The organism is Massilia sp. 01N410, assembly GCF_056399665.1.
Genome location: NZ_JBFTRV010000009.1, coordinates 112,608 through 222,070 on the forward strand (window position 1 = coordinate 112,608; position 109,463 = coordinate 222,070).

The 109,463-nt window shown below is 66.5% G+C and carries 89 protein-coding genes, 4 tRNA genes and 3 pseudogenes (1 of these 96 only partly in view); 61 read left to right on the top strand and 35 right to left on the bottom strand.

What is annotated here, in order from left to right; translation table 11 throughout:
- From AC1DOP_RS14240 to AC1DOP_RS14255, 4 genes are all read left to right on the top strand, one after another.
- A protein-coding gene (locus AC1DOP_RS14240; protein ID WP_442122066.1) for an isovaleryl-CoA dehydrogenase crosses the window boundary here: on the top strand, positions 1-836 show its end. 865 nt of this gene lie to the left of the window's left edge; the window shows 836 of its 1,701 coding nt (coding positions 866-1,701); the start codon falls outside the window, past its left edge; its stop codon occupies positions 834-836.
- A gap of 193 nt (positions 837-1,029) precedes the next feature.
- Entirely contained in the window at positions 1,030-1,680 is a 651-nt protein-coding gene (upp, locus tag AC1DOP_RS14245; protein ID WP_442122067.1) for a uracil phosphoribosyltransferase, read from the top strand.
- 9 nt (positions 1,681-1,689) lie between these two features.
- Positions 1,690-2,082 carry an Hpt domain-containing protein gene (locus AC1DOP_RS14250; RefSeq protein ID WP_442122068.1) on the top strand — a complete coding sequence of 131 codons (393 nt, stop codon included), beginning with the start codon at positions 1,690-1,692 and terminating at the stop codon, positions 2,080-2,082.
- Between the two features lie 296 nt (positions 2,083-2,378).
- Positions 2,379-2,582, top strand: a complete 204-nt coding sequence (locus AC1DOP_RS14255) for a cold-shock protein (RefSeq protein ID WP_036166698.1) — start codon at positions 2,379-2,381, stop codon at positions 2,580-2,582.
- Positions 2,583-2,676: 94 nt separating this feature from the next.
- Here AC1DOP_RS14255 and AC1DOP_RS14260 read toward each other — a convergent pair whose 3' ends face one another.
- A complete protein-coding gene (locus AC1DOP_RS14260; protein ID WP_442122069.1) occupies positions 2,677-3,591 on the bottom strand; it encodes a LysR family transcriptional regulator in 915 nt (304 codons plus the stop codon).
- Between the two features lie 126 nt (positions 3,592-3,717).
- On the opposite strand from AC1DOP_RS14260, the gene aceB reads away from it, so the two are divergent.
- Positions 3,718-5,307: a malate synthase A gene (gene aceB / locus AC1DOP_RS14265; RefSeq protein ID WP_477251850.1), complete on the top strand. Its 1,590-nt coding sequence runs from the start codon at positions 3,718-3,720 to the stop codon at positions 5,305-5,307.
- A 40-nt stretch (positions 5,308-5,347) separates the two neighbouring features.
- On the opposite strand, the gene AC1DOP_RS14270 is transcribed toward aceB, so the two are convergent.
- Positions 5,348-6,037 (bottom strand): DsbA family protein, encoded by a 690-nt coding sequence (locus AC1DOP_RS14270; protein ID WP_477251852.1) that lies wholly within the window; start codon positions 6,035-6,037, stop codon positions 5,348-5,350.
- Positions 6,037-6,846, bottom strand: a complete 810-nt coding sequence (gene gloB / locus AC1DOP_RS14275; RefSeq protein WP_477251854.1) for a hydroxyacylglutathione hydrolase — start codon at positions 6,844-6,846, stop codon at positions 6,037-6,039. The genes AC1DOP_RS14270 and gloB overlap by 1 nt, the downstream gene beginning before the upstream one ends.
- Before the next feature lie 45 nt (positions 6,847-6,891).
- On the opposite strand from gloB, the gene AC1DOP_RS14280 reads away from it, so the two are divergent.
- The 18 genes from AC1DOP_RS14280 (at position 6,892) to AC1DOP_RS14365 (ending at position 20,054) form a co-directional block, all read left to right on the top strand.
- A complete protein-coding gene (locus AC1DOP_RS14280) occupies positions 6,892-7,683 on the top strand; it encodes a class I SAM-dependent methyltransferase (protein WP_477251856.1) in 792 nt (263 codons plus the stop codon).
- 22 nt (positions 7,684-7,705) lie between these two features.
- Positions 7,706-8,146, top strand: coding sequence for a ribonuclease HI (gene rnhA / locus AC1DOP_RS14285; protein ID WP_442122074.1), 441 nt, complete (start codon positions 7,706-7,708; stop codon positions 8,144-8,146).
- Between the two features lie 62 nt (positions 8,147-8,208).
- A complete protein-coding gene (gene dnaQ / locus AC1DOP_RS14290) occupies positions 8,209-8,916 on the top strand; it encodes a DNA polymerase III subunit epsilon (RefSeq protein WP_477251858.1) in 708 nt (235 codons plus the stop codon).
- A 69-nt stretch (positions 8,917-8,985) separates the two neighbouring features.
- Positions 8,986-9,060, top strand: a tRNA-Val gene (locus AC1DOP_RS14295).
- A 124-nt stretch (positions 9,061-9,184) separates the two neighbouring features.
- The gene (locus tag AC1DOP_RS14300) at positions 9,185-9,754 is read left to right on the top strand and encodes a DUF302 domain-containing protein (protein ID WP_477251860.1); all 570 of its coding nucleotides are present in this window, start codon (positions 9,185-9,187) and stop codon (positions 9,752-9,754) included.
- A gap of 92 nt (positions 9,755-9,846) precedes the next feature.
- Complete coding sequence (locus tag AC1DOP_RS14305) at positions 9,847-10,215, top strand: ArsR/SmtB family transcription factor (protein ID WP_442122077.1); 369 nt, start codon at positions 9,847-9,849, stop codon at positions 10,213-10,215.
- A 121-nt stretch (positions 10,216-10,336) separates the two neighbouring features.
- Positions 10,337-11,701: a sulfite dehydrogenase gene (gene soxC, locus AC1DOP_RS14310; protein ID WP_477251863.1), complete on the top strand. Its 1,365-nt coding sequence runs from the start codon at positions 10,337-10,339 to the stop codon at positions 11,699-11,701.
- On the top strand, positions 11,685-12,743 hold the full coding sequence (locus AC1DOP_RS14315) for a c-type cytochrome (protein ID WP_477251865.1): 1,059 nt from the start codon (positions 11,685-11,687) through the stop codon (positions 12,741-12,743). Before soxC ends, AC1DOP_RS14315 begins: the two co-directional genes overlap by 17 nt.
- A 35-nt stretch (positions 12,744-12,778) precedes the next feature.
- Entirely contained in the window at positions 12,779-13,213 is a 435-nt protein-coding gene (locus AC1DOP_RS14320) for a pseudoazurin (protein WP_442122080.1), read from the top strand.
- Positions 13,214-13,235: 22 nt separating this feature from the next.
- Positions 13,236-13,697, top strand: coding sequence for a thiosulfate oxidation carrier protein SoxY (soxY, locus tag AC1DOP_RS14325; protein ID WP_477251867.1), 462 nt, complete (start codon positions 13,236-13,238; stop codon positions 13,695-13,697).
- Positions 13,698-13,740: 43 nt separating this feature from the next.
- Positions 13,741-14,052, top strand: coding sequence for a thiosulfate oxidation carrier complex protein SoxZ (gene soxZ, locus AC1DOP_RS14330; protein ID WP_442122082.1), 312 nt, complete (start codon positions 13,741-13,743; stop codon positions 14,050-14,052).
- A gap of 52 nt (positions 14,053-14,104) precedes the next feature.
- Positions 14,105-14,917 (top strand): sulfur oxidation c-type cytochrome SoxA, encoded by an 813-nt coding sequence (soxA, locus tag AC1DOP_RS14335; protein WP_477251869.1) that lies wholly within the window; start codon positions 14,105-14,107, stop codon positions 14,915-14,917.
- 9 nt (positions 14,918-14,926) lie between these two features.
- Positions 14,927-15,550: a sulfur oxidation c-type cytochrome SoxX gene (gene soxX / locus AC1DOP_RS14340; protein ID WP_477251871.1), complete on the top strand. Its 624-nt coding sequence runs from the start codon at positions 14,927-14,929 to the stop codon at positions 15,548-15,550.
- A gap of 28 nt (positions 15,551-15,578) precedes the next feature.
- Positions 15,579-17,291 (top strand): thiosulfohydrolase SoxB, encoded by a 1,713-nt coding sequence (gene soxB, locus AC1DOP_RS14345; protein ID WP_477251936.1) that lies wholly within the window; start codon positions 15,579-15,581, stop codon positions 17,289-17,291.
- 20 nt (positions 17,292-17,311) lie between these two features.
- Positions 17,312-17,800 carry a thioredoxin family protein gene (locus AC1DOP_RS14350; protein WP_477251873.1) on the top strand — a complete coding sequence of 163 codons (489 nt, stop codon included), beginning with the start codon at positions 17,312-17,314 and terminating at the stop codon, positions 17,798-17,800.
- A gap of 43 nt (positions 17,801-17,843) precedes the next feature.
- Positions 17,844-18,860: an MBL fold metallo-hydrolase gene (locus AC1DOP_RS14355; protein ID WP_442122086.1), complete on the top strand. Its 1,017-nt coding sequence runs from the start codon at positions 17,844-17,846 to the stop codon at positions 18,858-18,860.
- Between the two features lie 10 nt (positions 18,861-18,870).
- Positions 18,871-19,299 (top strand): DsrE family protein, encoded by a 429-nt coding sequence (locus AC1DOP_RS14360; protein ID WP_477251875.1) that lies wholly within the window; start codon positions 18,871-18,873, stop codon positions 19,297-19,299.
- Between the two features lie 107 nt (positions 19,300-19,406).
- The gene (locus tag AC1DOP_RS14365; protein WP_477251877.1) at positions 19,407-20,054 is read left to right on the top strand and encodes a TetR/AcrR family transcriptional regulator; all 648 of its coding nucleotides are present in this window, start codon (positions 19,407-19,409) and stop codon (positions 20,052-20,054) included.
- 4 nt (positions 20,055-20,058) lie between these two features.
- On the opposite strand, the gene AC1DOP_RS14370 is transcribed toward AC1DOP_RS14365, so the two are convergent.
- From AC1DOP_RS14370 to AC1DOP_RS14380, 3 genes are all read right to left on the bottom strand, one after another.
- The gene (locus tag AC1DOP_RS14370; protein WP_477251879.1) at positions 20,059-21,345 is read right to left on the bottom strand and encodes a carbohydrate porin; all 1,287 of its coding nucleotides are present in this window, start codon (positions 21,343-21,345) and stop codon (positions 20,059-20,061) included.
- A gap of 16 nt (positions 21,346-21,361) precedes the next feature.
- Positions 21,362-23,794, bottom strand: a complete 2,433-nt coding sequence (locus AC1DOP_RS14375) for a membrane-bound PQQ-dependent dehydrogenase, glucose/quinate/shikimate family (protein WP_477251881.1) — start codon at positions 23,792-23,794, stop codon at positions 21,362-21,364.
- Between the two features lie 425 nt (positions 23,795-24,219).
- A complete protein-coding gene (locus tag AC1DOP_RS14380) occupies positions 24,220-24,579 on the bottom strand; it encodes an HAD hydrolase-like protein (protein WP_442122091.1) in 360 nt (119 codons plus the stop codon).
- A gap of 105 nt (positions 24,580-24,684) precedes the next feature.
- On the opposite strand from AC1DOP_RS14380, the gene AC1DOP_RS14385 reads away from it, so the two are divergent.
- Entirely contained in the window at positions 24,685-25,614 is a 930-nt protein-coding gene (locus tag AC1DOP_RS14385) for a LysR family transcriptional regulator (protein WP_442122092.1), read from the top strand.
- A 10-nt stretch (positions 25,615-25,624) separates the two neighbouring features.
- On the opposite strand, the gene AC1DOP_RS14390 is transcribed toward AC1DOP_RS14385, so the two are convergent.
- On the bottom strand, positions 25,625-27,403 hold the full coding sequence (locus tag AC1DOP_RS14390) for a PHA/PHB synthase family protein (protein ID WP_477251883.1): 1,779 nt from the start codon (positions 27,401-27,403) through the stop codon (positions 25,625-25,627).
- A 171-nt stretch (positions 27,404-27,574) separates the two neighbouring features.
- On the opposite strand from AC1DOP_RS14390, the gene AC1DOP_RS14395 reads away from it, so the two are divergent.
- The 6 genes from AC1DOP_RS14395 to AC1DOP_RS14420 all read left to right on the top strand — a co-directional run bounded on the left by AC1DOP_RS14395 (position 27,575) and on the right by AC1DOP_RS14420 (position 35,198).
- Positions 27,575-29,506 carry a TOL_0244 family TonB-dependent receptor gene (locus AC1DOP_RS14395; protein WP_442122094.1) on the top strand — a complete coding sequence of 644 codons (1,932 nt, stop codon included), beginning with the start codon at positions 27,575-27,577 and terminating at the stop codon, positions 29,504-29,506.
- Between the two features lie 3 nt (positions 29,507-29,509).
- Positions 29,510-30,091, top strand: a complete 582-nt coding sequence (locus tag AC1DOP_RS14400; protein ID WP_477251885.1) for a TOL_0243 family YfiR-like periplasmic protein — start codon at positions 29,510-29,512, stop codon at positions 30,089-30,091.
- Between the two features lie 2 nt (positions 30,092-30,093).
- A complete protein-coding gene (locus tag AC1DOP_RS14405) occupies positions 30,094-32,538 on the top strand; it encodes a sensor histidine kinase, YfiR-like protein-associated (protein ID WP_477251887.1) in 2,445 nt (814 codons plus the stop codon).
- A gap of 58 nt (positions 32,539-32,596) precedes the next feature.
- Entirely contained in the window at positions 32,597-33,022 is a 426-nt protein-coding gene (locus tag AC1DOP_RS14410) for a DoxX family protein (RefSeq protein WP_442122097.1), read from the top strand.
- A 120-nt stretch (positions 33,023-33,142) separates the two neighbouring features.
- Positions 33,143-34,249, top strand: coding sequence for a TIGR03118 family protein (locus tag AC1DOP_RS14415; RefSeq protein ID WP_442122098.1), 1,107 nt, complete (start codon positions 33,143-33,145; stop codon positions 34,247-34,249).
- Positions 34,250-34,322: 73 nt separating this feature from the next.
- On the top strand, positions 34,323-35,198 hold the full coding sequence (locus AC1DOP_RS14420) for a lysostaphin resistance A-like protein (RefSeq protein ID WP_477251890.1): 876 nt from the start codon (positions 34,323-34,325) through the stop codon (positions 35,196-35,198).
- On the opposite strand, the gene AC1DOP_RS14425 is transcribed toward AC1DOP_RS14420, so the two are convergent.
- The 5 genes from AC1DOP_RS14425 to AC1DOP_RS14445 form a co-directional block, all read right to left on the bottom strand.
- Complete coding sequence (locus AC1DOP_RS14425; protein WP_477251892.1) at positions 35,177-36,793, bottom strand: MFS transporter; 1,617 nt, start codon at positions 36,791-36,793, stop codon at positions 35,177-35,179. The two genes, AC1DOP_RS14420 and AC1DOP_RS14425, sit on opposite strands and share 22 nt — an antisense overlap.
- Before the next feature lie 86 nt (positions 36,794-36,879).
- Complete coding sequence (locus AC1DOP_RS14430) at positions 36,880-39,090, bottom strand: hypothetical protein (protein WP_477251894.1); 2,211 nt, start codon at positions 39,088-39,090, stop codon at positions 36,880-36,882.
- 147 nt (positions 39,091-39,237) lie between these two features.
- A complete protein-coding gene (locus AC1DOP_RS14435) occupies positions 39,238-41,103 on the bottom strand; it encodes an AI-2E family transporter (protein WP_477251896.1) in 1,866 nt (621 codons plus the stop codon).
- A gap of 128 nt (positions 41,104-41,231) precedes the next feature.
- Positions 41,232-42,743 (bottom strand): FAD-dependent oxidoreductase, encoded by a 1,512-nt coding sequence (locus tag AC1DOP_RS14440; protein WP_477251898.1) that lies wholly within the window; start codon positions 42,741-42,743, stop codon positions 41,232-41,234.
- Positions 42,744-42,885: 142 nt separating this feature from the next.
- Positions 42,886-43,512, bottom strand: a complete 627-nt coding sequence (locus tag AC1DOP_RS14445; protein ID WP_477251900.1) for a LysE family translocator — start codon at positions 43,510-43,512, stop codon at positions 42,886-42,888.
- Positions 43,513-43,630: 118 nt separating this feature from the next.
- Here AC1DOP_RS14445 and AC1DOP_RS14450 point away from each other — a divergent pair, with 118 nt between their 5' ends.
- From AC1DOP_RS14450 to cphA (AC1DOP_RS14465), 4 genes are all read left to right on the top strand, one after another.
- The gene (locus tag AC1DOP_RS14450; protein WP_442122105.1) at positions 43,631-44,476 is read left to right on the top strand and encodes a metallophosphoesterase; all 846 of its coding nucleotides are present in this window, start codon (positions 43,631-43,633) and stop codon (positions 44,474-44,476) included.
- Between the two features lie 168 nt (positions 44,477-44,644).
- Positions 44,645-46,045, top strand: coding sequence for an amino acid permease (locus tag AC1DOP_RS14455; RefSeq protein WP_442122106.1), 1,401 nt, complete (start codon positions 44,645-44,647; stop codon positions 46,043-46,045).
- 201 nt (positions 46,046-46,246) lie between these two features.
- Positions 46,247-47,710 carry an iron-containing redox enzyme family protein gene (locus AC1DOP_RS14460; protein ID WP_442122107.1) on the top strand — a complete coding sequence of 488 codons (1,464 nt, stop codon included), beginning with the start codon at positions 46,247-46,249 and terminating at the stop codon, positions 47,708-47,710.
- A 92-nt stretch (positions 47,711-47,802) separates the two neighbouring features.
- A complete protein-coding gene (cphA, locus tag AC1DOP_RS14465) occupies positions 47,803-50,439 on the top strand; it encodes a cyanophycin synthetase (RefSeq protein WP_442122108.1) in 2,637 nt (878 codons plus the stop codon).
- 57 nt (positions 50,440-50,496) lie between these two features.
- Here cphA (AC1DOP_RS14465) and cphA (AC1DOP_RS14470) read toward each other — a convergent pair whose 3' ends face one another.
- The 5 genes and pseudogenes from cphA (AC1DOP_RS14470) to AC1DOP_RS14490 form a co-directional block, all read right to left on the bottom strand.
- Entirely contained in the window at positions 50,497-53,106 is a 2,610-nt protein-coding gene (cphA, locus tag AC1DOP_RS14470; RefSeq protein WP_442122109.1) for a cyanophycin synthetase, read from the bottom strand.
- A complete protein-coding gene (locus tag AC1DOP_RS14475) occupies positions 53,103-54,020 on the bottom strand; it encodes a cyanophycinase (protein ID WP_442122110.1) in 918 nt (305 codons plus the stop codon). The genes cphA (AC1DOP_RS14470) and AC1DOP_RS14475 overlap by 4 nt, the downstream gene beginning before the upstream one ends.
- A gap of 28 nt (positions 54,021-54,048) precedes the next feature.
- Positions 54,049-54,957: an isoaspartyl peptidase/L-asparaginase gene (locus AC1DOP_RS14480; protein WP_442122111.1), complete on the bottom strand. Its 909-nt coding sequence runs from the start codon at positions 54,955-54,957 to the stop codon at positions 54,049-54,051.
- 157 nt (positions 54,958-55,114) lie between these two features.
- Positions 55,115-55,546 carry a DUF2244 domain-containing protein gene (locus AC1DOP_RS14485; RefSeq protein WP_442122112.1) on the bottom strand — a complete coding sequence of 144 codons (432 nt, stop codon included), beginning with the start codon at positions 55,544-55,546 and terminating at the stop codon, positions 55,115-55,117.
- 36 nt (positions 55,547-55,582) lie between these two features.
- A pseudogene (locus AC1DOP_RS14490) lies at positions 55,583-56,334 on the bottom strand (cbb3-type cytochrome c oxidase subunit I); the annotation flags it as partial.
- A gap of 150 nt (positions 56,335-56,484) precedes the next feature.
- Between AC1DOP_RS14490 and AC1DOP_RS14495 the strand changes: the two are divergent.
- The gene (locus AC1DOP_RS14495; RefSeq protein WP_442122113.1) at positions 56,485-57,735 is read left to right on the top strand and encodes an Hsp70 family protein; all 1,251 of its coding nucleotides are present in this window, start codon (positions 56,485-56,487) and stop codon (positions 57,733-57,735) included.
- Between the two features lie 27 nt (positions 57,736-57,762).
- Positions 57,763-58,398, top strand: coding sequence for a 3'-5' exonuclease (locus AC1DOP_RS14500; protein WP_442122114.1), 636 nt, complete (start codon positions 57,763-57,765; stop codon positions 58,396-58,398).
- A gap of 70 nt (positions 58,399-58,468) precedes the next feature.
- On the opposite strand, the gene AC1DOP_RS14505 is transcribed toward AC1DOP_RS14500, so the two are convergent.
- Complete coding sequence (locus AC1DOP_RS14505; protein ID WP_442122115.1) at positions 58,469-58,672, bottom strand: hypothetical protein; 204 nt, start codon at positions 58,670-58,672, stop codon at positions 58,469-58,471.
- Here AC1DOP_RS14505 and AC1DOP_RS14510 point away from each other — a divergent pair.
- The 3 genes from AC1DOP_RS14510 to AC1DOP_RS14520 all read left to right on the top strand — a co-directional run bounded on the left by AC1DOP_RS14510 (position 58,671) and on the right by AC1DOP_RS14520 (position 62,851).
- Positions 58,671-60,059, top strand: coding sequence for a tetratricopeptide repeat protein (locus AC1DOP_RS14510; RefSeq protein ID WP_442122116.1), 1,389 nt, complete (start codon positions 58,671-58,673; stop codon positions 60,057-60,059). The genes AC1DOP_RS14505 and AC1DOP_RS14510 overlap by 2 nt on opposite strands.
- Before the next feature lie 121 nt (positions 60,060-60,180).
- Positions 60,181-62,364 carry a prolyl oligopeptidase family serine peptidase gene (locus tag AC1DOP_RS14515; protein ID WP_442122117.1) on the top strand — a complete coding sequence of 728 codons (2,184 nt, stop codon included), beginning with the start codon at positions 60,181-60,183 and terminating at the stop codon, positions 62,362-62,364.
- Positions 62,365-62,419: 55 nt separating this feature from the next.
- Positions 62,420-62,851 carry a hypothetical protein gene (locus AC1DOP_RS14520; protein WP_442122118.1) on the top strand — a complete coding sequence of 144 codons (432 nt, stop codon included), beginning with the start codon at positions 62,420-62,422 and terminating at the stop codon, positions 62,849-62,851.
- A gap of 26 nt (positions 62,852-62,877) precedes the next feature.
- Here the strand turns inward: AC1DOP_RS14520 and AC1DOP_RS14525 are convergent, their stop codons facing one another.
- The gene (locus tag AC1DOP_RS14525; protein WP_442122119.1) at positions 62,878-63,474 is read right to left on the bottom strand and encodes a helix-turn-helix domain-containing protein; all 597 of its coding nucleotides are present in this window, start codon (positions 63,472-63,474) and stop codon (positions 62,878-62,880) included.
- Between the two features lie 183 nt (positions 63,475-63,657).
- On the opposite strand from AC1DOP_RS14525, the gene kbl reads away from it, so the two are divergent.
- The 6 genes from kbl (at position 63,658) to moaD (ending at position 70,475) form a co-directional block, all read left to right on the top strand.
- Positions 63,658-64,863 carry a glycine C-acetyltransferase gene (kbl, locus tag AC1DOP_RS14530; protein WP_442122120.1) on the top strand — a complete coding sequence of 402 codons (1,206 nt, stop codon included), beginning with the start codon at positions 63,658-63,660 and terminating at the stop codon, positions 64,861-64,863.
- Positions 64,864-64,880: 17 nt separating this feature from the next.
- The gene (locus AC1DOP_RS14535) at positions 64,881-65,837 is read left to right on the top strand and encodes an NAD-dependent epimerase/dehydratase family protein (RefSeq protein WP_442122121.1); all 957 of its coding nucleotides are present in this window, start codon (positions 64,881-64,883) and stop codon (positions 65,835-65,837) included.
- An 82-nt stretch (positions 65,838-65,919) separates the two neighbouring features.
- The gene (locus tag AC1DOP_RS14540) at positions 65,920-67,308 is read left to right on the top strand and encodes an L-serine ammonia-lyase (protein WP_442122122.1); all 1,389 of its coding nucleotides are present in this window, start codon (positions 65,920-65,922) and stop codon (positions 67,306-67,308) included.
- Positions 67,309-67,454: 146 nt separating this feature from the next.
- The gene (gene thrC, locus AC1DOP_RS14545) at positions 67,455-68,945 is read left to right on the top strand and encodes a threonine synthase (RefSeq protein ID WP_442122123.1); all 1,491 of its coding nucleotides are present in this window, start codon (positions 67,455-67,457) and stop codon (positions 68,943-68,945) included.
- Positions 68,942-70,216, top strand: a complete 1,275-nt coding sequence (locus AC1DOP_RS14550) for a molybdopterin molybdotransferase MoeA (RefSeq protein ID WP_442122124.1) — start codon at positions 68,942-68,944, stop codon at positions 70,214-70,216. The genes thrC and AC1DOP_RS14550 overlap by 4 nt, the downstream gene beginning before the upstream one ends.
- A gap of 1 nt (position 70,217) precedes the next feature.
- Positions 70,218-70,475: a molybdopterin converting factor subunit 1 gene (gene moaD, locus AC1DOP_RS14555; RefSeq protein WP_442122125.1), complete on the top strand. Its 258-nt coding sequence runs from the start codon at positions 70,218-70,220 to the stop codon at positions 70,473-70,475.
- A 78-nt stretch (positions 70,476-70,553) separates the two neighbouring features.
- Here the strand turns inward: moaD and dctP are convergent, their stop codons facing one another.
- From dctP to AC1DOP_RS14580, 5 genes are all read right to left on the bottom strand, one after another.
- Entirely contained in the window at positions 70,554-71,573 is a 1,020-nt protein-coding gene (gene dctP / locus AC1DOP_RS14560; protein WP_442122126.1) for a TRAP transporter substrate-binding protein DctP, read from the bottom strand.
- A gap of 307 nt (positions 71,574-71,880) precedes the next feature.
- A complete protein-coding gene (locus tag AC1DOP_RS14565; protein ID WP_442122127.1) occupies positions 71,881-73,269 on the bottom strand; it encodes a M28 family peptidase in 1,389 nt (462 codons plus the stop codon).
- A gap of 87 nt (positions 73,270-73,356) precedes the next feature.
- Positions 73,357-74,334 carry an alpha/beta fold hydrolase gene (locus AC1DOP_RS14570; RefSeq protein WP_442122128.1) on the bottom strand — a complete coding sequence of 326 codons (978 nt, stop codon included), beginning with the start codon at positions 74,332-74,334 and terminating at the stop codon, positions 73,357-73,359.
- Positions 74,331-74,534, bottom strand: a complete 204-nt coding sequence (locus tag AC1DOP_RS14575) for a helix-turn-helix transcriptional regulator (RefSeq protein WP_442122129.1) — start codon at positions 74,532-74,534, stop codon at positions 74,331-74,333. The genes AC1DOP_RS14570 and AC1DOP_RS14575 overlap by 4 nt, the downstream gene beginning before the upstream one ends.
- Positions 74,531-74,917 (bottom strand): hypothetical protein, encoded by a 387-nt coding sequence (locus AC1DOP_RS14580; RefSeq protein WP_442122130.1) that lies wholly within the window; start codon positions 74,915-74,917, stop codon positions 74,531-74,533. Before AC1DOP_RS14580 ends, AC1DOP_RS14575 begins: the two co-directional genes overlap by 4 nt.
- Before the next feature lie 132 nt (positions 74,918-75,049).
- Here AC1DOP_RS14580 and AC1DOP_RS14585 point away from each other — a divergent pair, with 132 nt between their 5' ends.
- On the top strand, positions 75,050-76,297 hold the full coding sequence (locus AC1DOP_RS14585; protein ID WP_442122131.1) for a BaiN/RdsA family NAD(P)/FAD-dependent oxidoreductase: 1,248 nt from the start codon (positions 75,050-75,052) through the stop codon (positions 76,295-76,297).
- Here the strand turns inward: AC1DOP_RS14585 and AC1DOP_RS14590 are convergent, their stop codons facing one another.
- The 6 genes from AC1DOP_RS14590 to hpnC all read right to left on the bottom strand — a co-directional run bounded on the left by AC1DOP_RS14590 (position 76,298) and on the right by hpnC (position 81,263).
- Positions 76,298-77,110 (bottom strand): head GIN domain-containing protein, encoded by an 813-nt coding sequence (locus tag AC1DOP_RS14590; RefSeq protein ID WP_442122132.1) that lies wholly within the window; start codon positions 77,108-77,110, stop codon positions 76,298-76,300.
- Between the two features lie 16 nt (positions 77,111-77,126).
- Positions 77,127-77,963 carry a DUF1700 domain-containing protein gene (locus tag AC1DOP_RS14595; protein WP_442122133.1) on the bottom strand — a complete coding sequence of 279 codons (837 nt, stop codon included), beginning with the start codon at positions 77,961-77,963 and terminating at the stop codon, positions 77,127-77,129.
- Between the two features lie 13 nt (positions 77,964-77,976).
- The gene (locus tag AC1DOP_RS14600) at positions 77,977-78,114 is read right to left on the bottom strand and encodes a hypothetical protein (RefSeq protein WP_442122134.1); all 138 of its coding nucleotides are present in this window, start codon (positions 78,112-78,114) and stop codon (positions 77,977-77,979) included.
- Between the two features lie 125 nt (positions 78,115-78,239).
- Positions 78,240-79,595, bottom strand: a complete 1,356-nt coding sequence (gene hpnE / locus AC1DOP_RS14605; RefSeq protein ID WP_442122135.1) for a hydroxysqualene dehydroxylase HpnE — start codon at positions 79,593-79,595, stop codon at positions 78,240-78,242.
- Positions 79,582-80,415, bottom strand: a complete 834-nt coding sequence (hpnD, locus tag AC1DOP_RS14610) for a presqualene diphosphate synthase HpnD (RefSeq protein WP_477251911.1) — start codon at positions 80,413-80,415, stop codon at positions 79,582-79,584. Before hpnD ends, hpnE begins: the two co-directional genes overlap by 14 nt.
- Positions 80,416-80,453: 38 nt before the next feature.
- Positions 80,454-81,263 carry a squalene synthase HpnC gene (gene hpnC, locus AC1DOP_RS14615; protein ID WP_477251913.1) on the bottom strand — a complete coding sequence of 270 codons (810 nt, stop codon included), beginning with the start codon at positions 81,261-81,263 and terminating at the stop codon, positions 80,454-80,456.
- Between the two features lie 125 nt (positions 81,264-81,388).
- Here hpnC and AC1DOP_RS14620 point away from each other — a divergent pair, with 125 nt between their 5' ends.
- The 12 genes and pseudogenes from AC1DOP_RS14620 (at position 81,389) to AC1DOP_RS14675 (ending at position 95,469) form a co-directional block, all read left to right on the top strand.
- Positions 81,389-82,546 (top strand): efflux RND transporter periplasmic adaptor subunit, encoded by a 1,158-nt coding sequence (locus AC1DOP_RS14620; protein ID WP_477251915.1) that lies wholly within the window; start codon positions 81,389-81,391, stop codon positions 82,544-82,546.
- The gene (locus AC1DOP_RS14625) at positions 82,543-85,689 is read left to right on the top strand and encodes an efflux RND transporter permease subunit (protein WP_477251917.1); all 3,147 of its coding nucleotides are present in this window, start codon (positions 82,543-82,545) and stop codon (positions 85,687-85,689) included. Before AC1DOP_RS14620 ends, AC1DOP_RS14625 begins: the two co-directional genes overlap by 4 nt.
- Before the next feature lie 94 nt (positions 85,690-85,783).
- Positions 85,784-85,870: transfer RNA gene (locus AC1DOP_RS14630), tRNA-Leu, on the top strand.
- Between the two features lie 31 nt (positions 85,871-85,901).
- The gene (gene tig, locus AC1DOP_RS14635) at positions 85,902-87,242 is read left to right on the top strand and encodes a trigger factor (protein WP_442122139.1); all 1,341 of its coding nucleotides are present in this window, start codon (positions 85,902-85,904) and stop codon (positions 87,240-87,242) included.
- 95 nt (positions 87,243-87,337) lie between these two features.
- The gene (gene clpP, locus AC1DOP_RS14640; protein ID WP_442122140.1) at positions 87,338-87,955 is read left to right on the top strand and encodes an ATP-dependent Clp endopeptidase proteolytic subunit ClpP; all 618 of its coding nucleotides are present in this window, start codon (positions 87,338-87,340) and stop codon (positions 87,953-87,955) included.
- 147 nt (positions 87,956-88,102) lie between these two features.
- Positions 88,103-89,371, top strand: a complete 1,269-nt coding sequence (gene clpX / locus AC1DOP_RS14645) for an ATP-dependent Clp protease ATP-binding subunit ClpX (RefSeq protein WP_442122141.1) — start codon at positions 88,103-88,105, stop codon at positions 89,369-89,371.
- A gap of 260 nt (positions 89,372-89,631) precedes the next feature.
- Positions 89,632-92,040 (top strand): endopeptidase La, encoded by a 2,409-nt coding sequence (lon, locus tag AC1DOP_RS14650; protein WP_477251920.1) that lies wholly within the window; start codon positions 89,632-89,634, stop codon positions 92,038-92,040.
- Between the two features lie 253 nt (positions 92,041-92,293).
- Positions 92,294-92,566 carry an HU family DNA-binding protein gene (locus tag AC1DOP_RS14655; protein ID WP_442122143.1) on the top strand — a complete coding sequence of 91 codons (273 nt, stop codon included), beginning with the start codon at positions 92,294-92,296 and terminating at the stop codon, positions 92,564-92,566.
- Between the two features lie 46 nt (positions 92,567-92,612).
- Positions 92,613-92,689: transfer RNA gene (locus AC1DOP_RS14660), tRNA-Asp, on the top strand.
- A gap of 33 nt (positions 92,690-92,722) precedes the next feature.
- Positions 92,723-92,799 (top strand) — tRNA-Asp (locus AC1DOP_RS14665).
- Positions 92,800-92,885: 86 nt separating this feature from the next.
- Positions 92,886-94,805: a SurA N-terminal domain-containing protein gene (locus AC1DOP_RS14670; protein ID WP_477251922.1), complete on the top strand. Its 1,920-nt coding sequence runs from the start codon at positions 92,886-92,888 to the stop codon at positions 94,803-94,805.
- A 134-nt stretch (positions 94,806-94,939) separates the two neighbouring features.
- A pseudogene (locus tag AC1DOP_RS14675) lies at positions 94,940-95,469 on the top strand (transposase).
- A gap of 20 nt (positions 95,470-95,489) precedes the next feature.
- Here the strand turns inward: AC1DOP_RS14675 and mnmH are convergent.
- Both mnmH and AC1DOP_RS14685 read right to left on the bottom strand, forming a co-directional pair.
- Positions 95,490-96,548 (bottom strand): tRNA 2-selenouridine(34) synthase MnmH, encoded by a 1,059-nt coding sequence (mnmH, locus tag AC1DOP_RS14680; RefSeq protein WP_477251924.1) that lies wholly within the window; start codon positions 96,546-96,548, stop codon positions 95,490-95,492.
- A 3-nt stretch (positions 96,549-96,551) separates the two neighbouring features.
- Positions 96,552-97,196 (bottom strand): arylesterase, encoded by a 645-nt coding sequence (locus AC1DOP_RS14685; protein WP_442122146.1) that lies wholly within the window; start codon positions 97,194-97,196, stop codon positions 96,552-96,554.
- On the opposite strand from AC1DOP_RS14685, the gene AC1DOP_RS14690 reads away from it, so the two are divergent.
- Positions 97,195-97,902 (top strand): ABC transporter ATP-binding protein, encoded by a 708-nt coding sequence (locus AC1DOP_RS14690; RefSeq protein WP_477251926.1) that lies wholly within the window; start codon positions 97,195-97,197, stop codon positions 97,900-97,902. The two genes, AC1DOP_RS14685 and AC1DOP_RS14690, sit on opposite strands and share 2 nt — an antisense overlap.
- Positions 97,903-97,938: 36 nt before the next feature.
- Here the strand turns inward: AC1DOP_RS14690 and AC1DOP_RS14695 are convergent, their stop codons facing one another.
- Positions 97,939-99,438, bottom strand: coding sequence for an NAD(P)H-hydrate dehydratase (locus AC1DOP_RS14695; protein ID WP_477251928.1), 1,500 nt, complete (start codon positions 99,436-99,438; stop codon positions 97,939-97,941).
- A gap of 116 nt (positions 99,439-99,554) precedes the next feature.
- Between AC1DOP_RS14695 and AC1DOP_RS14700 the strand changes: the two genes are divergently transcribed.
- Complete coding sequence (locus AC1DOP_RS14700) at positions 99,555-103,169, top strand: hydantoinase B/oxoprolinase family protein (RefSeq protein WP_477251930.1); 3,615 nt, start codon at positions 99,555-99,557, stop codon at positions 103,167-103,169.
- A gap of 170 nt (positions 103,170-103,339) precedes the next feature.
- Here AC1DOP_RS14700 and AC1DOP_RS14705 read toward each other — a convergent pair whose 3' ends face one another.
- Positions 103,340-104,971, bottom strand: coding sequence for a tetratricopeptide repeat protein (locus AC1DOP_RS14705; RefSeq protein ID WP_477251932.1), 1,632 nt, complete (start codon positions 104,969-104,971; stop codon positions 103,340-103,342).
- 163 nt (positions 104,972-105,134) lie between these two features.
- Between AC1DOP_RS14705 and purL the strand changes: the two genes are divergently transcribed.
- Positions 105,135-109,145 carry a phosphoribosylformylglycinamidine synthase gene (gene purL, locus AC1DOP_RS14710; protein WP_442122151.1) on the top strand — a complete coding sequence of 1,337 codons (4,011 nt, stop codon included), beginning with the start codon at positions 105,135-105,137 and terminating at the stop codon, positions 109,143-109,145.
- Positions 109,146-109,229: 84 nt separating this feature from the next.
- Here purL and AC1DOP_RS14715 read toward each other — a convergent pair.
- Positions 109,230-109,463, bottom strand: a pseudogene (locus AC1DOP_RS14715) (IS1595 family transposase); the annotation flags it as partial.

Sequence of the window (109,463 nt, forward strand, 5' to 3'; positions counted from 1 at the left end):
TCGAGTTCTGCGACGCCGTCGGCTGGATGATCGGCCGCGAAGGCCGCGGCATCCCGACCATCCTCGAAATGGGCAGCCATACCCGGCTCGATTGCGTGCTGGGGACCGCCGGCATCATCCGCGCAGCCCTCTGCCATGCGCTGCACCATGCGCGCGGACGCAGCGCCTTCGGCCGTCCGCTGGCCGAGCAGCCGCTGATGCAGAACGTGCTGGCCGACCTGGCGCTGGAATCGGAGGCGGCGACGGCCTACGCGCTGCGCCTGTCCCGTTGTTACGACCGCCAGGACGACCCGGATGAAGTGCTGCTGGGGCGGATCCTGACCCCAGCCGGCAAATACTGGCTGTGCAAGCGCGGCCCGGCCATTGGCGCCGAGGCGATGGAAGTCATGGGCGGCAACGGCTATGTCGAGGATGGCCCGCTGGCGCGGCTGTACCGCGAATTCCCCGTGAACTCGATCTGGGAAGGCTCGGGCAACGTGATGTGCCTGGACGTGCTGCGCGCCTTCGGCAAGTCGCCCGAGGCGGGCGCCGCGCTGGCGCGCGAGCTCTCACTGGCCGCCGGACGCGACGCCCGTTTCGACGCCTGGTGCGCGGTCCTGCTCGACGAGCTGGCGGGTGGGGCGGTGTCGGAATTCGGCGCGCGCCGCCTGGCCGAGCGCCTGGTGGTCGGGGTCCAGGCCGGGCTGCTGCTGCGCCATGCGCCGGCCCAGGTGGCGGATGCCTTCGTGGCCTCGCGCATCGCCCGTGACGTCGGCGGCGCCTTCGGCCGGCTGGCGGATGGGGTCGACGCCGCCGCGATCCTGGCCCGTGCTCTGGAAATTTCTTCAACAAGATAGGGACAAATAAGCCCGCGGCTGGGATAATGCTGCTCTTTCAGCTACGAGTGCCTGACAAAACCTCCATGTCGGCGTTGCATCGGCTCGCCGTACCAGCCTACTGTCTTCGTCGGCGCGCCGGTGGGCCGTATCCCTTGCCCTGAAGGCTTTGTCAGACACTCTAGGCATGACCGCAATTAGATAGAGTTCGATAATGAAACAAGATCCGCGTTTCCCCAGCCTGTTCATCCTGAATCACCCGCTTATCCAGCATAAGCTGTCGCACATGCGCGACCGCGGCACTTCGACCCGGACCTTCCGCGAGCTGCTCAGGGAGATCACCTTGCTGATGGGCTACGAGATCACGCGCGATCTGCCGCTGACCACCCGCGAGATCGAAACCCCGCTGATGACGATCGACGCGCCCGTCATCGCCGGCAAGAAACTGGCCATCGTCCCGATCCTGCGCGCCGGCGTCGGCATGAGCGACGGCCTGCTGGAACTGGTGCCGTCCGCCCGCGTCGGCCACATCGGCGTGTTCCGCGATCCGGACACCCACCAGCCGGTGGAATACCTGGTGCGCCTGCCGGACACCAACGAGCGTACCTTCATCCTCTGCGATCCGATGGTCGCGACCGGCAATTCGGCGGTCTACGCCGTGGACGTGCTCAAGAAGCGCGGCGTGCCGGACGACCAGATCATCTTCCTGGCCCTGGTGGCCGCGCCGGAAGGCGTGGAGGTGTTCCACAAGGCCCATCCGAACGTCAAGCTCTACGTGGCCTCGCTGGACAGCCACCTGAACGAGCACGCCTACATCATTCCGGGCCTGGGCGATGCGGGCGACCGCATCTTCGGCACCAAGTAACGCGCGCAGATGAGCACGGCCCAGGGCATGAACGGTGCGGTCGACGTCGAATTCTTCGAGCGTCTGGCAGAGCTGAACGACAAGTTCGCGTCCTCCCTCCCGTTGACCCTGGGGCGCCTGTCGGTTGCGCGCAACACCTTCGACACGGTCCGGCCGCAGCCTGAGCTCATCGGCGAGCTGCACGCCGTGCTCCACACCTTGGCGGGCTCCTCCGCCACCTTCGGTTTCCGCATCCTCGGCCACCAGGCCCGCAACCTCGAGCAGCGCCTGCGGGTCTTGATGACCTTCGACGCTGTCGCGCCGGAAGACTGGCGCGCCTGGCTCTGCGAACTGGACGTGTTCGTGGCCTGGGCCCTGCGCGACCCGAAGGATGCCTATCCCAACGACGAGTCCGGCATCTGATCTTTCGACAAGAAATTTGTCTGAAAGTCGTTTGATATATGACAAACTTGTCAGGATTCGTTACTCTATATTCTGCTTACAGCCGACGTTAAATAAAGGCGCGTGAAAGTTGGTTTTAGGAATGACACGAATCGCGCTTTTTATTTTTCGAAAACCGTGTATGTTCTGGTTTATTCGGTATAATGTGGGATCGTTGGATTCGCGGTTGCAGTGCAGTTAGTCTGTCATTTGTTTCTTGCTTCTTCAAACGATCGTAAACGGGCGCAAGCCCACTTCAACTGAAATAGGAAATAGTAATGGCAACTGGCATCGTTAAATGGTTCAATGACTCCAAGGGCTTCGGCTTCATCACCCCGGACGAAGGCGGCGAAGATCTGTTCGCTCACTTCTCGGCGATCCAATCCCAAGGCTTCAAGTCGCTGCAAGAGAATCAGCGTGTTTCGTTCGACGTGACCTCGGGTCCGAAGGGCAAGCAAGCATCGAACATCCAGCCGCTGTAATCGTCACGATTACTCGCTGAATGTCAGCAAAAAATCCTCGGCATGTCCGGGGATTTTTTTTGCCTGCGACATTCATTTTTGCGGGAAATGTTCTTTAACTTCCAAGCTTGTTCCGCCAATACTCCGGCTGAGAATAGGCGTGCCGCAGGAAGTCGACGAAGCTGCGGATGCGCAGCGGCAGGTGGCGCCGCTGGGCGAATACCGCATAAATATCGTTGCCCGGCGCAGCGTATTGTTCCAGCACCGGCACCAGCCTTCCCGCCGCGATTTCCGGCCCCACTTCCCACATCGAACGCCATGCCAGGCCGCGCCCGGCGAGCGCCCAGTCGTGCAGCACGGCGCCGTCGTTGCAAACCATATTCCCACCCACCTTCAGGGTCACGATGCGGCCGTCTTCCTGGAAGGTCCAGCCGCGCTGGCTGCCTTCGCTGCTGATCGCCAGGCAGTTGTGGCGCGCGAGTTCGTCCAGCGTTTGCGGTGTGCCGTGGCGCTTCAGGTAGGCGGGCGCGGCCACTACCACGCGGTGGTTGTCGGCCAGTTTCACCCCCACCAGGCTGGAATCGGACAGGGCGGCGATGCGGATCGCCACGTCCACGCCTTCGCCGATGACGTCGACCACACGGTCGTTCAGGTTCAGGTTGAGCGTCAGGTCGCGGTGCTCGGCGAGGAAGGAAGGCACCAGCGGCGCCACGTGCTGGCGTCCAAAGCCGGCCGGGGCCGATACCAGCAGGTGGCCGGTGGCGCGCGCACTGCGCTCCGAGACGGCCGACTCGGCTTCTTCCAGCTCGGCCAGGATCCTCTGGCAATCTTCAAGGAAGGCGGCGCCCTCGTCGGTCAGCACCAGCTTGCGGGTAGTGCGCTGCATCAGCTTGACACCGAGGCGGGCCTCGAGGGCGTCGAGGCGGCGGCCGATCATGGCGGGGGCGATGCCCTCGGCGCGCGCCGCGGCGGACAGGCTGCCGCGCGCGACGACTTCGACGAAGGTGGAAATCTGGCGAAAATGACCCATGCTGACTGTGTAGGCTCCCTATCTGTGACAAAAACGCACAGATGAATATATTTTTTGTCTCGTTTAATGACGCTTGAGTGAATATACTTGACCAGATAGCAAACGCCAACCCTAGGAGAATAAGTCATGAGCATCGCCACCCCGTCCGGAATGGAGATCCGCGCCGAGATCAAACCCGGCCACGAACAGATCCTGACTCCCGAGGCGCTCGCCCTCGTCGCCAAGCTGAGCCGCGAGTTCGAGCCGCGCCGCCAGCAACTGCTGGCCGCCCGCGCCGAGCGCGCCAAGCGCCTGGATGCCGGCGAACGTCCGGACTTCTTGCCGGAAACCGCCAATATCCGTAACGGCGACTGGAAGATTGCGCCGATCCCGAAAGCGCTGGAATGCCGCCGCGTGGAAATCACCGGTCCGGTCGAGCGCAAGATGGTGATCAACGCCCTGAACTCGGGCGCGGACAGCTATATGACCGACTTCGAGGATTCGAACACCCCGAACTGGGACAACCAGATCACCGGCCAGCTGAACATGGTCGACGCCGTGCGCGGCACCATCTCGCTGGAGCAGAACGGCAAGCAGTACAAGCTGAACGAGAAGGTCGCGACCCTGGTCGTGCGTCCGCGCGGCTGGCACCTGGACGAGAAGCACGTGCTGGTGGACGGTCAGCGCGTCTCCGGCGGCATCTTCGACTTCGCCCTGTTCATGGTCCACAACGCCAAGGAGCAGCTGGCGCGCGGCGCCGGTCCCTACTTCTATCTGCCGAAGATGGAATCGCACCTGGAAGCGCGCCTGTGGAACGACATCTTCAAGATGACCCAGGACGAGCTGGGCCTGCCGCAAGGCACGATCAAGGCCACCGTGCTGATCGAGACCATCCTGGCCGCCTTCGAGATGGACGAGATCCTGTACGAACTGCGCGAGCACAGCGCCGGCCTGAACGCGGGCCGTTGGGACTACATCTTCTCCTGCATCAAGAAGTTCAAGCTGGATAAGGAGTTCTGCCTGGCCGACCGTCCGAAGGTGACGATGACCTCACCCTTCATGCGCGCCTATGCGCTGCTGCTGCTGAAGACATGCCACAAGCGCGGCGCGCCGGCGATCGGCGGCATGTCGGCCCTGATCCCGATCAAGAACGACCCGGAAAAGAACGCCATCGCAATGGGCGGCGTCATCAGCGACAAGGCGCGCGACGCCACCGACGGCTACGACGGCGGCTGGGTCGCCCACCCGGGCCTGGTCGAGCCGGCCATGACCGAGTTCGAGAAAGTGCTGGGCGACAAGCCGAACCAGATCGGCAAGCAGCGTCCGGACGTCGAAGTCACGGCCGCCCAACTGCTCGACTTCAAGCCGGAGACCCCGATCACCGAAGCAGGCCTGCGCTACAACATCAACGTCGGCATCCACTACCTGGGCGCCTGGCTGGCCGGGAATGGCTGCGTGCCGATCCACAACCTGATGGAAGACGCCGCTACCGCCGAAATCAGCCGCTCGCAAGTGTGGCAGTGGATCCGCTCGCCGAAGGGCGTGCTGGAGGACGGCCGCAAGGTCACCGCCGAGATGGTACGCGCGATGATTCCGGAAGAACTGGGCAAGGTGAAGGAAGTCGCGCCGAACGGCGACAACCCGAGCTATGCGCGGGCGGCCGAGATCTTCGAACAGATGTCGACTTCGGAGGAGTTTGCCGAGTTCCTGACCTTGCCGCTGTACGAAGAGATCTGAGCGCTGTCGTGGGCACGGTGTGCCCACGCGAACATGTGCGTTATGTCGGCGTTTGCGTGGGCAGGGGAGTGCCCACCCTACGTTGTGCCAACGCTTCCCTCGCCAGAAACGCGGCCAGCTGCTCCTCATCGATCGTCCCACCTTCGAGCCGCCACAGCAGCGCCTCGATGCGATCCCCGCCCCAGAACAGCTCGCCATCGAGCCGGAATGTCGGCACCCCGAAGACACCATCGGCAATCGCGGCATCGGTCGCCGCCGCCAGCGCCTGCTTGATCTCCGGCGTCGCAGCCCGCTCCAGCAAGGCATGGCCATCGAAACCGGCCTCATCGGCCAGGCGCGCCAACACGGCCGCATCCGAAACATCTTCCCCACCTTCCCAGCACGCCGCCATCAAGGCCAGCGCCAGCCTGCGCCGCTCGAAGTCGTCGCCGATCGCCGTGCACATGCGCAGCGCCGTCAGCGGATTGAAGGGATGGCCGGGCGGTCCGGCGAAGGGCAGGCCGCGGCGGGCCGCTTCGCGCATCACGTCGCGGAACAGGTAGAGGCGCTTGGTCGGCACCTCGGCCGGCCCCAGGTTGCCATGGGCCTTCAGCAGGCCGGCGAACAGCACCGGCATGAAGCGGACCTGAACGCCGGCACCTTCGAGACGGCCGAGCGAACGTGCCGCCAGCCAGGCATAGGGGCTGATCGGGTCGAAGTAAAAGTCGGCCTGCGTCGGCGCGGCGCTCATCAGAACACGTTCTTCCATTCGCGCAGGGCGGCGAACGCGGCTACCGGCGAAGCGCCCGGCTGCAGGCGGCCGGCGGCGACCAGGCTGTCGACGATGCCGGGCTCGGTGGCGCGCAGGAAGGGATTGGTGGCTTTTTCGGCGGCGATGGTCGAGGGCACGGTCGGCAGCTTGGTGCCGCGCGCCTTGCTGTCGGCCTCGATCCGCATCTTGAGGGCGCGGTTGCCCGGCTCGACGGCCTCGGCAAAGCGCAGGTTGGACAAGGTGTATTCGTGGGCGCAATAGACGAGGGTGTCGTCGGGCAGGGCGGCGAGCTTGGCCAGCGAAGCGGCCATCTGCCCGGGCGTGCCTTCGAACAGGCGGCCGCAGCCGGCGCCGAACAGGGTGTCGCCGCAGAACAGCCAGTGCTCGCCCGCGGCATGACCTTCATGATTCCGGACGTAGGCGATGTGGCCCAGCGTATGGCCCGGCACCTCGAGCACCGACAACTCCAGCGCCAGGCCCGGCACCTGGAAGCGGTCGCCTTCGCCCAGCGGGTCGGTTACCGCGGCGATGCCGTCGTTGCGCGGGCCGTAGACCGGTACGTCATATTCTTTAAGCAATTGAGGCACGCCACCGATATGGTCAGCATGGTGATGGGTGAGTAGAATGGCGGTGAGGGTCAGGCCGTTCGCGCGCAAGGCATCGAGGATGGGCTGGCCGTCGCCCGGATCCACCGCCGCGGCGTGGACACCGTCATGGATCAGCCAGAGATAATTGTCCTTGAAGGCGGGTACGGTCAGGACTGCCAGAGTGCTCGGCGAAATCGTCATAAGCGATGAAAATGCGTGTAGAGATCCGATTCAGGAAAGGATGGCATGGATAGCGCTGCATCCGAAAAATCCATTATAGCGCTCGACCGCTGGCTGCAATCGCCGGCCGGCGCCTATGTGCGCGCCTGGGAGCAGGCCTGCCTGGACGAGCTGACGGCCGACATCTTCGGCTTCAACGCCGTCCAGATCGGCGTGCCGCAGATCGACGCGCTGGCCGCCAACCGGATGCCGAACAAGTGGCAGGCCGCGACCCGCACCTCGAGCGCCGACGAACTGGCGATTGCCGCCAGCGGCAAGCAGGTCGCGGTCGCCCTCGACTTCGCCGACCTGCCGTTCGCGTCGCAGAGCCTGGACCTGGTGGTGCTGCCGCATGTGCTCGAGTTCGCTGCAGAGCCGCACCAGGTGCTGCGCGAGGTCGAGCGGGTCTTGATTCCGGAAGGGCAATTGATCATCTGCGGCTTCAATCCCGCCAGCATGTGGGGCGTGCGCCAGGGCATGGGCCGCATTACCAGCAGCACCTACCTGCCCACCGCGGGCGAGTTCATCTCTATGCCCCGGCTGAAAGACTGGTTAAAATTGTTGAATCTCGGCGCCACCCGCAGCCATTTCGGCTGTTACGCGCCGCCATTCCGCACTTCCCAATGGCTGAACCGCTTCGCCTTCGTCGAGGGGGCAGGGCGGCGCTGGTGGCCATATCTCGGGGCCGTCTATATCGTGCACGCGATCAAGCGGGTCAAGGGCATGAACATCATCGGGCCGGCCTGGAACAAGAAGCCGGGCAAGGCGCCGAAAGCGGTGCCGGCGACCAACCGCAACGAACGCAACAACCAGAACTAAGGCAAGAGGAAAAGAACGCAGCATGACGACCAAAGTAGAGATTTTTACCGACGGGGCCTGCAAGGGAAATCCGGGCCTAGGGGGCTGGGGCGCGCTGCTCGTGGCCGGTGACCACGAAAAGGAAATCTTCGGCGGCGAGCCGAACACCACCAACAACCGCATGGAACTGCGCGCCGTGATCGAGGCGCTGGGCGTGCTGAACCGTCCCTGCCACGTGGTGCTGCATACCGACAGCCAATACGTCCAGAAGGGGATCTCGGAATGGATCCACGGCTGGAAGGCGCGCGGCTGGAAGACCTCGACCAAGGAACCGGTCAAGAACGAAGACCTGTGGAAGGCCCTCGACGCCGCCCAGCAGCAGCATGCGGTCGAATGGCGCTGGGTGCGCGGCCACAACGGCCATCCCGGCAACGAGCGCGCCGACGCCCTGGCGAACATGGGCGCGGCCTCGGTCCGGCGCTGAAGACTTGTTCCGGAAATGCTAAAATAAGCCTTTGATTTTCAACGAATTCTCTCAATAAGCGCATGCGCCAGATCGTTCTCGATACCGAAACCACCGGCCTGAATCCACGCACCGGCGACCGCATCGTCGAAGTCGGCTGCGTCGAAATCTTCAACCGCAAACTGACCGGCAGGAACCTGCACTACTACGTCAACCCCGAGCGCGAGTCCGACGAGGCGGCGCTGGCGGTACACGGCCTGACCACCGAATTCCTGAGCGACAAGCCGAAGTTCCACGAAATCGCCGAGGAGTTGCGCGAGTTCGTCAAGGATGCGGAAATCATCATCCACAACGCGCCCTTCGACCTCGGCTTCCTGAACCACGAATTCGAGCGCATTGGCCTGCCGCCCTTCGTCAACCATTGCGCCAGCGTGATCGACACCCTGGTGCAAGCGAAGGAACTGCACCCGGGCAAGCGCAACTCGCTGGACGCGCTGTGCGACCGCTACGGCATCTCGAACGCCCACCGCAAGCTGCACGGCGCACTGCTGGACTCGGAACTGTTGGCCGACGTCTACCTGGCAATGACGCGCGGGCAGAACATGCTGTCGATGGACGTCGAGATCGAAGAGACCGGCGGCGGCGCGCAGCTGGAAGCCGTCCCGCTGGGCGACATCCTCGTGGTGTCGGCTGCCGAGGACGAGCTCGCCGAGCACGAGAGCGTGCTGGCCGCACTCGACAAAGGGGTGAAGGGAGAATGTGTTTGGAGAAAATATTCTCCGCAGGGGTGACAAAACGCAAAACTCCCCCTATAATGCTCGTCATTGCAGCGATGCAATCGCAGCAAAAGCAGTAAAACAGGGAGGTTAGCTCAGGGGTAGAGCACTGCATTCACACTGCAGGGGTCGCAAGTTCGAAACTTGCACTTCCCACCAGGATTCATCGGAAAGGCCGGCAGATTTGCCGGCCTTTTTGTTTCTGCGCTGCCCAGGCGCAAAGCTTGCATCACCCGTCCCCGGCGTTTATCCTCTATGCAACTTTCTAGCTGCGTAAAGCCACATGCCAGCCTTCGCATCCCGCCTCCTGTTCGCACTATGCCTCATTTCGAGCGTCACAGGATGCAAGACCCTCCAAGTCCTCGCAAACGCCCAGCCGGGCACCACCGCCGAAGCGGCAAGGGTCGCAGGCCGTTGGGCGGACGCGAATGGCGACATCGCCGCGGCAACCACCTGGTCGCGCAAGGTCGCGCCAGGCATATCGCCCCAGGAAGTCGAGGAAGCCTTCGCCAGCGTGGCCGCCGAAGACAATCTGCGGCCGGTAGGCGAGTTGTTCCTGTCCAGGGAGCTGGCCGTCCGCTCCGGCCAGCAGCAAAAGTTCCTGAAGATTTACTCGTATTGCGATCCCTCTACCGCGCGCGCGATCGTCGATTTCAGTCCCGCCATGTCGGCCTTCCTGCCTTGCCGGATTGCGGTGGTCGAACAGGACGACGGCCTGTGGCTCTACGCGATGAATATGGATGTGCTGCTCCGCCTTGGCCGCTCGATGCCGCCGGACCTGCAGCAGTCCGTGCTGCGGGTGCGCAAGACCATGCTCAAGATGCTCGATCGTGGCGCCGCGGGCGAATTTTGATTCCCGTATGTGGCGATGCAATATCGAAAGTTCTTGCGATAGTGCCAATGTGATGGTTATATGCGCATACACGCATAGATGAATACGAACACATGGACCCCGATCTCGACAACACGGAAATGGCCGAAGTATTCGAGCAGGTGTCGAACTACTTTTTCCTGCTGTCGGAGCCGACCCGCCTGAAGATCCTGCACGCGCTGTGCAATGGCGAGCGTCCGGTCGGCACCATCGTCAGCGAACTCGGCGCCACCCAGGCAAATATTTCGCGCCAGCTGAACATGCTCTACCGTGCCCGCATCCTCGGCAGGCGCAAGGAAGGCGCGCAGGTGTACTACCGCATCGAAGACCAGAACACGATCGAACTCTGCCGAACGGTGTGCACCCACATGGCCGAGAAAGTGAAGAAGAGCCGGCGCATCGACCAGGCTGCAATCGAACACTTCATGTCCACGGACGCATAAGGCGAGGGCGCGCAAGCGCCAGGCAAGGCATTGATTTAATGCGTATATGCGCATGTAGCGATATGCGCATATGACTATATGTGCAGTTGGTAAAGCATCATCAACCGGAACGGAACAGAGGATGGATAAACCTGTACGCAGATTTGGCCGTGTCGTGAAGGCGCCCGAGAATTTCCTCGACCGGGAGCTGATCGACGAGATCAACACCCAGGGACTGGACGAGCAGCGGCGAGGCTTCCTGCGCCGTAGCTTCCTGGCGGCCAGCGCCGCCATGGCCGCCGGCGGCGCGCTCGGCCAGGAACGCCCGGCCGTGAGCGGCGATGGCGATCCGCACATCCTGAGCTTGCCGGAACATTCGCGCACGCTCGGCCGGCCGGTCGCGGCCATGCCCTATGGCCTGCCTTCAAGGTACGAAGCCAGCCTGCAGCGCCGCGAATCGCCCGGCCTGACCCGCGTCCCGGCGGCCTCGGTCGCGTTCACGCCGCTGCAGGGCCTGTTCGGCATCATCACGCCTTCCGGCCTGCACTTCGAGCGCCACCACCAGGGCTGGCACGACATCGATCCGACCGGGCACCGCCTGATGATCAACGGCCTGGTGCGCAATCCCAAGGTCTACACGATGGACGACCTGATGCGCATGCCCTCGGTCTCGCGCATCCACTTCATCGAATGCGGCGCGAACACGGCCATGGAGTGGGGCAACGTGGCGGTGCCGTCGGTGCAGTACTCGCACGGCATGCTGAGCTGCAGCGAGTTCACCGGCGTGCCGCTGTCGGTCCTGCTGGAAGATTGCGGCTACGACAAGCGGACCGCCCGTGTCGTCCTGGCCGAAGGCGCGGACGGCTCGTCGATGACGCGCACCATCCCGCTCGACCGCGCGCTCGACGACGTGATCGTCGCCTGGGGCATGAACGGCGAGATGCTGCGCCCGGAGAACGGCTATCCGCTGCGCCTGGTGGTGCCGGGCATCCAGGGCGTGTCCTGGGTCAAGTGGCTGCGCCGCATCGAGGTCGGGGACCAGCCCTACGCCACCAAGGACGAGGCGATCCACTACATGGACGCGATGCCGGACGGGAGCTATCGCCAGTACACCTCGATCCAGGAGTGCAAGTCGGTGATCACCACGCCGTCCGCCGGCCAGCGCCTGCTCGGCACGGGCTTCTACAACGTCACCGGCCTGGCCTGGTCCGGCCGCGGCAAGGTCAGGCGCGTCGACGTGTCGGTGGACGGCGGCCGCAACTGGCGCACCGCGCGCCTGGAGACGCCGGTGCTGAGCAAGGCCCTGACGCGCTTCAACATCGACTGGGAATGGAACGGCGCGCCCGCCGTGCTGCAGTCGCGCGCAATCGACGACACCGGCTATGTCCAGCCGAAGATCAACGAGCTGCGCGCGGTGCGCGGCACGCGCTCCATCTATCACAACAATGCCATCCAGTCGTGGCAGGTGGCGGCATCGGGGGAGGTGGCGAATGTCCAGGTTTATTAAGACCGCTGCCGCCATCGCGGTGGCCGGCGCTGCTGTCGTTGCCGCTGCCGCCATCGCAGGCCCGCTGACCGGCCTCGGACGCACCGCCACGCCGAAGGAGATCGCGGCCTGGGACATCGACGTCCGCCCCGACTTCAAGGGCCTGCCCAAGGGTTCGGGCAGTGTGTCCGCCGGCCAGGCGGTCTGGGAAGGCAAGTGCGCTTCCTGTCACGGCACCTTCGGCGAATCGAACGAGGTGTTCACGCCGCTGGTCGGCGGCACGACGGCGGAAGACGTCAGGAGCGGCCGGGTCGCCGCCCTGGTCAACGGCCGCCAGCCGCAGAAGACCACCTTGATGAAAGTGGCGACCGTGTCGACGCTGTGGGACTACATCAACCGCGCCATGCCGTGGAACGCGCCGAAGTCGCTCACCACCGACGAGGTGTACGCCGTCACCGCCTATCTGCTGAACATGGGCGAGATCGTACCCGACGATTTCGTGCTGTCCGATGCGACGATCGCCCAGGCCCAGCAGCGCATGCCGAACCGGAACGGGATGACCACCAATCACGGCATGTGGGACATCAAGGGCAAGCCCGACGTGCACAGCGTGGCCTGCATGAAGAACTGCCCGGCCGATCCGGCCCCGCGTTCGACACTGCCGGAAGCATCGCGCAACGCCCACGGCAACCTGGCCCTGCAGACGCGTGCCTTCGGCGCCACCCGCGGCGTTGATACCACGCGGCCGGCGCCGGCCAGGCTGGGCGAGGGCACCGCGGCGCCGGTCGTGGCCATGGCCAGCACCGCATCCACGGCGCCGCCGGCGGCATTCCAGGCCAATGCCTGCCTGGCCTGCCATGGCGTCGACAGCAAGGTAGTGGGGCCCAGCTTCATGTCGGTGCGCGCCAAATACAAGGACGATCCCGGCGCATCCGTGCGCCTGGTGGAGAAGATCAGGAACGGCAGCACCGGCAGCTGGGGCCCGATCCCGATGCCGGCCCAGGACCACGTGAAGGACGAGGACCTGAAGGTCCTGGTGGGGTGGATCCTCGCCCCGCAATGAAGCTGTAGCAAGTTCAACTTGGAGATGGAGCACATATGAAACATGCAGTTCTCGGCATCGCCCTGTCGCTCGCCTGTGCGGGCGCCATGGCGGCCGATCACCAGGTCAGGATGCTCAACACCGGCAAGGACGGCAGCATGGTGTTCGAACCCGGCTTCCTGCGCGTCGCCAAGGGCGATACCGTCAAGTTCGTGAAGGTCGACCCCTCGCACAACAGCGCCTCGGTGCTGGTGCCGGCCGGCGCCACGCCGTGGAAGGGCAGGCCGGACGAAGAGATCTCGGTGAAGCTCGACCAGGAAGGGGTGTACCTTTACGTGTGCGATCCGCACAAGATCATGGGCATGGCCGGCGTCATCCAGGTCGGCAAGCCGGTCAACCTGGCCGAGGCCAAGGGCCAGGCCGAGACCCTGTCGAAGTCCTTCGTCATGAACAAGGATCGCCTCGCCGGCTACATGGCGCAGGTGAAGTGACACTCAACAAACGGAGAACCGTATGAATCAACAGCGACGCAACATCATGCGCATCACCTCGGTGCTGGGGGCCGCCTTTGCCGCCGGCCTGCTCAAGCCCGCCGACGTCTTCGCGGCGGAATGGAGCCAGAAGGTATTCGACGCCAAGAGCCTGGAGGCGGCGGTCAAGGAGCTCGGCGGCGACAAGTTCACCGTCAGCCAGGACGTGACCATCACCGGTCCGGACATCGCCGAGAACGGCGCCGTGGTGCCGGTGTCGATTTCCAGCCGCGCGCCGAACACGGACTTCATGGCCATTCTGGTCGAGAAGAATCCGAGCGCCATGTCGGCCAGCTTCAATGTCCCCGCCGGTACCGAGCCGGCGGTGACCACCCGGGTCAAGATGGGCGCGACTTCCAACGTCCATGCCCTGGTGCGCGCCGACGGCAAATGGCTGGTCGCCAGCAAGGAAATCAAGGTCACCCTCGGCGGCTGCGGCGGCTGAGCTCCCGGCAGGACATGGCAGGACATAGAGAAAGGAAGAGAACATGGCAGACCCAATGCGTATTCGCGCCAGTATCACCGGCGACACGGCCGAAGTGAAGGTCCTCATGCGGCACGACATGGAGACCGGGCAGCGCAAGGACGCGGGCGGCAAGACGATCCCCGCGCATTTCATCAAGACCCTCGTGGCCAAGGTCAACGACAAGGTGGTGCTGGATGCGAACTTCGGCCCTTCGGTGTCGAAGGATCCCTTCCTGTCCTTCAAGGTCAAGGGCGCCGCCAAGGGCGACAAGGTCAGCGTGACCTGGGTCGACACCGCCGGCGACACCCGCACCGATGAAAGCACCATCAGCTAAAAACAGGTGAGCGCGGCGCAGACTGCGCAGGCCATACCAGGAGGAGAGAGGCATGAGGATCCTACGTTTCGTTTGCGTCGCCTTGCCGCTGCAGGCAGTGTGCGCGCTGGCGCTGGCGCTGGCGCAATCGTCGGCCACCGACGAGATCGCAAAGTACCGGCAGATGCTCGCCGACGGCAATCCCGCCGAGCTGTGGGAGATGCGCGGCGAGGAGCTGTGGAAGAAAAAGGCGGGGCCGAACAAGGTCTCGCTCGAGCAGTGCGACTTCGGCAAGGGGCCGGGCGTGCTGAAGGGTGCCTATGCCGAGCTGCCGCGCTACTTCAAGGACGTGGGCAAGGTGATGGACCTCGAGCAGCGGCTGGTGTACTGCCGCATGACCCTGCAGGGACTGAGCCTGGCCGAGGCCACCAGGGTGCCTTTCGGCTCGACCGGCAAGCAGTCGGACATCGAGGCCCTGGTCGCCTACATCACCTCCGAGTCGCGCGGCGTCCCCATGGCCGTGTCGACGAATCATCCGATGGAGAAGCAGGCCTACGAGGCCGGCAGGCAGCTGTTCTTCTACCGCGGCGGCGCCCACGACTTCGCCTGCGCCACCTGCCATTCGACCACCGGCCAGCGCATCCGCCTGCAGGAGCTGCCGAACATCCTGGATAAAGCCAATGCCCAGGCGGCCTATACCACCTGGCCGGCCTACCGCGTCTCGCAGGGAGAAGTACGCACCATGCAGCACCGGTTGTACGACTGCTTCCGCCAGCAGCGCTTCCCGGAACCCCTGTATGCATCGGATGCGATCACCGCGATCACGATGTTCCTGGCGAAGAACGCGAACGGCGGCGTCTACGCCGGCCCGGCACTGAAACGATAGGAGGGCAGCATGAGCATCTTCGCAAGAACTCTGGGCGCGCTGGCCGGCGCCGCTGTTGTGGCGGGCTGCGCCACCGTTGCCGCCGGGTCCGATGCCGGACAGAGCGCGCTGGCGCTGCTGAAGCAGGACTTCCGTTCGAAAGGCCCGGCCACGCTCGAACGCGTGACCGAGCGCGACGAAGCCCAGCAGCTGTGCAGCCAGTATCCGCAGGAGCGCCCGGCCGAGGTGGCGACCCGCATCGAGACTGCCCAGCAGAAGACCATCCGCCCGCCGGCCGACGGCAACTACCTCGGCAGCTGGCAGGAAGGCGAGAAGATCGCCCAGAACGGTCGCGGCATGCAGTCGTCGGATGCGATCGGCGGCATCAACGGCGGCAACTGCTACGCCTGCCACCAGATCACGAAGCAGGAGATCTCCTTCGGTAACATCGGGCCGAGCCTTTACCAGTACGGCAAGCTGCGCGGGAACAGCGAGGAGATCGTCAAGTACACCTGGGGCAAGATCTACAACGCCCAGGCCTATACCGCCTGCTCGAACATGCCGCGCTTCGGCCACAACGGCATCCTGAGCGAGGCGCAGATCAAGGACGTGGTGGCCTTGCTGCTCGACCCGGCGTCGCCGGTGAACCAATGAAGTCAGGGTCGGAGGAAGATCGATGGGTATGAATCGACGCGAATTCGCGCAACTGCTGGGGATCGCCGCGGCCGGCGGCATGCTGCTCGATGCGAAGTCCGCGCTCGCGGCCCCGCGGCCGGACGCGCTGTACGAGCTGCCGCGCTTCGGCAATGTGCACTTCCTGCATTTCACGGATTGCCATGCCCAGCTGATGCCGGTTTATTTTCGCGAACCGAGCGTGAACATCGGCCTCGGCCAAGCGGCCGGGCGCATGCCCCACCTGGTCGGCGAAGCGCTGCTGAAGGAGGTCCGCATGCCTGCGCGCTCGGCGCAGGCGCACGCCTTCACGGCGCTCGACTTCGAGCAGGCGGCGCGCAGCTACGGCAAGGTCGGCGGCTTCGCGCACCTGGCGACACTGGTGAAGAAGATGCGCGCCGGGCGACCCGGTGCGCTGCTGCTCGACGGCGGCGACACCTGGCAGGGCTCCGCCACCGCGCTCTGGACCAAGGGGCAGGACATGGTCGACGCCTGCCTGCAGCTGGGCGTGGACGTCATGACCGCGCACTGGGAGATGACCCTGGGCGACAAGCGGGTGCAGGAAATCGTCGGCAAGGACTTCAAGGGCAAGGTCGACTTCGTGGCGCAGAACGTCAAGACCAACGACTTCGGCGACCCGGTGTTCGACCCCTATGTGGTCAAGGAGATGAACGGGGTGCCGGTGGCGGTCATCGGCCAGGCCTTTCCCTACACGCCGATCGCCAATCCGCGCTACATGGTGCCCGACTGGAGCTTCGGCATCCAGGAAGAGAACATGCAGAAGATGGTCGACGAGGCGCGCGCCAAGGGTGCGAAGCTGGTGGTGGTCCTGTCGCACAACGGCATGGACGTCGACATCAAGATGGCGTCGCGGGTGCGCGGCATCGACGCCATCATGGGCGGGCACACGCACGACGGCGTGCCGGTGCCGGTGGTCGTGGCCAACGGCGGCGGCAAGACCCTGGTGACGAACGCCGGCAGCAACGGCAAGTTCCTCGGGGTACTCGACTTCGACGTGCGCGACGGCCAGGTGCGCGGCTTCCAGTACCGCCTGCTGCCGGTATTCTCGAACTTCCTGCCGCCCGACCGCGACATGGCCGCGCTGGTGAAGAAGGTCCGTGCGCCGTATGAAGCCCAGCTGAACGAGAAGCTGGCGCTGACCGAGGGCACCTTGTACCGGCGCGGGAACTTCAACGGCACTTTCGACCAGCTGATCGTCGACGCGCTGATGGAAGTGAAGGGCGCCGACCTGGCCTTTTCTCCGGGCTTTCGCTGGGGCACCACGCTGCTGCCCGACAGTCCGATCCTGATGGAGCACCTGATGGACCAGACCGCGACCACCTATTCCTACAGCACCCTGACCGAGATGAGCGGCGCGACCATCAAGACCGTGCTCGAGGACGTGGCCGACAACCTGTTCAATCCCGATCCCTACTACCAGCAGGGCGGCGACATGGTGCGGGTGGGCGGGATGAGCTATGCGATCGACCCGGCGGCGCCGATGGGCTCGCGCATCCGCGACATGCGCCTGAACGGCAAGCCGGTCGAGGCGGGCAAGACCTACAAGGTGGCCGGCTGGGCGCCGGTGGCCGAGGGCGCCTCGGGCGAGCCGGTGTGGAACGTGGTGGCGCAGTGGCTCAGGTCGAAGAAGACGGTCTCGCCGCGCAAGCTGAATACGCCGCGCCTGGTGGGCCTGCAGGGCAATCCCGGCATCATGGCCTAGCCGCCGTGCGAGGGTTCACGATGGCGGCGACGATCAGGGTGGCAACGGCGCTGGCATGCGCCGTGCTGACGTGCGTCGCCCATGCGGAGCCCGCACGGGCCACGCTGCCGGCGGCAGACGATCTTGCCAGCGACGGCCGCACGGCCCTGCGGCGCGGCGTGCCGCTGGTGATCCTGTTCTCGCTGCCGGGCTGCGCCTACTGCGAAGTGGTGCGCCGTCATTACCTGCTGCCGCTGGCGCGCGAAGGCGCGGCCGGCGAGCGGCCGCTGGTGCGCGAAGCCGACCTGTCGTCGGCCGCGCCGTTGCGCGGTTTCGACGGCGAAGCCGGTTCCGGCAGCGCCGTGGGCAAGCGCTACGGCATCCGCGTGGCGCCCAGCGTGCTGGTGCTGGATGGACGCGGGCGGCAGCTGGCGCCGGTGCTCGAAGGCGGCGACGTCGCCGGCATGTACGGCGCCTACCTCGACGACACGCTGGCGGCGGCGCGCCGCGCGCTGGCGGAAAAACGGTGAACGAACATCTTGACATCGCGCCGGTGCGCGGGAGGAGTGGGGAATGCGCTTGTTTCAGATGATGTCGGCGTGGCTGCGTCGCGCATGGCTGCTGCCGCTGGTACTGATCGGCCTGGTCCGGAGCGCCGCGGCCGCGCCGCCGCAGCCGCCGGTACTCACGCCAATCAAGGTCAGTGCGCACGCCTGGTTCTTCCACGGCCAGCCGGGCGTGGCGGGCAGCGACAACAAGGGATTCATGTCGAATGCCGGTTTCGTCGTCACCGGCGACGGCGTGCTCGTGTTCGACGCGCTCGGCACCCCGGCCCTGGGCGAGGCGATGGTGAAGGCGATCCGCGGCGTCACCTCGCAGCCGATCCGGCGCGTGATCGTCAGTCACTACCACGCCGACCACTTCTATGGGCTGCAAGCCTTCAAGGCCGCCGGCGCCGAGATCTGGGCGCACCAGAACGGCCGCGCCTACCTGGCCTCGGATACGGCGGCCCTGCGGCTGGCCCAGCGCAAGGAAGCGCTCAAGCCCTGGGTCGACGAACGCACCCGCCTGCTGCCGGCCGACCGCTGGCTGAGCTTCGCCGACGGCAGGCCGATCGCCTTCGAGATGGGCGGGCTCCACTTCAGGATCATCGATGCCGGCGGCGCACACGCGCCGGACGACATCATGCTCAGCGTCATTGAGGACAGGCTGCTGTTCGCCGGCGACCTGTTCTTCACCGGCCGGCTGCCCTTCGTCGGCGATGCCGACAGCCGCATCTGGCTGGCGGCGCTGGACCGCATGCTGGCGCTGGCGCCGGCGGTCGTGGTGCCGGGGCATGGCGAGGTCTCGCACGACCCGCGCAAGGATCTCGACCTGACCCGCTCCTACCTCCTATTCCTGCGCAAGACCATGGGCGAGGCGGTGGCCGACCTGAACTCCTTCGACGAAGCCTACGCAAAAGTCGACTGGAGCGCCTACGCGGGTTATCCTGCATTCGAGCAGGCCAACCGGCTCAATGCCTATGGCACCTTCCTCCTGATGGAGAAGGAAAGCCTGGAACCGAACCCGAAACCGTCGCCACAACGTTGAGGAGCATCCCATGAAGCTATTCCGAGCAATCGCCGCGGTGCTGTGCCTGGCCGTCGTCGCAGCCGCCGTCGGCGCCGCCGGCGGACGCGAAGAGAAGGTCGTCTATCACATCAACGATTCGTCGACGGCGATGGCGGCGATGGGGAATATCCGCAACCACCTGAACGCCAGCCCGAAGGCGCAGATCGTCGTGGTGGCCCATGGCCCGGGCATCGACTTCCTGCTCGAGGATGCCAAGGACAAGAACGGCAATCCCTACGATGCCGTGGTCCAGGAACTGTCAAACCGCAACGTCAAATTCAGGGTGTGCAACAACACCCTGGAGGCGCGCAAGATCGATCGCAAGCGCGTCATGCCGGAAGCGACCATCGTGCCTTCGGGCGTGGCGGAAGTGGCGCGCCTGCAGTACCAGGAAGGCTATGCCTATCTGAAGCCCTGAGGGAATTCCAGCGCGAGCCGCAGGGCGTGATCATCTCGGTCCAGGTCGAAGACGTCGATGCCGCATACGCCACGCTCGCTGGGTGCGCGATCGTTTAGAATAGCTCGATGACGAAAGCCAGCCGATCGAAGAACGCCATCCCCGGGGAAGAGGAAGAAGGCACCCGCGACAAGATCCTCAACGTCGCGCTCCAGGAATTCTCCAGGCGCGGCCTGAGCGGCGCCCGCATCGACGCCATCGCGGCCGAAAGCGGGATCAACAAGGGCATGATCTACTACTACTTCGGTAGCAAGGAGGATCTGTATGTCGCCGCGCTGGAAGAGAGTTATCGCCGCTTCCGCCAGATCGAGGGCGACTTCCATCTCGAGAGCCTGGCGCCGGTGGACGCCTTGCGCGCACTGGTCGGCGCCAGCTTCGATTTCCATGCCGCGCATCCCGAATTCATCCGCATGGTGATGAGCGAGAACATCAACCACGGCGAGTACATCCGCAAGATTCCGGAACTGCGTGCGATCAACCGTTCGGCGATCACGGTGCTGGAAAGCCTGTGCCGGCGCGGCATCGCCGATGGCGTGTTTCGCGCCGACGTCGATCCGGTCGACCTGCACATGACGATCAGCGCGCTGTCCTTCTATAACGTGTCGAACCGTCATACCTTCAGCTTCATTTTCGACCGCGACCTCGGTGCGCCCGAGGTGCATGCGGCGCGGCGCGCGTCCGTGATCGACACGGTCCTGCGCGCCGTAAGGGCTTAGCCGGTCAGAAGGCGAGCTTCAGCTGGGTGCCGACCGCGAGCGCATTCCGGGTCGAGCGGTAGCTGAAGGCGCCGGGTTGCACGACGTACTGGACGTCGGCCCGCACACCAAGCCAGGGCCGCGGCTGCACACCGTAGCTCAGTTCCACCACGGATTCGCCGGCCGGCGGCGCGGCATAGCCGCCGTCATCGAGGTTCGAGAGGGCCGCTACCTCGCGCAGTCGAGGATTGACCTGCGCATGCACCAGGCCCAGCGCCACCGTATCCGTATCCCGGCCGGCAAAGGTGCCGGTCTTGACCAGGCCGGCCGCAACCCAGCGCGTGATCTGGGCCGAGGCCCGCGGGTTCGCCGTGAACTGGCCGAACACCGACAGCCCGCGGCCGCCATGACCGTCGCGCAGGATCATCTGGTCCGCCAGCAGGTACACGCCGTAGCGTCCGTTCACCGTGCCCGCTTCGCCCTGCCGCTTCGCGTCCGCCGTATCGTAGAAGACGCCGAGCTTGTAATGGCCGGGCAGTGCATCGCCGTGCGGCGCGCTGCCGGGTGCATATTCCAGCTCCAGCGGCAGCATCACGCCGGCCGTGCCGGCGGCGAAAGGCCGGAAGGCGTTCCGCCTGTCGCCGAGGCGCGGATTGTCCTGGAACAGGCCGGTGCGGAACAGCAGCTCCCGGCCCAAGCTGTAGCGGACGGCCGCCCCCCAGCGCGCATTCGGATAGTTGTACCAGCCGCTATTGCCCGACAGAGAAAGCGGGTGGGCGCAGAAGGCCGCATTCACCAGCTGGCAGCCGATCGCCATGCCGCCGAGGTCATTGCCCATTGCGAAGTAACCGAGGCGCAGGTTCAGCCGGTCCCCAAGCAGGTTTTGCTCATAGCTGGCCTCGCTCAGGCGGGTGTAGGGACCGCCGTAGACTTCCTGGACCGGCAGCCGGTTGCCGATGTAATCGGCGGACACGCCCGCGCCGCGCCGGTCGTTGATGGTGAGGTGGAGCGTGGCGCCGGACCAGCCGGCAAGACGGCCCATGTCGACATCGGCGCCGAGGCGCAGCTGCTGGGCATAGGTGCTCCCGCGCTTCAGGCCGCCACTCACGTTGGCGAAGGTCTCGGAGACATAATCGCCCCGGAAGTTCACGCCGGCGTCAAGATACCGGGCGCGCGCGCCGCCCCAGTCCCCGGTCAGGGTGGATTCGTCGGCAGCCGACGCCATCGGAGAAAGCGCTGCCATGGCCAGCAGGGTGGCGCAGGAGGCCGGACGCCAGATGTGCAGGCGCCGAAATTCATGAATGAGTTGCATCAGTTACCTCGATAATTCAGTGCTTCAGCGCATAAGCGATGACGTAATCGCCGCGGTCCGGCGATTGCCGTGCGCCGCCGGCCGAGATCAGCACGTATTGCTTGCCGGTCCTGGGCGATACATAGCTCATCGGCCCGCCCTGGCTGCCCACCGGCAGGCGCGCCTTCCAGACTTCCTTGCCGGTCGCGCTGTCGAAGGCGCGCAGGTAGTAGTCCTGGGTGCCGGCGATGAAGACCAGGCCGCCCTGGGTCGCCAGGGTGCCGCCGAGGGTCGGCATACCGACCGGCATCTTCATGCGCATCTTGACGCCCATCGGGCCGGTGTCCTGCACGGTGCCGACCGGTACCTGCCACAGGATCTTTCGGGTCTTCAGGTCGACTGCGGACAAGGTGCCGAAGGGCGGCTTCTGGCAGGGAATGCCGAGCGGCGACATGAAGCGGTTCTTGTTCACCGCATACGGCGTGCCCTTCAGCGGGACGGCGCCCATGCCGGTGTTGACCGCTTCGCCGCCATTGCCGGCCGGGCCGGCGTCATGCTGCTGCGGGATCATCTGCACCCACAGGCCGAGGCGCATGTCGTTGACGAAGATGACGTGATGGTTCGGGTCGACCGACAGGCTGCCCCAGTTCATGCCGCCCAGCGAGCCCGGGAAGCTGAGCGAGACGTCGGTGCCCGGCGCCGTGAACAGGCCTTCATAGCGCATCGACTTGAAGCTGATGCGGCACATCAGCTGGTCGAAGGGCGTCGCGCCCCACATATCCGACTCCTTCAGGGTGTCCGCGCCGATCTGCGGCATGCCGCTTGAAAACGGTTGCGTGGCCGAGCACTGCTCCTGCTGGATGCCGGCGGTCTTGACCGGGCGTTCCTCGACGCGGGTGAGCGGCTTGCCGGTCAGGCGGTCGAGCACGAAGAGCTGGCCGGACTTCGAGCCGAACACGACGGCCGGTCTGGTCGAGCCGTCCCTGGCCGGGAAGTCGACCAGGCTGGGCTGCATCGGCACGTCGAAGTCCCACAGGTCGTTGTGCACGGTCTGGTAGACCCATTTCTCCTTGCCGGTGCTGGCATCCAGCGCGAGGATGGAAGTGGCGTAGCGGTGGTCCAGCGGCGTGCGGTTGCCGCCCCACAGGTCAACCGAGGAACTGCCCATCGGGATGAAGACGGTGTTCATTGCCGGATCGTAGGACATCGGCGCCCAGGAGTTCGGCGTGCTGCGGGCGAAAGTCTGGCCCGGCGCCAGCTGCGCGTTCGGATCGTCGTGGCCGGGGTCGAAGGCCCAGCGCATCCGGCCGCTGATGACGTCGAAGCCGCGCAGGACGCCGCCCGGCATGTCGGTCTGGACGTTGTCGGCCACGCGGCCGCCCACCACCACCGTGGTGCCGGCGAGGGTCGGGGCGGAGGTGAGCTGGTATTTCGGATCGTCGGCGGCGCCGAGGCCTGCCTTCAGGTCGACGAAGCCGCCCCTGCCGAAGCCTTCGCACATGGCGCCGGTGTCGGCGTCGATGGCGACCAGGCGGGCGTCGATGGTATTCATCAGCAGGCGGCGCCGGCAGTTGGCGCCGGCTGGCACCGTGGCCGCCGGGACCGGGGTCGCGCCGGCGACGGTCGGCTGGACCAGGGGCTGCGTGGCATCGAAATAGGCCAGGCCGCGGCAGCGGTTCCAGACCTGGGATTGCGCGTTGATGGCGCGCTCCCAGATCTTCTTGCCGCTGTCCGCATCGACGGCGATGACGTTGTTATGCGGTGTGCATAAATAGATGCGGTCGCCGATCTGCAGCGGAGTTTCCTGGTCTTCCGCGCCATTGCCGGTGGGGCTGATCGGGGTGTCGCCGGTGTGGAAGGTCCAGGCAAGCTGCAGATTCTTCACGTTGTCGCGGGTGATCTGGTCCAGTGCGGCGAAGCGGCTGCCGCCCGGCGTGTTGCCGTAGTTGCTCCAGTTCTTCTGCGCCTGGCCGGGGGCCACCGGTACCAGCGGGGTGGGCGTGCCCTGGAAGGCGACGGTCGGATGCGGCTGGAACATGTTGACGAAGGCGAGCGCCATGCCGGCCGCGAGCAGCAGCGCCAGGCCGTAGGCGGCCTTGCCCGCCGCCTGGCCGGTGGCGCGCCTGCGCAGCGACGGCCAGGTCAGCAGGGCCAGCACCATCAGGCCGGTCGGCAGCATCAGGCGCGAGACCAGCGGCCAGAAGTCGATGCCGGCGTCGAGCGGCGCCCAGACCAGGGTGCCGGCGAAGGCCGCGCCGTACACGACCACCGCGGACGGCTTCTTCCGCAGGAATTGGACGGCGGCCGCGACGATGACGAGGCCCGCGACCAGGAAGTACCAGCTGCCGTGCAGCGAGGCGAGCCTGGCGCCGCCGACGGCGAAGAACAGGCCGGTGGCCAGCAATACCAGGCCTAGTAAACCACACCACACCTTCAGCCCTGTCGAAGGAGGGGTTTCATTTTTAGTCATTACGAATTCTCCAAGAACTAACCATGCAATCAAGCGTTGTTCGTTCAGCCTCGGAGGAGGGGACGCGTCGATTCGTATCGCCTGTGTGGCAGGCCCCGTTCGCCAGGCTGGCAGATAACTAACCAGTTAGTTAAACATGGTCCGTTTTTGTGTCGTCCTGGCTGCGAAGCGATACGAAGCCTGGCCGAAGCTTGTCGGATATGTAATGAATTGCGGCGCGCGATCAGTGTGCTGATGCGGCCCTGGTCTTTGCGGAGCGGGGGAAGTCGAGGGTGATACTAGTCAATCGTCGATACGGCCATCCAAGCGAGGTTTTCCCGAAGACAGGATTTTAACACGCTGGTTCGACGGCCGTTGGGCGATGCCTGTTTGCGAAGGCCGCGCGGTGGCGGCCAGCCATGACTCGGTGGCGGCTCAGTGGCGGCTCAGTGACGGGTTTCGCTGCCGCCCTGCACGCCGATCCGGGCGGTACGGGCGGCGGCGATGGCGCGCGACGAGCTCGTCACGGCCAGCGCCTCGTCGGGCGGCACGCCGAGCTGGTTCAGCACGATGGAATAGGGCGACTTGTGTCCGCGCTCCTTGAAATCCGCGCCGGTCAGCACGACCGAAAAGATGTGGTGGGCAGTGTCGCCGAAGCGGTCGCGCAACTGCTGCTCGGCCTGGCGGTAGGGGAGTTCGGAGATCAGGGCGCAGGGCAGTCCGTGCTCGACCGCTTCGTGCAGCAGGCGGTCCGTGTCCATGTTCACGAATGCGGATAAGTCGAAGATGAGCGCTTGTGCCGTCATGATGATCTCCTTTTCTGAGCCGTTGTTGCTGGATGGGTTTTACTATACGGCCGCGCAAGATAAAATAAAAATAAATATTTCTTGGACTTCGATAAGGTAAAGCTTATGTATCCTGCCAGCTTCAAGCAATTGCAGGCCCTCGTGCTGGTCGCGCGCCACCAGAGCGTCTCGCGGGCCGCGGAAGCCATGCACGTCACGCAGCCGGCCGTGTCCCTGCACCTCAAACTGCTGGAAGAGGCGGCCGGCGTGCCGCTGACCCGCCGCCAGGGCCGCAACATCCAGATGACGGCCGCCGGCGAACTGCTGGTGGGCTATGCCGAACGCATCCTCGGCTTGTGGGAAGAGGCGGGCGACGAGATCGCCGCGCTCAAGGGCGTGACCAGCGGTACCCTGCGCATCGGCGCGGTGATGACCGCCGAACACCTGCTGCCGCCGATGCTGGTGCGCTTCACGACGGGGCGCCCGCACGTGCGCATCAAGCTGCAGGTCGGTTCACGGCCGGAAGTGATCGGCATGCTGAGCCGCGACGAGATCGACCTGGCCATCATGGGCACGCCACCGCGCGAATTCCCGACCAGCGCCAGCCGCTTCGCCCGTCACCCGATGGCCTTCTTCGTCGCCCCCGGCCACCCGCTGCTGGCGAAGGCGGCAGTAAGCCTCGACGACATCGCCGCCGATAACCTGCTGGTGCGTGAGCGCGGTTCGGGCACGCGCGCTGCCATCGACCGCCTGTACGAGGACGAAGGCGTGCCGCTGGCGATCGGCTCCGAGCTGTCGAGCAATGAGGCGATCAAGCAGATGACGGCGGCCGGCCTCGGCGTCGGCTTCCTGTCCGTGCACGCCTGTACGCTGGAGGTCAGGAATAATCTCCTCAGCGTGCTGCGGGTGCCGGGCGTCAAGGTCCAGGGCGACTGGCACGTGATGCACAAGGCCGCGCGTGCGATCCCGACGGTGGCCGCCTCCTTCCACGAATTCATGGTCGAGCACGGGCAGCAACTGATCTCGGACGAGCTGGAAAGCTTCGCCTGGGGCTGAGGCCTGCGAATCAGGGCTGCAGGACGTATCCGCCGGGCGCGTCGCCCAGGCTCTCGACCGGAGCCGGGGGCGCCGTCAGCGGACCGGCACGCGCAGCCAGCCAGGTCTCCCAGGCCGGCCACCAGCTGCCTTCGTGGTGCTCGTTCGCCGCCTGCCAGGTGTCCGGCGCAACGTACGGGGCGTCGTGGGCATGCGAAGCGATCTGGTAGCTGCGCCTGGGCGTGCCGGGCGGCGACACCACGCCGGCATTGTGGCCGCCGGTGGTCAGCAGGAAGGTGACGTCGGTATCGGTCAGCGGCACGATCTTGTACACCGAATGCCAGGGCGCCACGTGGTCGGTCATGGTGCCGACCGCGAAGATCGGGATATGGATGTCGGTCAGCGCCACCGCGTGGCCGTCGACGATGTAGCGCGCGCTGGCCAGGCTGTTCTTCAGGAACAGCTTGCGCAGGTATTCGGAGTGCATCCGGTAGGGCATGCGGGTGGCGTCGGCGTTCCAGGAGGCGAGGTCGTTGTCCTTGTCGGGAATGTCGAGCAGGTAGTGGCGCAGCCGCCGCGACCAGATCAGGTCGTTCGAGCGCAGCAGCTGGAAGGCGCCGGCCATCTGGCGGGTGTCGAGGTAGCCCTGCTGCCACATCACGGCTTCCAGGAAGGCGACCTGGCTGTCGTCGATGAACAGCGAGAGCTCGCCCGGTTCCGTGAAGTCGACCTGGGCCGCCAGCAGGGTCATGCTGGCCAGGCGCCGGTCATGGTCGCGCGCCATCGCCGCCGCCGCGATCGCCAGCAGGGTCCCGCCGAGGCAGTAGCCGCAGGCGTTGATGTTCGCCGCGCCGGTCTGGGCGGCCACGGTGTCGAGCGCCGCCATCACGCCGAGGCGCCGGTAATCCTCGAGCGAGAGATCGCGGTCCTCGGCGTCCGGGTTTTTCCAGGAAACCATGTACACGGTGTGGCCGTGCTCGACCATGTAGCGCACCAGTGAATTCTCCGGCGACAGGTCGAGGATGTAATACTTCATGATCCAGGCCGGCACGATCAGCAGCGGCACGGCGTGGACCTGGGGCGTCTGCGGGTCGTAGCGGATCAGCTCGATCAGGTGGTTTGCCATCACCACCTTGCCGGGCGTGACCGCGACGTCGCGGCCAGGGCGAAAAGTGACGGCGGCGGTGCCGGCCAGCCCGCGGCGCAGGTCGCCGGCCGCGCGCAGGGCGCCGTGCAGCAGGTTTTCGCCGCCGCTGGCGAGGGTGGCCTGCTGCGCCACCGGGTTGGTGGCGATGAAGTTCGAGGGCGCCAGACCGTCCAGCAGCTGGCGGGTGAGGAAGGTGACGACGTCGCGGTGGTGGGGCGACAGGCCGCGCACGCCGCTGGTGGCGCGGTGCCACCACATCTGGGTCAGCAGGAAGCCCTGGCTCATCTGGTTATAGGGCCAGGTGTGCCAGGGAGGGTCGCTGAAGCGCTTGTCCTGGGCCAGCGGCCGCACCGGTTCCTCGCCATTGCCGAGCAGGGCGGCGGTGCAGTAGCGCAGCCAGTCCTCGACGCTGGTGGCGGCCTGCATCGCCAGCTCCATCTGCTTGGCGGGCGACAGCAGCAGGTGGACTGCCCAGTCCTGCCAGGCCGCGGCCAGGGCCGCCGGCGACACATAGCCGGTCATGCGGCCCAGCCAGGCATTCAGGGCGAGGTCGACGTGGGCGTGCTCGACGCTGGATTCGGGGTAACGCGGCGGGATGCCGCCCTGCCAGGCGCTGGCTTCGCGCATCTGCTCGCTGGGCGGTATGTCGGGACGGGCGTTCATGGCGGCGACCTTTCGGAAGAGGGCATGAGTTCGACCAGAACTGGGCGGTAAAGTGCCGCGCGCTGGTGAAGTTTCCGTATACACACAGTACGTACAACAAGGATAAGTTTGTGTCGCGGAAATTTATTGCGTTACAATGTCGCACGAATTTTCCGCTCAGGCTGTTTAAACGTGTTCGGTAAAACTAAACTGCTCCCGCTGGCGCATTGTATCGCCCTTTCCCTGATCGCCTTCGATGCCCGGGCCCAGGCGTCCGCGCCCGATCCGCGTGATCTCGGCGACCTCAGCCTGGAAGAGCTGGCCAACATCCAGGTCACCTCGGTGTCGCGCCGCCCGGAAGCCTTGTCGGGAGCCGCTTCGTCGATCTTCGTCATCACCGGCACCGAGATCCACCGGGCCGGCGCCGCCACCTTGCCGGAAGCCCTGCGCCTGGCGCCCAACCTGCAGGTGGCGCGCGTCGATGCGCGTAACTACGCGGTCACGGCGCGCGGCTTCAGCAGCGCCTTCGAGAACAAGCTGCTGGTGCTGATCGATGGCCGGACCGTGTATTCGCCGCTGTTCTCCGGCGTGTTCTGGGACGTCCAGGATGTGGTGCTGGAAGACATCGACCGGATCGAGGTCATCAGCGGGCCCGGCGCCACCCTGTGGGGCGCGAATGCCGTCAACGGCGTCATCAACATCATCACCAAATCGGCGGCCGGCACCCAGGGCACCCTGGTGAGCGCCAGCGCCGGCAAGGACGAGCGCAACGGCGCGGTGCGCCATGGCGGCGCCCTCGGCAACGGCGGCCACTACCGCGTCTACGGCAAATACGCCGCCGACGACGACGTCGACCGCGAGAACGGCGCCCGCAGCCGCACCGGCTGGCGGCGCCAGCAGGCGGGCTTCCGCGCCGATTGGGGCGACGCGGCGCGCGGCGCGACGGTGCAGGGCGATGTCTACGACGGCAAGCTGCAACAGGCCGGCACCGCGGATATCGCGGTGCGCGGCGCCAACCTGCTCGGCCGCCTCAGCCGGAGTTTCGCCGGCGGCTCGACCGCGACCCTGCAGATGTACTGGGACCATACCGAACGCGACCAGCCGCTGGCCTTCGTCGAGCACCTCGACACCCTCGACCTGCAGCTGCAGCACGCGGTAGGCCTGGGCGAGGGCCATCGCCTGGTCTGGGGCGGCGGCTACCGCTGGGGCCACGACCGCGTCGACAACGGCGCCGCCTTCGGCTTCCTGCCGGGACACCTGAACCTGCACTGGGCCAACCTGTTCGCCCAGGACGAGTTGGCCCTGCGCGACAACCTGCGCCTGACCGCGGGCCTCAAGTTCGAAGACAACAACTACACCGGCGTGGAGGTGCTGCCGACCCTGCGCCTGGCCTGGAATCCGCAGCCGTCGACCCTGGTGTGGGGCTCGCTGTCACGCTCGGTACGCGCGCCTTCGCGGATCGACCGCGACCTGTATTCGCCGAGCCGGCCGGCGCTCGTCGGCGGCGTGCCGCAATACGCGATCGCGGGCGGCCCGGACTTCGAATCCGAGGTCGCCAACGTGTTCGAGCTCGGCTACCGCGCCCAGCCGCTGCCGGCGCTATCGTATTCGGCCACCGCCTTCTTCGGCCGCTACGACAAGCTGCGCACCATCGAGCCGAACCGGCATGGCAGCGGCTCGGTGTTCCGCAACCTGGCCGACGGCCGTACCCGCGGCATCGAAGCCTGGGCCAGCTGGCAGGCCGGCAAGAACTGGCGTCTCTCGGGCGGCGGCGTGGTGCAGCGCATCGACACCGCCGTCAACCCCGAGAGCCGCGACCTGAGTGGCGCCACCGGCCTCGCCACCAGCGATCCCAGCCATTACTGGATGCTGCGCTCCTCGCACGACCTGGCGGACAACCAGGAGCTGGATGTCACGCTGCGCCACGTCGGCGCGCTGCCCAGGCCGGCCGTGCCGTCCTACACGGCACTCGACCTGCGCTACGGCTGGCGCATCCGCAAGGGCCTCGAGCTGAACCTGATCGGCCGCAACCTGCTGGATCCCCGGCACGCCGAGTCCGGCGCGGCCGGCGTGCGCAGCAGCTACGAGCGCGCCGTCCTCCTCAAGCTGGTCTGGAACCTGTAAGCCGTGCGACCCCTGCGCATCCTGTTCAGCAGCGCCTTCCTCGCCGGAGTTTGCCTGGCGGGCGCCGGCCTGGGCGCGGCCGCCGGTGCCGCCGCGGCCGGCGCTCCCATCGTCGCCAGCGAGGAAAAGGTCGAGGCGGCCTACTTGCACAAATTCCTGAATTACGCGGAATGGCCGCCGGCCGTGTTCCCGCAGGCCGACAGTCCCTACGTGATCGGCGTGGCCGGCGACGACACCGTCGCCGACGAGCTGGCGCGCATCGCCGCCGGCCGCAGCGTCAACAACCGCGGCGTGGTGGTCAAGCGCCTGCTGCCGGGCGACGCCGTCAACGAGCTGCACATGCTCTTCGTCGGGCGCGGCGAACGCGGCCGGCTGGCCCAGTGGCTGCGCCCGGCGAAGGGGCGGGCGATCCTGACCGTCACCGCCTTTGACGGCGCGCTGGATCAGGGCGCAATCATCAACTTCCGGACCGTCGACGACCGGGTCCGCTTCGAAGTCTCCGTGGACGCCGCCGAGCAGAGCGGCATCCACCTGAATTCGCGACTCTTCAGTGTTGCGACCAATGTGGTGAAAGGAAACCATTAAGCATGTTCGGCGCCGTAAAACAATCGATCTCCCGCAAGCTGGTGCTGGGCGTATTGGTGACCACCCTGACCGCGCTGCTGGTCGCCTGCGCCTCCATGCTGGTGCTCGACGTCCACAACTACCAGACCGGCTGGGCCGACGACCTGCGCGCCCAGGCCGACATCCTGGCCGAAGTGACCAAGCCGGCCCTCGAATTCAACGACGCCGGCGTGGCCCGGGAAAACCTGCTGCAGCTGCGCGCGCGGCCGCCGATCGTCACCGCCGCCATCTACCGCCCGGACGGCAAGGTGTTCGCCAGCTATGCCAAGGCCCCGCAGGACCTGGCGCGCCTGCCGAAGCGCCTGCCGCGCCCCGGCCAGACCATCGACGGCGGCAAGATCGACGTCGCCACGCCGATGCTGCGTAACGGCGAGCTGGTCGGCACGATCTACGTCGAGGCCGAATATCCGCTGATGGCCCAGGTGCAGCGCTACCTGTCCATCCTCGCCGCGGTGCTGGGCGGCAGCCTGCTGGTGGCCATGCTGATGTCGAGCTGGCTGCAGGCAGCCATCATCAAGCCGGTGCTGGCGCTGACCGACGCGGTCGACCGCGCGATGCGCAAGCGCGACTTCTCGACCCGTGTGCCGAAGACCACCGAAGACGAGGTCGGCGTGCTGGTCGACGCCTTCAACGGCATGCTCGGCGAAGTCGGCGAGCGCGCCAAGGCGCTGGAAGAATCGCATGCCCGCATGCAGCACGAGATGGACGTGCGGGTCGAGGCCGAGGATGCCGTGCGCCAGCTGAACAACTCGCTGGAAGAGCGTATCCGCGAACGCACCGCCGAGCTGGAAAAGACCCACGCCCAGCTGCGCCAGTCGCAGAAGCTGGAGGCGATCGGCCAGCTGACCGGCGGCGTGGCCCACGATTTCAACAACGTCCTGCAGGTCATCGCCGGCAACCTGCAACTGCTGCAGATGTCCCTGGCGGGCAATCCCGAGGCCCAGCGCCGCCTGGAATCCGCGGCCTTCGCGGCCGACCGCGGCGCCAAGCTGTCGTCCCAGCTGCTGGCCTTCGCGCGCCGCCATCCGCTGCAGCCGGTGGCGACCAATATCGGTCGGGTACTGCGCGGCATGGACGACCTGCTGCGCCGCGCGCTCGGCGAATCGGTGCAGATCGAGACCGTGGTCGCCGGCGGCCTGTGGACCACCCTGGCCGACCCGCACCAGCTCGAGAACGTGATCCTGAACCTGGCCATCAACGCGCGCGACGCCATGAAGGGCGACGGCCGCCTGACCCTGGAACTGAACAACGCCATGCTCGACGACAACTACGTCCTGCACGAGCCGGAAGTGGCGCCCGGCCAGTACGTGATGCTGGCGATCTCGGACACCGGCTGCGGGATGCCGCCGGAGGTCATCGCGCGCGCCTTCGAGCCCTTCTTCACGACCAAGCGCGAAGGCGAGGGCACCGGCCTGGGCCTGTCGATGGCCTATGGCTTCGTCAAGCAGAGTAACGGCCACATCCGCATCTACAGCGAAGTCGGCAGCGGCACCACCATCAAGATCTACCTGCCGCGCTCGATGCAGCCGGAAGTCGAGCTGCCGAACCTGCGCAACGCGCCGGTGCTGGGCGGCTCGGAAACCATCCTGGTGGTCGAGGACGACCTGGCGGTGCAGGCCACCGTGGTCGACATGCTGCAGGGCCTGGGCTACCGCGTGCTGAAGGCCAGCGACGGCCAGGGCGCGCTGACCATCCTGCAGAGCGGCATCCCGGTCGACATGCTGTTCACCGACGTGGTCATGCCGGGCCCGGTGCGCAGCATCGAGGTGGCGCGCCAGGCCAAGCAGATGTTGCCGGCCATCGAAGTCCTGTTCACCTCCGGCTACACGCAGAACGCCATCGTGCACGGCGGACGCCTCGATCCGGGCGTCGAACTGATCAGCAAGCCCTACCGCCGCGACGAGCTGGCGCGCAAGATCCGCCAGCTGTTCGCGGCGCGCAAGGAGGCTGCCGTGGCGGCGCCGGCGCCGGCCTTGCCGCTCGAACCGGCGCCGCCGATTCCGGCTCCGGCTGCCGATGAGGAAGCCGCGCCGTCGAGCGCCGCCCGGCCGATCTCCATCCTGGTGGTCGAGGACAACCAGGACGCCCGCGCCATGCTGTCCGAGCTGCTGCTGGTGCTCGGCCATGCGGTGGAAGGCGCGGGCAGCGCCGAGGAGGCGCTCGAGATCCTGGCCGAAAGACAGTTCGACATCCTGCTGACCGACCATTCGCTGCCCGGCATGACCGGCCTCGAACTGGCGCGCACGGTGGCCGACCGCGGCATGGGAATGCGGATCATCTTCTCATCCGGCTACGGCGCCCCGGATACTCCGGGCCTGGCGGTCAAACCGTCTTTCCTGCCCAAGCCCTTCACCCTGGCCGCGCTGCAGCAAGTACTGGATGAGGCCACCTGCGCGGACGGCGCTTGAGTTCGGGCGGATTCAGGATATGATTCCGGTGGTGTACTCGACAAAAGGAGGCATCGCCATGGAAACCTCGAACGTCCTGCATCCCGCCACCGACGACCAGGGCAAGCTGCTGCTGCGCGTGCTGCTCGCCGTCCTGCTGCTGTTCCATGGCGTTTCCAAGCTGATCGGCGGCATTGGTATGATTACCGGCATGCTCGACAAGCTCGGGATCCCTCATGTGGTCGGCTATGGGGTCTACGTGGGCGAGGTGATCGCCCCGCTGCTGATCCTGGTCGGCCTGTTCACCCGCGCCGCCGCCCTCGTGGTCGTGATCAACATGATCGTCGCGCTGATGCTGGTGCACACCAAACAGTTCTTCACCCTCAACGAGACCGGCGGCTGGGCGCTGGAGCTGCAGGGCATGTACCTCGGCGCCGCGGTGGCCGTGGCCTTGCTGGGCGCCGGCCGTTACAGCCTCGGCGGCGCGGCGGGGCGCTTCAACTAAAATGGATCTTTTGCGGTCGACGCCGTGAACCACCGGCCCTGATCCGGGTATCAACGGTGCCAGTCAAACCCGCGCATGCGGGCCAGACGGCAATCCATTGACCAACCGGAGGGGCTTATCATGAAGAGGATGTCCACACCACTGGCCTGTGCGCTCGGCGCGCTGGCCTTCGCCGGCGCGCAAGGCGCCTGGGCGGGCGAATTCTACAAGCAGCGCAACCTGGTCTCCGACAGCAGCCAGATCCGCGCTGAAAATAACGACGCGCACCTGATCAACGCCTGGGGCCTTGCCTTTAACCCCTTCGGCGTGGCCTGGGTGGCGGACAACGGCACCGGTTTTTCCACCCTGTACGACGGCGACGGCAAACCCCAGACCCTGGTCGTCACGATCCCCGGCACCGGCAAGCAGACCGGCAACCCGACCGGCGTCGTCTTCTACGGCGGCCCCGCCTTCGTCGTCAGCAAGGGGGCGGTGTCGGCACCGAGCCGCTTCCTGTTCGTCAACGAGGACGGCGGCATTTCCGGCTGGGCACCGAGCGTCGACCTGAACCATGCCGTGCGAGTGATCGACAACGGCGCCAGCCAGGCCGTCTACAAGGGCATGGCGGTCAGCGCGAACGGCCGCGGGCCCCTGATATACGCGACCGACTTCCATAACGGCAAGATCGACGTCTACGACGGCAGCTTCAAGCCGGTCACCCTGCCGGACCGCCCGTTCTTCGATCCGAACATGCCGTCGGGCTTCGCCCCCTTCGGCATCCAGGCCATCAATGGCGACCTCTACGTCAGCTACGCCAAGCAGGACGCCGATCGCCACGACGACGTGAAGGGACGCGGACTCGGCTTCATCGACGTGTTCGACCCGGACGGCCGCCTGGTGCGGCGCCTGGCGTCGAACGGCGCCCTCAACGCGCCCTGGGGCATGGCGCTGGCGCCGGCCAGCTTCGGCAAGTTCAGCAACCGTCTGCTGGTCGGGAATTTCGGCGACGGCAGGATCAATGCCTATGACCTCGACAGCGGCCGCTGGGTCGGGCGCCTGAAGGGCATGGACCACAAGCCCGTGCATATCGACGGCCTGTGGGGCATCGCCTTCGGCAACGGCCTGCAGAACCAGCCGATCGACACGCTGTTCTTCAGCGCCGGGCCGGCCGGCGAGCAGCATGGCCTGTACGGACGGCTCGACGTGGCGCCGGGCAACGAGTACGACGACATGAACGATGCCGAGTAGCAAGGTCGGGTAGTCGGCTGGTGCGGGCGGGGCCGTATAATCTTGCAAATTTACAATAACGGCCCTCCGACCCATGCCCTTGTCTTCCGCGATCCTGCCGAGTTTCGGCGCCCTGGCCCTGGCCGTACTGCTGCTGTGGGCGCCGCCGATCCGCGGCCGGCGCGACTGGACCTGGTGCACCGGCCTGGCGCTGGTCTGCCTGGCGGGCATCGCCACCGGCAGCCTGGACTGGCGGGCGCCGCTGTTCGTGGGCGGCTTCGCGGCCCTGGCCTGGCAGGCGCGCGAGGCGCAACAGACCTGGCTGCGGACAGCCTTGCTGCTGCTGACCGGCTTGTCCGCCTTCCTGTTCGCCCTGCACCGGGTGCCGGGCTTCTTCAATCCGGTGCTGGCGGAGGGCATCGTGTTTTCCAGCGGTGCGCCGGCGCTGACCTTGCGCCTGAACTACGACACCGTGGTGGCCGGCATCGTGCTGATGGGCGTGTTCTGCCGGCCGCTCCGGACCGCAGAAGAGTGGCTGGCCATGCTGCGCCGCGCGTGGCCGGTGCCGCTCGCGACCCTGGCGGTGGTGCTGGGCGTCGGCCTCGCGCTGGGCTATGTGCTGCCGGACCTCAAGTGGACGCCGTATTCGGCGGCCTTCCTGGCGATGAACCTGCTGTTCACCTGCGTGACCGAGGAAGCCTTCTTCCGCGGCCTGCTGCTCGAACGCATGGCGGCTGCGATGCAACGCTGGCGCGCCGGCGCCGCGCTGGCACTGGTGCTCAGCGCCGTGCTGTTCGGCCTGGCGCACGCGCGTGGCGGGGCGCCGCTGGTGTTGCTGGCGACCGTTGCCGGGCTGTTCTATGGCTGGGCCTACCTGCGCGCGCGGCACATCGAGGGTGCGATCCTGACCCACTTCGTCCTCAACGCCGTGCACTTCCTGGCATTTACCTATCCGGCGCTGGCGCGCTGAGCGGCGTCCACCGTCACCAGGCGCTGGATGTCCTCGAGACGGCGGCCGCGCGTGTCGATGCCCTTGCGAGCCAGCAACACGGCGGCGGCCAGCATCGGCACGGCGATGACCAGGGCCGACAGCGAGACGTCCGCGAACAGTCCCACCACCCCGAGGCCGGCGCCGACGATGCCGCCCAGCTTGGAACTGGCGGCGATCACGCCGGAGCCGGTGGCGCGCAGGTGCACCGGATAGATCTCCGACGCGTAGGGAATCAGGGTGGCGATCACGCCGCTGGCCGAGACCAGCAGGGCGCAGGTGGCGATCGCCAGGGCGGTGGTCGAAGCGATGCCCATCCAGCCGAGCAGGAAGAAGGCCAGCAGGCTGGCGGCGCTCAAGGCGATGAAGGCGACCAGGGTCATGATCGAGCTCCAGCGGTGATAAAGCCAGATCACCAGCAGGGTGCCGGGCAGGGCGAGGAAGGCGGCGCGCGCCAGCAGGGAGGTGGCGGTGGCGGCATCCATGCCCATGGCGCGCAGGTTCATCGGCAGCCACAGCAGGAATCCGAAGTTCGCCAGCCCCCAGGCCACGCCGGCCACGCTCATGCCGATCGTCAGCGGCGCATAGCCGCCGCGCAGCAGTTCGCCGATACCGGAGCCGGCCGCCGCCGGCGCGCCGCTCGCGGCCGGGCCAGCGCCCGCATCGCGGATGCTGCCGGCGAAGCGGGCCAGCACCGCGCGTGCCTCGGCATGCAGGCCGTTACTCGCAAGAAAGCGCGGCGATTCCGGCAGCAGGCGGCTGAGCAGGATGATCACGGCGCCGGTCGGCAGGCCCAGCAGCCACAGCACGCGCCAGCTGTACGAAGGTTCCAGCAGGCTGGCGGCGCCGGCGGCCACCAGGTAGCCGGCCGAGTTGCCGATGCCGCCCAACGCCACCAGCAGCCAGCCGCGGTGGGCCGCCGGAATCATCTCGGCCATCAGGGTGAAGGTGATCGGCAGCAGGCCGCCGGCCGAGGCGCCCATCAGGAAGCACATCGCCAGGTTCCAGCCGAAGGACGGCATGGCGCCGCAGATGGCGGTGCCGATGAACATCAGGGCGGACAGGAGGATCGTGGCGCGGCGGCCGTAGCGGTCGGCGATCATGCCCCAGGCCACCGAACCGACCGTGGTGCCGGTCAGGGCGACCAGGGCCAGGAAGCCGGCATTCTGTTTGCTGAGGCTGTATTCGCTGGTCATCCCCGGCATCACGAAGCCGAGGGTGGCCGGTTTCATGACGTCGATGGTGAGGGCCACCACCAGCACCAGGACCAGGCTCCAGTGGCGGCGGTTCAGCGGAATGCCGTCCGCCACCTCGAACTGCAGGGGGGCGTGGCCGCCGCCGTGCGCGCGCAGGCGCCCGAGGCGGGGCATCAGGCCGTAGGCGGCCAGGACCAGGCCCAGTGGAATCAGCGCCATTCCGGCCAGCATCGCCGCATCCATCGGCATGCCGACCATGCGGTAGCCCATGTGGGAAGCGCAGACGAACATCGGAATGTGGGCGAGGACGCCGGCAACGATGGCGAGGGTGCCGATCCAGAAGGCGAAGGGGGAGTGAAAGGTCAGGCCGTTCTGCTTCATGGGGCTTCCGGAAGAACACAGCGGTGCGGGTGGAAGCGCCGATTATACCGACGTGCAACTGACGTATGACAACTTAATGGAGGGCCTCAAGGGGTGGCTTCGCCCAGGATGGTCTCGCGGATCCGCTTCCAGTTCGCCAGGAAGGCGCCGACCTCGGGCGCCTCGCTCTCTTTCCGCTGCAGCATGCCGGCCATGGCCCGCGTGGTGCCGCCGTTCAGGTACCAGCTGAGCGGCGGCTGGCGGGCATCACGCGTCCAGGGGTAGCGCAGTTCGACCACGCGGCCGGCGCCGCAGCCGCCCAGCAGGCGGGTGGTTTCCTCCTCGGCGGCCTGGGCGCGCGCGTTGCGGGTCTGGTAAAGGGCGTAGAAGGGAAGCGACAGCTCGGGCACCGGCGGCACGACCTTGTCGCCGGGGCGCAGGCGCGCCTGCCAGGGCATGCGCAGGCCGACCGACAGGGGGCGCGGCGCCGGGCCGGCGGCGGCATCGCGCAACTGGGCGCCCGTCGGGCAGATCCATTGCGACTGCGTGGCCGGCTCGTTTTCGATCACCAGCACCACCAGCTGTTCGAGCTTGATCACCCCCAGCGTCAGGATCTCGCGGATCATCGCGTTGAGCGTGGCCGCGCCCGAGTTCTCGAAGTAGCCGCCGTCGACCAGGTAGTCCCAGCGCTGGCCGCCGATGGTGGACACCAGCGCGGCCGGGCTGATGTAGGGAAAGCGGGCGCTGTTATGGACCGCCTGGGCCAGGGTCAGGCGGGTGGTGTCCAGCGCCTGGTCGCCCGGCGGGCGGGCGAACAGGTCGTAGGCCTGGGGCGGCAGGAAGGCCAGGTTCGACTGCAGCACCCGGCGGCCTTCGCTGGCCGAGGTGGTGTTGAACAGCAGCCGCGGCAGGCCGGCCGCGTCAGATCCGGGCGCCAGCAGGGGACGGCTGAACCAGTCGTGCGCCGGCGACAGCGGAAAGCGCTGGGCCCAGCCGCGTTGCCAGGCGCCTTCCAGCGCCAGCGAGCGGTCGCAGGCGCGGCAGGGGAAGGGCCAGAAGCGGGCCAGCAGGTCCGGATAGAGCAGGTAGCCGACCAGCGGCGCGAGGTAATCCTGGCCGAGGAAGGCTTCGACCCGGTCGGCCGTGAGGTCATAGTTCGGATCGCCCACCGCCAGCGAGCCGGCGAAGGCGGCCAGGCCCAGGCTGCCGCCGGAGACGCCGCTCATCGCATAGATGTTGGGTGCGAAGCGCTTGCCCTGGCTGCGCGCCTGGCGCTCCAGTTCCAGCAGCAGGGTGCCGGCCCAGAAGGCCGCGCGCGAGGCGCCGCCGGCCGCGGCCACCAGGTAAACCGGTTCGCCGCCATGGACTCCGCGCGCCGCCTGCCAGGCGCGGAAGTCGTCGGCCAGCGCCGGGCGCCGGACGGCCAGCGGCGGGCCGCCGTTGCGGGCCACGAAGTGGTTCTCGTTCGAGATCGAGGACAGCAGGACCGCGAACAGCGGCAGCAGGGCCAGCGAGGGCCAGCCGGCGGTTTTCGGCAGGTAGACCAGGATGATGCTGCCGAACACGGTCCAGGAGCCGAAGGCGAACAGCAGCAGGGCCGGGGCGCCGAGGAGACGCGAGGCCGTCTCCCGGCCGATGCAGACCGCCGCCAGCACCATCCCGGACACGGCGAACATCAGCAGCATCGCGGCCAGGCTGATGCGCGGCGTGCGGTGGGTGCGCGCCCAGGCCTTGTCCGCCAGCGCCTGCCGGCCCAGCCAGCGGTTCAGGAGGCGCCGGCGCCGCACCGTCAGCGCCACGAACAGGCCGGTGTACAGGGCCGGGACCAGCCAGGCGCCGGGCGGCGCGTCCGGCAGCGCGAACCAGACCGTGATCGGGACGCAGGCCAGCAGGCCGAGTCCGCGCGGCAGCCAGGTATTGGTGGCGGCGGCGAAGCGATGGCTGGCGCACTGGCCGACATTGTCGACGGCGAAGCGCTTGGCCAGCAGCAGCCGCGCGCAGTACCAGGCCGTCAGCGACCAGTAGACGAGGGCCGCGATGAAGAACCAGTAGCCGGCGTTGGCCCACACCACGTCCCTGGTCTCGTTGAAGTTGCCGAAGGCGCCCAGGGCCTCGCGCGCCTGGGGGACCATGAGCAGGATGATGTTGCCGGCGACGACCGTCAGCACCGGATAGAAATTCAGCAGCAGGGTGCGGCGCAGGAAGGTGAAGCGGGTGACATGGTTGCCGCGGCCGCGCGAGCGCCGGCGCGGAGCGGCCGGCTCGCGCAGCCGCTCCCCGCCCATGTCACGCTCCCCGACCTCCGTCCGTTCCGGCATCCTCCGTCTCCCTTCCTGTTGCCTCTCCATGATCATACGGGCAGGGCCGCCGCCGTGGAGCGTTTTCCGAGCAGTGGCTTGGGCAAGGATCAAGACGGCGACGCGCCGCTGCTGTCGGCCGGAAAGACCGGCGTCGGCCGCGCCTGCTTACGGGCGCGGCACGCGCTCGGGAGCGACAAAGGCCAGCGCTTCTTCGAAGGAACGCAGCACCATGTCGACCTGCTTTTCGACCAGCGAGGCGCTCGGCACCGGATCGATCAGCGGCAGCCGTATCGTCACCAGCATCGATTCGGGCAGGCCGGCGCGCAGGTTGGCGACAGTGGCCAGCCACTGGTCCAGCATGGCTTCGACCGGATAGGCGATGAAGACGGTCGACACCAGGTCGGCCGTGTCCGGGCCCGGGTTCTCGTTGTCGGCGATGATCGAGAAGCTGCGCGCGTCGACGCCGGCTTCGCGCAGGGCGCGCACCAGCAGTTCGCTGAGCAGGTCGTCGCGCATCGAGGCCAGGCCGACGCACAGCACGACGGAGTGGGCAGGGACGTCGAGGGCGCCCTGCCAGCGGCCCAGGCGCGCCTCGCGCATCTGGCGCAGGTGGGCGCCGACATTGGCGTCGAGCAGCGAGACGTCGCGCCGGCGCCGGCTCTTCGGCGGGCCGCCCGATTCCGGCGTCAGGGTGATGGCGACGTCGGCGATGACGGCGCGGATCCGTTCCTCCTGGATCTTTTCCATCTTGCCCGAGCGGGTGTCGCTGGCCGCCAGCACGATGCCCGGCAGCAGGATGTGGTCGCAGTAGCGCGCGAAGCTGGAGCGCTCCAGGTAGGCATGGGCGTCGTGGATGATGGCGCCGATGTCGCCGGCCAGCACGCGCTGGTAGAAGCGCTGGGCGCCCGTGACGGCCGGGGCGTCGCCGAGCAGGATGGTGACCGGCTCCAGGGTGCGGACGTGGCGGCCGGCCACCACCAGGCACAGGGTGAGCGGGGTCGACAGCAGCAGCCCGACCGGGCCCCACATCGCGCCCCAGAACAGGGCCGACACGATCACGGCCAGCGGCGACAGGCCCGAGCTGTGGCCGTAGACTTTCGGTTCGATGATGTTGGCCACCACCAGTTCGAGGGCGACGAACAGCACCATCACCGACAGGGCCAGGGTCCAGCCGGGGTCGATGGCGGCCACGAACACCGCGATCACGGCGCCGGCCGCCATGATGCCGAGATAGGGAACGAAGCGCAGCAGGCCGCTGAGCGCACCCCACAGCGCCGCGTGCGGCACGCTGAGCGCCCACAGCACCACGCCGATCAGGGCGCCGAAGGTGATGTTGACGATGAATTGCGAGAAGAAGAAGCGCGAGACGCCCTGGGCCGCATCGGCGAGGGCCTGGATCGTGCGGCTGGTCTCGGTCTGGCCGCCGAGCCGGATCAGGCGGTCGCGCAGCGATTCATGCTCCAGCGACATGAAAATCAGCAGCACCAGCACCAGGCCGGCCTCGCCGATCGGGCCCCAGGCCAGCGAGAACAGGCGGGTCAGTGCGCCGGTGGTGGTCAGGCGCGGGGCGCGGATCTCGACCGGGATCGGCTGGGTCGGGCTGATGGTGATCGTGGTCATGCCGCGCTTGCCGGTGGCGGTCGTGCCGCCCGACGGCGCCACCGCGCTCAGTTCGGCCTCGATGCGGGCGAAAGGCCGCTCGGCGATTTCGCGCACGGCGGCCACCTTGGTGCGCATTGCCGCACGGTACTTCGGCAGGTCGCCGGTGACGGCCACCAACTGGAAGGCCAGCACGATGCCGACCCCGACCAGGCAGGTGGTGGCGAGCAGCACCGACAGTGCCGTCGCCGGCACCTGGGGCAGGCCGGCGCGGCGCATGCTGCGGATCAGCGGCGCGATCACCAGGCTGAGGATGGAAGCGAGGGCGATCGGTTCGAGAACGTCGCGGCCGACGTATAGCAGGCCCAGGCCACAGGTGACGGTGATCAGGGAGCCGGCATTCAGGTGCTTGAACAGGGAGAGATCGCGCATTCGCGTGCTGCGTGCGGAATAGAAATCTATCCCGAGAAAACGTAAAACCAGCAATGTAGCGCAAAAACGTGAAGGCGATCAATTTTATGCTGGTTTTCGCCTCCCGTTCAGCCCTGTGACCGCGATTTTCAAGTGCCTTGATCGATGCTGGCGGTCTGCAGCGGCGCCAGCGCCGGTCCTTCCAGCACCCGGCCGTCGGGCGCGAAACGGCTGCCGTGGCAGCTGCAGTCCCAGCTGGTCTCGGCGCCGTTCCACTTGATCTCGCAGCCCATGTGCGAGCACTTGCCGGCCACCGCCTGCAGCCGGCCGTCCTGGGAGCGATAGACCGCCACCGGCTTGCCGTCGACCTCGATCTTGCGGCTCCGGCAGGGCGGCAGGTCGGCCAGCTTGCCGACCTCGCCGGCGCCGAGCGCCACCGCCTGGTCCGGGCTGGCGGGGCCGGTGCTTTCCCTTTCGAAGCCCCTGGGCCGCTTGTCCCCGGCCAGGCGCTCGACCGCGTACAGGTCGCGCCAGGGCGTGCCGCGGCCGAGGATCTCGTCGGCCAGCATCATGCCGGCCAGGGTGCCGTAGGTCAGGCCGTCGCCCGAGAAGCCGGTCGCGACATAGGTGTTCTCCGCATCGACGTTGCGGCCGATATAGGGCAGCTTGTCCTTGGCGCGGTAGCGCTGGGCCGACCAGCGGTATTCGACCGGCCCGATCGGAAAGTGGTCGCGCGCGAACAGTTCCAGCTGCTGGAAGCGCTCGGCGCCGACTTCCTGCTCGCCCAGCTTGTGGGCGCTGCCGATCACCACCAGGTAGCTGCGGCCGTGCTCGGTGAAGGCGCGCACCGAATGCCGCTCCCGGCCGATGCACCAGTAGGCGCCGGGTTCCGGCACGCTGTCGTGCAGCGGTGCGGCGATGCCGTATTCGCGCACCACCTCCAGCTGCGACTGCACCAGGTGGATGCCGACCGGCGTATGGGTGGCGATCACGATATGCTGGCAGGCGACCTTGCCGTGCTCGGTGTGGACCACGGCAGGCGCATCGTCGATGGCGGTGACGCGGGTGTTCTCGAAGATCAGGCAATCCTCGCCACCGATACGCTGGGCCAGTTGCCGCACGTACGCCAGTGGCTGGAACTGGGCCTGGTCCTCGACCCGCAGGGTTTTCAACGCCGTGTCGATCGGCAGCGGGGCGTCGTCGCGCAGGTCGGCATGCAGGCGCGCACGCATCGCCGCCAGCGCTTCCTTCTCGATGTCGCCCACATGGGCGGCATCGACGCCGATCAGGTGCCAGGGCACGCGCTGGAAACCGCAGTCCAGTTTCAGGCGGCCGACCGTGGCCTCGATCAGGTCGATGGCGGCCGAGCGCGACTCCACTACCCGGCGCATGGTTTCAAGGCCATGCAGCTCTTCCAGCGTGTGCAGGCCGAGGTCGACGGTGGCGTAGAGGTTGCCGGTCGAGTTGCCGGTGTTGGCGTCGCCGGCCTTGCTGGCGTCGAGTACGGCGACCCGCTTGCCGGCCTGGACCAGAAGCATGGCGGCGGTCAGGCCGGTGATGCCGGCGCCGACGATGGCGACGTCGACTTTCAGGTCGGTTTGCAGGGTCGGCAGGCAGGCGGTCTTGGCCGCCGTGCCTTTCCAGAGCGATGAGGTATCCATAGGGGGCGCCTTTCTGTCGTTGTCGGTCTGCGTACGGCCAGCCGCGGGGCTGGCCGCGTTCGGCTCATGATCCCAAGAACCGGCATGCCGCGGCGCAGCGTTGACGAACGTAAACGAAAGAAGATGCCCGCCGGCGCAGCCTTCAGCGCGCCACGATCAGGCGCAGGCCGAGTGCGATGAAGATGGCGCCGGCAAGCCGGTCCATCCACATGCCGGCGCGCGGGCGGCGCGTCAGCCAGGTGCCGACCGTGCCGGAGAAGAAGCCCAGCAGGCCGAACAGGACTGCGGCCTGCGCCGTGAACGTCAGGCCGAGCAGGGCGGTCTGCAGGTTGGCGTCGCCGCGCTGGGCCACCACGAACTGCGGCAGGAAGGACAGGAAAAACAGCGCCACCTTCGGATTGATGGCGTTCGCGAACACGCCGCGGAAGAACAGGGTGCGCGCGGATTCGGTCACACCCTCGGCGCGGCTGGCGGCGGCGGCGCCGCGGCTGCGGATGGCGTTGAAACCCATCCATGCCAGGTAGAGGCCGCCGCATACCTTCAAGGTCGTGAAGGCCAGCGGCGAGGCTGCGATCAGGGCACTGACACCGATCACCGCGAGCAGGGTATGGCTCAGGCAGCCGAGCGCGCAGCCGAGGCCGAAGGCCATCCCGCGCATGCGGCCCTTGGCCATGCCGATGCCGAGGACCATCATATTGTCGGGCCCCGGAGACAGGGTCAACAGGATGGCGGCGGCCAGGAAAGCGAGCAATTGTTCGGGTGTCAGCATGCGCGCATCTTACACTTCGTTGACATAGTGCACTAGTCCCGGTCCAAGGTTGCGCCACTGGGCGGCCTCGATGGTGTACAGTGGCAATTTTGCAACATCTGTTAATTCTTTCCACTGCATGCGACCAAGCAAACGCCACCGGCCAGTCCGCCACGCCACCGAGAGGCTGCTGGGCACCCTGCTTGCGGGCGGCTGGGCGGCGGGACTCAGCTATCGCCTGGGCGGTCACGGCAGCCTGGGCGTGAGCCGCTACGAGCTCGAGCTGGGACCCGAGCGGCGGCTGCCGCGTCCCTTGAAGATCGGCTTCGCCTCGGATTTCCACGCCGGCCCGACCACCCATCCGGCCTTGTTCGACGTGCTGCTGGAGCGGATTCGGCACGAAGGTCCGGACGTGCTGCTGCTGGGCGGCGACTATATTTCCTTCGACGCCGCCAACATCGGCCAGCTGCGCGGCTTCCTGCGGCAAGCGACGGCGCCGCTCGGCACCTATGCCGTGCTGGGCAACCACGACGTCTGGAACGGCAGCGCCGAGGTGGCCGCGGTGCTGGCCGAGGCCGGCATCGAGGTGCTGGTCAACCGGAATATCGCGCTGCCGGCGCCTTTCGGGTCGGTCAGCATCTGCGGCATCGACGATCCGTGGACCGGCGCGCCTTCGGCCGGGGCCACCTTCGCCGGCGCCGGCCCGGTGCGGATCTATCTGATGCATTCCCCGGACGGCCTGTGGTGCCTGCAAGGCCAGCGTTTCGACCTCGGTTTTGCCGGCCACACCCACGGCGGGCAGGTGGTACGCCGCAATGGCGAACCGCTGAAGCGTCCCAGCGGTCCCTATTCGCGGGAATACGGCCATGGACGCTTCGAGATCGCGGGCAACGGCCCCCTGTTCGTCAGCCGCGGCATCGGCTGCGCCGGCATTCCGTTGCGCGTTCGCGCCGATCCGGAGCTCGTCATCTGCACTTTGCGCTAAAAATTCTTCCCGAATTAACCGTTTTTCGGGCAAGGGCGTACTCTATCGATTGATTTTTGAGTAATATGGCGTGCCGCTTACGCTGCTGCCGAGCGGCAACCATGCCCGCGGAGGAGACATCCAATATAAAAGGGCCTGGGGACTATCTACTATCGATTGGAGAATGCAGTGAGTCTTTTTAGAACCAAGAATCTCGACCACATGGTCGCCGCCGCGGGCAAGCCCAGCGGACTGAAGAAGGTGCTGGGCCCCTTCGACCTGATCCTGATGGGGATCGGGGCGATCGTCGGTACCGGTATCTTCGTGCTGACCGGCACCGGCGCCCTGACCGCCGGTCCGGCACTGACGCTGTCCTTCGTCGTCTCGGCCATCGCCTGCGGTTTCGCCGCCCTCTGCTATGCCGAGTTCGCATCGACGGTGCCGGTGGCCGGTTCGATCTATACCTACAGCTATGTGGTGCTGGGCGAACTGGTGGCCTGGATGATCGGTTGGGACTTGCTGCTGGAATACGGCCTGGCGACCTCGGCGGTGTCGGTTGGCTGGTCGGGCTATTTCCAATCCCTGATCGGCGGCTTCGGCATCGAGATTCCGAAAGCCTTGTCGGCGGCACCGGGCGCGCTGCCCGGCGTCAGCACCATCATGAACCTGCCGGCGCTGCTGATCATGCTGGTGCTGACCGCCATGCTGTCCTGGGGCGTGCGTGAGTCGGCCCGCGTCAACAACGTGATGGTCGTCATCAAGATCTCGGTCGTGCTGCTGTTTATCCTGGTCGGCTTCAAGCACGTGACCCCGGCCAACTGGCATCCCTTCATGCCCTTCGGCGTGTCGGGTGTGATGAGTGCCGCCGCCGTGGTGTTCTTCGCCTTCATCGGCTTCGACGCCGTGACCTCGGCCGCCGAGGAAGTCAAGAACCCGACCCGCGACCTGCCGATCGGCATCATCGGTTCGCTGGCCATCTGCACCATCCTGTATGTGATCGTGTCGGCCATCATGACCGGCATCGTGCCGTTCAAGCTGTTCGAAGGCATCGACCACCCGGTCTCGCTGGCCCTGCAGCACGCCGGCGAAAACTGGTTCGCCGGCTTCGTCGACCTCGGCGCCATCCTCGGCATGACCACCGTCATCCTGGTGATGGCCTTCGGCCAGACCCGTATCGTGTACGCGATGTCGCGCGACGGCCTGCTGCCGGCCAAGCTGTCGACCGTGCATCCGAAATTCGGCACCCCGTTCTTCGCGACCTGGGTGGTCGGCATCCTGTTCGGCCTGATCGCTGCCTTCGTGCCGCTGAACGTGCTGGCCGAGCTGGTCAACATCGGCACCCTGGCCGCCTTCTGCCTGGTATCGGTGGCCGTGATCGTGCTGCGCAAGAAGCGTCCGGACCTGAAGCGCGCCTTCCGCTGCCCGGGCGTGCCGGTGATTCCGGCGATCGCCGTGATCTTCTGCCTGGCGCTGATGAGCTTCCTGAGCCTCATCACCTGGATCGCCTTCGGGATCTGGCTGGCGATCGGCCTGCTGGTCTACTTCGGCTACGCACGCAGCCGTTCTCTGCTGCATGGCGTGACCCAGTAAGGGGCAGCGCCATCCTTTAGTATTGCCCGATCGGGGCGCCGCGGCTCCTGCTGCGGCGCCCCGATCGCTTTCCGAAGTTCCTTTTGGAAATTCGTGAAATTTTTGTAATCCCTGTCCGACATTCAGGTAAGCCGACAACCGATTACGTGCGCGCCGGGCGCTACGGATAATCTTGGTAGAACATTTACCAATAGATTGTCTATGACCACCACCTATGCCATGGAGTCGCCCGAGCTGGAATCCGCGCCACGAGCGCGGGCAGGCCAGGCGCTTGCAAGCTCGAAAGCCCTGTATTTCTCCCTCCTGGACAAGCCGGAGGCGGCCGCCGCCAGGTCGCGCGACTACCTGCAGGCCCAGATCGAGGCCGCGCGCCTGGAACCCTGCGACCTGCCGGACGGCTTGTGGGAGCTGCCCGGCTGGATCCAGGGCCGCGCCGAATCGGCGGGCATCGCCTATCGCGAATACCTGAGCGCCCGCAAGAACGGCGCGCCGCGCCGCTACTTCGGCAGCAAATCGCATGCGCTGTACTTCCTGAAGGGCGTCGCGCCGACCAAGCTGGTCGACGGCGCCTGGCTCTACGGTACCCTGCCGCGCTGGGAAAATCCGGATTTCCACCCCCTCATCAAGACCTATCTCGAAGAGCTGGGCGACGGCGCGCCCGACAAGAACCACGTGACCCTGTACCGCCGCTTGCTGGCCACCCATGGCTGCGAGCATTGGGAAAGCCTGTCGGAAAGCCATTTCGTGCAGGGCGCGATCCAGCTGGCCCTGGCCTGCAACGCCGACCGCTTCCTGCCCGAGGTCGTGGGCTACAACCTCGGCTACGAGCAGCTGCCGCTGCACCTGCTGATCACGTCCTACGAGCTGAACGAACTGGGCATCGACCCGTATTACTTCACCTTGCACGTTACCGTCGACAACGCCGGCAGCGGCCATGCGCACAAGGCGGTGCAGGCGCTCCGTCACCTGATGGCGCAGTCCGGCGACCCGGCCGACTTCTTCCGCCGCGTGCTGGACGGCTACCGGCTGAACGAACTCGGCGCCTGCACCACCTCGGTGATCGCCGCCTTCGATCTGGAAGCGGAGCTGGTCGAGATCTTCACGGCCAAGGCCGCGGTCGGCCGCAACATGCATTCGGATTACTGCCGCGTCGCCGGCCGCTCGATCAACGACTGGCTCGGCGAGCCCAGGCAGATCCCGGCCTTCCTGGCGGCGCTGGAAAGCGCCGGCTGGATCAAGCGCGGCGAGGACGTCGAGAACAGCCGCTTCTGGCGCCTGATCCAGGGCGAACGCGCCGAGATGTTCGGCGTCTTCACCAGCTACGAACAGCAGGTGCTGCGCGACTGGATCCAGACCCCGCGCGATGCCGACGCCTCCCAGCGCACCACGCGCGTGCTGAGCCACCGCGCGCGCCAGCGCACCCTCGACACCCTGACCCAGCACGCCGGCAAGAGCGGCTATCCGGAGCGCGGCCTGATCCGCCGCCATGCGGCCGGCGCCCTGCAGGGCGATGCCGAGTTGCGCGAACTGGAAGAGAAGGTAGCCGGCGCCGCTTCCAAGCCGGAAGCGATGGCCATGCTGGCGCGCCTGATGTCGCCGTCCGTGCATCACACGGCCATCGGCCTGATGGCGACCCGCATGTATTCGCAACTGCTGGACGCATAGCGGCAAGGGCAGGACGGAAGCAAGACCCGACGGCGCGGAAGGGATGCCTCTCTTCCGCGCCGCCGTGCGATCAGCCTTACAAGGACCTACACGTGCAAATTCTCGAACAACGATTCCTGCGTGGCCCGAACATCCATGCGGATACCCCCTGCCTGCTGTCCGTGCTCGACCTCGGCGACCTGTACGGCGTCTCCACGCGCGACATCCCGCGGTTCAGCGAAGCCCTGCTGAACCTGCTGCCTTCGCTGGCCGAGCACCTGGTGCCGATCGGCCAGCCGGGCGGCTTCGCCCAGCGCCTGCGCGAGGGCACCTACCTGGCGCGCGTGGTCGAACACGTGACCCTCGGCCTGCAATGCCTGGCCGGCGCTCCGGCCAGCTTCGGCCGCACCCGCCCGGTGGCCGGCACACCTGGCCAGTACCGGGTGGTGTGCGCCTACCAGATCGAGAAGGTGGCGCAGCCGGCCTTCCAGCTGGCGGTGGACATCGTCGACGCGCTGGCCCACGGCCATGACTTCAACGACCTGGCGGCACGCCTGGAAGAACTGCGCGAGCTGGCCGAGCACTACGCGATCGGCACCAGTACCGCCGCCGTGCTGGCGGCCGCCCACGAGCGCGGCATCCCGGTCCAGCGCATCACCGAGGACGCCAACCTGTTCCAGCTCGGCTGGGGCGTCAAGCAGAAGCGCATCCAGGCCACCATCACCGGCGACACCAGCAATATCGCGGTGCGCATCGCCGGCGACAAGCAGCTCACCAAGCAGCTCTTGACGGAAGCCGGCGTGCCGGTGCCGGAAGGCGAGACCGTCGACACCATCGACGACGCCCTGCGCGTGGCGCGCAAGCTGGCGGTGCCGGTCACCGTCAAGCCGCTCGACGCCAACCAGGGCAAGGGCGTGACGGTCGACTGCCGCACGCCGGAAGAAGTCGAGCAGGCCTATGCCTTCGCCCGCAAGTTCGGACGCCGCATCATCGTCGAACGCAGCATCGAAGGCCGCGACTACCGCGTGTTCGTGGCCGCCGGCCGCGTCGCCGCGGCTTCCTGCCGCCGTCCGGCCCATGTGGTGGGCGACGGCCGGCACACGATTCGCGAGCTGGTCGAGATCGAGAACCGCAACCCGGCGCGCGGCGCGGGGCACACCAACATCCTGACCCGGATCGCGCTCGACGCGCATGCCGAGGACGTCCTGCGCAAACAGGGCCAAGCGCCGGATACCATCCCCGCCGAGGGTGTGGCGGTCGAGCTGCGCGGGAATGCCAACCTGTCGACCGGCGGTACCGCCGAGGACGTGACCGAGCTGCTGCCGGAATCGACGCGCCAGATCTGCGTGCGCGCAGCAGGCAAGATTGGCCTGGACGTGGCCGGCATCGACATCGTCTGCCGCGACATCAGCCAGCCGCTGGCGGCCCAGGGCGGCGCCGTGATCGAAGTGAACGCCGCGCCGGGCATCCGCATGCACCAGTATCCGAGCAGCGGCGAGCCGCGCGACGCCGGCGGCGCGATCGTCGAAGGCCTGATGGGCAACTCGGACGGCCGCATCCCGATCATCGCCTGCACCGGCACCAACGGCAAGACCACCACCACGCTGCTGATCGCCCACGCCACGCGCCTGGCCGGGCGCGTGACCGGCGCCACCACCACCCACGGTGTCTACATCGACGGCAAGCAGATCACCAAGGGCGACTGCACCGGCTACTGGTCGGCGCGCACCGTGCTGGCCGCGCCGGAAGTCGAGATCGCGGTGCTGGAGACGGCACGCGGCGGCATCCTCAAGCGCGGCCTGGCCTTCGACTACTGCGACGTCGGCATCTGCCTGAACGTCTCGCCCGACCACCTGGGCCTGGACGGCGTCGACAGCATCGAAGACCTGGCCCAGGTGAAGGCCGTGGTGCCACTGTCCGCCACCCGCGCCGCCGTGCTGAACGCCGAAGATCCGCTGTGTGTGGCGATGGCGCGCCGCGTGCGCCCCGACGTGGAGCTGGTCTATTTCGCCATGAATCCGGAAGCCCCGGTCTTGCTGCGCCACCTGGAAGAGGGCGGCCGCGCCGCCTATTTGCAGGACAATGCCATCGTGCTCGCCGACGCCAATGTGCACCAGGAGCTGCTGCGGGTCGAGAGCATGCCGATCTCGATGGGCGGCCGCGCGCGCTACAACATCGCCAACGCCCTGGCAGCCAGCGCGGCGCTGATGGCGGCCGGTTTCAGCAACCTGCAGATCGCCACCGGCCTCTCCACCTTCGTCAGCGACGGCAAAACCAACCCGCTGCGCACCAATGTGTTCGAGGTGCGCGGCGTCACCGTGATCGTCGACTACGCCCACAATCCGGCCGCCTACGCCGCCCTGGCCGAGATGGCGCGCTCGCTGCTGCCCGGCCAGCTGGTCGGCATCGTCACCGCACCGGGCGACCGCCGCGACGCCGACCTGCTCGAAGTCGGCCGCGTCTGCGCAGGGCGCTTCGACGAACTCGTGGTCTACGAATCGTCCAGCCGCGGCCGCGCCTACGGCGGCGCCGTCGACCTGATCCTGGAGGGCGCGGAAGAGGTGGTCGGCAAGACCGATACCCTGCACCGCGAGCTGGAGGTGGGGGCGGCGATCCGCCTCGGGATGTCGCTGTGCGGGCGCGGGGACGTGCTGGTGTTTGCCTGCGGGTCCTCGCTGCAGGTGTTCGTGGATGCGATCCGGGAGATGGATCCGGAGAGTGCGGAGCGGATTGCGGGACAGGTGGGGTGAGAGACCTGCGCTGGAACGACGAACGGGCCTCAGGGCCCGTTTTCCATTGGTGGCTTGCTACACTGACTCGGTTTCAATCCGCCGAGCCACCTCCGGCGAAGTCGGCCGTATCGCCTCCAGCAACTCGCTGATATCCGAGCCGCAGCCGAACACCAGCACGTCGCCCTTCTCGCAGCGCGCCAGGCCCGCCCGGATCGCGTCAATCACGTCGAGCTCCACGCGCAGGTGGTCTTCCTCGAACTTCGCCAGGCGGATTCCTTCGGCCAGCCTGGCCGCCACGGCGCCGGCGGCGCGGCCGCGGTTCTCGGTTTCGTAGACCACCAGTGCGTCGAAGCCGGCGGCGCAGGTGGCGCCGATGTCGACCAGGTCGGCGTCGCGGCGGTCGCCCGGGGCGGCCACCACGCCGACCAGGCGGCCCGGCGTCATCGCGCGCGCGGTCTCGGCCAGGGCCGCATAGGCTGCCGTGTTGTGGGCGTAATCGAAGATCACGGTGACGCCGTCGACGTCGAACAGGTTCGAGCGCAGCGGGTTGTGCTTCCAGTCGGAGACGAAGCTGCGCAGGCCGTCGGCGATCTCCAGGTTCCCGAAGCCGCTTGCCGCCAGTGCCGCGACGGCCGCCAGGCTGTTGGCGATGTTGTAGCGGGCCGCGCCCTTCAGCGTGACGGGCATCTGGCGCACGTCGACGATGGCCTCGTGACGGGCGCCGTTGGCCATCACGATGGTATTGTCTTCCAGGTAGACCGCGCGGCCGCCGTGGTCAAGGTGGCGCAGCAGGCAGGGGTTGTCGGCGTCCAGCGAGAAGTAGAGCAGTTCGACGCCGTCCGCCAGGGTCGCGGCCATCGCCACGCAATGGTCGTCCTCGGCGTTCAGCACCACCGCGCGCGAGGCGCGCTGGGCCACCACGGCCTTGACTTTGGCGAGCTCCTCGACCGAGTCGATGCCGTCCAGGCCCAGGTGGTCCGCCGACACGTTCAGCACCACCGACACATCGCATCGGTCGTAGGCCAGGCCGCGCTTGAGGATGCCGCCGCGCGCCGTCTCCAGCACCGCGAAGTCGACGTCCGGCGAGCTCAGGACGCTGCGCGCCGAGCAGTAGCCGGTGCAATCGCCCTTGACGATCCGCTGGCCGTCGACGAACACGCCTTCGGTGGTGGCGGCCCCGGCGCGCAGGCCTGCCATGCGGACGGCGTGGGCGATCAGCAGGGTGGTCGTGGTCTTGCCGTTGGTGCCGGTGACGGCCACCACGGGAATGCGGCCGTCGTCTTCGCCGAACAGGGCCTCGACGATGGCGGCGCCGGCGTCGCGCGGCGTGCCCCGGCTCGGATACTGGTGCATGCGGATGCCTGGCGCCGCGTTCACTTCGATGATGCCGCCGCGCTGCTCGCGCAGCGGTTGCGAAATATCCTCGCACACGATGTCGATGCCGGCCACGTCGAGGCCGATGGTGCGGGCGGCGCGGATGCAGATGTCGCGGGTCTCTTCCGGCAGCAGGTCGGTCACGTCCTCGGCGGTGCCGCCGGTGGAGAGATTCGCGTTGCCGCGCAGTTCGACACAGGTGTCTTCCGCCGGTACCGAATCAAGATCATAGCCCTGCCTCGCCAATATCTGGAGGGCGATCTCGTCGAGCGGGATGTTGGTCAGGATGTTGGTGTGACCGTCGCCGCGCGCGGGGTTGCGGTTCTCGATCTCGACCAGCTCCCGGATGGAATGCACGCCGTCGCCGGTCACGTGCGGCGGGCGGCGCCAGGACGCGGCCGCGATCTTGCTGCCGGTGACCAGCACGCGGTAGTCGCGCCCGCGCAGGAATTCCTCGACGATCACGCGGCGGCCATGTCTGCGCGCGAACTCGAAGGCGCGCTCGACTTCTTCCGGCGTGGCGCAGGCCGTGGTCACGCCCTTGCCCTGGTTGGCATCGAGCGGTTTCACGGTAACGCTGCCACCGTTCCTGCACAGCCTGTGCGCCACGCGCTGGGCCTCGGCCAGGGTGCTGACGGTGTCGCCGGCCGGGACCGGGCAGCCGGCCTGGTCGAGGAGCAGCTTGGTGAGCTGCTTGTCGCTGGCGATGCCGACCGCGATGTTATTGGTGGCGCCGGTGATGGTCGCCTGCAGGCGCTTCTGCCTGCTGCCCCAGCCCAGCTGGAACAGGTTCGCCTGGTCGGTCAGGCGCAGGCTCGGGATGCCGCGCTTGCGGGCGGCGTCGACCACGGCGCCGGTACTGGTGCCGATTGCGTAGTCTTGCGCGATTTCCTGCAGTTCCTTCAGTGCGGCGCCGAGCTCGTATTCCTGGTGCGCGGCGACCGCGCGTATCAGCTCGCGGGCAGTGCGCAGGGCGGCGCCGGCAAGCTGTTCGATGGTATAGCCGCAGACCACACGCAGTTTTTCCGCTTGCGCGGGAACAGGCATGCTGGCGCTGAAACCGGAGGCGGCGCCAGCCAGTCGTTGCAGCTCCATCATCACCGGCTCCAGGGCTTCGGCGGGAGAGGCGCAGTCGGCCAGGCGGGCTGCCGCTTCGGGGCATATGCCGGGCAGCAGGGCCAGCAAGCGGGCCCCGAGGCCAGCGGTGTGGGAATGCTTGCCATCTTCGCCGGTGTCGACGACGGCCATCAGGCAGGGTGTGGCGGCGTACAGATTGGGGCCGCGCAAAAAGCGTTGTTCGATGATTCTCATGAGAGCGGATTCGGTTTAGTTACATTTTCCAGAAACTCGAGCAGCGGACGGGGAATGCGCTGTTCCTCGTCCTCGTCGTCGTCGTCCGGCAGGCGGAACTTGCTGCCCGCCGGTAGCAGGTGCAGGCGTACGTCGATCAGTTCGGGGGTCTCGTGGTCCGAGATCTCGGCGATATTGGTGCTCATGTTGCGGCCGTCGACGATGGTGACCGCGCCTTCGCCCAGTACTTCGATGCCGACCCCGCGTTCGATGATCAGGGCGGTATCCTCGTCGATCCCGATACCCAGCAAATACGGATTCTGGGCCACCACCGACAGCAGGCGCGAGAGACGCTGGCGCTCCGAGAAGTGCTGGTCGACGACGACCCTGTGCAGGAAGCCGAGGCCGGCGCCCAGGCTCACCGAGCCCTTCTCGGGGTGCAGTTCGGCGCGGCCCTGGGCCAGCATGTGGCCCGACATCGCCGAGGCGCCGGCGCTGGTGCCGCCGATGCAGGCGCCGCGCAGCTTGAGGGCGGCATGCATCTCGGTGTCGAGGGCGGTGCCGCCGATGATGGCCAGCAGGCGCTTCTGGTCGCCGCCGGTCATGAAGATGCCGGTGGCGTCGCGGATGTCCTTGATGTGCTCGTGGTCGTTGGCGCTCTGGCGGCTCTGCAGGTGCAGGTGTACGCGGTTCTTCACGCCGAGTTCGCCGAAGGCCTGGTCATAGATTTCCCACATTTCGCCGGCGACCGAGCTGGCGGCCGAGATCACGACGATCTTCGCGTCCTTGCCCCCCGCAAGCTCGACGAATCTGCACAGGATTTCCTTGTCGTGCTGGCGGTCTTCATGACCGCCGATGATCACCAGATGGCCGTGGCTTTCGCGCACCTGGCGCTCCTGTTCCTGTTGTTGCGGCGTTTGTTCTCGTGGCGTCATGGGTTCGCTGCTTCCCGGTTCTTGATGCTCAGTTGCCGATTCGTGCCCGCGGCATGTCGCGGTTGCTGAAGGCGCCGGCTTCGGTGCGGCTGACCGCGATCAGGCCGACGTCGACGTCCTTGTCGAACAGTTCGATACCGCGCCTGAGTGCCTGCTCGAGCGGCATGCCGTCCTCGATCCAGGTGTAGACGCGGTGCGCCAGCAGGTGGCGCACGATGTATTCGCCGATGCCGGTGGCGGCTACCGCCCCGGCCGGGCCGGCGTAGAAACCGCTGCCGACGATGGGGGTATCGCCCACGCGGCCCAGCAGCGAAGGGGCCGAGCCGCCGGTGGAGGCGGCCACGCCGAAGTGGCCGTCGGGCGCGCGCACCACGGCGCCGACAGTGTCGCAGGCGGCGCCCGGCGGCAGGTCCGGCGCGCTCCGGTAGTTCCAGAAGCGCAGGAAGGCCTGGTTGTCGACCCCAGGCATGGCCGGGGCGGTCCCGGCCAGGGCCTCGCGCACCTGGCGGTGCTGTTCGCGCTGGTGTTCGGAGATCGTGTTCCAGAGCGGATGGCGGATGGCGGCGGCGAAGCGGTCGGCGCCGTCGCCGGCCAGGAACCAGTGCGGGGTATCGGCCACCGCGCGCGCCAGCAGCACCGGGTTCTCGATGCCGCGCACGCAGGCGACCGCACCCAGGCGGCCGCGGGTATCCATCACCGATGCATCCATCTCGACGGTCTCGCCGTCCAGGCACAGCACCGAACCGCGGCCGGCGTTGAAACGGCCGTCATCCTCGAGGACGGTGACGGCGGCGATGGCGGCTTCGAGTGCATCGCCGCTGATGCCGAGCTCTTCGACGGCGCGCTGGGCGGCGCGCTCGCAACCGTCCTTGTATTCGGGCTTGCCGCCGGCGCCGCCGTGGACGACGATGGCATGGCTTCCTTGGCTTAGGGACATTCTTCTTCTCCAAAATGATGCAATGCCGCGCTAGGCTTCAGCGCGGCATTCGAATGTGCACATTATGCAAATGATGCCGAAATTGAAACATCGGTGCCGGGGCCGTGTGAATGTAAGAGCCCGCTGACAAGGATTCGTGAAGACGGACAGGAAGGGATCAGTGCAGGGCGGAAACCTGGCGCAGGGCCTGGCGCAGTTCGCGGGCGACCTGGCGGCGCTTGGCTTCATTGACGAAGCGGCCCACTTCGATCCGCACGCCGCGCGACTCGAGGGTGATCAGGGGGCGCCGGGCGCCGGCGGGCGGCAGCTCGGTGGGCGGCAGGACGCGCGTCCGGAGCGGATCGAGGCGCGCCTGGCTGCGGACGTTCGCCTGCACGCATTCGATCAGCAGGCAGCTGGTGGACAGGGAGATGCGTTCGCGGTCGAGGGCGTGGCGGGCATACAGGACCAGGGCCAGGCCCACGCAGGCCAGTTCGAGCAGCGAGAAGGCCAGCACGATCCAGACCCCGCGCAGGAAGAAGGCGAGGGCGACGGCCAGCGAGATGGTGCACAGCACGGCATAGGCGCGCGCCACCTGGCGGGGCGTCATCGAACAATTGCGCTGCAGTGTCCACTCGAACCACATTCATTTCACCATCGGCGGCGTCTCGAAGGTATGGAAGGGTGCCGGGCTGGGCACCGTCCACTCCAGCCCTTCCGCGCCATCCCAGGGCCTGGCAGGCGCCGGTGCAGCGAATTCCAGAAGTGAAACCTGGCGCGCCACTCGTTGACCATATGCCCGGTCCACTTCGGCACCCGGTAATAATAGCCGGAGAACATGCAAAACAGCGATCCGGCTACCAGCACGTAGTGGAAATGGCCGACCACGTAATAGGTGTCCCGGACCTGGATGTCGATCGGCGCGACCGACAGGATCAGCCCGGAAAGGCCGCCGATCGTGAACACCCACAGGAAGCCGGCCGCGAACAGCATCGCCGGCTCGAAGGTGAGCGAGCCCTTCCACATGGTCGCGACCCAGTTGAACACCTTCACCCCGGTCGGGTTCGCGACCAGCATGGTGGCGTACATGAAGAACAGCTGGGCCGTGACCGGCATCCCGGTGGTGAACATGTGGTGGGCCCAGACGATGAAGGAGATGATGGCGATCGCCGCCGTGGCGTAGACCATCGAGGCATGGCCGGACAGGGGCTTGCGCGAGAAGTCCGGAATGACCTGGGAAGTGATCCCGGAGCCGGGCAGGATCATGATGCAGACCTCGGGATGGCCGAAGAACCGGAATACGTGCTGGAACATCAGCGGACCGCCGCCGCCGGCCGCGATGAAGAGGGTGGTGCCGAGGCAGGCGGTGATCAGCCAGGTCCAGCAGCACACCGGCAGCGCGCACGATCGCAGCGTGTGGCGGGCTTGATACATCCGGCGCCCGATTGCGGCTTGTGGAACTTCCGCGGCGGCGGGAGACTCGCCGGCCCCGGCCGAGTTCTGGTAACATCTCGCCCCTTCCCTTGCTCCTCTTCCAGATAGGCTTCCATGGCGAACGCTTGCGGCGTCGATTTCGGCACCTCCAATTCCACCGTCGGCTGGGTCCGCCCCGGCCATCCCAGCCTGCTGGCCCTCGAGGACGGCAAGCCGACCCTGCCGTCGGTCGTGTTCTTCAATGCCGACGACGAACAGGTGCGCTACGGCCGCGCCGCCCTGGCCGACTACCTGGAGGGCTACGAGGGCCGCCTGATGCGCTCGCTGAAAAGCCTGCTCGGCACCAGCCTGATGGATGGCCAGACCGAAGTCGCCGGGCGCGCCTTGCCATTCCGTCAACTGCTGTCCCATTTCATCGGCGAGCTGCGCCGTCGCGCCCAGCAGCAGGCCGGGCGCGAATTCACCAGCGCCGTGTTCGGCCGCCCGGTGTACTTCGTCGACGACGATCCGCAGGCCGACCGCCTGGCCGAGGACACCCTGGCCGAGATCGCGCGCGCGGCCGGTTTCCGCGAGATCGGCTTCCAGTACGAACCGATCGCCGCCGCCTTCGACTACGAATCGCGCATCGAGAAGGAAGAACTGGTGCTGATCGCCGACATCGGCGGCGGCACCTCGGACTTCTCGCTGGTGCGCCTCGGCCCGGACCGCGCAGGCCGCATCGAGCGCCGCGACGACATCCTCGCCACCGGCGGCGTGCACATCGGCGGCACCGACTTCGATAAATACCTGAGCCTGGCCTCGGTGATGCCGCTGCTGGGCTACGGCAGCGCGCTGGTTTCTGGTGCGCCGGTGCCGTCCAGTTATTATTTCAACCTGGCGACCTGGCACACGATCAACCAGGCCTATACCCGCAAGAGCATCGCCCAGCTCGACGACCTGGCGCGCGACGCCGCCGAGCCGGCCAAGCTGGGCCGGCTGCGCAATCTGATCGACGAGCGCGCCGGCCACTGGCTGGCGATGCGCGTCGAGGACGCCAAGATCGGCCTGTCGGCCACGCCGCTGGTCGAGCTCGACCTGGACCGCTTGTCGCCGCCCGAACGCCTGCAGGTGGAGCGCGCGGTGTTCGAGGCGGCCATCGCGGGCCTGGTCGACCAGGTCGGCGCCACCGTGCAGCGCCTGCTGGGCGAGGCCGGGGTGGCCGCGGACCAGGTCGACACGGTGTTCTTTACCGGCGGCTCGAGCGGGGTCGCGGCCCTGCGTGAACGGATTGCCGCCATCGTCCCCGAGGCGAGGCGCGTCGAGGGCGACCTGTTCGGCAGCATCGGCGCAGGCCTGGCCATCGACGCCGCCCGTAAATTCGGTTAAGTGAAAGCCCAACTCTGAAAGACCACCATGTTTGAACGCCCGATCGTCATGCTCGACTTCGAGACCACCGGCCTCTCGCCGGAGGGCGGCGACCGTATCACCGAGGTTGCCGCGCTGCGCATTGCCGGCGGCGAGATCGTCGACCGCTATGTGTCGCTGGTGAATTGCGGGGTTCGCATTCCGCCCTTCATCACCTCGCTCACCGGCATCACCCAGCAGATGGTCGACACGGCCCCGCTCGCCGAAGACGTGGTGCCGGAACTGATCGAATTCATCGGCGGCGACACGCTGGCGGCCCACAACGCCAGCTTCGACGAGAAATTCCTCAAGGCCGAAGGCGCGCGCCTGGGCCACGCCTGCCGCCATGCGGGGCTGGTGTGCTCGGTCAAGCTGTCGCGGCGGGTGCTGCCGGGCATGTCCAGCTACAAGCTCGGCGAACTGGCGCGGTCCCTCGGGATCGCCTTCCGCGGCACCGCCCACCGCGCCGAGGCCGACGCCGAAGTGGCGGCCCGCCTGCTGCTGCACATCGGCCGCCGCCTGGGCGAATCCTACGGGCTGGCGCCGGTGGCGCCCGAACTGCTGGTCGAGATCAATCGCCTCTCGGCAGCCAGGGTGCATGGCTACATCGGCGATTATGCTGCAGCGCGCAAAAGAGCGCGCTGAGCTGTCGAAGGGGTCGCCCGCTAGCCTGTGTGCGAACCCAACAGTTTGTCTCGTCACAATGGCTGCTTCATCAGATCGGCGTGATTTCCGCAACGGTTGCGCTGGCTCTGTCTAGTTGCCGATTTTTCCGGATTTTTTTCCGTGTCGAACGGTCGCCCGTCTGTGCCAGATCAAGCCCGTCGGATTCCTCATAGTTAAACTTTTGGCAATTCTTGCGGCGCTGCCATGAAGCGGCGCCGAGGCTTTCCTGTCCGATTTTTCCTGGAGCGAGCATGCAGCAGTCTGACGTCTCACCGGAGAATTCCGTGCTGGCCTGGTTCGCCCGCGCGGCCGAGCGCGGCGACCCCTATGCGCAATTCAACCTTGGGCTGATCTACAAGAATGGCGACGGCGTGACCCGCGACGACGCCTGCGCGGCCGGATGGCTGCGCCGTGCGGCCGAGCGCGGCCTGGCCTTCGCCCAGAACCATCTCGGCTCGATGGTTTACCAAGGGCGCGGGGTGCCGCAGTCGGACGCCCAGGCGGTCGGCTGGTTCGCGCTGGCGGCCGAGCAGGGCGATCCCTCTGCCCAGCAAAACCTCGGCGACATGATGCGCCGCGGCCGCGGCGTGGCGCGCAGCCCGGAGCTGGCGCTGGTCTGGTACCAGCGCGCAGCCGCCCAGAACCTGCCCAGCGCCCAGCACCTGCTCGGCGAATGCTATCTGCGCGGCGAAGGCACGGCCGTCAACTACCCGCTGGCCGCGGCCTGGCTGCGCAAGGCAGCCCTGGGCAAGCATGCGCCGGCCGAGGTGGCGCTGGGCATGATGCTGCGGCGCGGCCAGGGCATGGCCGCCAACGATGCCGAAGCCGTGTACTGGTTCCGGCGTGCGGCCGGGCGCGGCGATCCTGCCGCCCAGCGCCTGCTGGGCCTGTGCTATCTCGAAGGCGTGGGCGTGCCGCGCGACGCCAAGGCGGCCCGGCCCTGGCTGCACTGCGCCGCCATCCAGGGCGATGCCGAAGCCCAGTTCAGCCTGGCCCTGCTGCTGGCCGGCGGCCGCGGCGGCCCCTGCGACCAGGCCGAGGCGCTGACCCTGACCACCCGCGCTGCCAAGCAGGGCCACGTGCTGGCCCAGTACAACCTCGGCAATATGTATGCGCACGGCCGCGGCGTACCGGCCGACATACGCCAGGCCTTCTACTGGTACCGGCTGGCTGCCGGGCAGGGCGCCGCGAATGCCCAGTTCACGCTGGGCGTGATGTATGCGAACGGCCAGGGTGTCCACCGCGACGAGGTGCTGGCGGTCGAATGGTACCGGCGCGCCGCCGAACAGGGCGATGCCAGCGCCCAGAACAATCTCGGCGTCATGTACGCCACCGGGCAGGGCGTCGGACAGGACGATGCCGAAGCCGTGCGCTGGTATGCCCTGGCCGCCGAACAGGGCCACGCGCTGGCCCAGTACAACCTGGGCGGCATGTACAACAGCGGCCGCGGCGTGCCGCGCGACAGCGTGCGCTCCTACATGTGGATGTTGCTGGCGGCCGATGCCGGCGACCCGGCGGCCAGCGCCAACAAGGCCATCGTCGCCCGCCGTCTCTCGCCCCGCGAAATCGAGGACGCCCAGGACCTCAGCCGGCAATGGCATGCACGCACGCTGGCGCGCGACGAACAGCGCACCGTATGAGTGGACCTGACGAGGTAGGATGTGCATGCTGCACTAAGGATATTTGTCGGATGGACAATTCGCGCTATCATGCCCAACGGCATGAGCCACTTCCTCCACCGTCAAGTCAATTAGAAAAAGCATGCATATGAGACAAGTCACCCTCGCCGCCGCCGTCGCGGCCGCCTTCTTCTCGTTCGGTGCCGCTCCGGCCATGGCCGCTCCGACCTGCGACACCAGCGGCAGTCCGCTGAACTATCCGGTCGCAAAGAAAGTCGACCAGACCGACGATTACCACGGCACCAGGGTCGCCGACCCTTACCGCTGGCTGGAAGACGCGAACAGCGCCGAGACCAAAGCCTGGGTCGAGGCCGAGAACAAGGTGACCCAGTCCTACCTGGCGCAGATCCCGCAGCGCGAAGCCATCCGACAGCGCCTGACCCAGCTCTGGAACTACGAGCGCTACAGCGTGCCGTTCAAGGAAGGCGGCCGCTACTTTTTCAGCCGTAACGACGGCCTGCAGAACCAGTCGGTGCTGTACACCATGAAATCGCTGAAGGATACGCCGCGCCTGCTGCTGGATCCGAACACCCTGGCCGCCGACGGTACCGTCGCCCTGGCGGGAACGGCGGTAAGCCCGGATGGCAAGCTGCTGGCTTACTCGACGGCGGCATCGGGTTCGGACTGGAACGAGATCCGCGTGCGCGACGTCGACACCGGCAAGGACCTGGAAGACCACATCCAGTGGGTCAAGTTCTCCAGCACCGCCTGGACCAAGGACGGCAAGGGTTTCTTCTACAGCCGCTACGACGAGCCGAAGGAAGCCACCAAGCTGGCCGACGTGAACTATTTCCAGAAGCTCTACTACCACAAGCTGGGCACCCCGCAGAGTGCCGACGTGCTGGTCTATGACCGTCCGGACGAGAAGGAATGGGGCTTCCACGCCGAGACCACCGACGACGGCCGCTATCTGCTGATCCAGGCGACCAAGGGCACGGCCCATAAATACCGGATCTTCTACAAGGATTTAGCCAAGCCGGATGGCAAGGTCATGCCGCTGATCGACAACTTCGAAGCCGCTTACGACTTCATCGACAACGTCGGCCCGGTGTTCTACTTCGCCACCGACCGCAATGCGCCGCGCAAGCGCATCGTCGCGATCGACGTCAACAGGCCCCAGGAAGCGAACTGGAAGACCGTGGTGCCGGAAAGCCAGCAGACCCTGGTGTCCAGCCACATGGTCAACAAGCAGCTGATCAACGAATACCTGGCCGATGCGCAAAGCCGGGTCAGGATCACCGACCTGAAGGGCAAGCAGGTGCGCGAGATCGCCCTGCCGGGCATCGGTTCGGTGTCGGGCTTCGGCGGCAAGCAGGGCGATACCGAGACTTTCTTCTCCTTCACCGGCTTCACCACCCCGACCACGATCTACCGCGTCGACATGAAGAGCGGCGCCTCGACCGTGTTCCGCCAGCCGAAGGTGGCCTTCAATCCGGCCGACTACGAAACCCGCCAGCAGTTCTATACCAGCCGCGATGGCACGAAGGTCCCGATGTTCATCGTCTCGAAGAAGGGCCTGAAGCTGGACGGCAGCAACCCGACCTACCTGTATGGCTATGGCGGCTTCAATATCTCGATGACCCCGGGCTTCTCGCCGGCCAACCTGGCCTGGATGGAGATGGGCGGCGTTTACGTGGTCGCCAACCTGCGCGGCGGCGGCGAGTACGGCGAAGCCTGGCACGAAGCCGGCACCAAGCTGAATAAGCAGAACGTGTTCGACGACTTCATCGGCGCGGCCGAGTGGCTGGTCAACAACAAGGTGACGTCGCCGAGCAAGCTGGCGATCGGCGGTGGCAGCAATGGCGGCCTGCTGGTGGGCGCGGCGATGACCCAGCGTCCGGAACTCTTCGGCGCGGCGATCCCGCAGGTGGGCGTGATGGACATGCTGCGCTTCCACAAGTTCACGATCGGCTGGGCCTGGACCTCGGACTACGGCTCGTCGGAAAACGCGGACGAGTTCAAGGCCCTGGTGAAATATTCGCCGCTACACAACCTGAAACCGGGTACCTGCTATCCGGCGACGATGATCACCACGGCCGACCATGACGACCGCGTGGTGCCGGCGCACAGCTTCAAGTTCGCCGCCACCGCCCAGGCCGACCAGGCCGGGGGCAATCCGATCATCATCCGCATCGATACCAAGGCCGGCCACGGTGCGGGCAAGCCGACCAGCAAGCAGATCGAAGAGGTGGCGGATCGCTGGGGCTTCCTGACCCGTGCGCTGAAGATGAATGAGGCGCAGACGGTGGCGGGCGGTTCGGAGTAAAAGCCTGTCCTCGATGGCGCACCCCGGCGGTGCGCCATCTTCTTAAGGAGTCACGATGTTTCGTTACTGTTACCGGGCCGCTTCGGGCACCTTTCTTTGTCTTGCCCTCATCTCATCCGGTCTCGTGTCCGCGGACGAGCCCGCGCCCGGCAGCGCGCATTGGATTGAAGTGGAGGGCGGCGCGTGGGTGGTGCCGCCGGCGGTCGTCGCGGGCATGGCGGCGGCCCTGCAGGCGGAAGCCGACCGCCATTGGGGCACGGGGCGGCGCAGACCGCTGGGAGATTACACGATCCAGTACCAGGGGCAGCGCAAGGATGGGCAGCGTTCGATACGCCTGGGCGGCGCCTGCAGCTCGCAAGGCGTCAAGGCCGAAGCGTTGAGAAAGCGCTTCCAGGTCGTGTTTGATGGCGGCACCTGTTTCTTCGACGCGAACTACGACCCGGAAGCAGGGCGCTTCCTCGACTTCGCATTCCACGGCTACGCCTGAGCCGGCGCCCGAGGCCGGCCCCGGCCTCAGCGGTGCACCACCACCATCAAGGCCTTCGCCTCGGTCTTGCCGATATTCCGGATCGTATGCGCGACATCCGCCGGATAGCGCGCCGTCGCCCCATGCTTGACCTTTTTCTTCTCCGGTCCCACTTCCAGTTCGACCGCGCCGGTCACCACGGTCAGGTGCTCGCTGGTGCCCGGGTCATGGGCCTGGGACGCCAGTTCGCCGCCCGGCTGCAGGGTCAGCTCGTACCATTCGTATTTGCCGGCCAGGTCCATCGGGCCGAGGATGCGTAGCGAGTAGCCGGCGTGGGCGCCGGGCAGGGTGGGGATCTCGTGGGCGTCGACGACCCGGATCAGGTCGGTGCTGCGCACTTCCGACGACAGCAGTTCGCCGATCTGCACGCCCAGCGCGTTGGCCAGGCGCCAGGTGATGGCGATGGTCGGATTCGCCTTCTCGCGTTCGATCTGGGACAGCATCGATTTGGACACGCCGGCGATGCGCGACAGGTCTTCGAGCGTGAGGCCGCGCGCCAGGCGCAGGCGCTGCAGGGTGGCGCCGACTTCGGGCGGTGCGCCGGCCGGGGTGGCGGGGGCGAGTGTCGTTACAACTTTATTCATCTACGCTTATTTGGCAATTGCTTGCCAACTCACTTGTCAACTGCGATGGCCGGGGGTAATATTCGATATATTGAATTTTTGTTCGAGATAAAGAACTCGGTTCAATACATCGAACGAACGGATCAACGGTACAACATCCGATAACCACCGGTCAAGCCGGAAAATACAAGGACGAGGAAGACAATGAGCGACCAGGCATTCTATAGCGCCCTCCAGACCAAACTCGACACGCTCCGGACCGAGGGCCTGTTCAAGCCCGAACGCGTGCTGGCATCGCGCCAGGGCGCCGAAGTCGTCGCCGCGGACGGCCGTACGCTGATCAATATGTGCGCCAATAACTACCTCGGCCTGTCCGGCGATCCGGAAACCCAGAAGGCGGCCGAAGCCGCGCTGCAGAAGTACGGCTACGGCCTGTCCTCGGTGCGCTTCATCTGCGGTACCCAGACCGTGCACAAGGAACTGGAACAGAAGCTGTCGGAATTCCTCGGTACCGAAGACACCATCCTGTACGCGGCGGCCTTCGACGCCAACGGCGGCGTGTTCGAGCCGCTGTTCGACGAGAACGACGCGATCATCTCGGATGCCCTGAACCACGCCTCGATCATCGACGGCATCCGACTGTGCAAGGCCGCGCGCTACCGCTACGCCAACAATGACATGGCCGACCTGGAGAAGCAGCTGATCGCCGCCCGTGACGCCGGCAAGCGCCACAAGATCATCGTCACCGACGGCGCCTTCTCGATGGACGGCACCATCGCCCAGCTGGACAGGATCGTCGAGCTGGCCGAGAAATACGGCGCCCTGACCATGATCGACGAGTCGCACGCTTCCGGCTTCATGGGCAAGACAGGGCGCGGCACCCACGAGCATTTCAACGTGATGGGCAAGATCGACATCATCACCGGCACCCTGGGCAAGGCCCTGGGCGGCGCGATGGGCGGCTTCACTTCGGGCCGCAAGGAAGTCATCGAGACCCTGCGCCAGAAGTCGCGCCCCTACCTGTTCTCGAACACGCTGGCGCCGATGATCGCCGGTGCGTCGATCGCCGTGCTGGACCGCATCGGCAAGAGCACGGAGCTGCGCGACCGCCTGCACGAGAACACGGCCTATTTCCGCCGCGAGATCGAGCGCATCGGTTTCACCATCAAGCCGGGCACCCACCCGGTGGTGCCGGTGATGCTGTTCGACGCCCCGGTGGCGCAGAAATTCGCGGCCCGCATGTTCGAACTGGGCGTGCTGCTGTCGGGCTTCTTCTACCCGGTGGTGCCGATGGGCCAGGCGCGCGTCCGCGTGCAGCTGTCGGCGGCGCATACCCGCGAACAGCTCGACACCGTGCTGAAAGCCTTCGAACAAGCCGGCCGCGAGCTGGGCATCATTAAAAGCAACTGAGAACAGGTAGGTAAAGAATGGAACGCATCCTCATCATCGGCGCCAATGGCCAGATCGGCAGTGAACTCGTGTCCGCGCTGGCGGAAAAGCATGGCGCGCACAACGTCATCGCTTCGGACATCAGCGAAACCAATGTGTACGGCGCGCAGCGCTACACCCGCCTCGACGTGATGGACCGCGATGCCGTGTCCCGCCTCATCCTTGATGAGGGCGTCACCCAGGTCTACCAGCTGGCCGCGCTGCTGTCCGCGACCGGCGAGAAGGCCCCGCTGAAAGCCTGGTCGCTGAACATGGACGGCCTGCTGAACATCCTCGAGATCGCCCGCGAGCGCGTGGAAGCCGGCAAGCCGCTGAAAGTGTTCTGGCCTTCGTCGATCGCCGCCTTCGGCCCGAACACGCCGGCCGAGGACACGCCGCAGTACACGGTGATGGACCCGACCTCGATCTACGGCATCAGCAAGCTGGCCGGCGAGCGCCTGTGCGAGTACTACCACGCCAAGTACGGCGTCGACGTGCGCAGCATCCGCTACCCGGGCATCATCAGCTTCAAGTCGCCTCCGGGCGGCGGCACCACCGACTATGCGATCGCCATCTTCCACTCGGCGCTCAAGGGCGAGACCTACGAGTGCTTCCTGGGCCCGGAAACCACGCTGCCGATGATCTACATGCCGGACGCGATCCGCGCTACCATCGAGCTGATGGAAGCCCCGGCCGGAAAAGTGGTCATCCGCTCCTCGTACAATGTGGCCGGCGTGTCCTTCAACCCGCGCGAGCTGGCAGCCAGCATCCAGCGCAAGCTGCCGGACTTCCGGATCGCCTACAAGCCGGACAGCCGTCAGCAGATTGCCGATTCGTGGCCGAAGAGCCTGGACGATGCCCGCGCGACTGCTGACTGGGGCTGGAAGGCCAGTATCGGTGTCGAGGAGATGGTTGCCGACATGCTCGAAAATGTGGATGTCGGACAGACTGCCTGAGTGTTGACGTTTACGAGGCGCAGGCCCTTGTCCTGTTCTTCCGGACCCAAAGATAATAAAGAAGCTTTTCAGGAGACAGCTCATGGACATGAGCGTATTTGACTTATTCAAGATCGGCATCGGCCCCTCCAGCTCGCACACGGTCGGCCCGATGGTCGCCGCGCGGCGCTTCCTGCTGGAGTGCGGGGACCTGAGCCAGGCGGTCGGCGTCGAAGCCCACCTGTATGGTTCGCTGGCCCTGACCGGCGTCGGCCACGCCACCGACAAGGCCGTGATCCTGGGCCTGATGGGCGAGACGCCGCAGGGCATCGATCCGGACAGCGTCGAGGACAAGCTGGCCGAGGCCGAACTCGATGGCGTGCTCAAGCTGCTGGGTACCAGGGAAGTGCCGTTCTCCAGCAAGACCAACCTGGTCTGGCACAAGCAGTCGACCCTGCCCGAGCATCCGAACGGCATGCGCTTCGTGCTCCAGTTGAGCGACGGCAGCGTCATCGAACGGATCTTCTATTCGATCGGCGGCGGCTTCATCACGGCTGCCGGCGAGACCCAGGCGCCGGCCAAGGAGACCGAAGCGGCGCCCGTGCCTTATCCCTTCGGCACCATGCGCGAGCTGCTCGAACACGGCAGGCGCGACGGCCTCTCCATTCCCGCCATGCTGCGAACGAACGAGCTGTCGCGCATGAGCGAGGCCGAGCTGGACGCCGGCCTGGACCGCATCTGGGATGTGATGCGCGACTGTATCGCCCACGGCCTGGTGACCGAAGGCCAGCTGCCGGGCGGCCTGAACGTCAAGCGCCGCGCCGCCAAGCTGTGGAAGCAGGCGCACTGCGATGCCGGCAACCGCCGCAACGAACTGCCGCACGACGCGACCCATCAGGTGACCCTGTACGCGATGGCGGTCAACGAAGAGAACGCGGCCGGCGGCCGGGTCGTGACGGCGCCGACGAACGGCGCGGCCGGCATCATCCCGGCGGTGCTGCGCTACTACGCCGAAGACTGTCGTCCGAGCGATCCGGTAAAGGGCATCCGCGACTTCCTCCTGACCTCGGCGGCGATCGGCATGCTGTGCAAGAAGAACGCCTCGATCTCGGGCGCCGAGATCGGCTGCCAGGGCGAGGTCGGCGTGGCCTGCGCGATGGCGGCGGCCGGCCTGGTGGCTGCGCTCGGCGGCTCCAACGAGCGCATCGAGAACGCGGCGGAGATCGGCATCGAGCACCACCTCGGCATGACCTGCGACCCGATCGGCGGCCTGGTGCAGATCCCCTGCATCGAGCGCAACGGCATGGGCGCGATCAAGGCGATCACCGCAGCCTCGCTGGCCATGAAGGGCGACGGTACTCACTTCGTGAGTCTCGACAACGTGATCGATACCATGCGCCAGACCGGCTACGACATGCAGGCCAAGTACAAGGAGACTTCGCTTGGCGGCCTGGCGGTGCACGTGGTGACCGTCAACCACGCGGCTTGCTGAGTTTGTGCGTGGGCTCATCCCGGCCGGCGGCTGGGATGACCGGCCCACGCGCCGCAATCTGAACAATATTCGGTAAAAAGACAAGTTTGCTGCAGGCGCACTATAATAAATAGTCAACGCCCGCCAACTTCGATCCTCCTTACCGTATGCACTATGTCTCCACCCGCGCGACCAGCGCGTCCGCAGCACGCAATCCCCAAGGTTTCTCCGACATCCTGCTGGGCGGCCTCGCGCCGGACGGCGGGCTGTATCTGCCGGCCGACTACCCGCAGGTCACCGGCGCCGAGCTCGACGCCTGGCGGCAGCTGGCCTACGCCGACCTGGCCTACGAGATCCTCCGCAAATTCGCCACCGACATCCCGGAAGCCGACCTGAAGGCCCTGACCGCGAAAACCTATACGGCCGAGGTCTACCGCAATGCGCGCGCCGACGAGTCGGCCGCCGAAATCACGCCCCTGCGCGTGCTCGAAGAGGGCGTCAAGGGCAAACTGATCCTGCAGGGCCTGTCGAACGGCCCGACCCTGGCCTTCAAGGACATGGCCATGCAGCTGCTCGGCAACCTGTTCGAGTATGCGCTGGCCAAGAATGAGGATGAGCTGAACATCTTTGGCGCCACCTCCGGCGACACCGGCAGCGCGGCCGAATATGCGATGCGCGGCAAGCGCGGCATCCGCGTCTTCATGCTGTCGCCGCACGCGAAGATGAGCGCCTTCCAGACCGCGCAGATGTTCAGCCTGCAGGACCCGAACATCTTCAACATCGCCGTCGAGGGTGTGTTCGACGATTGCCAGGACCTGGTCAAGGCGGTGTCGAACGACCTCGAATTCAAGGCCCGCCACAAGATCGGCACCGTCAACTCGATCAACTGGGCGCGCGTGGTGGCCCAGGTGGTCTACTATTTCCGCGGCTACCTGAAGGCGACCACTTCGAACGAGCAGAAAGTCTCGTTCACCGTCCCCTCGGGGAACTTCGGCAATATCTGCGCCGGCCACATCGCCCGCATGATGGGCCTGCCGATCGACAAGCTGGTGGTGGCGACCAACGAGAACAATGTGCTGGACGAGTTCTTCCGCACCGGCGTCTACCGCGTGCGCAAGCCGGCCGAGACCTTCCATACCAGCAGCCCGTCGATGGACATCTCGAAGGCTTCGAACTTCGAGCGCTTCGTCTACGAACTGGTGGGCCGCGACGCCGGGCGCACGCACGCGTTGTTCAGGAAAGTCGAGACCCACGGCGGCTTCGACCTGTCGGGCGCGCCAGGCAGCGACGGCGACGAGTTCAAGCGCGTGGCGGAGTATGGCTTCGTCTCGGGCTGCTCGAGGCATGAAGATCGCCTGAACACCATCCGCGAAGTCTTCGACGACTACGGCATCACCATCGACACCCACACGGCCGACGGCATCAAGGTCGCGCGCGAGCACCTCGCGCCCGGCGTGCCGATGATCGTGCTGGAGACCGCGCTGGCGGCCAAGTTCAATGAGACCATCCTCGAAGCCCTGGGCACGGACGCCGAGCGCCCGGCCGGCTTCGAGAACATCGAGGCGCTGCCGCAGCGCTTCGTGGTCATGAAGCCGGACGTCGTGCAGATGAAGGCGTATATTGCAGAAAGAACCAGCGCAGAAAGGACGGCGCAATGAGCGCAGCCGCCGCGCCGGCGCGCAAGCCGCTGATGCCCGTGCGGGAAGCCCTCGACTTCCTGCTGGCCGCCGCGCGGCCGGTGTCCGAGGTCGAGCTGGTGCCGACCCTGGAAGCCAACGGCCGCGTACTGGCCGAAGACCAGGCCTCGAAGCTCGACGTGCCGGGCGCCGACAATACCCAGATGGACGGCTACGCGGTGCGCGCGGCCGACTGCGCCGGCGCTGCCGCAAAACTGAAGGTGGCGCAGCGCATCCCGGCCGGCCAGGTCGGCAGCTTCCTGGAACCCGGCACCGCGGCGCGCATCTTCACCGGCGCCTTGATTCCCGAAGGCGCTGACGCCGTCGTCATGCAGGAGCAGTCCGAGCTGGATGGCGACATCGTCACCGTCCGGCACACGCCGCAGTCCGGCGAGTGGATCCGCCGCCAGGGCGAGGACGTGCGCGCCGGCGCCGTCATCCTGCCGGCCGGCACCCGCCTGCGCAGCCAGGAACTGGGGCTGGCCGCGTCCGTCGGCCTGGCCGAGCTGCCGGTGCGGCGCCGCCTGCGCGTGGCCGTATTCTTCACCGGCGACGAGCTGGCGATGCCTGGCGAGCCCTTGAAGCCTGGCGCGATCTACAACTCGAACCGCTTTACCCTGCGCGGCCTGCTGGAGAACTTCGGCTGTGAATTCACCGACTACGGCATCGTGCCGGATTCGCTGCAGGCGACCCGCGACACCCTGCGCGCGGCGGCCAGGCAGCACGACCTGATCATCACCTCGGGCGGCGTCTCGGTGGGCGAGGAAGACCATATCAAGCCGGCGGTCGAAGCGGAAGGGCGGCTGAACATGTGGCAGATCGCCGTGAAGCCGGGCAAGCCGCTGGCTTTCGGTGAAGTCAACCGGGGCGACGGACGCAAGGGGTCCGGCGTCAGCAGCGCCACTGGCGCTGCCTACTTCCTCGGTCTGCCCGGCAATCCGGTGTCGAGCTTCGTAACCTTCCTGCTGTTCGTGCGGCCCTTCCTGCTGCGCCTGCAGGGCGTGAGCGGCGAGCTCGCGCCGAAAGCGGTGACGATGCGCGCCGATTTCGATTGGCCGAAACCGGACCGCCGCAACGAATTCCTGCGCGCCCGCATCAACGGCGAGGGCGGGGTGGAACTGTTCCCGAACCAGGGCTCGGGCGTGCTGACCTCCACCGTGTGGGCCGACGGCCTGATCGACTGCCCGCCGGGCCAGGCGATCGCACGCGGCGACATGGTCCGCTTCATCCCCTTCGCTTCACTTCAACACTGACATGAACATCAATTTGCGATTTTTTGCCAGCGTACGCGAGGCTGTCGGTACGGCTGGGGAGGCGGTGACGCTGCCCGAGGGCGTGGCGACGGTCGGCGCGGTGCGCGATTTCCTGATCGCCCGCGGCGGCGCCTGGGCCGAAGCCCTGGGCCGCGAGCGTGCGCTGCGCATGGCCTTCAATCATGTGATGTGCGAGCCGGAGACGGCGATTCGCGAGGGTGGGGAAGTGGCTTTCTTTCCGCCGGTGACGGGTGGGTGAAAGGCCCGCAAGGCAAGGACGGACACGCGGCGTGTCATCGCCGTTCCCGGCATTGCCGGGAACGCGGGAGTACAGGGTTCAGGCCAGCGTCTTCTCCGCCAACGCCAACAAGCGCGCGCAATTTTCGTTACGCGACCCATAATCCTTCCAGGCCGTCTCCCGCGCGATCTCCTGCCACTTGCGCAGCGACTCCCCGGTCAGGTCCACGGTGCGCCCGCCCTTGCCCTGGAACAGGGCCGCGACCGCCGCATCGTCCATCTCGGCCGACCTGCGGGCGAAGGCTTCCAGTTCGGCGCCGACCGACATCAGGATGCCCTGCTGCTCGCGCGGCAGGCGGTCGAAGGCGGCTTTCGAGATCAGCAGCGGCTCCAGCATGAACCAGTAGGCGCCGCCGCGGGCGGTGGTGACGTATTTCGAGACTTCGTCCAGGCGGAAGGAGATCAGCGAGGACGAGGAGGTCATGGCCGCATCCAGCTGCCCCTTCTGCAGGGCGCCGCGGATTTCGTTGGACGGCATGCTGACCACGCTGGCGCCGGCTTCCTTGAGCAGCATGTCCATCTCGTGCGAGCCGCCGCGCACCTTCAGTCCGGCCGCGTCTTCCGGATTCACGATCGGCTTGCCGCGCGAGGCGACGCCGCCGGCCTGCCAGATCCAGCTCAGGATCACGATGCCGCGGTCGGCCAGCATGCGGGTGAATTCCTTGCCGATTTCCGCATCCTTCCAGGCATAGCCCTGCTCGTAGGAGGTCACCAGGCCCGGCATCAGGCCGATGTTCACTTCCGGCAGTTCGGCGCCGGCATAGGTCAGCGGTACCAGCGACATGTCGAGCTGGCCCTTGGACAGGGCCGGGATCTGGTCTTCGCTCTTCATCAGCGAGGAGTGCGGGTAGATCGAGAACTTGAGCCTGCCCCTGGTACGGCGTTCGACGCCGGCCGCGAACATGCGGCACAGGCGGTCGCGGAAATCTCCTTCGGCGACGCTGCCGCCGGGGAACTGGTGGGAGATCTTGAGATTGGTGGGCTGGGCCCATGCAGCTTGAAGCCAGAGCGGGCTGGTCGCGATCGCGCCCAGCAATGTCCTACGTGTCATTGCCGACATTTACATCCTCCAAGATGATGTTACGGACTACCGGACTACGTGGTTCTTTATTGTTGTACGCATAAGAATATTCTCAGCAGAATACAAGTCAAGAAAATTGTTATGTGTCTGCTAAAGAAAAAATGCTGCAGTGCATAGTGAAAAACCGCGATGCGGCATGAGTATTACCCATGTGTTCGGGGGTGTCCTTGCGCTGGCGCTGGAGAGTGCGGGATCGAAAATGAGAACGCCGCGGCATGCTGCGCCGCGGCGTAGGAAAAGCGGGTGGCCGGCGCGCCGTGTGGCGAATCCGGCGCTCGGGCGAGGCTCAGCGCGCCGGCAGCGGGTAGGTCGCCGGGCTGACGTTGCCGTCCTTGTCCACGGCCTGCACGCCGTACAGCACGTTATCCTTGGACATGTCGACGCGGGCCGTGGTCACGTTGCCGACGTAGCGCGAACCCTGCCACAGCGGCGCGGTGGTCTCGCGCCAGACGATGCGGTAGCCGGCGATGTCGGGTTCGGCATTCGCCTTCCACGCCAGGTCGGTGCCGTTGTCGAGGGCTGCGGTCTTCACCTTCACCTCCTGGGGAGCGGCCGGCGCCAATGCCAGCGATGCCAGCGAAGCGGCGTTCACGCGCGCCACCTGGGCCACGTAGTCGGGGTCGACGAATTCCGGCAGGTCGCCGATCTTGACGCCGTTTTCGCTGCGCAGGTCCTGGTGCTGGTGCCTGAAGTCCTCGTTCGGTTCCGTGAAGCGCACCGCCGCATAGCCGGCGTCGAGGAAGGGGCTGTGGTCGCCGCCGCGCAGGTAGCGGTCGCGCCGGTAGATGATGTCGACCTTGAAGTTCGGGACGTAGCGCTCGCCGGTTTCCTTGACGTGGCGGGCCAGCTGGCGGGTGATCGAATCGTTCTCGCCGCCGGTCACGAGCAGGGTGCGCAGCTCGGGCGAAGGCGCTTCCTTCAGCGGCGGCACGCCTTCTGCGAACAGGCGCACGCGCGAGTTGTCCTGCCTGCCCTTTTCGTCGTGCGAGCTGCCGATGATGTCGTTGTTCAGCATGCCGGCGATATTCAGCTTGTTGGCCTTGGCTTCCCTGGCGAAGTGGCCGGCGCCGTACAGGCCCTGTTCTTCGGCCGCCACTGTCATGAAGACCAGGGTGGCGTCGAACTTGTGGCGCGCCATCACGCAAGCCATCTCGATCACCGCCGCGGTGCCCGAGGCGTCGTCGTTGGCGCCGGGCGCATCGTCGGTGTAGTTCATGACGTCGGTGACGCGCGAATCGTAGTGGCCGCTGACCACGTACAGGCGGTCCTTCGAGGCCGCCTGGCTGCCCGGCAGGGTCGCGACCACGTTGACGATCTCGGTCGGGCGCGAGATGCGGTTGTCGACCGGGTGCAGGTGGCTGTCGAAGCGCACCTCGAGGCGGCCGGCGCCGCAGCGCTCCATCTCCGACTTGATCCAGCGGCGGGCGGCGCCGATGCCGCGCGTATCGGAGGTGGTGTCCGACATCGTGTGGCGGGTGCCGAAGCTCACCAGCTTGTTGACGTAGCCCTGGATGCGTTGCGGCGAGATCTCCTTGACGATGGCGTCGATCTCGGCCTGGCGGACGGGAAGCGGGCGGTCTGTGGCGGCAGTGTCGGCGGCGGCTTGCGCGCCGCTCTGGATGGACGCGGCGCCGGCGAACAGCAGGGCCACGGACAGCTTGGTAAGACGGGGCATAACTCTCCTTGCGATGAAGACGATCACGGCGCGGCAGCCATCGGGCCGCGCCGTTGAGCATATATCACTTCGCGCCGGCGCGGAAGCTCACAGCGAGGCCAGGTATTTGCGGATCGCGTCGTTGACCTGCTGCGGCTGGTCGATCATCGCGAAGTGGCGGGCCGGCGCCACCGTCACCACCTCGACCTTCGGCGCGCCCTGCAGCAGGGAGCGGTAGTAGTCGGCCTTGGCATCGGCGGTGAGTCCCTGCTGGCTGCCGTCGGCGTCGAAGAAAGGAGAGATGACCAGCACCGGCGCCTGGATGTTCTTCAGGCCCGGACGCAGGTCGAGCTCCAGCACGTCGGCCGCGTACTGGCCGGTGGAAGCCGGGTCGCTGCGGCCGGTCAGCTGGGCGAGGTCGTCGGCCTTGCTCATGTCCATCACGCCGATGGTGCGCATGTAGCCCTGCTGCTGGGAGGCGAACAGCGCCGGGTTCATGCCGGCCAGGCGCGCCTTCATGGTCTGGGCATACTTGCCGCGTTCCGCCGGCGGCAGCGCTTCGGTGCCCGGCATGACGGGCAGGCCATCGATGGCGACCACGCCGCCGACGCTCGCCGGCTTGTCCTCGGCCACCGCCAGCGCCATGGTCGCGCCCAGGCTGTGGCCGACGATGACCGGCTTGTCCAGCCGGCGCTGCTCGAGCAGCTTCCCGACCGCGGCCCGCGCCGATGCGAAGGCATTGGCGGGCGCCGCCGGGCGGCCGTCGAAGCCCGGCAGGGTCAGGACGTACACCGCGCGCTCGGGGCTGAAGGCGCGCACCGTCTCCTGCCACACCCAGCCGCCGCTGGCCAGGCCGGGAATCAGGACCAGCGGCCGGCCCTTGGCGCCCGTTTTCGGTCCGAACTGTTCGACCAGCACGCCGTCGATTTCGAAGCGCTCGGCCGGCGCGATGGTGGCGGCGAAGCGGTTCGCCTGCGGCGCGGCCGCTTCGACGGCGTGGCTCGAGCCAGCGGACATCAGGGCGACGAGAACGCCGACAACGATGGGGAAGAAGGCGAAAGGCTTTTTGCAGGCAAACGGGTTCATGCTGGCTCCTGTTCTGGAAAGAAGATTGCTTCGATCGGTTGTTCAAAGAGTTTCGAAATCGTGAAGGCCAAGGGCAGGCTGGGGTCGTAGCGCCCGGTCTCGATGGCGATCACGGTCTGGCGCGAGACGCTCAGCAGGTCGGCCAGGTGGGCCTGGCTCCAGCCGCGGGCGGCGCGCAGTTCGCGGATCAGGTTTTTCATTTTTCGAGCAGGCGGCGGGCCAGGTTGACGACGGCCACGCTCGAGCACATCACGACCCAAACGTAGAACATGGAGAGCTTGGGGAATCCGGCGGTTTCCATGAAGCCGTAGGTGAAGGTGACCGCGCCCGTGATGGCGGTGGCGATCGCGAGGTTCTCCAGCATGCGCATGCGCTGGTATTCGTCGATCCGGGCGAAATGGCGCACGATGGTCCGGATCATCAGGCCGAAGCCGATCATGGGGCTGACCAGCACCAGGGTGCGCAGCCAGCCGTCTTCCATCGGGCGGCCGTAGCGGATCGCCGCCATCAGCAGCACCGTATAGACCGCCAGCGCGATCATCAGCTCGAGGGTATAGGCCCGCGCAACGCGTTTCTCATGCATTTGGACACCTCCTTTTATGTAAAGCACACTTAACATGTAAAGCATGCTTGACACTGTAGGACGCACCGAAACCAATGTCAAGGCCCCTTTACATATATTTTTGAACACCCACATCGTCTACAATGCCGGCCCATGAATGCCATCCCTGAAACCCCGCGCCGCGCCATCGTCGTCGGCGGCGGTCCCGCCGGCCTGATGGCCGCCGAAGTGCTGTCCGCCGGCGGCGTGCAGGTCGACCTGTACGACGCCATGCCCTCCGTCGGCCGCAAGTTCCTGCTGGCCGGCAAGGGCGGCATGAACATCACCCATTCGGAAGACTTCGAGGCCTTCGCCGGCCGCTACGGCAAGCGCCGCGTGGAGGTCGGGCAATGGCTGGACGGCTTCACGCCGCGGCAGGTGCGCGAGTGGATCCATGGCCTCGGCATCGATACCTTCGTCGGCAGCTCGGGCCGCGTATTCCCGACCGACATGAAGGCCGCGCCGCTGCTGCGCGCCTGGCTGCACCGGCTGCGTGAGGCCGGCGTGCGCTTCCACATGCGGCACCGCTGGCTGGGCTGGCGCGACGGCGGGCTCCTGTTCGCGGCCCCGGACGGCGAGCGGGTGGAGTCCGCCGATGCGGTGGTGCTGGCCATGGGCGGCGCCAGCTGGCCGCGCCTCGGCTCGGACGGCGCCTGGGCGCCGCTGCTGGGCGAACAGGGCGTCGAGGTGGCGCCGCTGGTGCCGATGAACTGCGGTTTCGAGACCGCCTGGAGCGAGCATTTCGCCGGCCGCTACGCCGGCGCGCCGCTCACCACGGTGGCGCTGGCGGCCGAGGATGGCGACGGGCGAAAGATCTATCGCAAGGGACAGTTCGTGATCACGGCCAGCGGCATCGAGGGTAGCCTGGTGTACACGCTGTCGGCGGCCATCCGCGACCGCATCCAGCGCGATGGCCGGACCACGGTCTGGATCGACCTGCTGCCCGACCACGATGCCGCGCGCGTGGCGGAGGAAGTGATGCGTCCGCGCGGTGCGAAGTCGATGTCCAGCCACCTGCAAAGCCGGTTGGGGATCAAGGGCGTGAAATCGGGCCTGCTGCACGAAGCCTTGCGCAAGGAAGAATATGCGGACCCGGCGCGGCTGGCGGCCGCCATCAAGGCCTTGCCGCTCACGCTGGAGCGTCCGCGCCCGATCGCGGAGGCGATCAGCAGCGGCGGCGGGGTGCGCTTCGAGGCGCTGGCCTCGCCGGCCGGCATGCTGCGCGCGCTGCCGGGCGTGTTCGTGGCCGGCGAGATGGTCGACTGGGAAGCGCCCACCGGCGGGTACCTGCTGACCGCCTGCTTCGGCAGCGGGCGGGCCGCCGGCCAGGGTGCGCTGGACTGGATGAAAGGCGGCGCCTGATCAGTCCTGGAAGCTGACGCTGCCGCTGCCGTTGCGGCTGACTTCCCGGCGGTCGGGATTGCCGAACACGGTGATGCTGCCGCTGCCGGTCATTTCCACGTTTACGCGCTTGCTGGCGTAGACCGCGCTGCTGCCGGAGCCGTGGTGGGCCAGGTCGACGTCGGCGGCGCGCAGGTGGCGGGCGTCGAGTTCGCCGGCGCCGGCGACTTCCGCATGCAGTTCGCGCGCGCCGCCCACCAGGGTCATGTGGCCGGTGCCCTTGACGTCGGCCGTCACCCGGTCGGCATTGCCGCCGGTGATGTCGATGTCGCCGCTGCCGAGCAGGCTGGCGTCGATCTCGCGGTAGCGGCCGTTGAAGCGCAGGCCGGCCGAGCCGTTGACGTTCAGTTCGATGCGGTCGCCCGAGAAGCCGCTGACCGTGTGCTGGCCGTTGCCGCCGAGGGTCAGGTGCTCGAGTGTCGGCAGCACGAGGGTGACTTCGAGCGGCTGGCGGTGGCGCAGCAGGATGCCGCGCGGGCCGATGTGCAGGGTATTGCCGTCCACCGTGGTGTCGACGTTGGCCAGCAGGCGCTGTTCGCCGCGCACTTCGAGCGAGGCCGAGGTGCCCTGGCGCAGGATCAGGTTGATCGGCCCGCTCACGTCGACCTCGCCGATGCTGGCGCCGAGCGTGCGTTTTTCGGTGGCGACCAGGCGGCTGCCCGGGCTGGCGGCGCCGCCGCTGTTGCCCTGGGCCCGCAGCATGCTCCAGGAAGCGCCGATCAGCAGCAGGGCCAGCAGCAGCAGGGCGAATCCGGTCTTGATCAATGCGCGCATGGGTCTCCTCGCTCTCTCAATGTCCCTTGAGCAGGGAGAAATTCATCTGGACGTAGCGCTTGATGCCTTGCGCCGTGAAGCGCGTCGCCACCAGCGACAGCAGGAACAGCGCGATCCCGCCCAGCACCATGCCGAAGCCGAACAGGGTCTGGGTGGTGCGCGAGTCGGCGTCCATGTCGGTCGTGATATGCAGGCTGTTGCCGGCCACGACTTCGGCGCCGCGGCGCAGGCGCGAGCCGCTGGCCTTGCCCTCGTCGTCATTGCCGGCGTCGGCGCCTTCCTCGTGGACGTGGATGCCGGTATCGTCGATCCGCACCCGGATCTGCCGGCGGTCCGGATCTTCGTCGCCGATCTGCACGTAGCGGGTCGGCAGGTCGAGCAGCAGTTCGCTGTTGCCGGCCAGGCCGCTGGCGGTGATGGCGATGCCGCTCAGGTAGAAGGCCAGGGCGCACACATACAGCGCGAACAGCAGGGCCGAATACACCATCGCCGGCACGATCATGAACAGGTTGAAGATCGCGAGGCCGGCGCCGGACACCAGCACCCGCAGCACCCCGACCGGATTGCGCTTTTCCAGGACCGGACCCGGCCTGGCGGCGGCCTGGCCGGCAGCCGGGGGCGTGGATTGCGCGGTGGCCTGGGCGCCGAGTTGCGCACTATGGCTGCTGGCGCGCAAGGTCATCGCGATCCTGTTCGGGTCGTCGAGTTCGCGCGCGACGTCCTGTTCGCTGCGGCCGGTATTGACACCGTCGACGAAGCGCTGCTCGTAATAGCCGAGGGTCTTGGCTTGCACTTCGGGCGGCAGGCCCAGCATGGCGCGCTTCAGCAGCTCGAGGTATTCCAGTTTGCCCATCGCCTGCTCCACCTCAGTTCCGCGCCACCATCAGCATGGCATGGACGGCCGGATCGCTCGACGCGCCGAGGCCGGGTTGCACCAGGATGGCCGTTGCCACGACCACGAAGGCGAGCAGGAGCAGGGTACGCAGGGCCAGCAGGCTGTTCATTTGCAGATCCGATAACACTTGTGTCGATGCTGCCACTGTACCCATCCGGCCCGTGGAACGCCACGCATGTGCGACAGGATGCAGTTTTGACGGGGCAGGCTGCGCCTGGGGCCGATAACCGTAGCTCATGGCTTGATTCCCAGCGCCAGCCGGGCGGCGGCCAGGCCGCTGCGCGCCGCCGTCTCCAGGGTCGCCGGATAGTCGCCGGCGGTATAGTCGCCGGCCAATACCAGGCCCGGCAGGCCGGTGGCGTTGGCCGGACGTAGCAGGCCCGGAGTGCAGGCGAAGGTGGCGCGCTTCTCCGTCAATACGCGGCTCCAGTGCGGCTGCGCCAGGGCGGGCCGGTCGAAAGCGCTCGCCAGTTGCGCCGCGACGGCCTGGGCCAGGGCATCCTGGTCGAGGGCCGCCGCCTCGGCCGCCGTACTGACGACCACCGCCAGCAGGCCGTCCTGGCCGGGATCGAGCTGGCCGCGGTCGAAGGCGAACTGGCCCCAGGCCCCGTGCGCCGGGTCGTCGAGCAGGGCGCAGAAGGGCAGCGGCAGGCGCTGGCCGGCCTCATATTGCAGGTAGACCGTCGAAATCGGCTCGTAGTCGAAGGCCTCGAGTTGGGCCGCCAGCGTTTCGGCGCCGGCCAGGGGCCGCAGCAGGACCGCGCTCTGCCAGGCCGGGGTGGCCAGCACCATGGCGTCGAAGCGTGAGGAATCGGCGCCGCTTGCGACCTGCCAGCCCTCGTCCGCCGGCGCGATGGCGTCGACCCGGGCTCCGCACAGGACCCGTCCGCCGCGCTCTTCGATATAGCCTTGCGCGGCCTGGGGAAAGAGGGCATCCAGCATCACCCTCGGGATCAGCATGTCCGAGGCCTTGCGATTGGCGCCCAGGCTGTCTCGCAACACCGCCAGGAAGACCTTGGCGGAAGCCCGCTCGATCGGCGTGTTCAGGGCCGCCAGGCACAGCGGCCGCCACATCAGGCGGGTCAGGCGCGCGGTCTGGCCGAAGCGCTCCAGCAGTTCGGCCACGCTGCAGTCGGTGTTCAGGCCCCACTGCATCCAGCGCGCGCTGGTGCTGAAGCGCGCCAGCGCCAGCTTGTCGTCGCGGTCCAGGCCTTTCGCGCGCAACAGCGCCAGCAGCATGTGCAGCGGCGCCGGCAGGGGCGGGGCGACGAAGTCCAGCAGCCCGCTGCCGGGCGGATAGCGCATTTGCAGCGGCAGGCGCAGCAGCGCATCGCGCTCCGCGACGCCGACCCGGCGCAGCAGCGCCAGCGTCTGCGCATAGGCGCCCAGCATGATGTGCTGGCCGTTGTCGAGCAGGGCTTCCTTCGCCTGCACGGCACGGGCGCGGCCGCCCAGGGTGCGGGCGGCTTCGAACAGCGTGACCCGCGCGCCGCGCGACGCCAGTTCGACGCCGGCGGCGCAGCCGGCCCAGCCGCCGCCAATGACGGCAACGCGCGGACCGGCGGCAGCCTTCCGCTTATCCGCGGACATAGGTCTTCCACGCCAGCCACAGCTTGCGCAGCGGCGTGAGGGAGATGCGCTGGTTCAGGACCTTGAAGTCGTCGCGCTCGATCTCGTCGAGCACGGTGCGGTAGATCGCCGCCATCATCAGGCCGGGACGCTGGGCGCGCCGGTCTTCCTTCGGCAGCAGGGCGAAGGCTTCGTCGTAGATGGCGCGCGCACGGTCGGCCTGGAACTTCATCAGCGCCTCGAACTTCTCGTTGTGGCGGAAATTCAGGATGTCCGCGGCGGTCACGTTGAACTGCTGCAGTTCGTTGACCGGCAGGTAGATGCGGCCCTTGCGCGCGTCGTCGCCGACGTCGCGGATGATATTCGTCAGCTGGAACGCCAGGCCCAGCTTCTCGGCATACTGCAGGGTCCGGGGATTCGTGACGCCGAAGATGCTGGCCGACAGGATGCCGACCACGCCCGCCACATGCCAGCAGTATTTGCGCAGGCCGGCGTAATCGAGGTAGCGCGACTGGTCGAGGTCCATCTCCATGCCGTCGATGATGGCCTGCAGGTGCTGCTCCTGCAGATTGTAGGCGGCCAGGTGGGGCTGCAGCGCCTGGGTCACCGGGTGGGTCGGCGCGCCTTTATACATCGCGGACACTTCGGTGCGCCACCAGGCCAGCTTGATGCGCGCGACCGACTGGTCGTGGGTCTCGTCGACGGTGTCGTCGACCTCCCGGCAGAATGCATACAGCGCCGTGATCGCCCTGCGGCGCTCGGGCGGCAGGAACAGGAAGCTGTAGTAGAAGCTGGAGCCGCTTTGGACGGTCTTTTGTTGGCAGTAGTCGTCGGGAGACATAAATAATAGTGGTTGATGCCTGATGCTAGTCCGCTATTTTACATGCGGAACGCTCGCCACAGCAGTATCGCCCAGTCGAGCCGCCTGAGCTGGGGCCGGCGCCGGAACACATCGTAGTCGGCGCGCTCGATCCCTTCGAGGATCCGCAGCCCGCCCTGCACGACCAGGCGCAGCTCCCAGCCTATCCGTCCCGGCAGGCGGGTGGCCAGCGGCGCGCCCTCCAGCATCAGGGCGCGCGCCCGTTCGACCTCGAAGCGCATCAGGGCGCGCCAGGCGGGGCCGGTGTGGCCCCGGGCGATCTCTTCTTCGCCGATCTCGTGGCGGACCAGGTCTTCCTGCGGCAGGTAGATACGGCCTTTCTCGATGTCGATGCCGACGTCCTGCCAGAAGTTGATCAGCTGGAGGGCCGAGCAGACCGCATCCGATTCGCGCAGGCTGGACTCGTCCACGGTGCCGTAGAGGCCCAGCATCAGGCGCCCGACCGGATTCGCGGAGCGCCGGCAATAATCGAGCAGGGCTGTATAGTCGGGGTAGCGGGTGGTGACCACGTCCTGGCGGAAGGCGCTCAACAGGTCGCGCAGCGGCTGCAGGGGCAGGGCGTGGCGCCGCAGGGCGTCGGCCAGGCGCGCGAACATCGGCGTGGCGGGACGATCGCCGCGCTCGATGCCGTCCAGCGCGGCATCGTAGGCATCCAGCGCGGCAAGACGCTCGGCCGGCGCGGCATCGCCTTCGTCGGCGATGTCGTCCGCGCTGCGCGCGAAGGCGTAGATCGCCTCGATCGCCGGCACCAGGCGGCGCGGCAGCAGGATGGAAGCGACAGGAAAGTTTTCGTAATGGTCTATGGGCATGGGGCGGACATCGAGAACTGACTCTAACGTCATTTACTGGCTGTGTTTGCATGATTATAATTGTTGCGCTTTAAGACAAGAATATTGCCGCCCTCGCCGCGGCCTTCCCCCGAGAGGAAACCACCGTGCAAGTACTCCGCATTCCCGTTCCGCGCACCCTGATCGCCGCTGCCCTCGCCCTGTCCCTGCTGGCCGCCTGCTCGAAGGATGCGCCGCCTCCCGAGGACGTGCGTCCGGTGCGGGTGCTGACCCTGGCTGCCGGCGGCGTGCAGGACAGCGCCGAATTTTCCGGCGACGTGCGGCCGCGCTACGAGTCGCGCCTCGGCTTCCGGGTCGGCGGCAAGATCAGCGCGCGCAAGGTGGACGTTGGCACCAGCGTCAAGCGCGGCACCGTCCTGATGCAGCTCGATCCCCAGGACCTGCGTCTCGGCCAGGCCCAGGCCCAGGCCAATCTGCGCGCGGCCCAGACCAATGCCGAACTGGCGCGTGCGGAGCTGAAGCGTTACCAGGATCTGCGCAGCCAGAATTTCGTCAGCCAGGCCGTGCTCGACCAGAAGGTCGCGGCGGCCCATTCCAGCCAGGCCAGCGCAGAAGCCGCGCGCGCCCTGCTGCGCGAGCAGGCCAACCAGACCGGCTATGCGAGCCTGGTGTCGGATGTCGACGGCGTGGTGACCGGCATCGATGCCGAAGTCGGCCAGGTGGTGCAAGCCGGCACGCCGGTGGTGCGGGTCGCGCGCACCGACGAGAAGGAAGTCGTGATCGGGGTGCCGGAAGACCAGGTCGAGCAGCTGCGCCACATGGGCCAGGTGAAGGTGCGCCTGTGGGCCGATCCCGATCGCAGCATTCCCGGCACGATCCGCGAGGTGTCGCCGGTGGCCGATCCGGCGACCCGTACCTATACCGTGAAGGTGTCGATTCCGCCCAGCGAAGACGTGCGGCTGGGGATGACCGCCGTGGTCGAGCTGGTCCGCCAGGCCGGCGCGGCCGCCGGCACGCAATTGCGCGCGCCGCTCTCCGCGCTGGTGCAGAACCAGGGCGGCAGCGCCGTCTGGGTGATCGACAAGGCCAACGACGTACAGCAGGTCCGGCTGCAGCCGGTGCAGGTGGCCGGCGTGGCCGGCAACGACGTGCTGCTGAACGGCGGCGTGCGTCCCGGGCAGACCATCGTCACCGCCGGCGTCAACCTGCTGAAGAATGGCCAGAAGGTGAAGATCCTCACCGCGGACGTCGCGCGCCGCGCCGACGCGGAGCTTGAAGCGGCCGGTGGTGGAGCCCGCAAATGAGGGGATTCAACCTGTCGCGCTGGGCGCTGGAAAACATTCCGCTGACCCGCTACCTGATCGCCGTCCTGCTCCTGCTGGGCATCCTCAGCTACAACCAGCTGGGCCAGGACGAGGATCCTCCCTTCACCTTCCGCGCGATGGTGATCCAGGCCCGCTGGCCGGGCGCCACCGCCGTGCAGATGGCCCAGCAGGTGACGGACCCGCTGGAGCGCAAGCTGCAGGAAACGCCCTACGTCAACCGCATCCGCAGCTTTTCCAAGCCGGGCGAGACCACCATCATCCTGGAGCTGCGGGAATCGACGCCGCCATCGGCGGTGCCGCCGACCTGGTACCAGGTGCGCAAGAAGATCGGCGATATCGCCCTGACCCTGCCGCAGGGCGTGATCGGACCCTTCTTCAACGATGAATTCGGCGATACCTACGGCTCCATCTTCGCGCTGTCCGGCGACGGCTTCACCTACGCCGAGATGCGCGACTATGCCGACTTCGTGCGGCAGCAGCTGCTGGGCGTGCCGCTGGTCGCCAAGGTCGAGCAGTTCGGGGTGCAGCAGGAGAAGATCAACATCCTGTTCTCGCAGCAGAAGTTCGCCCAGCTGGGCGTGCCTTTCGATGCCATCGTCAACCAGATCGCGACCCAGAACGGGGTCGAGTCGGCCGGCGTGCTGGTGACGCCGGGCGAGAACCTGCAGGTGCGGGTCACCGGTGCCCTGAAGTCGCCGAAGCAGCTGGAGGACCTCAGCCTGCGCGCCGGGAACACCACTTTCCGCCTGGGCGACTTCGCCACCGTGCAGCGCGCCTACGAGGATCCGCCGCACGACAAGATGCGCTTCAACGGCAAGGAAGTGATCGGCCTGGGCGTGTCGATGGAGAAGGGCGGGAACATCATCCAGCTCGGCAAGGGCCTGGAGCAGACCGTGGCCCGCATCAAGTCCCAGCTGCCGGTCGGCATCGAGCTGGCGCGTGTGTCGAACCAGCCGGCCGCGGTCACGGCGTCCGTCAGTGAATTCATGCACACCCTGGTCGAAGCGGTGGTAATCGTGCTGGTCGTGTCCTTCCTGGCGCTGGGCCTGCACAGCAAGCCGCGCTGGCGCGTCGACGTGCGCCCCGGCCTGGTGGTGGCGCTGACGATTCCGCTGGTGCTGGCGATCACCTTCCTGTTCATGAACCTGCTCGATATCTCGCTGCACAAGGTGTCGCTGGGCGCGCTGATCATCGCCCTCGGCCTGCTGGTGGACGATGCCATCATCGCCGTCGAGATGATGGTGCGAAAGATGGAGGAGGGCATGTCGCGCTTCGAGGCGGCCACCTTCGCCTATACCTCGACCGCCTTCCCGATGCTGACCGGGACCCTGATCACCGCCGCCGGTTTCCTGCCGATCGGCCTGGCGAAATCCGCGGCCGGCGAATACACCTTCTCGATGTTCTCGGTGAATGCGCTGGCGCTGGTGATTTCCTGGGTCGTCGCGGTGACCTTCACGCCATACATCGGCTTCGTCCTGCTGAAGGTGCAGCCGCATCCGGCCGGCGAGCACGGCGGCCACGACGTCTTCGACACGCCCGGCTACGAGCGTTTCCGCCGCCTGGTGAGCCGCTGCGTGGAATGGCGCAAGACCACGATTGCGCTCTCGCTGGCGGTGTTCGCGCTGGGCGTGTTCGGCTTCAAGTTCATCGAGAAGCAGTTCTTCCCGGATTCCAGCCGCCCCGAGCTGATGGTCGAGATGTGGCTGCCGGAAGGCACCAGCTTTGCCGCCAACGAGGCGCTGGTGAAGAAGTTCGAGACCTGGGTCCGCCGCCAGCCCGAGCTGGAGAGCGTGACCAGCTATGTGGGCACCGGCAGCCCGCGCTTCTACTTGCCGCTGGACCAGATCTTCCCGCAGTCGAACGTCTCGCAGATGGTGGTGCTGCCGAAGGACACCCATATGCGCGAAGCCCTGATGCACAGGATCGAGGCAGTGCTGAAGACCGACTTTCCGGAAGTGCGGGGGCGGGTGAAGCTGCTGCCGAACGGGCCGCCGGTGCCGTATCCGGTGCAGTTCCTGGTTTCCGGTCCGGACATCGCCGTGGTGCGCGGCGTGGCCGACCAGGTCAAGGAGATCATGCGCGCGAATCCGAATGCGGTGGGCGTGAACGACAACTGGAACGAGTCGGTGAAGGTGCTGCGGCTCGACCTCGACCAGGACAAGCTGCGCGCCCTCGGCGTGACCAGCCAGGCGGTGCGCCGCACCGTCGCCACCGTGCTGTCCGGCACCACCATCGGCCAGTTCAGGGAGAGCAACCGCCTGATCGACATCGTGGTGCGCCAGCCGGTCGAGGAGCGTTCGACCATGTCGGTGCTGGCGAATGCGAATATCGCGACGCCGTCCGGCAAGCCGGTAACGCTGTCGCAGGTCGCGCGCATCGAGTTCGTGTGGGAGCCGGGCGTGGTATGGAGGGAAGGGCGCGAGTGGGCGATCATGGTGCAATCCGACGTGGTGCCCGGCATCCAGGGCGCGACGGTGTCGACCCAGGTCGGCGAGAAGCTGGCCGCGCTGCGCGCCAAACTGCCGGCCGGCTACAAAGTCACCCTGCGCGGCGCGGCGGCCGACAGTTCGGAAGCGGAGGCCTCGATCTCGGCCAACGTGCCTTTGGTGCTGTTCATCGTGTTCACCCTGCTGATGCTGCAGCTTCATAGCTTTTCCCGATCCGTGCTGGTGTTCCTGACCGGGCCATTGGGCGTGGCCGGCGCGGCGATGGCACTGCTGCTGCTGGGTCGCCCCTTCGGTTTCGTCGCCAACCTGGGTGTGATCGCGCTGTTCGGCATGATCATCCGGAATTCCGTGATCCTGGTCGACCAGATCGAGAAGGATATCGCCGCCGGAGCCGAAGCCTGGGATGCGATCGTCGAAGCGGCGGTGCGGCGCTGCCGTCCCATCCTCCTGACGGCGGCCGCGGCGGCGCTGGCGATGATTCCGCTGTCGCGTTCCGTATTCTGGGGGCCGATGGCGGTGGCGATCATGGGCGGCCTGCTGGTGGCGACCGCGCTGACCCTGCTGTTCCTGCCGGCGCTGTATGCCGCATGGTTCCGGGTGAAGAAGCCGGATTCGGCTCATCCGCACGGCAGAATGAAAAATCGCCCAATGGTGTCAGAAAATCCAGTAAAATAACTGGTTGAAGTTGTAGCCCCTAAACAGATGGAGTGCAGGGCGACCGGAAGTATCGTCGGGCGCCCTTTGTTTTTGCGGCAAGATGCAATCCTGAGCGAGGATGGCGAAATTGGTAGACGCACCAGGTTTAGGTCCTGACGCCAGCAATGGTGTGGGGGTTCGAGTCCCCCTCCTCGCACCACGAATAATTATTTTTTTGGACGATTTTTACAATGGCAACTGCAGTCGAAAACCTGGGTAAACTCGAGCGTCGCTTGACTCTCACTTTTCCGCTGAGCGACGTACGTACGGAAGTTGAAAAGCGCCTCAAGAAGCAGGCCAAGACCGCGCGTGCGCCGGGCTTCCGTCCGGGCAAGGTTCCTCTGAAAATGGTTGCGGCTCAGTACGGCTTCCAGATCGAATCTGACGTGCTGAACGACAAGGTTGGCCAGGCATTCGGCGAGGCCGCCGAAGAGAACCAGCTGCGCGTTGCCGGCATGCCGAAAATCGAGCCGAAGGAAGACGCACCGGAAGGCATGCTGGCCTTCGACGCCACTTTCGAAGTCTACCCGGAAGTGACCCTGCCGGACCTGGCGGGCATCGAAGTCGAGACCGTCAAGGCCGACGTTTCGGACGCCGAGATCGACAAGACCATCGACATCCTGCGCAAGCAGCGCGTGCACTTCCACACCAAGGGCGAAGCCGGTGAGCACGGCGACGGTGGTGAGCCTGTCGCAGCCAACGGCGACCGCGTGACCGTCGACTTCGTCGGCACCATCGACGGCGTCGAGTTCGCCGGCGGCAAGGCCGAGAACTACGCATTCGTGCTGGGCGAAGGCCGCATGCTGCCGGAATTCGAAGCCGCCACCGTCGGCCTGAAAGTGGGCGAGTCGAAGTCCTTCCCGCTGGCCTTCCCGGAGGACTACCATGGCAAGGACGTGGCAGGTAAAACCGCCGAGTTCACCATCACCCTGAAGAACCTGGAGTGGGCGCACCTGCCGGAAGTCGACGCCGAGTTCGCCAAGTCGCTGGGCATCGAAGACGGCAGCGTCGAAAAGATGCGCGAAGACATCAAGGTCAACCTGGAGCGTGAAGTCAACGCCCGCATCAAGGCCCGCAACAAGGAAGCCGTGATGGACGCCCTGGTCAAGGCCACCGAGATGGACGTGCCGAAGGTCATGATCGAGCAGGATTCGCAGCGCCTGGCCGAGCAGACCCGCCAGGACATGGCCCAGCGCGGCATGGACGTGAAGAGCCTGCCGTTCCCGGCCGACCTGTTCGCCACCAAGGCCGAGCGCCGCGTGCGCCTGGGCCTGATCCTGTCGCAGCTGGTGGGTGACAACAACCTCCAGGCTACCCAGGAGCAGGTGAAATCGCAGATCGAAGACTTCGCACAAAGCTACGAAGATCCGAAGGAAGTCCTGAAGTACTACTATAGCGATCGTCGTCGCCTGGGCGAGATCGAGGCTCTTGTATTGGAAGAAAACGTCGTTAACTATGTGCTTGGCAAGGCAAAGGTGACGGCCAAGGACATCGCCTTTGACGAGCTGATGGGCAGCGCGCCGCAAGCCTGAGCTTGGTTGTAAGCTTGAGGTGACGAGCCTTGCCAACCGGCGCCGTGTGCGCCGGTTGGCGTCTCTGAACATCTTCTTTAAGGAAAGTGACAGGTATGAATCGTAATCCTGCGTTGGATACACAAGCCCTCGGCCTCGTGCCGATGGTGATCGAGCAGAGCGGCCGCGGCGAGCGTGCCTACGACATCTATTCGCGCCTGCTGAAAGAGCGCGTGATTTTCCTGGTCGGCCCTGTCAACGACCAGATGGCCAACCTGATCGTGGCTCAGATGCTGTTCCTGGAGAGCGAGAATCCCGACAAGGATATTTCGCTCTACATTAACTCGCCGGGTGGTTCGGTGTCGGCCGGCCTGGCCATCTTCGACACGATGAATTTCATCAAGCCGGACGTGTCGACCCTGTGCACGGGCCTGGCTGCCTCGATGGGCGCCTTCCTGCTGGCCGCGGGCGCCAAGGGCAAGCGTTTCTCGCTGCCGAACTCGCGCGTCATGATCCACCAGCCGTCCGGTGGTTCGCAGGGCATGGCCTCGGACATCGAAATCCAGGCCAAGGAAATCCTGTACCTGCGCGAGCGCCTGGCACGCATCATGGCCGACAATACCGGCCAGACGATCGAGCAGATCCACAAGGACACCGACCGCGACCGCTTCATGTCGAGCGACGAAGCCGTGGAATATGGCCTGATTGACAAGGTCTTGACCAATCGCTCCTGAGCACCATAATAGGTGTTGCTGAAAGACGCCCGAGCGCAACAGCGTACCGGGCGTTCTTTTTTTATTTCAGGTAGCATGGAGAGGTGCGCACTTGTTGCGCCCCCGTATTAGCGTTATATTCGTAGCAATTCAACAGAAACCTGCCCCATGTCTGACAAAAAATCCTCTAGCGGCGAAAAACTCCTGTACTGCTCCTTCTGCGGCAAGAGCCAGCACGAGGTGAAGAAGCTCATCGCGGGACCGTCGGTCTTCATCTGCGACGAGTGCATCGACCTGTGCAACGACATCATCCGTGACGAGACTTCCAACGTCGAATCGGTGGCGGGCGCGAAGTCCGACCTGCCGACGCCGCACGAGATCGCCGAACTGCTCGACCAGTACGTGATCGGCCAGCAAACGGCCAAGCGCATCCTGTCGGTTGCCGTCTACAACCACTACAAGCGCCTCAAGCACCTCGGCAAGAAGGACGACATCGAGCTGTCCAAGAGCAATATCCTGCTGGTGGGCCCGACCGGTTCCGGCAAGACCCTGCTGGCGCAGACGCTGGCACGCATGCTGAACGTGCCTTTCGTCATTGCCGACGCGACCACGCTGACCGAAGCCGGCTATGTGGGCGAGGACGTCGAGAACATCATCCAGAAGCTGCTGCAGAGCTGCAATTACGAAGTCGAGAAAGCCCAGCGCGGCATCGTCTACATCGACGAGATCGACAAGATTTCCCGTAAATCCGACAATCCCTCGATCACCCGCGACGTCTCGGGCGAGGGCGTGCAGCAGGCCCTGCTGAAGCTGATCGAAGGCACCATGGCTTCGGTGCCACCGCAAGGCGGGCGCAAGCACCCGAACCAGGACTTCGTCCAGATCGACACGACCAATATCCTGTTCATCTGCGGCGGCGCCTTCGATGGCCTCGACAAGGTGATCCAGAACCGTTCGGAAAAGTCGGGCATCGGCTTCGGCGCCAACGTCAAGAGCCAGACCCAGCGCTCGGTCAGCGACGTGCTGATGGAAGCGGAACCGGAAGACCTGATCAAGTTCGGCCTGATTCCGGAGCTGGTGGGCCGTCTGCCGGTCGTCGCCACCCTGAGCGAACTGACCGAAGACGCGCTGATCCAGATCCTCGTCGAGCCGAAGAACGCCCTGATCAAGCAGTATTCGAAGCTGCTCGATATGGAAGGCGCGGAACTCGAAATCCGCCCGGCGGCCCTGCATGCGATCGCCAAGAGGGCGCTGGCGCGCAAGACCGGCGCACGCGGCCTGCGTTCGATTCTCGAACATGCGCTGCTGGACGTGATGTATGAACTGCCAAGCCAGCAAAATGTGGTGAAAGTCGTGATCGATGAAAATACGATCACGAACGGCGCGAAACCTTTGCTGATTTATAGCGAATCCGCAAAAGCCGCCGGCGAAAATTAAAAATTTCCGGACGCACACACAACAAAAGGTCTTGAAACGCTGATTCTTGGCGGTACAATCAATCTCAACAAAAGACCAGGCTTCAATCGAAAAGCCACTCGTGATTCCGGTCGCGTGGTGGCTTTTTTATTTTCAAAACTGGCTTTTGTCAGAACGGCTAAGTGTAAATAACTGTTGCGATAGAAAATTATTTTTCGGCCGCTCTTGTGAATTGACGGTGGACTCCCAACATCGTCAACACGCTTTTTATAAGGTATGCCATGACGACTACTAAATTTACTGAACAGATGACCTTGCCGCTGCTGCCGCTGCGCGACGTGGTCGTGTTTCCGCATATGGTGATACCTCTGTTCGTCGGCCGCCCGAAATCGATCAAGGCGCTCGAAGCCGCGATGGAACAGGGTAAGAGCATCATGCTCGCTGCCCAGAAAGCAGCTGCCAAGGACGAGCCCTCCGCCGCAGACATCTATGAAATCGGCTGCGTGGCCAATATTCTGCAAATGCTGAAGCTGCCCGACGGTACCGTGAAGGTGCTGGTCGAAGGCGCCCAGCGTGCCCGTATCAACCATATCACCGACGCGCCGAGCCATTTCGTGGCCGACCTGACCCCGATTAATTCCGAATCCGGCGACGATTCGGAAGTCGAGGCAATGCGCCGCGCGATCGTCCAGCAGTTCGACCAGTACGTCAAACTGAACAAGAAAATCCCGCCCGAGATCCTGGCTTCGCTGGCCGGTATCGACGACGCCGGCCGCTTGGCCGACACCGTTGCCGCCCACCTGCCGCTCAAGCTCGAGCAGAAGCAGGTCATCCTCGAGATCTTCAACGTCTCCAAGCGCCTGGAGCACCTGCTCGGCCAGCTGGAAGGCGAACTCGACATCCTGCAGGTGGAAAAGCGCATCCGCGGCCGCGTCAAGCGCCAGATGGAAAAATCGCAGCGCGAGTACTACCTGAACGAGCAGGTGAAAGCGATCCAGAAGGAACTGGGCGAAGGTGAAGACGGTGCCGACATCGAAGAGCTCGAGAAGAAGGTGATCGCAGCCAAGATGCCGAAGGAGGCCATGGAAAAGGCCCAGGCCGAGATCAAGAAGCTGAAGATGATGTCGCCGATGTCGGCCGAGGCCACCGTCGTGCGCAACTACATCGACACCCTGGTCGGCCTGCCGTGGAAAAAGAAATCCAAGGTCACCATCGACCTCGAGAAGGCCCAGCAGGTGCTGGAAGCCGATCACTACGGCCTCGACAAGATCAAGGAACGCATCCTCGAGTACCTCGCAGTGCAGCAGCGCGTCGACAAGCTGAAGGCGCCGATCCTGTGCTTCGTCGGTCCTCCGGGCGTGGGCAAGACCTCGCTGGGCGAATCGATCGCCCGCGCCACCAACCGCAAGTACGTGCGGATGGCGCTTGGCGGCGTGCGCGACGAGGCCGAGATCCGCGGTCACCGCCGCACCTACATCGGTTCGATGCCGGGCAAGGTGCTGCAGTCGCTGTCGAAGGTCGGCGTGCGCAACCCGCTGTTCCTGCTCGACGAGATCGATAAGATGGGCGCGGACTTCCGCGGCGACCCGTCGTCGGCATTGTTGGAGGTGCTGGACCCGGCGCAGAACCATACATTCTCCGACCACTACGTCGAAGTCGACTTCGACCTGTCGGACGTGATGTTCGTGGCGACCTCGAACTCCTTCAACATCCCGCCGGCGCTGCTGGACCGGATGGAGGTGATCCGCCTGTCGGGCTACACCGAAGACGAGAAAACCTCGATCGCCCAGCGCTACCTGCTGCCGAAGCAGATCAAGAACAACGGCCTGAAGGAAGAAGAGATCAAGGTCGAGGAATCGGCGATCCGCGACATCATCCGCTACTTCACTCGTGAAGCGGGCGTGCGTTCGCTCGAGCGCGAGATCTCGAAGATCTGCCGCAAGGTCGTCAAGATGCTGCTGCTGAAGAAGGACAACAAGCGCGTCATCGTCAACGGCAAGAACCTGGACAAGTTCCTGGGCGTGCGCCGCTTCGACTTCGGCGTGGCCGAGAAGGATAACCAGGTCGGTCAGGTGGCTGGCCTCGCATGGACCGAAGTGGGCGGCGACCTGCTGACCATCGAAGCCGTGCAGGTGCCGGGCAAGGGCGCCGTCATCCGTACCGGTACGCTGGGCGACGTGATGAAGGAATCGATCGAAGCGGCCCGCACCGTGGTGCGTTCGCGTGCTGCGCGCCTGGGCATCAAGAACGAGGTGTTCGAGAAGACCGACATCCACATCCACCTGCCGGAGGGTGCGACGCCGAAGGACGGTCCGTCCGCGGGTATCGGCCTGACGACTGCGCTGGTGTCGGTGTTCACCGGCATCCCGGTCCGCGCCGACGTGGCGATGACCGGCGAGATCACGCTGCGCGGCGAAGTTCTGCCGATCGGCGGCCTGAAGGAAAAACTGCTGGCGGCCCAGCGCGGCGGCATCAAGACCGTGCTGATCCCCGAGCAGAACGTGAAGGACCTGGCCGAGATCCCGGACAACGTCAAGAACAAGCTCGAGATCGTTCCGGTGCGCTGGATCGAGAAGGTGCTGGAAGTGGCGCTGGAACGCGAGCCCGAGCCGCTGGTCGACGTGCCGGCCGTGGCCAGCAGCCCGGTGGCGGCGACCGCCGAAGGGCAGGGCGGCGTGGTCAAGCACTAAAGCAGGTTAGCAGTCGCACCGTCGTACCGTCGTCCCCGCACGGGCGGGGACCCAAGTTTGTTTGCGTTACGATTGCGCATGCAGAACCTGGGTCCCCGCCTTCGCGGGGAGTTTTTTTGGGCAATGCCACAAAAAACAAAGTTTTGAATCTCTTCCGGCCGTTCGAGAGGCAACGTTGCTTGACACAAAGTATTCCCGCCTTGTCTAATACGCGCTTGCGGTTTTTTGCCGAATGTCTAACGAGGGAAAAGAAGTGAACAAAACTGAACTGATCGAAGAAATTGCGAAGTCCGCGGACCTGACCAAAGCCTCTGCGGCACGTGCCCTCGACGCGATGATCGACGCCGTGACCAACACCCTGAAAAACAAGGACAGCGTGACCCTGGTCGGCTTCGGCACCTTCACCGTCGGCGAGCGCGCTGCGCGTACCGGCCGCGACCCGCGCACCAAGGAAGCCATCAAGATCAAGGCTGCCAATGTCCCGAAATTTAAGGCTGGTAAAGCCCTGAAAGATGCAGTAAACTAATGCCTTCGCTGCGCTGAGCGCGGCGGAAAGTGTCGCCTTATTGCGTGGAGCGGTAGTTCAGTTGGTTAGAATACCGGCCTGTCACGCCGGGGGTCGCGGGTTCGAGCCCCGTCCGCTCCGCCACCAAAAAGACGATACGCATGCAGCACAGAATCTGGAGCGGTAGTTCAGTTGGTTAGAATACCGGCCTGTCACGCCGGGGGTCGCGGGTTCGAGCCCCGTCCGCTCCGCCAGAATCAGGTGTGAAAAAAAGGCGAACCACGGTTCGCCTTTTTTTTCGGCTTTTTGTAATCGCATTTTCAACCTTGATTGGCTGACCATGTTTGAATTTATCCGTACCCACCAGCGGCTGATGCAGTTTTTCCTGCTCCTGCTGATCCTGCCTTCGTTCGTGCTCGTCGGCGTCAGCCAGTATGAGAAGCGCGGCAGCAACGATGGCGTGGCCAGCGTCGACGGCCGCACCATCACGCAGCAGGAATGGGAAGCGGCGCAGCGCCGCCAGATCGACCAGGCCCGCGCCATGATGGGCCCGCGCTTCGACCAGAAGCTGTTCGAGACGCCGGAAGCGAAGCAGGAAGTCCTGGACGGCCTGGTCGCCGAGCGTGCGATCAGTGCCGAAGTGGCGCGTAGCCACCTGGCCGTCGGCAATGCCTCGCTGGCCAAGGCGATTCAGGAACAGACCGGCCTGCGCAAGCCGGACGGCAGCTTCGACCTCGACGCCTACAAGGCCTTCCTGACCTCCCAGGGCCTGACCGCCCAGGCCTTCGAGCAGCGCATCGGCTACCAGATGGCCGTGCAGCAGCTGGCCGAATCGGTGCAGGCAACGGCCTTCGCGCCGCGCTCGGTCGCCGGCCGCCTGTCGGACATCAACGACCAGCAGCGCGAGGTGCAGGAACTGCTGTTCCCGATCGCGAACTACGCGTCGCAGGTCAAGGTCACCGACGACATGATCAAGGCCTACTACGACAAGAACGCGACCCTGTTCCAGGTGCCGGAGCAGATCAAGGCCGAATACGTGGTGTTCAACGCCGATACCGTCGAGAAGCAGGTGAGCGTCAGCGACGCGGAAATCGCGGACGCCTACAACAAGAACAAGGCCCGCTTCGCCACCCCGGAAAAGCGCAGCGCCAGCCACATCCTGATCACCGTGCCGAAGGACGCCAAGCCGGCCGACGACGCCGCTGCCAAGGCCAAGGCGCAGGCCATCCTGGCTGAAGTCCAGAAGAACCCGAACGAGTTCGCGAAGTTCGCCAAGGCGCAGTCGCAGGACCCGGGCTCGGCGGAACTGGGCGGCGACCTCGGCGTGGTCGAGAAGGGCCTGTTCGACAAGCCGGTCGAAGATGCGATCTACAAGCTGAAGGAGGGCGAAGTCAGCGGCCTGGTGCGATCGAGCTTCGGTTACCACATCGTCAAGGTGACCAAAGTCGTGCCGTCCACCCAGAAGACCCTGGAAGAAGCCAAGCCGGAGATCGTTGCCGACCTGAAGAAGACCAAGCTGTCGAACAAGTATTCGGAACTGGCCGAGATCTTCTCGAATACCGTGTACGAGCAGTCGGACAGCCTGAAGCCGGTGGCCGACAAGCTGGGCCTGACTATCCAGACCGTCGAGGGCCTGACCCGTACGCCGAACCCGGCGCTCGGCAATGCGCCTGTCAACAACGACAAGTTCCTGAAGGCGATCTTCTCCCAGGACGCCATCGCCAACAAGCGCAACACCGAGGCGGTGGAAGTCGCGCCGAGCACCCTGGTGGCGGGTCGCGTGGTCGAGTTCAAGCCGGCCGCCAAGCGTCCGCTGGCCGAAGTGGCCGACCAGATCCGCCAGCGCGTGACCCAGGAAGAAGAACTGCGCCTGGCACGCCAGGTCGGCGAAGCCAAGCTGGCCGCGCTGAAGGCATCCGGCGACGCCGCCGGGTTCGGCGACGTGAAAGTCCTGTCGCGCACCATGACCACGGATCCGGGCATCAACCACGCCGCTGCGCTGGCCGTGCTGAAGGCCGACGTGAGCAAGCTCCCGGCCTATATCGGCGTCGAGCTGCCGGGCCAGGGTTATGGCATCTACCGCATCGGCAAGGTGACCATGCCGGCAAAACCGGACCAGGATCGCCGCAAGCAGGAAGCCGACTCGATCGCCCGCGCCATCGGCAATGCCGAGACCCACGGCTACATCGAGGCGCTGAAGAAGAAGGCCAAGGCCAAGCTGAACGTCAAGGCGGCCGACCTGGGGACCAGGTCCGAGTGATCGCCCAGGCGTAAAAAGAAAGCCCGGTTCGCTTGTGCGGCCGGGCTTTTTCTATGGCGCTGTTCGCGCCAAGTGTGGAATCTTTTCTGCAAGCCTGCGGTCCAACGTCGACCTGAACCGTTGACGGAGGCCCCATGCAGGCACGGCAGTTCGAACAGTTCCTGCAACGCCTGTCCAGCCTGACCCGGCGGCAACGCGACCGCCTGCTCGACCTGCTGCAATCGGCGGCCGGCCTCGACCGTGTACTCGAGATCGTCGAGCAACCCGCCACACCACTTTGCTGCCCGCACTGCCAGACCAACAATCCGTATCGTCACGGTCACGCGCACGGACTGCAGCGTTATCGCTGTTGCAGCTGCCATCGCACCTTCAATGCCCTCAGTGGCACGTCGCTGGCCCGGCTGCGCTACCGGCATTCGCGCGGGAGGTCGGGATTTCACATGAGGCTATCAACGCGAGCGCCGGCGAAAGAAAGCGCGGTGCGCTGCACATCCAGAACGTGAACGCCTATCACAGCCGGATGCGCACCTGGCTGCTGCCTTTTCGCGGCATCGCCAGCCGATACCTGAGCCACTACTTCGGCTGGCGCTGGGCGCTGCATGGCCAGCGTATTGCCTGCCCAGACGCCTTTTTGAGAGCGGCGCTGGGCAGATTCAACACTTAGCGCGAACAGCACCTTTTCTATTATTGGGCTGCGTGCAACTTGCGCGCGGCAGCCAGGAAATCCTCTTTCGAAATATCCGCCAGCTCCGCCACCTCCGCCTGCGGATACTGCACGAAATTCCGGTCGATCGACCGCAGGTAAGCCGGGTCATAGTGCTGCACCAGCAGCTCGTCGACCAGCTCCGGCAACTGGCCGCCGTTCGCCATCCCGTGCCAGGCATCGATCCTGGGCCGGCCATGCAACTGCACCAGATGGTCGAGCTGGCGGTTCAGGGCCGAGGGATCGGCGCAGAAGTGCCGGTAGTCCTCCATCAGCAGGCGCACGCGGTTCGGGCGCGACAGGGTCAGCGAAATGCAGGGCGAGGCGCGCATGCGCTCCATCACTGCCTCCGGCACGCGCAGGTTGCCGACCTTCTTGCTCTCCGATTCGACGAACACCGGCTTGCTCGGGTCGAAGCGGCGCAGCTTGTCCCAGATGCGGGTCTCGAACATCTTCTGGCTGGGCTGGGGCTCGTTCGGCAGGTGACCCAGCACCGATCCGCGATGGGCAGCCAGGCGCTCGAGGTCGAGCACCTGGGCGCCGATCGCGTCCAGGGTCTCCAGCAGGCGGCTCTTGCCGCTGCCGGTGGTGCCGCAGATGACGCGGAACTGCAGTTCGGGCGGCTGGGCCAGTGCGTCGTTGACGAAGCCGCGGAAGGCCTTGTAGCCGCCGTCCAGCTGGACCACCGGCCAGCCGATCTTGGCCAGGATGTGGGCCATCGAGCCGCTGCGGTTGCCGCCGCGCCAGCAGTAGACCAGGGGCTTCCAGTCGCGCGGCTTGTCGGCGAACAGGGTGTCGATCGCATGGGCGATATTGCGCGCTACCAGCGGCGCCCCGATCTTTTTCGCTTCGAAGGCGCCGACCTGCTTGTAGGTGGTGCCGACCAGGATGCGTTCCACGTCGTTCAGCACCGGGCAGTTGATGGCGCCGGGAATATGGTCGAGCGCGAACTCCGATTCGCTGCGCGCGTCGATGATGGTGTCGAATTCGTCGAGCTGCGGCAGGACGTCGTTGAAGCTCAGGACTGCGGGGTATTTCATTATTTATTGTTTGATCAGGGGAGCCAGTTGCGGCCAGATGTTATTGAGGATGACGGGGTGGGCCGTGGACAGCGGATGCATGCGGTCGGCCTGGAAGTTCGTCGGCACCAGATCCACGCCCTGCAGCATGTAGGGCACCAGCGGCACCTTCAGCTGCGCCGAGAGTTCCTTGTACATGCCGGTGAAGCGTTCGGTGTAGGCGCGTCCGTAATTCGGCGGCATATGGATGCCGACCAGCAGGACCTTGGCCTTGTTCTGCTGCGACAGCTTGATCATGCTACGCAGATTGTCTTCGGCCGAGGCGATCGGCAGTCCGCGCAGGCCGTCGTTGGCGCCCAGTTCGAGCACCACCACGTTCGGCTTGTGCCGGGCCAGCAGGGCCGGCAGGCGGGTGCGCCCACCGCTGGTGGTGTCGCCGCTGATGCTGGCGTTGACGATGCGGGTGTCCAGCTTCTCGGCCTTCAGTTTCTGTTCGAGCAGGGCGACCCAGCCGCTGCCGCGCGCCAGACCGTATTCGGCGGACAGGCTGTCGCCCACCACCAGCACGGTTTTTGGTGCAGAATAGGCGCTCCCCGATGCGGCCAGCGCGAAGGCCGCAAGGACACCGATCGTCGTTTTCCTGGCATTGAGAGTGAGATGAGCAAGCATGCGTGATATTCCCGAGGCTACCAAAGATGGTGCAATGGTCCGGCATCCGGCAATCGAGGTAGCCGGCCTGTCGAAGCGGGTGGCGGACGCCAGCGGCGAACTCACCATCCTGCACAGTGTCGATTTTACCGTGCAACCGGCCGAGACGCTCGCCCTGGTCGGCGCCTCGGGTTCGGGCAAGTCGACCCTGCTGGGCCTGCTGGCCGGCCTCGACACGCCGTCGAGCGGCACCGTGAAGCTCGACGGCACCGATATCTTCGCCCTCGACGAGGATGGGCGCGCCGCTTTCCGCAAGGCCAAGCTGGGCTTCGTGTTCCAGTCCTTCCAGCTGCTGCCGCACCTGAGCGCCCTGGAAAACGTGATGCTGCCGCTGGAGCTTCGCGGCGATGCCGACGCGCGCGGCAAGGCCTCGAACATGCTGGGCCGGGTCGGCCTGGAGAGCCGCCTGCGCCACTATCCGAAGTACCTGTCCGGTGGCGAGCAGCAGCGCGTGGCACTGGCGCGCGCCTTTGTGACCGAGCCGCCGCTGCTGTTTGCCGACGAGCCTACCGGCAGCCTCGATGCCGCCACCGGCGAGTCGGTGATCCAGCTGATGTTCGAGCTGAACCGCGAACGCGGCTCGACCCTGGTACTGGTCACGCACGATCCGGCGATGGCGGCGCGTTGCGCGCGTACCCTCACCATTGCCGCAGGCCGGCTGGTGTAGAGTGGGCGCGGCCCGCCTAAGCACCTAGCGCCGACTCTACCAGGCGTCCGTGCCGGCAACCAGGGCGTTGAACACACTCCTTATCGCCTTCGGCAGCTCGCCCGCCGTCAACCCGATCGGTCCGGTACCATCCGCCACCAGCCAGTCGGCCGCCGCGCCGTGCATCCACACCGCGCCCAGCGCCGCCTCCCAGGCCGGCCAGCCCTGGGCCAGCAGGGCGCCGCAGAAGCCCGCCAGCACGTCGCCGCTGCCGCCGGTCGCCAGGCCCGGATTCCCGCTGGTGTTGACCGCCACGAAGCCATCCGGACGCGCGATCACGCTGCCCGCACCCTTCAGCACCACCACGCAGTTGAAGCGCATCGCCAGCTCGCGCGCGTGCTCCAGGCGGTCCGCCTGGACGATGGCGGCGGTCACGCCCAGCAGGCGCGCCGCTTCCAGGGGATGCGGGGTCAGGACCAGCGGCCCGCCGTGCGCCGCCAGGGCTTCCTGCAGTTCGCGGCGCGCGGATGTGAGGTTCAGCGCATCGGCATCCACCACCAGCGGTGCACGCGCCGCCAGCACCTGGCCGAACAGGTGGATGGCCGCATCCGCACTGCCCATGCCGGGGCCTGCGACCACGCTGCGGCACGAGAAATCGAGACCGGCGGCGTCGCGGAACATGATCTCGGGCTGCAGCGGATCCATGCTCATGCCCGGATCGAGCATGGCGGCGAAGACGCGCCCCGCGCCGCCGTACAGTGCCGCGCGTGCGGCCAGCACCGCCGCACCGGCCATCCCGCGCGCGCCGCCGAGCACGGCGACGTCGCCGAAGCTGCCCTTGTGGGAATTCTGGCGCCGCGGCCGCAGGGAGTCCGCGAGCAAGGCGGGGCCGTTCAGCACGGCCTGGGCCGACTCGCCATGCAGTCCCTCGCTGCCCAGCATGTCGACAAGCACGTCGCCTGCGTGGTCGCAGCCGTCGCCCGTGTACAGGCCCGGCTTGTTGCCGAGGAAGGTAATGGTGTGGGTTGCCGTCACCGCGATGCCGTCCGCGCCATGCAGGCCGCCGGTATCGGCATCGAGGCCGCTGGGGACGTCGAGGGCCAGCACGGGACAGTCGACACCCGCCGTCCACGCGGCCAGCTCGCGCGCCCGCCCGGCCAGCGGGCGCGCGAGGCCGATGCCGAACAGGGCGTCGACCACCAGCCGCCACGGCCGGGCCGCCGGGATCTCGTCGACGAAGCGGGCGCCGGCCTCGCGGGCCCGCTGCAGTGCGCGTCCCGCCTCGAAGGAGGGTTCGCGCTCGGCGGCCAGGTGCAGCACCTCGACCTCGGCGCCGGCGCGTGCGAGGTGGGCGGCCAGTTCGAGGCCGTCGCCGCCGTTGTTGCCGGGACCGGCCAGCACCAGCACCGCGCCCGAAGCCTCGCCGTCCAGCAGTTCGCGCGCGTAGTCCGCGGCGGCGCGGCCGGCGCGCTCCATCAGTTCGCCATGCGCGAGATGGGCCTGGGCGGCGTGTTCGATGGCGCGGATCTGCGCGCAGCTGTAGAGCAGGGTATCCATGGTGCCTCCTGGTGGACGGGAATGCTGTCGATACCCGGTATTGTCGCCAAAATCGGGCCGGCGCGCGAGACGCGACTACAATAGCCTGGATTTTCCGGCAACGACTTGGAGACACTATGGATTGGCAGTTCTGGATCGACCGCGGCGGCACCTTCACCGACATCGTGGCGCGTCGCCCCGATGGCACCCTCGCCACCCACAAGCTGCTGTCCGAGAATCCCGAGCAATACCGCGACGCGGCCGTGGCCGGGATCCGCCACCTGCTGGGCCTGGAGGCCGGCGACGCGGTGCCGGAAGGCGCCATCGAAGCGGTCAAGATGGGCACCACGGTCGCCACCAATGCGCTCCTGGAACGCAAGGGCGAGCCGACCGCGCTTGCCATCACCCGCGGATTCCGCGACGCGCTGCGTATCGCCTACCAGAACCGGCCGCGCCTGTTCGACCGCCACATCGTGCTGCCCGAGCTTCTGTATGGGCGCGTGATCGAGATCGACGAGCGCATCGGTGCCCACGGCGACGTGGTGCTGCCGCTCGACGAGGCCAAGGCGCGCCGCGAGCTCCAGCAAGCCTGGGACGCCGGCCTGCGCAGCCTGGCCATCGTCTTCATGCACGGCTACCGCTACACGCAGCATGAGGCGGCGGTGGCCCGCATCGCCCGCGAGATCGGCTTCACCCAGGTCTCGGTGTCGCATCAGGTGAGCCCGCTGATGAAGCTGGTCGCGCGCGGCGACACCACGGTGGTCGACGCCTACCTGTCGCCGATCCTGCGCCGCTACGTCGACCAGGTCGCGGATGAGCTGCCCGGCGTAAACTTGCAGTTCATGCAGTCGAGCGGCGGCCTGACCGACGCGCGCGCCTTCCAGGGCAAGGACAGCATCCTGTCCGGTCCGGCCGGCGGTATCGTCGGCATGGTGCGTTCCAGCCGCCTGGCCGGCTTCGAGCGCGTGATCGGTTTCGACATGGGCGGTACCTCGACCGACGTCTCGCATTTTGCCGGCGACTTCGAGCGTGTCTTCGAGACCCAGGTGGCCGGCGTGCGCATGCGCGCGCCCATGATGAGCATCCACACGGTGGCGGCTGGCGGCGGCTCCATCCTGCACTTCGACGGCAGCCGCTACCGCGTGGGGCCGGACAGCGCCGGCGCCAATCCCGGCCCGGCCAGCTACCGCCGCGGCGGGCCGCTGACCGTCACCGACTGCAACGTCATGCTCGGCAAGATCCAGCCGCGGCACTTCCCGCGCCTGTTCGGCGCCACCGGCGACCAGCCCCTCGACGTCGATGCCGTGCGCGCCGGATTCAGCGCGCTGGCGGAGCGGATCGGCGCGGCCACCGGCAGCATGCCGGCGCCGGAAGCGGTGGCCGAAGGCTATATCCGGATCGCGGTCGGCAATATGGCGAATGCGATCAAGCAGATCTCGGTGCAGCGCGGCCACGACGTGACCGGCTACACGCTCACCAGCTTCGGCGGCGCCGGCGGCCAGCACGCCTGTCTGGTGGCGGATGCGCTGGGCATGAAGACGGTATTCATCCACTCACTGGCGGGCGTGCTGTCGGCCTACGGCATGGGCCTGGCCGACCAGAGCGCGATGCGCGAACGCGCGGTCGAGCGCCGCCTGGCCGATATGCGCGGCGACGAACTGTCCGCCGGACTCGACGAACTTGCCGCGCGGGCGCGCGAGGAACTGCTGGCCCAGGGCGTGCCGATTGACCGCATCGACATCCTGCGCCGCGTCCACCTGCGCTACGAAGGCACGGATTCGGCCATCGTGGTGAGCCTTGGCACGCCCGCGGCCATGCAACAGGCTTTCGAGGACGCCTACAAGCGCCGCTTCTCCTTCCTCATGCCGGGCAAGGCCCTGGTGGTCGAGGCGGTGTCGGTGGAGGCGCTGGGCCGTTCCGATGCGCCGCCCGAAATAGCGCTCGACCTTACTGCAGCCGGCGCCACACCGGCCGCCCACGAGCGCGTGCGGATGTTCGCCGGCGGTGAGTGGCGCGACACCGCGGTCTACCTGCGCGCGGACGTGAAGCCGGGCGCCATCGTGAAAGGCCCGGCCGTCATCGCCGAGGCGAATGCGACCACGGTGGTCGAAGCCGGCTGGCAGGCCGAGGCCACCGCCTATGACCACCTGGTGCTGCGCCGCGTCGAGGCGCTGCCGGAACGTCACGCGATCGGCACCAGTGCCGATCCGGTGATGCTGGAAGTCTTCAACAACCTGTTCATGTCGATCGCCGAGCAGATGGGCTTGCGCCTGCAGAACACGGCCTACTCGGTCAACATCAAGGAGCGCCTCGACTTCAGCTGTGCGATCTTCGACCACGAGGGCAATCTGGTCGCGAATGCGCCGCACATGCCGGTCCACCTGGGCTCGATGGGCGAGAGCATCAAGGCGGTGATGCGCAAGAATGCGGGCAGGATGAAGCCCGGCGACGTCTACGTGCTCAACGACCCGTACAACGGCGGTACCCACCTGCCTGACGTGACGGTCATCTCGCCGGTGTTCGACGAGCCGGACGGACAGGCCGGGGAGCCGGACCTCCTGTTCTACGTCGGCTCGCGCGGCCACCATGCCGACATCGGCGGCACCACGCCGGGCTCGATGCCGCCGGACTCCTGCCACATCGAGGAAGAGGGCGTCCTGATCGACAATTTCAAGCTGGTCGACGGTGCGGACGGTGTGCTGCGCGAAGAAGAAACGCGCGCCATGCTGGCCGCGGCGCGTTGGCCGGCCCGCAATCCGGATCAGAACCTGGCCGACCTGCGTGCCCAGGTCGCGGCGAACCAAAAGGGCGTCGAGGAACTGCGCAAGATGGTCGCCTACTACGGCCTCGACGTGGTGCGCGCCTATATGGGCCACGTGCAGGACAATGCCGAGGAAGCGGTGCGGCGGGTGATCGCGGTGCTGAAGGACGGCTCGTACAGCTATGAGCTCGACAACGGCGCGCGTATCGAGGTCGCCATCCGGGTCGATGCGGCCGGGCGCAGCGCGGAGATCGACTTCAGCGGCACCTCCGGCCAGCTGCCGAACAACTTCAATGCGCCGTCCGCCGTGTGCATGGCGGCGGTGCTCTATGTGTTCCGTACCCTGGTCGACGACGAGATTCCGCTGAATGCCGGCTGCCTGAAGCCGTTGAAGGTGATCATCCCGCCGGGCTCGATGCTCAATCCGCATTATCCGGCCTCGGTGGTGTCGGGGAATGTCGAGACCTCGACCTGCATCACCAATGCACTGTACGGGGCGCTGGGCGTGATGGCGGCCTCGCAGGGGACGATGAACAACTTCACCTTCGGGAATGCGCGCTACCAGTACTACGAGACCATCTCCGGCGGCTCCGGCGCGGGAGAAGGCTTCGACGGTACGGACGTGGTGCAAACCAATATGACCAACTCGCGCCTGACCGATCCGGAGATCCTCGAATTCCGCTTCCCGGTGCGGCTGGAGAGCTACGAGATCCGGCCGGAATCCGGTGGGGCGGGGCGCTGGCATGGGGGCAACGGCGGGGTGCGCAAGCTGCGCTTCCTGGAGCCGATGACGGCGGCGATCCTGTCGAACAACCGGGTGTTTGCGCCTTTCGGGATGGCTGGCGGGGAGCCTGGGGAGAAGGGCAGGAACCTGGTGCTGCGGGCCGATGGGCGGGTGGAGGCGCTGGGGCATATCGGGAAGGTCGATATGCAGGCTGGAGATGTGTTCGTGATCGAAACGCCCGGTGGCGGCGGCTACGGGGCGCGTTAACGGCTGCGCGTGGAAACTTGGGTGGATGGTGCCGGGGGCACGATCCCGCCTTCGCGGGGACGACGTGCAAACCTGCGTGACCCTAAGCGCCGTTGAGGAACGCGGCCGTGAAACCGTCGTTCCCGCGAAGGCGGGAACTCAGGTTCGTTCCGCAGTCCCCACCATGAAATTCACCCCGAAATACCATACTTCCGCTTGGCCGAAGCAAATTCCTCATCCAGCGCCTGCAAGCGCGGATGCCCCGGATCCAGCGCCCGGATATGCTCGAGCTGCTCGGCGCACAGGCCCGCCAGCGGGTGGTCCCAGCCCATCTCCAGGATCTGGCGGAGGATGCCGCCCACCACGGCGATCATCACCTGCAGGTTGCCCGGCGCCATATGCAGGGCTTCCAGCAGGGTCTGGACGGCGCCGCGCACGTCGCCCATATTGCGCTTCTCGTCGGCGACGCCGAGCAGGATCTGGGCCTGGGCGCGCAACTGCTTGCCCATGCCGTCCGCCAGGTCGGGGCGGCCGGCCTTCACGAACACGTTCATGGCCTGCTGCAGGGTCACGCTGCCGTCCTGTCCGTTCATGGCGGTCATCATGACTTCCGACGCTTCCTCGTCCATGCGGTGCTCGAGCAGGGAGCGGGTCAGGCCGACTTTCAGGTTCGGCGACAGCGCACTGCCGGCCCGTACCGCCGTCACCGCGCTGCGCAGGTCGGCGATGGCGCCGGCCTTGTTGCCGTTCGCATCGTGGAGCAGGGCGCCGGAGACCGCCATGCAGGCATCAAGTTCAGGCGTGCCGCGCAGCGAGCGTTCGAGGTCGCGCATCACGCCGACGGCCGCCGGCTGGTCGCCCTTGCGCACCAGGGCCTTGACCAGGTTGACGTGGTCTTCGGGATTGCGGAATTCGGAATAGCGCGAGCGCGTGACGACCTGCTTGAAGGACTTTTCGGCGGCGGCCACGTCGCCTGTCTCCAGCGCCACCTCGCCCAGCTTGCGCAGGCGCCGCACCATGTGGGGCGAGATGCCGACCGCTTCCTCCAGCGTCTTCTGGGCCTGCGTGTGGTCGCCGCGCTCCTCGTAGCAGCGCGCCAGCAGGTCGTAGGCGGCCATCAGGCGCGGGTTGTCGCGCACCAGCTGCTCGAGCAGCTCGACGCCTTCGTCGACGCGGTTCTGGAATACCAGGCTGCGCGCCAGTCCGAGCCTGGCCCAGCCCAGTGGCCGCGCGGCGATCAGCTGGCGGTACACGCCCTCCGCCTGTTCGTATTCCCTCAGCGAGACGTGCAGCTCGGCGCGCAGGCGGGCGAAGTCGACCGCGTGGCGCGGCTGGGCTTTGGCGGCGTCGACGCAGGTGCGGATGGCCGCGTGCGAATTGCCCTGGGCGACCTGCTGGTAGGCCGGCAACATGGCGCAGCGGCGGGCGAGGGCGCGCTGGACGCGCTGGTTCAGGACCTCGGCGGTGAAGGGCTTGAGGACGTATTCGGTGGGCGAGAGCTCGGCGGCGCTGACCACCTTGTCGTAGGCCGCCTCGGAGGTCAGCATGATGAAGATGGCCCAGGGCGGAATCAGCTTGTGGTGGCGCAGGTCTTCCAGCAGCTGCTGGCCGTCCTGGCCCTCGCTGCCGCTGCCGCCGCCGAGATCGTACTCGCAGAGGATGACGTCGTAGCCGCGCCGGCTCAGCTGCTTGACGGCCGTGCCGGCGTTGACGGCATACTCGACGCGCGAGATGCCGGACTGGTTGAGCATGTTCTGCAGGTTGGCCCGGATGCCGGGGTTCGGATCGACCACCAGTACCGTCAATTGGCTATTTTCTTGCATCGTTTTTCGCGTCCATGCTCAATGGGTCTCCGCCACTAAGATACCTATTCCTTGCCGTTCCGGCAACCATACCAGAAGGACCAGAGCCGCAGAAGGGGCGACGCTGTATAATAGCGGGCTATCTTCCACCCGCAGCCACGCTGCATCAACCGACTACCAAGCCATGTTGATTCTGCCGGGTTCCAATGCCCTCTCCGCCTTCCGTAGCCAACGCCTCCTCGCCCAGCTGCAAGCCGTCGCCCCGACGATTGCCGCGGTCCAGGCCCGTTTCTACCACTTCATCGACGCAAGCAGCCCACTGTCCACCGAGGACACTGAGCGCCTGTCGGCCATGCTCACCTACGGCGAGCCTGTGCTTGACCCGCAATACGAGGGCGTGACCGAGGAGTACTTCGTGATCCCGCGCCTGGGCACGATCTCGCCCTGGGCCTCGAAAGCGACCGACATCGCGCACAACTGCGGCATGGCCCACATCCACCGCATCGAACGCGGCGTGGCCTATACCGTGGTTCTTAAATCCGGCATTTTCGGCACCGGCATCAAGGCGCCGAAGAAGCTGGGCGCTGAAGAGGTCCAGGCCGTGGCAGCCCTGCTGCACGACCGCATGACCGAAACCGTGCTGCGCAGCGCCGACGAAGCCCAGGCACTGTTCAGCGAACTCGAAGGCCGCCCGCTCGAAGCCATCGACGTGCTGGGCAAGGGCCGGCTGGCGCTGGAAGAAGCCAACCGCGACATGGGCCTGGCCCTGGCCGAGGACGAGATCGACTACCTGTTCGACGCCTTTACCAAGGCCCGGCGCAACCCGACCGACGTCGAGCTGATGATGTTCGCCCAGGCGAACAGCGAGCACTGCCGCCACAAGATCTTCAACGCCGAGTGGACCATCGACGGCGTCAAGCAGGACAAGTCGCTGTTCCAGATGATCAAGAACACCCACCAACTGCAGCCCAAGGGCACGGTGGTGGCCTATAGCGACAACTCGGCGATCATGGTGGGCGCGGAAGCCATGCGTTTCTTCCCGCAACAGGGTGAAAGCGGCGGCCAGGAATACAAGCCCATGACCGAGCTGACCCACACGCTGATGAAGGTCGAGACCCACAACCACCCGACCGCGATCTCCCCGTTCCCGGGCGCCTCGACCGGCGCCGGCGGCGAGATCCGCGACGAAGGTGCGACCGGCCGCGGCGCCAAGCCGAAGGCCGGCCTGACCGGCTTCACCGTGTCGAACCTGGCGATCCCCGGCTTCGAACAGCCCTGGGAAGTGCCGGCCTACGGCAAGCCGGAACGCATCGCCTCGCCGCTGCAGATCATGGTCGACGGCCCGCTGGGCGGCGCCGCCTTCTCGAACGAATTCGGCCGTCCGGTGCTCGGCGGTTACTTCCGCACCTACGAGCAGAACGTCGGCAAGACGGCGCTGGGCGAGAACACCGTGTTCGGCTACCACAAGCCGATCATGATCGCCGGCGGCATCGGTAACATCTCGGACGCCCACACCCACAAGAACGACATTCCGGTCGGCAGCCTGCTGCTGCAGCTGGGTGGTCCCGGCATGCGCATCGGCATGGCCGGCGCGGCGGCGTCGTCGATGGCGACCGGCACCAACACCGCCGACCTCGACTTCGACTCGGTCCAGCGCGGCAATCCGGAGATGGAGCGCCGCGCCCAGGAAGTGATCAACTCCTGCTGGCAGCTGGGCGACGCGAATCCGATCATCTCCATCCACGACGTCGGCGCCGGCGGCATCTCGAACGCCTTCCCCGAGATCACCAACGACGCCAGGCGCGGCGCGACCTTCGACCTGCGCAAGGTGCCGCTGGAAGAGAGCGGCATGTCGCCGCGCGAAATCTGGAGCAACGAGTCGCAGGAGCGCTACGTGCTGGCGATCTCGCCCAACGATCTGCCGCGCTTCGCCGCCATCTGCGAACGCGAGCGCTGCCCCTTCGCGGCCGTCGGCGTCGCCACCGAGGAGCGCCAGCTGCGCCTGATCGACCCGCTCACCAACACTTCACCGGTCGACATGGCGATGGAAGTCCTGCTCGGCAAACCGCCGAAGATGCAGCGCGACGTGACCCACGTTCAGAACGACTTCCAGCCGGTCGACGTGACCGGCCTGGAACTGGAGGAAGTGGCGCGTCGCGTGCTGCTGCTGCCGACCGTGGCCGACAAATCCTTCCTGATCACCATCGGCGACCGCAGCGTCGGCGGCATGAGCGTGCGCGACCAGATGGTCGGTCCGTGGCAGGTTCCGGTGGCCGACTGCGCCGTCACCACCCTGAGCTTCGAAGGCTACAAGGGCGAGGCGATGGCGATGGGCGAGCGCACCCCGGTGGCGGTGATCGACGCCGCCGCCTCGGGCCGCATGGCCGTCGGCGAGGCGATCACCAATATCGCCGCAAGCCCGATCACCAGTATCGAAGACATCAAGCTGTCGGCCAACTGGATGGCGGCCTGCGGCCAGCCGGGCCAGGACGCCGCCCTGTTCGACACCGTGAAGGCGGTCGGCATGGAACTGTGCCCGGCGCTGGGCATCTCGATCCCGGTCGGCAAGGATTCGCTGTCGATGCGCACCACCTGGACCGACGACGGTGAAGCCAAGGCCGTGATTTCGCCGGTGTCGCTGATCGTGTCCTCGTTCGCGCCGGTCCATGACGTCCGCAAGACGCTGACCCCGCAGCTGCGCACCGACCTCGGCGACACCTCGCTGATCCTGGTCGACCTCGGCCGCGGCAAGAACCGCCTCGGCGCGTCGAGCCTGGCCCAGGTGACGAACCAGGTCGGCAACGACACCCCGGACCTCGATGACCCGCGGGACCTGAAAGCCTTCTTCGCCGCGATCCAGCGGCTGAACGCGGACGGCAAACTGCTGGCCTACCACGACCGTTCGGACGGCGGCCTGTACGCGACCCTGTGCGAGATGGCCTTCGCCGGCCGCGCCGGCGTGTCGGTCAACCTCGACATCCTGACCATGGAAGGCGAGCACGCTTCCGACCATGGCGACGCCAAGAACTGGACCGCGCAAGTCGGCGAACGCCGCAACGAGATGACCCTGCGCGCGCTGTTCAGCGAAGAGCTAGGCGCCGTCATCCAGGTGCGCCACGACGAGCGCAGCGAGGTGATGAACGTGCTGCGCTCCTTCGACCTGGGTGCCTGCAGCCACATCATCGGCAAGGTCAACGACCGCGGCGTGATCGAGTTCACCCGCGATACCAAGGTCATCTACAACAAGCGCCGCAGCGAGCTGCACCGGCTGTGGAGCGAGACCAGCTGGCGCATCGCCCGCCTGCGCGACAATCCGGAATGCGTCGACCAGGAATACGAGCGCCTGCTGGATGAGCAGGACCCGGGCTTGACGCCCAAGCTGGTGCACGACACGCAGGAAAACATCGCCGCGCCCTTCATCGCGACCGGCGCCCGCCCGAGCGTGGCGGTGCTGCGCGAGCAGGGCGTCAACTCGCACATCGAAACCGCCTGGGCGCTGCACCAGGCCGGCTTCAAGGCAGTCGACGTGCACATGAGCGACCTGATCGCCGGCCGTGCGAAGCTGGATGACTTCAAGGGCATCATCGCCGTCGGCGGCTTCTCCTACGGCGACGTGCTGGGCGCCGGCGAAGGCTGGGCCAAGACCATCCTGTTCAACGCCGCGCTGAAGGAGCAGTTCGCCGGATTCTTCGGCCGCCTTGATACCTTCGGCATGGGCGTCTGCAACGGCTGCCAGATGATGAGCAACCTGAAGTCCATCATCCCCGGCGCCGAAGCATGGCCGAAGTTCACCCGCAACAAGTCGGAGCAGTTCGAAGCCCGCTTCGGCATGGTCGAGGTGCTGGACTCGCCGTCGATCTTCTTCGCCGACCTGGCCGGCACCCACGCGCCGCTGGCGATCGCCCACGGCGAAGGCTTCGCGGACTTCTCGCAGACCGGCGACCTGTCCAAGGCGATCGGCGCGCTGCGCTATATCGACAACCGCGGCCAGGCGACCGAGCAGTATCCGTTCAACCCGAACGGTTCGCCGGGCGGCCTGACTGCGGTCACGACGCCGGACGGCCGCTTCACGGTGATGATGCCGCACGCCGAGCGTGTGGCGCGTACCGTGACGATGTCCTGGCATCCGGATGGCTGGGGCGAGAATTCGCCCTGGGCGCGTATGTTCCAGAACGCGCGGAAGTGGGTTGCCTGATTTGATGTGATTCGTCACGAAAAGCGCTCCTTCGGGGGCGCTTTTTTTATGGCTGTGTTCGCGTTAATTCGGTCACTGCGCCATTTAGCTGAGCTGGACGGCGGCTTGCAGCAGATGCCGGGGCGTCGTCAGCCGCCGCGCATCCAGCATGCGTTGCCAGCCCGAATAATTAATCAGGTAACGGCTTGCCACGCCGCGAAACCGCACCAGCCAGCTCTTGAACCGGCTATGCCAGCCGTTCACGTTTTGCACGTGGATCGCGCCGCGTGTGCGCTCTCCCGCCTGCACGTTCACCCACGCATGCGCGATACCTGAGCG

Bases quoted from the DNA above. Each gene is read 5' to 3' on its own strand.
- upp (WP_442122067.1), top strand. From the start codon at position 1,030: ATGAAACAAGATCCGCGTTTCCCCAGCCTGTTCATCCTGAATCACCCG.
- AC1DOP_RS14250 (WP_442122068.1), top strand. From the start codon at position 1,690: ATGAGCACGGCCCAGGGCATGAACGGTGCGGTCGACGTCGAATTCTTC.
- AC1DOP_RS14255 (WP_036166698.1), top strand. From the start codon at position 2,379: ATGGCAACTGGCATCGTTAAATGGTTCAATGACTCCAAGGGCTTCGGC.
- AC1DOP_RS14260 (WP_442122069.1), bottom strand. From the start codon at position 3,591: ATGGGTCATTTTCGCCAGATTTCCACCTTCGTCGAAGTCGTCGCGCGC.
- aceB (WP_477251850.1), top strand. From the start codon at position 3,718: ATGAGCATCGCCACCCCGTCCGGAATGGAGATCCGCGCCGAGATCAAA.
- AC1DOP_RS14270 (WP_477251852.1), bottom strand. From the start codon at position 6,037: ATGAGCGCCGCGCCGACGCAGGCCGACTTTTACTTCGACCCGATCAGC.
- gloB (WP_477251854.1), bottom strand. From the start codon at position 6,846: ATGACGATTTCGCCGAGCACTCTGGCAGTCCTGACCGTACCCGCCTTC.
- AC1DOP_RS14280 (WP_477251856.1), top strand. From the start codon at position 6,892: ATGGATAGCGCTGCATCCGAAAAATCCATTATAGCGCTCGACCGCTGG.
- rnhA (WP_442122074.1), top strand. From the start codon at position 7,706: ATGACGACCAAAGTAGAGATTTTTACCGACGGGGCCTGCAAGGGAAAT.
- dnaQ (WP_477251858.1), top strand. From the start codon at position 8,209: ATGCGCCAGATCGTTCTCGATACCGAAACCACCGGCCTGAATCCACGC.
- AC1DOP_RS14300 (WP_477251860.1), top strand. From the start codon at position 9,185: ATGCCAGCCTTCGCATCCCGCCTCCTGTTCGCACTATGCCTCATTTCG.
- AC1DOP_RS14305 (WP_442122077.1), top strand. From the start codon at position 9,847: ATGGACCCCGATCTCGACAACACGGAAATGGCCGAAGTATTCGAGCAG.
- soxC (WP_477251863.1), top strand. From the start codon at position 10,337: ATGGATAAACCTGTACGCAGATTTGGCCGTGTCGTGAAGGCGCCCGAG.
- AC1DOP_RS14315 (WP_477251865.1), top strand. From the start codon at position 11,685: ATGTCCAGGTTTATTAAGACCGCTGCCGCCATCGCGGTGGCCGGCGCT.
- AC1DOP_RS14320 (WP_442122080.1), top strand. From the start codon at position 12,779: ATGAAACATGCAGTTCTCGGCATCGCCCTGTCGCTCGCCTGTGCGGGC.
- soxY (WP_477251867.1), top strand. From the start codon at position 13,236: ATGAATCAACAGCGACGCAACATCATGCGCATCACCTCGGTGCTGGGG.
- soxZ (WP_442122082.1), top strand. From the start codon at position 13,741: ATGGCAGACCCAATGCGTATTCGCGCCAGTATCACCGGCGACACGGCC.
- soxA (WP_477251869.1), top strand. From the start codon at position 14,105: ATGAGGATCCTACGTTTCGTTTGCGTCGCCTTGCCGCTGCAGGCAGTG.
- soxX (WP_477251871.1), top strand. From the start codon at position 14,927: ATGAGCATCTTCGCAAGAACTCTGGGCGCGCTGGCCGGCGCCGCTGTT.
- soxB (WP_477251936.1), top strand. From the start codon at position 15,579: ATGAATCGACGCGAATTCGCGCAACTGCTGGGGATCGCCGCGGCCGGC.
- AC1DOP_RS14350 (WP_477251873.1), top strand. From the start codon at position 17,312: ATGGCGGCGACGATCAGGGTGGCAACGGCGCTGGCATGCGCCGTGCTG.
- AC1DOP_RS14355 (WP_442122086.1), top strand. From the start codon at position 17,844: ATGCGCTTGTTTCAGATGATGTCGGCGTGGCTGCGTCGCGCATGGCTG.
- AC1DOP_RS14360 (WP_477251875.1), top strand. From the start codon at position 18,871: ATGAAGCTATTCCGAGCAATCGCCGCGGTGCTGTGCCTGGCCGTCGTC.
- AC1DOP_RS14365 (WP_477251877.1), top strand. From the start codon at position 19,407: ATGACGAAAGCCAGCCGATCGAAGAACGCCATCCCCGGGGAAGAGGAA.
- AC1DOP_RS14370 (WP_477251879.1), bottom strand. From the start codon at position 21,345: ATGCAACTCATTCATGAATTTCGGCGCCTGCACATCTGGCGTCCGGCC.
- AC1DOP_RS14375 (WP_477251881.1), bottom strand. From the start codon at position 23,794: ATGACTAAAAATGAAACCCCTCCTTCGACAGGGCTGAAGGTGTGGTGT.
- AC1DOP_RS14380 (WP_442122091.1), bottom strand. From the start codon at position 24,579: ATGACGGCACAAGCGCTCATCTTCGACTTATCCGCATTCGTGAACATG.
- AC1DOP_RS14385 (WP_442122092.1), top strand. From the start codon at position 24,685: ATGTATCCTGCCAGCTTCAAGCAATTGCAGGCCCTCGTGCTGGTCGCG.
- AC1DOP_RS14390 (WP_477251883.1), bottom strand. From the start codon at position 27,403: ATGAACGCCCGTCCCGACATACCGCCCAGCGAGCAGATGCGCGAAGCC.
- AC1DOP_RS14405 (WP_477251887.1), top strand. From the start codon at position 30,094: ATGTTCGGCGCCGTAAAACAATCGATCTCCCGCAAGCTGGTGCTGGGC.
- AC1DOP_RS14410 (WP_442122097.1), top strand. From the start codon at position 32,597: ATGGAAACCTCGAACGTCCTGCATCCCGCCACCGACGACCAGGGCAAG.
- AC1DOP_RS14415 (WP_442122098.1), top strand. From the start codon at position 33,143: ATGAAGAGGATGTCCACACCACTGGCCTGTGCGCTCGGCGCGCTGGCC.
- AC1DOP_RS14420 (WP_477251890.1), top strand. From the start codon at position 34,323: ATGCCCTTGTCTTCCGCGATCCTGCCGAGTTTCGGCGCCCTGGCCCTG.
- AC1DOP_RS14425 (WP_477251892.1), bottom strand. From the start codon at position 36,793: ATGAAGCAGAACGGCCTGACCTTTCACTCCCCCTTCGCCTTCTGGATC.
- AC1DOP_RS14430 (WP_477251894.1), bottom strand. From the start codon at position 39,090: ATGCCGGAACGGACGGAGGTCGGGGAGCGTGACATGGGCGGGGAGCGG.
- AC1DOP_RS14435 (WP_477251896.1), bottom strand. From the start codon at position 41,103: ATGCGCGATCTCTCCCTGTTCAAGCACCTGAATGCCGGCTCCCTGATC.
- AC1DOP_RS14440 (WP_477251898.1), bottom strand. From the start codon at position 42,743: ATGGATACCTCATCGCTCTGGAAAGGCACGGCGGCCAAGACCGCCTGC.
- AC1DOP_RS14445 (WP_477251900.1), bottom strand. From the start codon at position 43,512: ATGCTGACACCCGAACAATTGCTCGCTTTCCTGGCCGCCGCCATCCTG.
- AC1DOP_RS14450 (WP_442122105.1), top strand. From the start codon at position 43,631: ATGCGACCAAGCAAACGCCACCGGCCAGTCCGCCACGCCACCGAGAGG.
- AC1DOP_RS14460 (WP_442122107.1), top strand. From the start codon at position 46,247: ATGACCACCACCTATGCCATGGAGTCGCCCGAGCTGGAATCCGCGCCA.
- cphA (WP_442122109.1), bottom strand. From the start codon at position 53,106: ATGAGAATCATCGAACAACGCTTTTTGCGCGGCCCCAATCTGTACGCC.
- AC1DOP_RS14475 (WP_442122110.1), bottom strand. From the start codon at position 54,020: ATGACGCCACGAGAACAAACGCCGCAACAACAGGAACAGGAGCGCCAG.
- AC1DOP_RS14480 (WP_442122111.1), bottom strand. From the start codon at position 54,957: ATGTCCCTAAGCCAAGGAAGCCATGCCATCGTCGTCCACGGCGGCGCC.
- AC1DOP_RS14485 (WP_442122112.1), bottom strand. From the start codon at position 55,546: ATGACGCCCCGCCAGGTGGCGCGCGCCTATGCCGTGCTGTGCACCATC.
- AC1DOP_RS14495 (WP_442122113.1), top strand. From the start codon at position 56,485: ATGGCGAACGCTTGCGGCGTCGATTTCGGCACCTCCAATTCCACCGTC.
- AC1DOP_RS14500 (WP_442122114.1), top strand. From the start codon at position 57,763: ATGTTTGAACGCCCGATCGTCATGCTCGACTTCGAGACCACCGGCCTC.
- AC1DOP_RS14510 (WP_442122116.1), top strand. From the start codon at position 58,671: ATGCAGCAGTCTGACGTCTCACCGGAGAATTCCGTGCTGGCCTGGTTC.
- AC1DOP_RS14505 (WP_442122115.1), bottom strand. From the start codon at position 58,672: ATGCTCGCTCCAGGAAAAATCGGACAGGAAAGCCTCGGCGCCGCTTCA.
- AC1DOP_RS14515 (WP_442122117.1), top strand. From the start codon at position 60,181: ATGCATATGAGACAAGTCACCCTCGCCGCCGCCGTCGCGGCCGCCTTC.
- AC1DOP_RS14520 (WP_442122118.1), top strand. From the start codon at position 62,420: ATGTTTCGTTACTGTTACCGGGCCGCTTCGGGCACCTTTCTTTGTCTT.
- AC1DOP_RS14525 (WP_442122119.1), bottom strand. From the start codon at position 63,474: ATGAATAAAGTTGTAACGACACTCGCCCCCGCCACCCCGGCCGGCGCA.
- kbl (WP_442122120.1), top strand. From the start codon at position 63,658: ATGAGCGACCAGGCATTCTATAGCGCCCTCCAGACCAAACTCGACACG.
- AC1DOP_RS14535 (WP_442122121.1), top strand. From the start codon at position 64,881: ATGGAACGCATCCTCATCATCGGCGCCAATGGCCAGATCGGCAGTGAA.
- AC1DOP_RS14540 (WP_442122122.1), top strand. From the start codon at position 65,920: ATGGACATGAGCGTATTTGACTTATTCAAGATCGGCATCGGCCCCTCC.
- thrC (WP_442122123.1), top strand. From the start codon at position 67,455: ATGCACTATGTCTCCACCCGCGCGACCAGCGCGTCCGCAGCACGCAAT.
- AC1DOP_RS14550 (WP_442122124.1), top strand. From the start codon at position 68,942: ATGAGCGCAGCCGCCGCGCCGGCGCGCAAGCCGCTGATGCCCGTGCGG.
- moaD (WP_442122125.1), top strand. From the start codon at position 70,218: ATGAACATCAATTTGCGATTTTTTGCCAGCGTACGCGAGGCTGTCGGT.
- dctP (WP_442122126.1), bottom strand. From the start codon at position 71,573: ATGTCGGCAATGACACGTAGGACATTGCTGGGCGCGATCGCGACCAGC.
- AC1DOP_RS14565 (WP_442122127.1), bottom strand. From the start codon at position 73,269: ATGCCCCGTCTTACCAAGCTGTCCGTGGCCCTGCTGTTCGCCGGCGCC.
- AC1DOP_RS14570 (WP_442122128.1), bottom strand. From the start codon at position 74,334: ATGAACCCGTTTGCCTGCAAAAAGCCTTTCGCCTTCTTCCCCATCGTT.
- AC1DOP_RS14575 (WP_442122129.1), bottom strand. From the start codon at position 74,534: ATGAAAAACCTGATCCGCGAACTGCGCGCCGCCCGCGGCTGGAGCCAG.
- AC1DOP_RS14580 (WP_442122130.1), bottom strand. From the start codon at position 74,917: ATGCATGAGAAACGCGTTGCGCGGGCCTATACCCTCGAGCTGATGATC.
- AC1DOP_RS14585 (WP_442122131.1), top strand. From the start codon at position 75,050: ATGAATGCCATCCCTGAAACCCCGCGCCGCGCCATCGTCGTCGGCGGC.
- AC1DOP_RS14590 (WP_442122132.1), bottom strand. From the start codon at position 77,110: ATGCGCGCATTGATCAAGACCGGATTCGCCCTGCTGCTGCTGGCCCTG.
- AC1DOP_RS14595 (WP_442122133.1), bottom strand. From the start codon at position 77,963: ATGGGCAAACTGGAATACCTCGAGCTGCTGAAGCGCGCCATGCTGGGC.
- AC1DOP_RS14600 (WP_442122134.1), bottom strand. From the start codon at position 78,114: ATGAACAGCCTGCTGGCCCTGCGTACCCTGCTCCTGCTCGCCTTCGTG.
- hpnE (WP_442122135.1), bottom strand. From the start codon at position 79,595: ATGTCCGCGGATAAGCGGAAGGCTGCCGCCGGTCCGCGCGTTGCCGTC.
- hpnD (WP_477251911.1), bottom strand. From the start codon at position 80,415: ATGTCTCCCGACGACTACTGCCAACAAAAGACCGTCCAAAGCGGCTCC.
- hpnC (WP_477251913.1), bottom strand. From the start codon at position 81,263: ATGCCCATAGACCATTACGAAAACTTTCCTGTCGCTTCCATCCTGCTG.
- AC1DOP_RS14625 (WP_477251917.1), top strand. From the start codon at position 82,543: ATGAGGGGATTCAACCTGTCGCGCTGGGCGCTGGAAAACATTCCGCTG.
- tig (WP_442122139.1), top strand. From the start codon at position 85,902: ATGGCAACTGCAGTCGAAAACCTGGGTAAACTCGAGCGTCGCTTGACT.
- clpP (WP_442122140.1), top strand. From the start codon at position 87,338: ATGAATCGTAATCCTGCGTTGGATACACAAGCCCTCGGCCTCGTGCCG.
- clpX (WP_442122141.1), top strand. From the start codon at position 88,103: ATGTCTGACAAAAAATCCTCTAGCGGCGAAAAACTCCTGTACTGCTCC.
- lon (WP_477251920.1), top strand. From the start codon at position 89,632: ATGACGACTACTAAATTTACTGAACAGATGACCTTGCCGCTGCTGCCG.
- AC1DOP_RS14670 (WP_477251922.1), top strand. From the start codon at position 92,886: ATGTTTGAATTTATCCGTACCCACCAGCGGCTGATGCAGTTTTTCCTG.
- mnmH (WP_477251924.1), bottom strand. From the start codon at position 96,548: ATGAAATACCCCGCAGTCCTGAGCTTCAACGACGTCCTGCCGCAGCTC.
- AC1DOP_RS14690 (WP_477251926.1), top strand. From the start codon at position 97,195: ATGCGTGATATTCCCGAGGCTACCAAAGATGGTGCAATGGTCCGGCAT.
- AC1DOP_RS14685 (WP_442122146.1), bottom strand. From the start codon at position 97,196: ATGCTTGCTCATCTCACTCTCAATGCCAGGAAAACGACGATCGGTGTC.
- AC1DOP_RS14695 (WP_477251928.1), bottom strand. From the start codon at position 99,438: ATGGATACCCTGCTCTACAGCTGCGCGCAGATCCGCGCCATCGAACAC.
- AC1DOP_RS14700 (WP_477251930.1), top strand. From the start codon at position 99,555: ATGGATTGGCAGTTCTGGATCGACCGCGGCGGCACCTTCACCGACATC.
- AC1DOP_RS14705 (WP_477251932.1), bottom strand. From the start codon at position 104,971: ATGCAAGAAAATAGCCAATTGACGGTACTGGTGGTCGATCCGAACCCC.
- purL (WP_442122151.1), top strand. From the start codon at position 105,135: ATGTTGATTCTGCCGGGTTCCAATGCCCTCTCCGCCTTCCGTAGCCAA.